This window comes from Mycobacterium sp. DL (genome assembly GCF_039729195.1).
Taxonomy (GTDB): domain Bacteria; phylum Actinomycetota; class Actinomycetes; order Mycobacteriales; family Mycobacteriaceae; genus Mycobacterium; species Mycobacterium hippocampi_A.
Genome location: NZ_CP155796.1, coordinates 3656344 through 3771686, shown reverse-complemented (window position 1 = coordinate 3771686; position 115343 = coordinate 3656344). Strand labels below are relative to the sequence as shown.

General features: G+C 67.9%; 94 protein-coding genes and 2 tRNA genes (1 of these 96 running past the window's edge). 61 read left to right on the top strand and 35 right to left on the bottom strand.

The window, feature by feature from the left end; all coding sequences use genetic code 11:
- A protein-coding gene (gene mobF, locus ABDC78_RS17880) for a MobF family relaxase (protein ID WP_347133125.1) crosses the window boundary here: on the top strand, positions 1–4999 show its 3' portion. Its footprint begins 821 nt before the window's first position; only the last 4999 of its 5820 coding nucleotides appear in the window; its start codon lies beyond the left edge, outside the window; its stop codon occupies positions 4997–4999.
- Positions 5000–5090: 91 nt separating this feature from the next.
- On the top strand, positions 5091–5510 hold the full coding sequence (locus ABDC78_RS17875) for a hypothetical protein (RefSeq protein ID WP_178359590.1): 420 nt from the start codon (positions 5091–5093) through the stop codon (positions 5508–5510).
- Positions 5511–5683: 173 nt separating this feature from the next.
- Here ABDC78_RS17875 and ABDC78_RS17870 read toward each other — a convergent pair whose 3' ends face one another.
- Together ABDC78_RS17870 and ABDC78_RS17865 are read right to left on the bottom strand one after the other, a co-directional pair.
- The gene (locus tag ABDC78_RS17870) at positions 5684–6964 is read right to left on the bottom strand and encodes an IS256 family transposase (RefSeq protein WP_074378839.1); all 1281 of its coding nucleotides are present in this window, start codon (positions 6962–6964) and stop codon (positions 5684–5686) included.
- A 69-nt stretch (positions 6965–7033) separates the two neighbouring features.
- Complete coding sequence (locus ABDC78_RS17865; RefSeq protein ID WP_178359822.1) at positions 7034–8092, bottom strand: dihydrodipicolinate reductase; 1059 nt, start codon at positions 8090–8092, stop codon at positions 7034–7036.
- 58 nt (positions 8093–8150) lie between these two features.
- Here ABDC78_RS17865 and ABDC78_RS17860 point away from each other — a divergent pair, with 58 nt between their 5' ends.
- Positions 8151–8951 carry an SDR family NAD(P)-dependent oxidoreductase gene (locus ABDC78_RS17860; RefSeq protein WP_178359823.1) on the top strand — a complete coding sequence of 267 codons (801 nt, stop codon included), beginning with the start codon at positions 8151–8153 and terminating at the stop codon, positions 8949–8951.
- 1 nt (position 8952) lies between these two features.
- Here ABDC78_RS17860 and ABDC78_RS17855 read toward each other — a convergent pair whose 3' ends face one another.
- Genes ABDC78_RS17855 through ABDC78_RS17845 form a run of 3 tightly spaced genes read right to left on the bottom strand, consistent with a single transcriptional unit; the run spans position 8953 to position 11788 of the window.
- Positions 8953–9975: an acyl-CoA dehydrogenase gene (locus tag ABDC78_RS17855; RefSeq protein ID WP_178359824.1), complete on the bottom strand. Its 1023-nt coding sequence runs from the start codon at positions 9973–9975 to the stop codon at positions 8953–8955.
- Positions 9972–11117 (bottom strand): acyl-CoA dehydrogenase family protein, encoded by a 1146-nt coding sequence (locus tag ABDC78_RS17850; protein ID WP_178359825.1) that lies wholly within the window; start codon positions 11115–11117, stop codon positions 9972–9974. Before ABDC78_RS17850 ends, ABDC78_RS17855 begins: the two co-directional genes overlap by 4 nt.
- Positions 11114–11788 (bottom strand): hypothetical protein, encoded by a 675-nt coding sequence (locus tag ABDC78_RS17845; protein WP_178359826.1) that lies wholly within the window; start codon positions 11786–11788, stop codon positions 11114–11116. The genes ABDC78_RS17850 and ABDC78_RS17845 overlap by 4 nt, the downstream gene beginning before the upstream one ends.
- Before the next feature lie 112 nt (positions 11789–11900).
- Here ABDC78_RS17845 and ABDC78_RS17840 point away from each other — a divergent pair, with 112 nt between their 5' ends.
- Genes ABDC78_RS17840 through holA form a run of 3 tightly spaced genes read left to right on the top strand, consistent with a single transcriptional unit; the run spans position 11901 to position 15185 of the window.
- Positions 11901–12710 carry a ComEA family DNA-binding protein gene (locus ABDC78_RS17840; protein ID WP_178359827.1) on the top strand — a complete coding sequence of 270 codons (810 nt, stop codon included), beginning with the start codon at positions 11901–11903 and terminating at the stop codon, positions 12708–12710.
- On the top strand, positions 12707–14263 hold the full coding sequence (locus ABDC78_RS17835) for a ComEC/Rec2 family competence protein (protein ID WP_347133124.1): 1557 nt from the start codon (positions 12707–12709) through the stop codon (positions 14261–14263). Before ABDC78_RS17840 ends, ABDC78_RS17835 begins: the two co-directional genes overlap by 4 nt.
- Entirely contained in the window at positions 14244–15185 is a 942-nt protein-coding gene (gene holA, locus ABDC78_RS17830; protein ID WP_218620995.1) for a DNA polymerase III subunit delta, read from the top strand. The genes ABDC78_RS17835 and holA overlap by 20 nt, the downstream gene beginning before the upstream one ends.
- A gap of 7 nt (positions 15186–15192) precedes the next feature.
- Here holA and rpsT read toward each other — a convergent pair whose 3' ends face one another.
- Positions 15193–15453: a 30S ribosomal protein S20 gene (gene rpsT, locus ABDC78_RS17825; RefSeq protein WP_178359829.1), complete on the bottom strand. Its 261-nt coding sequence runs from the start codon at positions 15451–15453 to the stop codon at positions 15193–15195.
- 320 nt (positions 15454–15773) lie between these two features.
- On the opposite strand from rpsT, the gene ABDC78_RS17820 reads away from it, so the two are divergent.
- From ABDC78_RS17820 to ABDC78_RS17810, 3 genes are read left to right on the top strand one after another with little or no spacing between them, the layout of a single operon-like run.
- Positions 15774–17381 (top strand): circularly permuted type 2 ATP-grasp protein, encoded by a 1608-nt coding sequence (locus ABDC78_RS17820; RefSeq protein WP_256736190.1) that lies wholly within the window; start codon positions 15774–15776, stop codon positions 17379–17381.
- Entirely contained in the window at positions 17381–18358 is a 978-nt protein-coding gene (locus ABDC78_RS17815) for an alpha-E domain-containing protein (protein ID WP_178359831.1), read from the top strand. The genes ABDC78_RS17820 and ABDC78_RS17815 overlap by 1 nt, the downstream gene beginning before the upstream one ends.
- A 1-nt stretch (position 18359) precedes the next feature.
- Positions 18360–19199 (top strand): transglutaminase family protein, encoded by an 840-nt coding sequence (locus ABDC78_RS17810; RefSeq protein WP_178359832.1) that lies wholly within the window; start codon positions 18360–18362, stop codon positions 19197–19199.
- Here the strand turns inward: ABDC78_RS17810 and ABDC78_RS17805 are convergent.
- Positions 19183–20043: a ribonuclease Z gene (locus ABDC78_RS17805; RefSeq protein ID WP_178359833.1), complete on the bottom strand. Its 861-nt coding sequence runs from the start codon at positions 20041–20043 to the stop codon at positions 19183–19185. The genes ABDC78_RS17810 and ABDC78_RS17805 overlap by 17 nt on opposite strands.
- Before the next feature lie 111 nt (positions 20044–20154).
- Here ABDC78_RS17805 and ABDC78_RS17800 point away from each other — a divergent pair, with 111 nt between their 5' ends.
- Complete coding sequence (locus ABDC78_RS17800; RefSeq protein WP_178359834.1) at positions 20155–20583, top strand: CBS domain-containing protein; 429 nt, start codon at positions 20155–20157, stop codon at positions 20581–20583.
- A 4-nt stretch (positions 20584–20587) separates the two neighbouring features.
- Positions 20588–21199 carry a GNAT family N-acetyltransferase gene (locus tag ABDC78_RS17795; protein ID WP_178359835.1) on the top strand — a complete coding sequence of 204 codons (612 nt, stop codon included), beginning with the start codon at positions 20588–20590 and terminating at the stop codon, positions 21197–21199.
- Positions 21200–21230: 31 nt separating this feature from the next.
- On the opposite strand, the gene ABDC78_RS17790 is transcribed toward ABDC78_RS17795, so the two are convergent.
- Together ABDC78_RS17790 and ABDC78_RS17785 are read right to left on the bottom strand one after the other, a co-directional pair.
- The gene (locus tag ABDC78_RS17790) at positions 21231–22574 is read right to left on the bottom strand and encodes a DUF2252 domain-containing protein (protein WP_178359836.1); all 1344 of its coding nucleotides are present in this window, start codon (positions 22572–22574) and stop codon (positions 21231–21233) included.
- A gap of 64 nt (positions 22575–22638) precedes the next feature.
- On the bottom strand, positions 22639–23262 hold the full coding sequence (locus ABDC78_RS17785; protein WP_178359837.1) for a type II toxin-antitoxin system PemK/MazF family toxin: 624 nt from the start codon (positions 23260–23262) through the stop codon (positions 22639–22641).
- Between the two features lie 37 nt (positions 23263–23299).
- On the opposite strand from ABDC78_RS17785, the gene lepA reads away from it, so the two are divergent.
- Positions 23300–25207: a translation elongation factor 4 gene (gene lepA / locus ABDC78_RS17780; RefSeq protein WP_178359838.1), complete on the top strand. Its 1908-nt coding sequence runs from the start codon at positions 23300–23302 to the stop codon at positions 25205–25207.
- 64 nt (positions 25208–25271) lie between these two features.
- A complete protein-coding gene (locus tag ABDC78_RS17775) occupies positions 25272–25961 on the top strand; it encodes a sensor domain-containing protein (protein ID WP_178359839.1) in 690 nt (229 codons plus the stop codon).
- 37 nt (positions 25962–25998) lie between these two features.
- On the opposite strand, the gene ABDC78_RS17770 is transcribed toward ABDC78_RS17775, so the two are convergent.
- Genes ABDC78_RS17770 through ABDC78_RS17745 form a run of 6 tightly spaced genes read right to left on the bottom strand, consistent with a single transcriptional unit; the run spans position 25999 to position 32719 of the window.
- Complete coding sequence (locus ABDC78_RS17770) at positions 25999–28704, bottom strand: fumarate reductase/succinate dehydrogenase flavoprotein subunit (protein ID WP_178359840.1); 2706 nt, start codon at positions 28702–28704, stop codon at positions 25999–26001.
- Positions 28704–29438 (bottom strand): ABC transporter ATP-binding protein, encoded by a 735-nt coding sequence (locus tag ABDC78_RS17765; protein ID WP_178360294.1) that lies wholly within the window; start codon positions 29436–29438, stop codon positions 28704–28706. Before ABDC78_RS17765 ends, ABDC78_RS17770 begins: the two co-directional genes overlap by 1 nt.
- Positions 29439–29449: 11 nt before the next feature.
- The gene (locus tag ABDC78_RS17760) at positions 29450–30313 is read right to left on the bottom strand and encodes an ABC transporter permease (RefSeq protein WP_178359841.1); all 864 of its coding nucleotides are present in this window, start codon (positions 30311–30313) and stop codon (positions 29450–29452) included.
- A complete protein-coding gene (locus ABDC78_RS17755) occupies positions 30310–31731 on the bottom strand; it encodes an ABC transporter substrate-binding protein (protein WP_178359842.1) in 1422 nt (473 codons plus the stop codon). Before ABDC78_RS17755 ends, ABDC78_RS17760 begins: the two co-directional genes overlap by 4 nt.
- A 20-nt stretch (positions 31732–31751) precedes the next feature.
- A complete protein-coding gene (locus ABDC78_RS17750) occupies positions 31752–31979 on the bottom strand; it encodes a ferredoxin family protein (protein WP_178359843.1) in 228 nt (75 codons plus the stop codon).
- The gene (locus ABDC78_RS17745; RefSeq protein ID WP_178359844.1) at positions 31979–32719 is read right to left on the bottom strand and encodes a GntR family transcriptional regulator; all 741 of its coding nucleotides are present in this window, start codon (positions 32717–32719) and stop codon (positions 31979–31981) included. The genes ABDC78_RS17750 and ABDC78_RS17745 overlap by 1 nt, the downstream gene beginning before the upstream one ends.
- 329 nt (positions 32720–33048) lie before the next feature.
- Here ABDC78_RS17745 and ABDC78_RS17740 point away from each other — a divergent pair, with 329 nt between their 5' ends.
- Both ABDC78_RS17740 and ABDC78_RS17735 read left to right on the top strand, forming a co-directional pair.
- Positions 33049–33789: a sensor domain-containing protein gene (locus tag ABDC78_RS17740; protein ID WP_178359845.1), complete on the top strand. Its 741-nt coding sequence runs from the start codon at positions 33049–33051 to the stop codon at positions 33787–33789.
- A gap of 68 nt (positions 33790–33857) precedes the next feature.
- A complete protein-coding gene (locus ABDC78_RS17735; protein ID WP_347133516.1) occupies positions 33858–34547 on the top strand; it encodes a sensor domain-containing protein in 690 nt (229 codons plus the stop codon).
- 6 nt (positions 34548–34553) lie between these two features.
- On the opposite strand, the gene ABDC78_RS17730 is transcribed toward ABDC78_RS17735, so the two are convergent.
- Entirely contained in the window at positions 34554–36557 is a 2004-nt protein-coding gene (locus tag ABDC78_RS17730; protein ID WP_178359847.1) for a glycoside hydrolase family 15 protein, read from the bottom strand.
- An 85-nt stretch (positions 36558–36642) separates the two neighbouring features.
- Here ABDC78_RS17730 and ABDC78_RS17725 point away from each other — a divergent pair, with 85 nt between their 5' ends.
- From ABDC78_RS17725 to ABDC78_RS17705, 5 genes are all read left to right on the top strand, one after another.
- Entirely contained in the window at positions 36643–36849 is a 207-nt protein-coding gene (locus ABDC78_RS17725; RefSeq protein WP_178359848.1) for a hypothetical protein, read from the top strand.
- A gap of 369 nt (positions 36850–37218) precedes the next feature.
- Entirely contained in the window at positions 37219–38241 is a 1023-nt protein-coding gene (locus tag ABDC78_RS17720) for a sulfate ABC transporter substrate-binding protein (protein WP_178359849.1), read from the top strand.
- Positions 38238–39098 (top strand): sulfate ABC transporter permease subunit CysT, encoded by an 861-nt coding sequence (gene cysT / locus ABDC78_RS17715; RefSeq protein ID WP_178359850.1) that lies wholly within the window; start codon positions 38238–38240, stop codon positions 39096–39098. The genes ABDC78_RS17720 and cysT overlap by 4 nt, the downstream gene beginning before the upstream one ends.
- A gap of 7 nt (positions 39099–39105) precedes the next feature.
- Entirely contained in the window at positions 39106–39924 is an 819-nt protein-coding gene (gene cysW, locus ABDC78_RS17710) for a sulfate ABC transporter permease subunit CysW (RefSeq protein WP_178359851.1), read from the top strand.
- Between the two features lie 18 nt (positions 39925–39942).
- Positions 39943–40998 (top strand): TOBE-like domain-containing protein, encoded by a 1056-nt coding sequence (locus ABDC78_RS17705; protein ID WP_178359852.1) that lies wholly within the window; start codon positions 39943–39945, stop codon positions 40996–40998.
- Positions 40999–41007: 9 nt separating this feature from the next.
- Here the strand turns inward: ABDC78_RS17705 and ABDC78_RS17700 are convergent, their stop codons facing one another.
- The 5 genes from ABDC78_RS17700 to ABDC78_RS17680 all read right to left on the bottom strand — a co-directional run bounded on the left by ABDC78_RS17700 (position 41008) and on the right by ABDC78_RS17680 (position 46594).
- Positions 41008–42006 (bottom strand): hemolysin family protein, encoded by a 999-nt coding sequence (locus ABDC78_RS17700; protein WP_178359853.1) that lies wholly within the window; start codon positions 42004–42006, stop codon positions 41008–41010.
- On the bottom strand, positions 41999–43366 hold the full coding sequence (locus ABDC78_RS17695) for a hemolysin family protein (RefSeq protein WP_178359854.1): 1368 nt from the start codon (positions 43364–43366) through the stop codon (positions 41999–42001). The genes ABDC78_RS17700 and ABDC78_RS17695 overlap by 8 nt, the downstream gene beginning before the upstream one ends.
- A 107-nt stretch (positions 43367–43473) precedes the next feature.
- Complete coding sequence (locus ABDC78_RS17690; protein WP_347133123.1) at positions 43474–44178, bottom strand: sirohydrochlorin chelatase; 705 nt, start codon at positions 44176–44178, stop codon at positions 43474–43476.
- A complete protein-coding gene (locus ABDC78_RS17685) occupies positions 44175–44906 on the bottom strand; it encodes a phosphoadenylyl-sulfate reductase (RefSeq protein WP_178359856.1) in 732 nt (243 codons plus the stop codon). Before ABDC78_RS17685 ends, ABDC78_RS17690 begins: the two co-directional genes overlap by 4 nt.
- Positions 44903–46594 (bottom strand): nitrite/sulfite reductase, encoded by a 1692-nt coding sequence (locus ABDC78_RS17680; RefSeq protein WP_178360295.1) that lies wholly within the window; start codon positions 46592–46594, stop codon positions 44903–44905. The genes ABDC78_RS17685 and ABDC78_RS17680 overlap by 4 nt, the downstream gene beginning before the upstream one ends.
- 366 nt (positions 46595–46960) lie before the next feature.
- On the opposite strand from ABDC78_RS17680, the gene hemW reads away from it, so the two are divergent.
- Positions 46961–48133 carry a radical SAM family heme chaperone HemW gene (gene hemW, locus ABDC78_RS17675; RefSeq protein WP_178359857.1) on the top strand — a complete coding sequence of 391 codons (1173 nt, stop codon included), beginning with the start codon at positions 46961–46963 and terminating at the stop codon, positions 48131–48133.
- Between the two features lie 3 nt (positions 48134–48136).
- Here the strand turns inward: hemW and ABDC78_RS17670 are convergent, their stop codons facing one another.
- Positions 48137–48997: an LLM class F420-dependent oxidoreductase gene (locus ABDC78_RS17670; protein ID WP_178359858.1), complete on the bottom strand. Its 861-nt coding sequence runs from the start codon at positions 48995–48997 to the stop codon at positions 48137–48139.
- Positions 48998–49044: 47 nt separating this feature from the next.
- Here ABDC78_RS17670 and ABDC78_RS17665 point away from each other — a divergent pair, with 47 nt between their 5' ends.
- Both ABDC78_RS17665 and ABDC78_RS17660 read left to right on the top strand, forming a co-directional pair.
- On the top strand, positions 49045–49428 hold the full coding sequence (locus tag ABDC78_RS17665) for a nuclear transport factor 2 family protein (protein ID WP_178359859.1): 384 nt from the start codon (positions 49045–49047) through the stop codon (positions 49426–49428).
- A 73-nt stretch (positions 49429–49501) separates the two neighbouring features.
- Positions 49502–54622, top strand: coding sequence for a type I polyketide synthase (locus ABDC78_RS17660; RefSeq protein ID WP_178359860.1), 5121 nt, complete (start codon positions 49502–49504; stop codon positions 54620–54622).
- A 9-nt stretch (positions 54623–54631) separates the two neighbouring features.
- Here ABDC78_RS17660 and ABDC78_RS17655 read toward each other — a convergent pair whose 3' ends face one another.
- Positions 54632–54826 carry a hypothetical protein gene (locus tag ABDC78_RS17655; protein ID WP_178359861.1) on the bottom strand — a complete coding sequence of 65 codons (195 nt, stop codon included), beginning with the start codon at positions 54824–54826 and terminating at the stop codon, positions 54632–54634.
- An 81-nt stretch (positions 54827–54907) separates the two neighbouring features.
- The gene (locus ABDC78_RS17650; protein ID WP_178359862.1) at positions 54908–56596 is read right to left on the bottom strand and encodes an AMP-binding protein; all 1689 of its coding nucleotides are present in this window, start codon (positions 56594–56596) and stop codon (positions 54908–54910) included.
- A gap of 111 nt (positions 56597–56707) precedes the next feature.
- Here ABDC78_RS17650 and ABDC78_RS17645 point away from each other — a divergent pair, with 111 nt between their 5' ends.
- Genes ABDC78_RS17645 through ABDC78_RS17610 form a run of 8 tightly spaced genes read left to right on the top strand, consistent with a single transcriptional unit; the run spans position 56708 to position 76473 of the window.
- Positions 56708–60190, top strand: a complete 3483-nt coding sequence (locus tag ABDC78_RS17645) for a non-ribosomal peptide synthetase (protein ID WP_178359863.1) — start codon at positions 56708–56710, stop codon at positions 60188–60190.
- A complete protein-coding gene (locus tag ABDC78_RS17640; RefSeq protein ID WP_178359864.1) occupies positions 60187–60930 on the top strand; it encodes a thioesterase in 744 nt (247 codons plus the stop codon). The genes ABDC78_RS17645 and ABDC78_RS17640 overlap by 4 nt, the downstream gene beginning before the upstream one ends.
- The gene (locus tag ABDC78_RS17635) at positions 60927–62240 is read left to right on the top strand and encodes a polyketide synthase (protein ID WP_178359865.1); all 1314 of its coding nucleotides are present in this window, start codon (positions 60927–60929) and stop codon (positions 62238–62240) included. Before ABDC78_RS17640 ends, ABDC78_RS17635 begins: the two co-directional genes overlap by 4 nt.
- Positions 62240–65209, top strand: a complete 2970-nt coding sequence (gene mbtD / locus ABDC78_RS17630) for a mycobactin polyketide synthase MbtD (protein WP_178359866.1) — start codon at positions 62240–62242, stop codon at positions 65207–65209. The genes ABDC78_RS17635 and mbtD overlap by 1 nt, the downstream gene beginning before the upstream one ends.
- Positions 65202–70439 carry a non-ribosomal peptide synthetase gene (locus ABDC78_RS17625; protein ID WP_178359867.1) on the top strand — a complete coding sequence of 1746 codons (5238 nt, stop codon included), beginning with the start codon at positions 65202–65204 and terminating at the stop codon, positions 70437–70439. The genes mbtD and ABDC78_RS17625 overlap by 8 nt, the downstream gene beginning before the upstream one ends.
- Before the next feature lie 13 nt (positions 70440–70452).
- Positions 70453–74973, top strand: a complete 4521-nt coding sequence (locus ABDC78_RS17620) for a non-ribosomal peptide synthetase (protein WP_178359868.1) — start codon at positions 70453–70455, stop codon at positions 74971–74973.
- Complete coding sequence (mbtG, locus tag ABDC78_RS17615) at positions 74970–76280, top strand: NADPH-dependent L-lysine N(6)-monooxygenase MbtG (protein WP_178359869.1); 1311 nt, start codon at positions 74970–74972, stop codon at positions 76278–76280. Before ABDC78_RS17620 ends, mbtG begins: the two co-directional genes overlap by 4 nt.
- The gene (locus ABDC78_RS17610) at positions 76258–76473 is read left to right on the top strand and encodes an MbtH family protein (RefSeq protein ID WP_178359870.1); all 216 of its coding nucleotides are present in this window, start codon (positions 76258–76260) and stop codon (positions 76471–76473) included. The genes mbtG and ABDC78_RS17610 overlap by 23 nt, the downstream gene beginning before the upstream one ends.
- Before the next feature lie 122 nt (positions 76474–76595).
- On the opposite strand, the gene ABDC78_RS17605 is transcribed toward ABDC78_RS17610, so the two are convergent.
- The gene (locus ABDC78_RS17605; RefSeq protein ID WP_178359871.1) at positions 76596–76910 is read right to left on the bottom strand and encodes a type II toxin-antitoxin system VapB family antitoxin; all 315 of its coding nucleotides are present in this window, start codon (positions 76908–76910) and stop codon (positions 76596–76598) included.
- 161 nt (positions 76911–77071) lie between these two features.
- Between ABDC78_RS17605 and hrcA the strand changes: the two genes are divergently transcribed.
- The 10 genes from hrcA to era all read left to right on the top strand — a co-directional run bounded on the left by hrcA (position 77072) and on the right by era (position 87656).
- Complete coding sequence (gene hrcA / locus ABDC78_RS17600) at positions 77072–78103, top strand: heat-inducible transcriptional repressor HrcA (RefSeq protein ID WP_178359872.1); 1032 nt, start codon at positions 77072–77074, stop codon at positions 78101–78103.
- Positions 78104–78147: 44 nt separating this feature from the next.
- Positions 78148–79296: a molecular chaperone DnaJ gene (dnaJ, locus tag ABDC78_RS17595; protein WP_178359873.1), complete on the top strand. Its 1149-nt coding sequence runs from the start codon at positions 78148–78150 to the stop codon at positions 79294–79296.
- Positions 79297–79302: 6 nt separating this feature from the next.
- The gene (locus ABDC78_RS17590) at positions 79303–80043 is read left to right on the top strand and encodes a 16S rRNA (uracil(1498)-N(3))-methyltransferase (protein ID WP_178359874.1); all 741 of its coding nucleotides are present in this window, start codon (positions 79303–79305) and stop codon (positions 80041–80043) included.
- A gap of 100 nt (positions 80044–80143) precedes the next feature.
- Positions 80144–80563, top strand: a complete 420-nt coding sequence (locus tag ABDC78_RS17585; RefSeq protein ID WP_178359875.1) for an MmpS family transport accessory protein — start codon at positions 80144–80146, stop codon at positions 80561–80563.
- A complete protein-coding gene (locus ABDC78_RS17580; RefSeq protein ID WP_178359876.1) occupies positions 80560–83442 on the top strand; it encodes an RND family transporter in 2883 nt (960 codons plus the stop codon). The genes ABDC78_RS17585 and ABDC78_RS17580 overlap by 4 nt, the downstream gene beginning before the upstream one ends.
- Before the next feature lie 103 nt (positions 83443–83545).
- Complete coding sequence (locus ABDC78_RS17575; RefSeq protein ID WP_178359877.1) at positions 83546–84592, top strand: PhoH family protein; 1047 nt, start codon at positions 83546–83548, stop codon at positions 84590–84592.
- 10 nt (positions 84593–84602) lie between these two features.
- Positions 84603–85139: an rRNA maturation RNase YbeY gene (gene ybeY, locus ABDC78_RS17570; RefSeq protein ID WP_178359878.1), complete on the top strand. Its 537-nt coding sequence runs from the start codon at positions 84603–84605 to the stop codon at positions 85137–85139.
- Entirely contained in the window at positions 85136–86437 is a 1302-nt protein-coding gene (locus ABDC78_RS17565) for a hemolysin family protein (protein WP_178359879.1), read from the top strand. Before ybeY ends, ABDC78_RS17565 begins: the two co-directional genes overlap by 4 nt.
- Entirely contained in the window at positions 86434–86751 is a 318-nt protein-coding gene (locus tag ABDC78_RS17560; RefSeq protein WP_178359880.1) for a cytidine deaminase, read from the top strand. Before ABDC78_RS17565 ends, ABDC78_RS17560 begins: the two co-directional genes overlap by 4 nt.
- Positions 86748–87656, top strand: a complete 909-nt coding sequence (era, locus tag ABDC78_RS17555; protein WP_178359881.1) for a GTPase Era — start codon at positions 86748–86750, stop codon at positions 87654–87656. Before ABDC78_RS17560 ends, era begins: the two co-directional genes overlap by 4 nt.
- Here the strand turns inward: era and ABDC78_RS17550 are convergent.
- Both ABDC78_RS17550 and ABDC78_RS17545 read right to left on the bottom strand, forming a co-directional pair.
- Complete coding sequence (locus ABDC78_RS17550) at positions 87653–88072, bottom strand: CAP domain-containing protein (RefSeq protein ID WP_256736193.1); 420 nt, start codon at positions 88070–88072, stop codon at positions 87653–87655. The two genes, era and ABDC78_RS17550, sit on opposite strands and share 4 nt — an antisense overlap.
- Positions 88073–88148: 76 nt before the next feature.
- Positions 88149–89654 (bottom strand): amidase, encoded by a 1506-nt coding sequence (locus ABDC78_RS17545; RefSeq protein ID WP_178359883.1) that lies wholly within the window; start codon positions 89652–89654, stop codon positions 88149–88151.
- A gap of 63 nt (positions 89655–89717) precedes the next feature.
- On the opposite strand from ABDC78_RS17545, the gene recO reads away from it, so the two are divergent.
- The 4 genes from recO (at position 89718) to ABDC78_RS17525 (ending at position 92119) form a co-directional block, all read left to right on the top strand.
- Positions 89718–90584, top strand: a complete 867-nt coding sequence (gene recO, locus ABDC78_RS17540) for a DNA repair protein RecO (RefSeq protein ID WP_178359884.1) — start codon at positions 89718–89720, stop codon at positions 90582–90584.
- Positions 90520–91416, top strand: a complete 897-nt coding sequence (locus ABDC78_RS17535; protein ID WP_347133121.1) for a decaprenyl diphosphate synthase — start codon at positions 90520–90522, stop codon at positions 91414–91416. Before recO ends, ABDC78_RS17535 begins: the two co-directional genes overlap by 65 nt.
- 75 nt (positions 91417–91491) lie before the next feature.
- On the top strand, positions 91492–91899 hold the full coding sequence (locus ABDC78_RS17530) for a hypothetical protein (protein WP_178359886.1): 408 nt from the start codon (positions 91492–91494) through the stop codon (positions 91897–91899).
- Positions 91900–91930: 31 nt separating this feature from the next.
- The gene (locus ABDC78_RS17525) at positions 91931–92119 is read left to right on the top strand and encodes a hypothetical protein (RefSeq protein ID WP_178359887.1); all 189 of its coding nucleotides are present in this window, start codon (positions 91931–91933) and stop codon (positions 92117–92119) included.
- On the opposite strand, the gene ABDC78_RS17520 is transcribed toward ABDC78_RS17525, so the two are convergent.
- On the bottom strand, positions 92116–92523 hold the full coding sequence (locus ABDC78_RS17520; protein WP_178359888.1) for a Fur family transcriptional regulator: 408 nt from the start codon (positions 92521–92523) through the stop codon (positions 92116–92118). The genes ABDC78_RS17525 and ABDC78_RS17520 overlap by 4 nt on opposite strands.
- On the bottom strand, positions 92520–92864 hold the full coding sequence (locus ABDC78_RS17515; RefSeq protein WP_256736172.1) for a metalloregulator ArsR/SmtB family transcription factor: 345 nt from the start codon (positions 92862–92864) through the stop codon (positions 92520–92522). Before ABDC78_RS17515 ends, ABDC78_RS17520 begins: the two co-directional genes overlap by 4 nt.
- 105 nt (positions 92865–92969) lie before the next feature.
- Between ABDC78_RS17515 and ABDC78_RS17510 the strand changes: the two genes are divergently transcribed.
- A complete protein-coding gene (locus ABDC78_RS17510; protein WP_178359890.1) occupies positions 92970–94367 on the top strand; it encodes a glycine--tRNA ligase in 1398 nt (465 codons plus the stop codon).
- 63 nt (positions 94368–94430) lie between these two features.
- Here the strand turns inward: ABDC78_RS17510 and ABDC78_RS17505 are convergent, their stop codons facing one another.
- The gene (locus tag ABDC78_RS17505) at positions 94431–96431 is read right to left on the bottom strand and encodes a TPM domain-containing protein (RefSeq protein WP_178359891.1); all 2001 of its coding nucleotides are present in this window, start codon (positions 96429–96431) and stop codon (positions 94431–94433) included.
- A gap of 72 nt (positions 96432–96503) precedes the next feature.
- Here ABDC78_RS17505 and ABDC78_RS17500 point away from each other — a divergent pair, with 72 nt between their 5' ends.
- The 3 genes from ABDC78_RS17500 (at position 96504) to ABDC78_RS17490 (ending at position 100143) form a co-directional block, all read left to right on the top strand.
- Positions 96504–97778, top strand: a complete 1275-nt coding sequence (locus ABDC78_RS17500; protein ID WP_178359892.1) for a deoxyguanosinetriphosphate triphosphohydrolase — start codon at positions 96504–96506, stop codon at positions 97776–97778.
- 31 nt (positions 97779–97809) lie between these two features.
- Positions 97810–99759 carry a DNA primase gene (gene dnaG / locus ABDC78_RS17495; protein WP_178359893.1) on the top strand — a complete coding sequence of 650 codons (1950 nt, stop codon included), beginning with the start codon at positions 97810–97812 and terminating at the stop codon, positions 99757–99759.
- Positions 99760–99897: 138 nt separating this feature from the next.
- Positions 99898–100143, top strand: a complete 246-nt coding sequence (locus tag ABDC78_RS17490; protein ID WP_347133120.1) for a hypothetical protein — start codon at positions 99898–99900, stop codon at positions 100141–100143.
- Here ABDC78_RS17490 and ABDC78_RS17485 read toward each other — a convergent pair.
- Positions 100140–100394 (bottom strand): hypothetical protein, encoded by a 255-nt coding sequence (locus ABDC78_RS17485; RefSeq protein ID WP_178359895.1) that lies wholly within the window; start codon positions 100392–100394, stop codon positions 100140–100142. The two genes, ABDC78_RS17490 and ABDC78_RS17485, sit on opposite strands and share 4 nt — an antisense overlap.
- 156 nt (positions 100395–100550) lie before the next feature.
- On the opposite strand from ABDC78_RS17485, the gene ABDC78_RS17480 reads away from it, so the two are divergent.
- Positions 100551–100626: transfer RNA gene (locus tag ABDC78_RS17480), tRNA-Asn, on the top strand.
- A gap of 315 nt (positions 100627–100941) precedes the next feature.
- Entirely contained in the window at positions 100942–101184 is a 243-nt protein-coding gene (locus tag ABDC78_RS17475; protein WP_178359896.1) for a hypothetical protein, read from the top strand.
- Here ABDC78_RS17475 and ABDC78_RS17470 read toward each other — a convergent pair.
- Positions 101181–102239 (bottom strand): hypothetical protein, encoded by a 1059-nt coding sequence (locus ABDC78_RS17470; RefSeq protein WP_178359897.1) that lies wholly within the window; start codon positions 102237–102239, stop codon positions 101181–101183. The genes ABDC78_RS17475 and ABDC78_RS17470 overlap by 4 nt on opposite strands.
- A gap of 85 nt (positions 102240–102324) precedes the next feature.
- On the opposite strand from ABDC78_RS17470, the gene ABDC78_RS17465 reads away from it, so the two are divergent.
- On the top strand, positions 102325–102798 hold the full coding sequence (locus tag ABDC78_RS17465; protein WP_178359898.1) for an LppP/LprE family lipoprotein: 474 nt from the start codon (positions 102325–102327) through the stop codon (positions 102796–102798).
- Here the strand turns inward: ABDC78_RS17465 and ABDC78_RS17460 are convergent, their stop codons facing one another.
- A complete protein-coding gene (locus ABDC78_RS17460; RefSeq protein WP_178359899.1) occupies positions 102799–104760 on the bottom strand; it encodes an acyl-CoA dehydrogenase in 1962 nt (653 codons plus the stop codon).
- Positions 104761–104862: 102 nt separating this feature from the next.
- Between ABDC78_RS17460 and ABDC78_RS17455 the strand changes: the two genes are divergently transcribed.
- Complete coding sequence (locus ABDC78_RS17455; RefSeq protein ID WP_178359900.1) at positions 104863–105597, top strand: VIT1/CCC1 transporter family protein; 735 nt, start codon at positions 104863–104865, stop codon at positions 105595–105597.
- Positions 105598–105599: 2 nt separating this feature from the next.
- Here ABDC78_RS17455 and ABDC78_RS17450 read toward each other — a convergent pair whose 3' ends face one another.
- Entirely contained in the window at positions 105600–106811 is a 1212-nt protein-coding gene (locus ABDC78_RS17450; protein WP_178360296.1) for an MFS transporter, read from the bottom strand.
- Between the two features lie 38 nt (positions 106812–106849).
- A complete protein-coding gene (locus ABDC78_RS17445; protein WP_178359901.1) occupies positions 106850–107290 on the bottom strand; it encodes a MarR family transcriptional regulator in 441 nt (146 codons plus the stop codon).
- A 104-nt stretch (positions 107291–107394) separates the two neighbouring features.
- On the opposite strand from ABDC78_RS17445, the gene ABDC78_RS17440 reads away from it, so the two are divergent.
- The 8 genes from ABDC78_RS17440 to ABDC78_RS17405 all read left to right on the top strand — a co-directional run bounded on the left by ABDC78_RS17440 (position 107395) and on the right by ABDC78_RS17405 (position 115316).
- Positions 107395–109446, top strand: a complete 2052-nt coding sequence (locus tag ABDC78_RS17440; RefSeq protein ID WP_178359902.1) for an ATP-binding cassette domain-containing protein — start codon at positions 107395–107397, stop codon at positions 109444–109446.
- Positions 109443–110291, top strand: coding sequence for an energy-coupling factor transporter transmembrane protein EcfT (locus ABDC78_RS17435; protein WP_178359903.1), 849 nt, complete (start codon positions 109443–109445; stop codon positions 110289–110291). Before ABDC78_RS17440 ends, ABDC78_RS17435 begins: the two co-directional genes overlap by 4 nt.
- 29 nt (positions 110292–110320) lie before the next feature.
- Positions 110321–111838, top strand: a complete 1518-nt coding sequence (locus ABDC78_RS17430) for a TldD/PmbA family protein (protein ID WP_178359904.1) — start codon at positions 110321–110323, stop codon at positions 111836–111838.
- Between the two features lie 2 nt (positions 111839–111840).
- Positions 111841–113214, top strand: a complete 1374-nt coding sequence (locus ABDC78_RS17425) for a metallopeptidase TldD-related protein (protein WP_178359905.1) — start codon at positions 111841–111843, stop codon at positions 113212–113214.
- A 7-nt stretch (positions 113215–113221) separates the two neighbouring features.
- Positions 113222–114064, top strand: a complete 843-nt coding sequence (locus ABDC78_RS17420; protein ID WP_178359906.1) for a carboxymuconolactone decarboxylase family protein — start codon at positions 113222–113224, stop codon at positions 114062–114064.
- Positions 114065–114104: 40 nt separating this feature from the next.
- Positions 114105–114178: transfer RNA gene (locus ABDC78_RS17415), tRNA-Ile, on the top strand.
- Between the two features lie 497 nt (positions 114179–114675).
- A complete protein-coding gene (locus ABDC78_RS17410; RefSeq protein ID WP_347133119.1) occupies positions 114676–114861 on the top strand; it encodes a helix-turn-helix domain-containing protein in 186 nt (61 codons plus the stop codon).
- On the top strand, positions 114858–115316 hold the full coding sequence (locus tag ABDC78_RS17405; protein WP_178359908.1) for a hypothetical protein: 459 nt from the start codon (positions 114858–114860) through the stop codon (positions 115314–115316). Before ABDC78_RS17410 ends, ABDC78_RS17405 begins: the two co-directional genes overlap by 4 nt.
- Positions 115317–115343 lie beyond the last annotated feature (27 nt).

Sequence of the window (115343 nt, the reverse complement as noted above, 5' to 3'; positions counted from 1 at the left end):
TCGCGCCCGCGGCACCGACGGCATCAGCCGGTGGTATGCCCTCGATGGCCGGCCGCTGTATGCCTCCACCGTGGCCGCCTCGGAGCTGTACAACTCGCGGCTGGAGGCCTACCTGGCCGACGATTTGGGGATGCGGTTCGCCGCGCGCGGTGATGCCCGCGAAGGCAAGCGGGAGGTCCGCGAGGTCGTCGGCGTTACCCGCGAGCTCAACGAGCTGTGGTCCTCGCGTCGCGCCGCGATCGACGCCGAATATGCGGTGCTGGCCAAGACGTTTCAGGCCGCCCACGGCCGCGAGCCGACCACCCCGGAGTCGATCGCGATGTTCCAGCAGGCCACCTTGGCCACCCGCGACGCCAAGCATGAGCCCCGCTCGCTGGGCGAGCAACGCCAGGAGTGGCGTGCCCAAGCGGTCGGTCTGTTGGGCAGTGACGAGGCGGTCAACGCGATGATCGCGCGCTCCCTTGCCGGGCGCACCGCGACACCGGCCGAGGTCACCGAAGGGTGGATCAAAGCTCGCGCCCGCCAGGTCGTCGCCACGGTGTCTGGCGACCGCGCCACCTGGAACCGCACCCATGTGTTGGCCGAGGCGTTGCGCGTTGTGCGCGTCACCGGGCACGCCGGGATCGACGGGATCGCCGAACTCATCACCGACGCCGCGTTGAGTGCACCGTTGAGCATCCGGCATGCCTCCAGCCCCGATACCGACCTCGGTGAGCCCGCGAGGTTGCGCCGCCGCGACGGGTCCAGCGTGTACCGCCAAGTCGGATCACAGACCTACACCAGCCCGGAAATCTTGGCTGCTGAGCGACAGATCCTGGCCGCCGCCACGCTGCGCGATGGCCGCACCGTGCCCGCCGCCGATGTCGAGATCGAGCTGCTGGCCCAGGCCGCGCACCGCTGCGAACTCAACGCCGGCCAAGCCCAAATGGTCCACGAAATGGCCTGTAGCGGCCAACGCGTCATGCTCGCGTTGGCCCCGGCCGGGTCGGGAAAAACCACCGCGATGGCCGCACTGGCACGGTCCTGGGAAGGTGCCGGGGGCACCGTGATCGGGCTGTCGCCGAGCGCCAGTGCAGCGCAATTGCTGCGCGAAGAAATCGAAGTCGAGGTGGGAGACACCCTCGATAAGTTCAACTGGCTCACCGACAATCCCGACACCTCGCCCGGTGATCCAGCACGCCAGTGGTACGACGCGATCGACGAGAACACCTTGATCATCGTGGACGAAGCCGGCAAGGCCGGCACCTTGGCGTTGGCCTCCATGATCGCTGTCGCGTTGGCCAAGGGCGCCAGCGTGCGCCTCGTCGGTGACGACAAACAGCTGTCCTCCATCAGCGCCGGCGGTGTGCTGCGCGACCTCGCGCACCTGCACGGTGCGATCACCTTGTCTCAAGTGATGCGGTTCGCTTCGGCGGCCGAAGCCCAGGCCGGTCTGGCACTGCGCGACGGTGACCCGTCCGGGATCGCGTTCTATCTCGATGAGCAGCGCGTGCATGTCGGCACGCAAGCCGCCGCATCCGACATGGCGTTCGAGGCATGGCAATCCGATATCGCCACCGACAAACACTCACTGCTGCTGGCACCCACCCACGATCTGGTGTCCGAACTCAACGACCGAGCACGACTGCACCGCCTCACCGAACTCGGTGAGCACGCCCCCAGCATCGAAGCGGTGTTGATGGCCGGGGCCCGCGCCAGCGTCGGAGACCTCGTATTCACCAAGAAAAACGACCGCAGCCTCGCGCTCGGTGCCACTGATTTCGTGCGCAACGGCTACCGCTGGGAAGTCACCGACGTCGACCCCGAAGGCTCGATCACCGTCGCGCACTTGGAGTCCGGGGCGCACCTACACCTGCCCGCCGACTATGTACGCGCCCACGTCACCTTGGGCTACGCCCGCACCATTGATGCCACCCAGGGCGCGACCGCCCGCTACCGCTGCCACACCGTGGGCTCCGACCAATTGACCCGCCAGCAGGTCTACACCGCACTCACCCGCGGTGTGCACGGTAACCACATCTACTTCTCCACCGCCGAGCACGACCCGCACCGTGTGCTGTCCCCGAAAGCGACCCACCCCGACACCGCCGTGGACGTGTTGACCCGTGCGTTGGGCCGTGACGCCGCGCAAGTGTCGGCCACCAGCGCGGCCCGCGCTGCCACCGACCCGACCGCCCGACTGGCCGCCGCCGCCCAGATGTACAGCCACGCCGTCGGCGCCGCCGCTGAATCACGGCTGACCCCCGCCCAGCACGCCGAGCTGGATTCCCACGCCGAAAAACTGGTGCCCGGCCTCACGTCAGCGACCGCCTGGCCGGTGCTGCGCCAGCACCTCGCGCTGATCGCCGCCGCCGGAATCCACCCGCTCAAACGACTCGACAAAGTGGTCGCCGCCGGCGGATTCGACAACGCCGCCGACCCCGCCGCCATCATCGACTGGCGGCTAGACCCCACCGGAGCACACTCCGGTGGCAACGGCCCGCTGCCCTGGCTGCCCGCCATCCCCGAACGCCTGGCCGCCGACCCGCACTGGAACACCTACCTGTCCGCCCGCGCGCAACGGGTCACCGACCTGGCCGCCGAGGTGGCCACCACAGCGCGGGAATGGACCAGCGCCACCGCGCCGCGGTGGGCCCGCCCCTTGGCCGACACCGACGCCGAACTGGCCGCCGACCTCGCGGTGTATCGCGCCGCCACCGCCGTCGATGACAACGACACCCGCATCGCCGGCCCCGAGCAATACCCCGCCCGCACCCGCGCCGCGCAGCGCCGCCTCGAACTCCGAGCAGCCGAACTCATTGGCTCCGACACCACCACCAACCGCTACGACACCCTCATCGACGCCATCAACCCGCACATCAGGCAAGACCCCTACTGGCCCCAACTCGCCCACCACCTGTCGGCGGCCGCGCGCACCGGAGTCAACATCACCCAACTCGTCCGCACGGTCGCCGCTGACCGCCCGCTGCCCGACGAACTGCCCGCCGCCGCCCTGTGGTGGCGACTGTGCGGCACCCTGTCCCCGGCCGCCCTGGAAACCGCGAACGGGGGTTTGCGCCCGGACTGGCTACCCGATCTGCACACCGTGTTCGGCACCGAGATGGCCGAGACCATCGCCGCCGATCCCGCGTTCCCGGCTCTGGTGTCCGCCATCGGTAATGCGGACCCCGACCGGTGGAGCGCACTGGACCTACTGCACGTCGCCGCCGAGCACCTCTACGACGCCGACGCCCACCTGACCCATCATCTGCGCGGCGACGAGTACGCCCGCCTGCTCACCTACTCGATTGACCTGTTCACCACCGACGACCCCTACGACCACGACATCCCGCTGCCCGACACCGCACCCCTGACCGAGGAAGAACACGAAGAACTCGCCCACCAGCATCCCGATATCGACGCACCTCAGCATTGGCAGCACGACGCCCTCGATGACGTTTTGGCCGATCCCAACATGCTCGCCGCCGCCCTCGGCCTGCAAGACAGCGACCTTGCCGACGCCGCGACCGCCGACCATCAGCTCCCACCACCCGAGCACGCCGACGACCTCTTCGACCCCGAATCGCATCTGGATTTCGACAGCCTGAGCACCGTCCGACCCAGCCCCGCCGCCGCACTGACCGCACACCGCGCCGACGTGCACGCCCTGCGCGCCCGCTACGCCGAGGCCGACGCCGAGTTGCAAACCCTCACCGCCCAGGTGGTCGCCGGCAATGGCCCGCACGTGCTCGCCGCCGCCGACGACCTCCGGCGCATGCGCGACGCCGCCGACGCCGACCGGCCTTTCCTGGCCCAGGTCGAAGCCGTGCTCGACCAGTGGCATGAGGCCGACACCACCTACACCGCGGCACTGGAGCTCATCGAGCACGCCCGCACCGAACTCGACGCCCTGCGCGCCGACCCAGACGCCGACCCCCTCGATGTCGCCTCGGCAGCCCAGAACCTGAACTTCCTGACCACTCACCACCTGCCCACGCACAGCCCCGCCGAACAGTTCCACCCGGCGTTCCAAGAAGCCACTGCCGCCCGCGCTGAGGCTGCCGGCGGCAGCGAGCACATCGTCACCCACGCCGACGCCGACGCCTTTCTGCGTCAGTGCCGCGCCGACGACGATGCTCTCGTGGCTCGTCACCGTGCCGACCGCGCCGCGCTGCGCGAACAGCTGCACCGTGCCGAGCACGCCGCCGCACAAGCCTTCGCCCGGGCCCAGACCAGCACCGCCGAACACATCACCGACCTGCTGCCGCGCATCGACACCGAGCTGCGCGTCCTCAACATCGCCGGACAACACGCCTTCCAAGACCGGCTGCCCATCCCAGCCGCCGACCCCGACATCGACACCAGCCGCCTGCAACGTCTCACCGACGTCCCGTTCGTGCTGACCGTCGCCCACGCCACAGACCGCGCAGCGCTACTGCCCATGATGAGACATCTAGACCGCGCCGCCCACGACGCGACGCGCCCGCTGATCTGGGCCGCCCCACCCGCCGTCCTGAACAACCCCGACCTGTCCCCGATCAACAACACCGTCATCGACGCCAGCGCCATCGACCTCACCGACAGTCAACCCGGCACCATCGTCGTCATCGACCGCGCCGAACACCTGCCCCCCGAGACGATCGCGGACCTTACCGAGAACGCGGCAGCCGTCAACGCACGGATCATCCTGCTCGATACCAACTCCGGCACCTGGCCGACACCACCGGCCGCACCGCTGCTCAAACTGCTGCACACCGAACTGCGCTGGTCGGCAGTGCTGACCGCCGCCGCCGTCCGCATCAACCACTACGCCACCGGCCCCGACACCGACGCCGCCCTCACCCAAGCAGCCGGACTCGACCACGACCAGCACACACCCGCCATCACCAACGCACTCCAACGCCTCCGAAAAACCAACCAGCGCAACACCACTGCCCACGACCTCCACACCCGAATGTGGAACACCGCACAACGGAACCACCAGCACCACCGCCGCGTAGACCACAGCCGCGACCTCTAAAATCGCGTCACGTACCACTCACTCCCCCACCGCTTGTCAGTGCTGTGTCCCACGATGGGGCATTGCAGCGCAACGGAAACGGGAGAACACGATGAGTAACGACACCCCGCGAGCGGCATTCGACGCCTCGATCGCCGAAATCCTCGCCGAATGGGGACAACCGTTGTCGTTCAGCCGTGGCCGACTCGCAACCGCCCTGGAAACGCTGTACCGCGCCGAGCTGGAATTCCCACCGACCTGGACCGAACACCGCAGCGAAACCTTCATCACCAATCACGCCGACCTCGACCTCGGCGAAGTCGCCACCCAGTTCGACGACCTCATCGAAACCGTCACCAACGATCACGGACTGCGCTACGGCACGTTGCCGCACCCCGATGACGCCTCCGAGATGATTCGAACAGCTCGCCTAGACGCCCTCAACGACATCCTTGAACAACGACTGGACTACGAACTCCCCAACGAAATCGAGGCACACTCAGCAGAAGACGCTGAAGTGCGAAGGCGTTGAGAGCCGTTTCGGGTGACCTTTATGGTTCGAAGTGCGAGCGGAATCCTTCGAGCCAATCCGCCCGCTCAGCGCCGGTGAGATTAGCTGGTACCCACAGCTCGGCGTCGTCGGGACTATCGGCGTCACCGTCGGCGACGGGACTATCTCGTTAACGGTGTTTCCGGCGGTTTCCATCAGTAGGTTTCGGCTGCCGGGAATCGGTCGCTGAAGGTGATTGCGAACGCATTCAGGGCAGGTTTCCACCGCATAGTCCATCGTGCCCTGCCGACACCTGTCGGGTCCAGCGATCGGGTCACCAAATAGAGGCACTTGAGCGCGGCCTGCTCGGATGGGAAGTGCCCACGGGCCTTGATCGCGCGGCGGTAACGAGCATTGAGCGACTCGATCGCATTCGTCGAGCAGATCACCCGCCGGATCTCCACGTCATAGTCCAGGAACGGGATGAACTCGCTCCACGCGTTGTCCCACAACCGGATCACCGCCGGGTAACGCTCCCCCCATTTCTCGGTCAGCTCGTCGAACGCCGACCGTGCCGCGGTAGCGTTGACCGCGGTGTAGATCGGCTTGACATCGCGCTTAATCTCATCCCAGTACTTGCGGGATGTGAGCCGAAATGTGTTGCGCAGCAAGTGGATGATGCAGGTCTGCACGATCGCCTGTGGCCACACGTTGCCGACCACCTCGGGCAGTCCCTTGAGACCATCACAGACCACGAAGAACGTGTCCTTGACCCCGCGGTTGCGCAGATCGGTGAGCACGCTCATCCAAAACTTCGCTCCTTCACCGCCGGTACCGGCCCACAATCCGAGGATGTCGCGTTCCCCGGCCAGGGTGACCCCGATCGCGGCGTAGAACGGCCGGTTGGCGACCTGGCCGTCGCGGACCTTCACCACGATCGCGTCGATGAAGATCGCGGCGTAGGTCTCATCCAGAGGCCGCACCGCCCAATCGTTCATCTCCTCGAGTACCTTGTCGGTGATTCGGCTGATGGTCTCCTTGGACACCGACGCACCGTAGATCTCGGCGAAGTGCGCCGAAATCTCCCCAGTGGTAAGCCCTTTGGCATACAACGACAACACGACCTCATCAACCCCAGACAGCCGGCGTTGACGCTTCTTGACGATCTGCGGCTCGAAGGTCGCTGCCCGATCCCGGGGCACGTCGATCTCGACCGGGCCGGTGGTGTCGGTCAGCACCGTCTTGGATCGGGTGCCATTGCGAATGTTGCCAGTCCCCGCCTCGGGCGGGTCGTGTTTCTCGTAGCCGAGGTGCTCGGTCATCTCCTCGTTAAGAGCCGTTTCGAGCACTGTCTTGGTCAGCTGTTTGATCAACCCGTCGGGTCCGGTCAGCGACAGGCCTTGTTCCTGGGCCAGTCGGACCAGCTCGACCGCAGCCTTCTGCTCTGCGGACTGCTCGGCCGCCTTCTTCTTCGCCACATCTTCCAGTGTCGTCATCACGGCACCTTTCTCGCCGAGCATCGCTCAGCGTGTCAGTGCCGGAAACACCGTTATTTCCACAGTCCCTCACACCGACGAGCGTCCGGTGATCGGCGGGAGATCAGCCAGCGTCACGATTCCCGGAGGCGCGGCAACGACAACGGGGACGGCGTTGGTCACCGGCATCGCGGTGTAGATCATCCCCAGCCCCATGAATCCCGGTTCGGTCCAGTCCTTCGGCGGCAGGCAGTGCACCACCGTGCGCATGTTCGGCAGTCCGAAGACCTGAACAACATGTCCGTGCTCGAGGGGCTTGGGTGGGGTGACGTGCTCGCCCATGATCCAGTTGAAGCCGACGCTGACCACATTGTGGTCACCCACCCAGCCTCGGTGATACCCGTGTACCCCGGCGACCGTGCCCTTCGGAATCTTCATGAACCCGAGGTCACTGTCACCGGTGGCCGCAGTGAACGTCACGTCGAACGTGATCCGGTCCAGCTTCGCCCCGATGGCATCGGCCATCATCGCCGCGGACTCGGCGAAGACCTCGCTCTCCCTGCCCACACTCTCGGCGAGGCCGGGGGTGTCGGGGTCCTGGGAGAACCCCATCGCGGTCTGGGTGCCCGCGGATTCGTAGGTCGAGCAGTCGACTGACTCGGTGATCCGGATCTCGTCGACCCGCTCGCATGAACCGGACAGAACCATCCCCACCAGGTTGCTCATGCCAGGGTGCGCACCGCTGCCGAAGATCGTGGAATCGCCCTTCTCGCAAGCTTTCCGGATCCGATCGAGATCCTCCGGTGACTGCTTGCCGCCGGTGATCCAGGCGGCGGTGGAGCAGACGTTGATACCGGCCTCCAGCAGTTGTGTCAGCTCGTCGATGCTGGGCCACAACGGGTTGTAGCAGCAGGCGTCAGGCCGCAGTGCCACCAGTTCGTCGATGTTGTCGGTGGCCTTGATCCCGGTGGGTTCGGGCCACCCGGACAACTCGGCGGCATCCACACCGACCTTGTCCGCGCCGTGGGCATACACGCCGACCAGTTCCATGTCATTGCGGCCGATGATCGCGTGCAGCGACCGTCTTCCGATGTTTCCGGTGGTCCACTGGATGACGCGTAGCGGTCGGTCGGTGGTCGCTCGGCTCATGACATCTCCTCGTCGAGAGTGGGTCAACAGATCAAAGTACTGCCCTTAGGGTGTCTACATGACTGACACGGTGGCAGTGGTGACCGGTGCCAGTAGCGGTGCCGGGCAGGGAATCGCGACGGCGCTTGCCGCAGTGGGCTGGAGGGTCTACGGAACCGGCCGCAGCATCGTCGAAGACCCGGGCTGGGGAACCGGAGTACCGCTGGACCATCGCGACGACGACGCGGTCTGCGGCCTGTTCGAGCGCGTCGGCCACGAGGCCGGTCGGCTGGATCTGCTGGTGAACAACGCCGCGGCCATCTCCGATGACCTCATCGGCCCCAAGCCGTTCTGGGAGAAGCCTCGCGAGTTGGCCGACGTGCTGGACGTCGGGCTTCGGTCGTCCTACGTCGCGGCATGGCACGCCGCGCCGCTGCTGCTTGCCGGCGAACACGGCCTGATGGTGTTCACGTCGTCGCCGGGTGCGGTGTGCTACATGCACGGCCCGGCCTACGGCGCGCAGAAGGCGGGCGTCGACAAGATGGTCGCCGACATGGCTGTCGACTTCCGCGGCACCGGGGTGACGACGGTGTCGATCTGGATGGGAATCCTGTTGACCGACAAGCTGCGCTCGGCATTTGACGGCAAACCAGAGGCGCTGGCAGGGTTCGCCGAACAGGCGGAGACACCGGAATTCACCGGACACCTGATCGACGCGCTATACCACGATCCGGCGCTGGGTGAACTGAGCGGCCACGCAGTCATCGGGGCCGAGCTGGGACAGCGGTACGGGATCACCGACGAAGGCGGTCGCACACCGCCGTCGCACCGCGAGATGCTAGGAGCTCCAAGGGAACCGAGTTCTGTCATCGTCCGCTAGATCACGGATTGATCAGACTCCACAGCCGATCGCCTCCCGCGTGCAGCGCCATGTCGGTCAACCGGTCGTCCCAGTACCGCACGGAACCGAACTCCGATCGCCACGCCAGTGCAGCCCGGGTGAACTCGTGCAATCGGTGCTCGCTGGTGGTTCCCATCGCGCCGTGCACCTGATGAGCGTTACGCACCACCACCGACGCGGCATGGCCGGTGCACGAACGTGCCGCCGCCACAAGGAAATCCAGATGTGGTGCTGACCAATTGCTGTCCACCGCAGCGGACAGCGCGGCCTCGGTGGCGGATCGTGCGAGCGCGGCTTCGGCGGCGATATCGGAGACCAGATGTTGGACGGCCTGGAACTTCGACAGCGGACGACCGAATTGCTGACGCGAGGTCACATGGTCTATCGACGACGCCAGCGCTTCGTCCAGAGCCGCGCACACCTGTATCGACCTGACCAGAGCAGACTTCAACCGGAGCTGTCCGACAAGTTCTGCGGTCACCTGAACGCCGCCCAACGAGTTCGGATCAACGACGACGGTGTCGCGAGGTTCACCGATCATGTTGGTGCCGGGCGTGATCGTCACATCGCTGACTCCGGCATCGGCGGCCAGGTACTGGTCGGCGTCTGGCCACACCACCACGATCCGTTCGACGACCGATGCCCACGGCACCGCCGAAGCCTGCCCGCCCTCATCGAGCAGACAGACCGTGCGCGTCGCGGCGTCCACGGGCATCCCGGCGGCCTCCAGAAGCCAGCATGCCAAGAGGTCGTTCTCGGCCAACGGAATCCGAACGCCGTGGCGGACTGCGGCGGTCAGCAGTTCGGCCGCCTCGTACCAACCGGCCCCACTGCCGCCGGACTGCTCGGCGCCGGTGAGCCGAACCAGTCCCAACTCATCGAGTTGGTGCCACAGGTCGGCATCAAAAACCGGCACCCGCGAATGGGTATCGGAGTTGCGCTTCTCGGCGAAGACCGCATCCATCATCTCCGTGAGGGCCGGGTCGACCTGAGGCGCTGTCATCGCATCCCCAAGCCGCGGGCGATCACGCCGCGCAGCACCTCGTTGGTGCCGCCGCGCAGCGTGAACCCCGGCCGCTGATCAACGGCCATATTGGCCACGTCCGAAAAGTGTTGTCCCACATCATGTTCACCCGCGAGATGGGCGAACTCCGCGATGTCGCCCTCGGTGGTGGTGCCCAGGACCTTCACCACAGCCGCGGGCACGTCGGCGGGTTCATGTCGTTCCAGAGCGGCCGCGATCGCGGCGGACATCTGATGGAGTCCGGCGATCCGCGCCACCAATCGCCCGAGATCCGCAGAGCGTGGAAGCCGACGCTGAGACATCTCCTCCGCGCAGGCATCAAGAAGCACAAACGTCGACAGGAACCGCTCGGAGCCGCTTCGCTCGAACGCAAGCTCGGACGTCACCTGCTGCCAGCCCTGCCCGATCTCGCCGAACACCATGGAGTCGGGGACAAAAGCTCCATCGAGGATCACCTCGTTGAAGTGGTGCGCACCGTTCATCGAGACGATGGGTCGGATCTCGACCCCGGGACCACGCAGGTCGACGATGAACTGGCTGAGACCGGCGTGGCGATGCGCCGGATCGACGGGCTCGTTGCGGGCCAGCGCAATGAAGGCGTGCGCAAGATGAGCACCGGAGGTCCAGACCTTGGTGCCGGTCAGTGCCCAGCCGCCTTCCACTCGTTCGGCACGGGTGCGCACGCTGGCGAGATCAGATCCCGAGTCCGGTTCGCTCATCCCGATGCCGAAGAAGCACTCACCGCGCACGATCCTGGGGAGAAACTCCGACCGTTGAAACTCGGTGCCGTACTTCAGCAGTGAGGGCACGATCTGCCGGTCGGCGATCCAGTGGGCGGCGACCGGCGCACCGGCGGCAAGCAGTTCCTCGGTGACGACAAACCGCTCGAGGAACGAGAGTCCGTGCCCGCCGTAGGCGACCGGCACCGTCATACCCAGCCAGCCGCGCGCTGCGAGCGAAGCGGTGAAGTCTTCGTCCCACGCGCTGAGCCAGGCGTCGACGGTCGGGGTGTACGCGCCCGCAGCTCGCTGCTCGGCGAGGAACTGCCGCACCTCGTTACGCAGTTCCGCGGTGGCTGACGGGTCGACGGCCGATCGGGGTACCAACCGGTCAAGTGTCATGGATCTCCTGCGCGTTCGTCTACCGCACCCTTTTCCTCGACGGTACCCGCGTCGTCGCGGGGTGCCGGGCGGTCCGCGGTGTCTTCGGGGCGCGACAACGCGATCCCGAGGCCGAGATAGAACAGCACGGTCAGCGTTCCGCCGAGATAGTGGTTCATCGGCCCGCCGGGGGAGATGAAGCTGCCGGGCGGCCCGATGATCGTGATGGTCTCGAGAAGCTGCTCGACGGTGAAGATCGCCGCCGCTGTGCCGAGCCATCGCGGAAGGCGACCCTCGTTGGCGGCCAACAGGATCGGGACGGCGACCATGATGTTGGCGATCGTGGCGGCGGGCAGCCACAGCGAGCCGACGTCTCCGATGACGCGCGCAGTGCTCGTCGCCAGCTGGCCGGGGCGCAATGCAGGCCCGCCGGTGAACCAGATCGCCACACACAGTTGGGCGACCAGCACCGCCGATCCGATCGTGAACAGGTGGCCCGACGGACCGGTCAGGCGGTCGCGCGCGAAGGTGAGCACCACCACGAGGCCGAGCGTGGAGAACGCCAGCAGCAGCGCCTGGACCCGCGCGGCAGCGTCGTCGTCGACGCCTGAGACCGTGGGGATCACCAGCACGGCCGTCGCGTAGAGCACCGCGAACGCGAGGCCTGCGATCATCGGTGCTCGACGGTTCATATCGGGAGCAATCGTAGCCACCGCCGTCCCCAATGCGGAGTTCGTCCCCAGGCTTCGTCCGTGCACCCCGGCGCGGACGCCTGACGTCGGCCGACGCGCTTACGGTCGGCCCATGTCCACCGAACTGCCCGTAGAGCGGCTGCGTCGACGTCTGGGCGCCGCCGCCGAAGACGACGACCCCGACGAACCGCGCGATACCTCACTGTCGCGATGGCTACCGGAGAACACTCCATCGGGATCCGCCGGCTGGCTGTCGACGATCAGAGCGGACCCGGGTCGTGCCGGTGTCGTCGCGCTGGGGGTTGTCGGCGCCGTCGCCGTGCTGGTGACGGTGTTGACCCTGCTCTCCGATCGACCTCCGGCGGTGGTGTCGGCGAAACTGCCGCCGGTGGAGATGGTGTCCTCGGCCTCGCCGGCCCCGGGTTCGGTGGCACCCGGACCGGCGCCGCCGGTGGTCGTCAGCGTCGTCGGTCTGGTCACCACGCCGGGGCTGGTCACCCTCGCTCCCGGTGCCCGGATCGCCGATGCGCTCGACGCCGCCGGCGGCGCGCTCGACGGCGCCGACGTGATGGGCCTGAACATGGCGAGAAGAGTCGCCGACGGCGAGCAGATCGTCGTCGGAATCGGGGCGCCACCCGGCCAACCCGTGGAGATGGGCAGTTCGATCGTGTCGGATCCGGCGCCCTCGGCCGCCGGGGCGCCTTCAGCGGAAACTGCCTCGACGGCAAACACTTTGGTGGATCTCAACACCGCGGCGGTCGACGAACTCGACACCCTTCCCGGGGTGGGTCCGGTGACCGCCGCCGCGATCGTCGCGTGGCGCGACGCCAACGGCCGGTTCGGCAGCGTGGATCAACTGGCCGAGGTCGACGGCATCGGCCCGGCTCGGCTGGACAAGCTGCGCGATCATGTCCGCGTGTGACGTCCGGATCGTCCCCGACGTCCGGGCCGACCGACGTCGCCACGCTCGACCTGCGGCTTGTCCCGGCGGCACTGACCTGCTGGGCGGTCACCGCGGCGGGAATCCTGTGGGCTCAGCCGGGCATGTTCGCCGCGATCGCCGTTTCGGTCGCAGCCACCGCAGCGGCCGGGTGGTGGGGTAGCCGTGGTCGGCGCCGCGACACCGATCGGCGGGGTTTGGCTGCCGCCGTGGCGACTGTGCTGCTGGTGGGTGGCGGATTCGCCGTGGCTGTGTTGTTGCGTGTCAACGAGGTTCGCCACCACCCGGCGCTGGGTTACGTGGGCCAGGCCACCGCCGTGGTTGTCGTTCCGTCGGAGACGCCACGGGTGCTTCACGGCGGCCGCACGATGTTCCGCGGGGCCCTGCTGGAACTCGACGGCACCCCGTCCTCCGGCAAGGTCATCGTGTTCGCCTCTGCCGGCGGGTACTCGCGACTCACGGCGGGTCAGCCCGCGGCCTTCCGGGCGCAGATCGGCGCGCCGAAGCGGCGCGACCTCACGGTCGCCACGCTCACGGCCAGAGGCGAGCCCGCCTTCGGTGCCGCGGCCCCGATACACCAGGCGGCGCATCACATCCGCGATCGTTTCGCGTACGCCTCCCGGATCGTGCTGCCCGCTGACCAGGCGGCGATGCTGCCGGCACTCGTCCTGGGAGACACGTCGGGGGTACCCCAGCAGACCACCCAGGATTTCCGCCTGTCGGGGCTGACGCATCTGACCGCCGTGTCGGGGGCGAACGTGACGATCGTCTGCGGTGCGGTGTTGTTGACCGCGGTGCTGATCGGGCCGCGCGCGGCCGTCTTCCTGGCCGCGCTCACCCTGGTGGCGTTTGTTGTGGTGGTGCAGCCGTCGGCGAGCGTGCTGCGCGCGGCGGTGATGGGAGCGATCACGCTGCTGGCCGTGCTGTCGCACCGGCGCCGGCAGGCGTTGCCCGCGCTGTCGGCGACGGTCATCATCCTGATGATCGGCGCGCCCGGGCTCGCCGTGGACGTCGGGTTCGCGCTGTCGGTATCGGCAACGGCCGCGCTGGTGCTGATCGCCCCGGGCTGGTCGCGGCGCCTCACCGGTCGTGGTTGGCCGAAACCACTCGCTGACGCGGTGAGCGTCGCCATCGCCGCGCAACTGGTCACTGCGCCGCTGGTGGCCGGCATTTCGGGCACGGTGAGCCTGGTGGCGGTCGCTGCGAACCTGGTGGTGGCGCCGGTGATCCCGCCGATCACTGTTATCGGCACCGCCGCTGCCGCGCTGTGTCCGGTGTGGCCCGCGGGAGCCGAACTGCTGATCCGGTTCACCGGTCCGGAGGTGTGGTGGCTGCTGAGCGTGGCGCGCTGGGCCGCGGACGTACCCGCGGCGGCGGTGGCGGTCCCGTCGGGTCTCGCCGGGGTGGTCACCGTAGCGGTCGGCGCGGTCGTCACCGCGGCCGTGTGGCATTGGTGGTGCAGTCGTTGTCGCGGGGTCGTGGCACGATCGTCCGGTGAGTCAAGAGGTGACCGGCCTGCACCTGATCCTGGGTGACGAAGAGCTATTGGTCGAGCGAGCCATCGCGTCGGTGCTGCAGCAGGCACGGGCGTCGGCGGGCACCGCTGACGTCCCGGTCGATCGGCTCCGCGCGGGCGAAGTCAGCACCAGCGAACTCGTTGAGTTGCTCAGCCCGTCGCTGTTCGCCGACGAACGTGTGGTGGTGCTGGAGGCCGCCGCCGAAGCGGGCAAGGAGTCGGTCGCGATCATCGAATCGGCTGCTGCGGATCTGCCCGAAGGGACGATGCTCGTGGTGGCGCACTCCGGTGGCGGCCGAGCGAAGTCCCTCGCCGACCATCTCAAGAAGCAGGGAGCGCAGGTTCACCCGTGCGCCAAGGTCACCAAGGCATCCGAGCGGTCCGATTTCGTCCGCAAGGAGTTCCGCGCGCTGCGGGTGAAGGCCGACGACGACACGGTGACCGCGGTGCTCGACGCCGTCGGCTCCGATCTTCGTGAGCTGGCTGCGGCGTGTTCGCAGCTTGTCGCCGACACCGGAGGTGACCTCAGCGCGGCCGCTGTGCGCCGCTACCACTCGGGTAAAGCCGAGGTGAAGGGCTTCGCCATCGCCGACAAGGCGGTCGTCGGGGATGTCGCCGGCGCTGCCGAGGCATTGCGCTGGGCGATGATGGGTGGCGAACCGCTGGTGGTGCTGGCCGACGCGCTGGCCGAGGCGGTGCACACGATCGCCCGGGTCGGGCCGCTGTCCGGCGACCCCTACCGATTGGCCGGTGAGCTGGGCATGCCGCCGTGGCGGGTGCAAAAGGCGCAGAAGCAGGCGCGCCGGTGGTCGAGAGACTCCGTCGCCGAGGCGATGAGGCTGGTGGCCGCGCTGAACGCCGACGTCAAGGGGGCGGCGGCGGATGCGGACTACGCGCTGGAGACCGCAGTCCGCAGGGTAGCCGAGCTGGTCGCGGACTGAGCCGGACTCAGATCTTGTTGAAGGCCTGGGTGAGCGCGGACTTGCGGTTGGCGGCCTGATTCTTGTGGATCACGCCTTTGGTGGCCGCTTTGTCCAGCTGACGGGTGGTCGCAGCGAGGAGTTCGCCGGCCTTCTCCTTGTCGCCGGACTCGAGCGCCGCACGGAAACCACGCACCGCCGTGTGCAGGGACGACTTCACCGACTTGTTGCGCAGCCTGCGGCGCTCGTTGGTGAGGATTCGCTTCTGCTGCGACTTGATGTTGGCCACGCGTGTATTCCTTCGTAAATCTCGACGGGATTGCTTGAGTCTGTGGGCGCCCACGGGGGGCAGCGACTGTTCAGGTTACCAGCGAGGTCACAAATGTCCCAAAGCGAGACCCACTGGCCTGCCGGAACGGCAGAAATGTTGCAGCATGGCATTCGTGCGTATGCGAATCGCGTCGCATGGGAATAGGACTGCACCAGAAACTCCATAGACCGCCCACGTGAGGAGCACAAGACATCTTGGCGACCCAGAGCACACGGACCTCACGCAGTAACTCCAAGACGGCCAAACGGCACGACGGCGTCTTCGGTGGTTACAACACCATGGGCACGTACGCCGAGGCCTTCGACGAGATGTTCGACGGCCAGGGCAACGTCCGGGGCCCCTACAAGGGCATTCACACCGAACTCGCCCCGTCCGACGTCTCCGATCTGGAAGCACGCGCGGATGCGCTCGGGCGTGCGTTCATCGATCAAGGCATCACGTTCTCGCTCTCCGGCCAGGAGCGGCCGTTCCCGCTCGACCTGGTCCCGAGGGTGATCTCGGCAGCGGAGTGGACCCGCCTGGAGCGCGGCATCCGCCAGCGCGTCAAGGCGCTGGAGATGTATCTGAGCGACATCTACGGCGAGCAGGAGATTCTTCGCGACGGTGTCATCCCGCGCCGGTTGGTCACCTCCTGCGAGCACTTCCACCGCGAGGCTGTCGGCATCATGCCGCCCAACGGGGTGCGCATCCATGTCGCCGGCATCGATCTGGTTCGTGACGGACAGGGCAACTTCCGGGTGCTCGAGGACAATCTCCGCTCACCCTCGGGGGTGTCGTATGTGATGGAGAACCGCCGCACCATGGCCCGGGTGTTCCCGAACCTGTTCGCGACCCACCGGGTCCGTGCGGTCGGCGACTACGCGTCGCATCTGCTGCGGGCGCTGCGCAACGCCGCGGCCAACAACGTCGCCGATCCGACGGTCGTGGTGCTCACCCCTGGTGTCTACAACTCCGCGTACTTCGAGCATTCGCTGCTGGCCCGGCAGATGGGCGTGGAACTCGTCGAGGGCCGCGACCTGTTCTGCCGGGACAACACCGTGTACATGCGCACCACCGAGGGCGAACGCCAGGTCGACGTCGTCTATCGACGTATCGACGACGACTTCCTGGACCCGATGCAGTTCAAACCCGACTCGGTGCTGGGCGTGGCGGGCATCCTCAACGCCGCCCGGGCCGGCAACGTCGTCATCTCCAGCGCCGTGGGCAACGGCGTCGGCGACGACAAGCTCGTCTACACCTACGTGCCGACGATCATCGAGTACTACCTCGGCGAGAAGCCGCTGCTGGCCAACGTCGACACCTTCCGGTGCTGGCTCCCCGAGGAACGCGAGGAGGTGCTCGACCGCGTCGACGAGTTGGTCATCAAACCGGTCGAGGGTTCCGGTGGCTACGGCATCGTCTTCGGCCCCAACGCCTCGGAGAAGGAGCTGGCCACGATCTCGCGGAAGATCAACGCAGACCCGCGCGGCTGGATCGCACAGCCGGTGGTGCAGTTGTCGACGGTGCCGACCCAGATCGGCGACGAACTCTCGCCCCGGCACGTCGATCTGCGCCCCTTCGCTGTCAACGACGGAGACGACGTCTGGGTGCTGCCCGGTGGTCTCACGCGGGTGGCGCTACCGGAAGGCTCGCTGGTGGTGAACTCCAGTCAGGGTGGTGGATCGAAGGACACCTGGGTGCTTGCCTCGCGCGCGTCGGTGGCCGACCGCGAACTGGCTGCCGCAGAAGTGGTTCGGTCACTTCCGAAGGCCACCAGGGGATCCAAGGCCGAGAAGAACGGCGACGGTTCGTCGTCCCAGCAGACGCAGCAACAGCAGTCTCACGCGGCCGGCCCCGGTCAGAGCCAACAGCAACAGCAGCAGCAACAACAGGCGGTGGTCGACTGATGTTGGCACGTAACGCCGAGTCCCTGTACTGGATCGGGCGCTATGTCGAGCGCGCTGACGACACGGCCCGCATCCTGGACGTCACGGTGCACCAACTGCTCGAGGATTCCAGCGTGGACCCCAACCAGGCGTCGCGCACGCTGCTGCGGGTTCTCGGTATCGAACCCCCCGACATCGACCTGGATGTGTGGTCGCTGACCGACCTGGTTGCGTTCAGCCGCGACACGCACGGCGGCTGCTCCATCGTCGACGCGATCTCGGCGGCCCGGGAGAATGCCCGCGGCGCAAGGGAGGTCACGTCCACCGAAATCTGGGAGTGTCTCAACACCACCTACAACGCGCTGGCCGAGCGCGAGCGGGCCGCCAAACGCCTCGGGCCGCACGAGTTCCTGTCCTACGTCGAAGGCCGCGCGGCGATGTTCGCCGGTCTGGCCGACTCCACGTTGTCCCGCGACGACGGCTACCGGTTCATGGTGCTGGGCCGGGCCATCGAACGTGTCGACATGACGGTGCGCCTGCTGCTCGCCCGTGTCGGTGACAGCGCGTCTTCGCCGGCCTGGGTCACGGTGCTGCGCTCCGCGGGTGCGCATGATACGTATCTGCGCACCTACCGCGGGGTGCTCGACGCCGCCCGTGTCGTCGAGTTCATGTTGTTGGACAGGCTCTTTCCGCGTTCGGTGATGTACTCGCTGCGGCTGGCCGAACACAGCCTCGACGAACTGCACAAGCGACGGCTCAACCGGGTGGGTGCGACGGCGGAGGCGCAACGTCTGCTCGGACGCGCCCGCAGCGAGCTGGAGTTCATGCCGCAGGGTGTGCTACTGGAGTCGCTCGAGGAACGATTGGCCGCCATTCAGGCGACATGCGCCGACGTCGGAGAAGCGTTGGCGCTGGAGTACTTCCACTCCGCACCGTGGGTGGCGTGGACGGATGCGGGCCGCGACGGCTCGCTGGTGATCGAGGAAGGCGAGGTCTGATATGTGGCGTATGCGGATCATCCATGCCACCGGCTATGCCTACAAGTCTCCGGTGACGGCGTCGTTCAACGAGGCACGCCTGACGCCACGATCTGATTCGAGGCAGAACGTCATCCTCAATCGGGTCGAAACCATCCCCGCCACAAGGTCGTACCGCTATGTCGACTACTGGGGCACCGCGGTCACGTCGTTCGACCTGCACGCCCCGCACACCGAGTTGGAGGTCACCGCGTCCTCGGTGGTGGAGACCGACAAGCCTGAGGTCCCGAAGATCAAGATCAGCTGGGAGGACCTCGCCAGCGAGGCGGTGATCGACAAGTACGACGAGATGCTCGCTCCCACCCACTATGTGCCCGCGAGCAAGCGGATCGAACGGGTGGGCCGGCGTATCGCCAAGTATCACGACCCCACCGAGGCCGTCATCGAGGCCGCACGCTGGGTGCAGGGCGAACTGAAGTACGTGCCCGGCACCACCGGCGTGCACACCTCGGGTGTCGACGCGTTGCGCGAGGGTCGGGGAGTGTGTCAGGACTTCGCGCATCTGACGTTGATGTTGTTGCGCGGCATGGGGATTCCGGCACGATACGTGTCGGGTTACCTGCATCCGAAGCGGAACGCGAAGATGGGCGACACCGTCGAAGGTCAGAGCCATGCCTGGATCCAGGCGTGGACGGGGGAGTGGTGGCACTACGACCCCACCAACGACAAGGAGATCAACGAGCAGTACATCAGCGTGGGTGTGGGCCGTGACTATGCGGATGTCACCCCGCTCAAGGGGATCTACTCGGGTGAGGGATCAACCGATCTGGACGTCGTCGTGGAGATCACCCGGCTGGCTTAGTGCACACGCCGGGGTGTACCTCCACGCGGTGCAGGTCGTCGCCGATCTCGATCTGACGGTCGAACTCCGACGCGGCCAGCGCCCGCCAGTCCTCTTCCTGGCCCGGCTGGATGGCGGGCACGTAGTGGGTCAGGATCAGGATGCCGACGCCGGCGCGAGCAGCGGTGGCGGCTGCCTGTTCCACCGATGAGTGGTAGTCGCAGATGTCCCGGATCCGCTGCATCGGCAGCGGGTCGATGAGATCTTTGCGAATCGCAGTGTGCACCAGTGCCCCTGCGCCGGCTGCCAGCTCGTCGAGCGTGGGGCAGGGCACCGAATCGCCGGCCAGCACCACCGATGCGCCCTCGTGCTCGACGCGGAACCCGATCGTCGGCGCGACGGGCCGGTGATCGGTGGGCGCGACCCGGATCTGGACGCCGTCGCGGCCCCACACCACGCCGTCGGTGACTTCCTCGACCTCGACCGGCGGCGGCGTGGTCAGGTCGGCGTGGTGTGCGATGCGGTATCCGATGTCGAAGTTGAACGCCTTCATCATGTTCTCGACGACCTCTGCTGTTCCCGGCGGGCCGATGATCGGCAACGGTGCCAGATCCGGAGCGAAGTTCGACACCCACCGGGTGATGATCACGTCGCCCAGGTCGGCGATGTGGTCGCTGTGCAGATGGGTCAGCAGCAGCGCGCTGATGTTGTTGGCACCCGTGCCGAGAGCGGCCATGCGCTGCAGCACCCCGCGCCCGCAGTCCACGAGGAACGTCTGACCGCCCGCCCGCACGAGCGTCGACGGTCCCGCGCGGCGCGCGTCGGGGATGGGGCTGCCGGTTCCCAACAGGGTGACTTCGATCATGGCTCCCACCTAACTCCGTGTATCGCTGTCCGGGGGGCCGAAAACGCCGAACCCGGCCGTCTTATTGCCTAGCCTGGGGTGTGAGGGAAGTCACGATGGGCGGAGAGGGCGATGCGGATATCCGACGTCTTACGCAACAAGGGTGCGACGGTGGCCACGATCACGCCGGAGACTTCGGTTGCCGGCCTGCTGACCGAACTGTCCGTGCGCAACATCGGCGCGATGGTGGTGGTCTCGCCGGATGGATTGCTCGGCATCGTGTCCGAGCGGGACGTGGTGCGAATGCTGCACGAGATCGGTGCCGAGCTGCTCAGCCGTCCGGTATCGGAGATCATGACGACGCTGGTGGCGACGTGCTCGCCGAACGACTCGGTGGACAAGCTCAGCGTGTTGATGACAACCAACAGGGTCCGCCACGTTCCCGTGGTGGTCGACGGCCGACTCGCGGGGATCGTCAGCATCGGTGACGTCGTCAAGATCCGCATGGAGGAACTCGAGCGCGAGCAGCAGCAGCTCCAGGCCTACATCACGCAGGGCTGACCGGGTGCCGCAGGCCATCGACGTCCGCGTCGCACAGAAACCCGACGTGGGTGCTCTGGCGCGGGTGCTGGCCCGGGCCTTCTTCGACGATCCGGTGATGCAGTGGATGCTGCCCGACGAGGCACGCCGGGCCAGGGCGCTGCCGCGTGTCTTCGGGGCGATGACGCGCCACCACTTCCTGGCCGGCGACGCCGTCGAAGTGGCGAGCCGGGCCGGGGAGGTGGGAGCTGCGGCGCTGTGGGATCCGCCGGGCCGCTGGAAGCAGACCCCGCGTGAGGAATTGCGGATGATGCCGAACTTCCTGCTGGCGATGGGGTGGCATTTCAGGCGGGGCAAGGCCATGAGCGAGCTGATGAAACGCAGCCATCCCGAGGAGCCGCACTGGTATCTCGCTGTGATCGGTAGTGATCCCGATGTCCGCGGGGCCGGCTTCGGGCAGGTGCTGATGCGGTCGCGGCTGGACCGCTGCGACGCCGAGGGCGCCCCCGCCTATCTGGAGTCGAGCAAGGAATCCAACGTGCCGTACTACATGCGGTGGGGCTTCGACGTGACCGGAGAGCTCACCCTTCCCGACGGCGGGCCCACGATGTGGCAGATGTGGCGTCAGCCGCGCTGAGGCCAGAACCCGGCGTCGAGCCGCAGACGCCTCAGGCGCCCCTCTCGCAGGGCAGCCGGCCGGAGGCGATCGCCTGTCGCAGTAGCTCGAAGTCGGCTTCGGCCACGTCGGCATACGCCCGTGACCAGGTGCCGATCGCCTCGGCGAACCTTGTGGACCGTCCCAGGTATGCGGCGACGTCGCGGGCGTTGGGCGACTGGCCATGTGCCCGTGCCAGGAGCGAGGCGCAGAGCTTGCCGTACGCGACGAACTCGGTAGTGCTGAGGGTCGCCGGCTCGATGGACCCCTTCATGTCGCGAAACTGCCGCCAGTAGTAGTCGACGCGGTGCCGGGTCGCTGAGTCGCCCGCCCACCCGGTGATCCATCCGAGGAACGGGTCGGAGTTGGCTTGGAGGATGCGTTGGGCAGCGACGACGCGGTGCCCCTCGCTGGGAGGTGCGTCGCCCTCGTACCCGGGGATGCTGGACGTTCGGCCGCCGTGGGACACGAGGACCGACGGCGGGGCTTCCTTGGCCTGCAAGAACAGGGCATCCCCGCTCGGGCCCTCGAAGGCGAGCAGGTAGCAGCGCGTCCCCACGCTGCCGACACCCACCACCCGCAGGGCGTAGTCCACCAATTCGTACTGGGACAGGAGGAAGGCGACATCTTCGCGCAAAGTCGATCGGTACTGGTCGAACAGCGAACGCAACTCCGCTGTGCTGGCATGGTCGACGTGCCGGAGCACGGGCGGTTGGTCGACGATGCGGGTGGGGCCGTCGCCATCGGTCATCGTGAGTTTGCGCAGAACCTGCTCCGAGGTGCGGGTGCGTGCCTTGCTGGTGGCCTTGTTGACGGCTTTCCTCCCCTCGCGGCCAAAATGCTCGGCGACCGTGGAGGTATCGACCCTGGCGAAGTACCGCTCGGTGGCGGTGCTGCGCAGGAAGGTCTGGAGCGCGGTCCGGTAGGTGTCGGCAGCGCCGGTGGTCGCGTCGACGCAGGCCTGCTCGCTCATCCCGATGTCACGGCCGCCGATGTGGATGCTCGCGGTGAGCCGCTTCAGATCCCATTCCCACGGCGCGACGCCACCTTCGTCGAAGTCGTTGAGGTCGAAGACGAGCGCGCGCTCCGGGGAAGCGTAGAACCCGAAGTTGGAGATGTGCGCATCTCCGCAGGACACGACGTCGACGTCGGTGGTGGGAGCGTCACGGAGGTCGGAGGCCATGACCGCGGCGGTGCCGCGGTAGAACGCGAACGGAGACTGCACCATTCGCCCGACACGCACGGGGACCAGTTCGGGTAGTCGTGCCTGGTGCTGGCGCTCCAGGACACCGATGGGGTCGCGCCCCTCGTCGATGTGCAGTCTGGCCTGTGCGCGCCGGGGGAGCGCATCGCGCATCCGTCGAGCCGATTCAGTTGTCGTCACTGTTCCCTAGTGGTCCGTGTTTGTGGATAGCCGCGGATCAGGACCAGGAATACTCGGCCCGCAGTCGCGCGGCGACGATGTCGAACACCGGGCGTTCCAGAACCGCGCCCTCGCGCCGGATGCCTTCCTCGGGAACGTCGAGCACCCGATCAAGCCGCACCCAACTGACCCGACCCTCCGAGTCCCAGCTTCCGCTGCCGATGCTGACCCAGTTCGGGTCGTCGCGGTGGTGATCCTGGCTGGAGAGCATCAGGCCGAGCAGGACGCTGCGGTCGCGGCCGACGACCAGCACCGGGTGGTCCTTTCCTCGGCTCGGGTCGTCCTCGTAGACAACCCAGGTCCACACGACCTCGCCCGGGTCGGCCTGACCGTCCAGGTCCGGCGCGTAGACCACCTTGCGGGCACGGTGTGCGCTCGGAACGAAGTTGCGCGACACCGGACGGCCGGCGGGCAACGCGGGGGTCGGGCTGTCGGACGATCCGGTGAGGGTGTCCAGGCCGATCTTGATGCCCTGCTGGATGCCGCGCTGGATCGTGTCCGACCTCTGCAGCTGACGAGCCAGTTTGGGGGCCTCGTTGAACACGAGGTTCTCGGTGCTCTTGAGCAAGAAGCGCTGGAACGTCTTCCAATTCGATGACGGTGGCGCCATATCCGCCAGCATAAGCGCTCGGCGGAATGCTCGATTGTGTCGCGAGGGCGTGCTGTCGATACTCTGGACGGGCCTGCACAGGCCGACGTACCCCGTTCACCAGGAGATTCCCATCAGCAGCTTCGCCGACAAGACCTTCACTGCGCCGGCGCAGATTCGGAACTTCTGCATCATCGCTCACATCGACCACGGCAAGTCGACGCTCGCCGACCGGATGCTCGGCATCACCGGCGTCGTCGCCGACCGGGACATGCGGGCGCAGTACCTGGACCGGATGGACATCGAGCGCGAGCGCGGCATCACGATCAAGGCGCAGAACGTGCGGTTGCCGTGGCAGGTGAACGGTGAAGAGTTCGTGCTTCACCTGATCGACACCCCCGGCCACGTCGACTTCACCTACGAGGTGTCCCGCGCGTTGGAAGCGTGCGAGGGCGCGGTGCTGCTCGTCGACGCCGCCCAGGGCATCGAGGCGCAGACGCTGGCGAACCTGTACCTGGCGCTCGACCGCGAGCTGACGATCATCCCGGTGCTCAACAAGATCGACCTTCCTGCCGCCGACCCGGACCGTTACGCCGGTGAGATCGCGCACATCATCGGCTGTGAGCCCTCCGACGTCCTGAGGGTGTCCGGCAAGACCGGCGAGGGCGTCACCGAGTTGCTCGACGAGGTGGTCCGGCTGATCCCGGCACCGGTCGGCGACGCCGATGCGCCCGCCCGCGCGATGATCTTCGACTCGGTCTATGACATCTACCGTGGCGTCGTGACCTACGTCCGCGTGGTGGACGGCAAGCTGAGCCCACGCGAGAAGATCAAGATGATGTCCACCGGCACCACCCACGAACTGCTGGAAGTCGGCATCGTCTCCCCCGAACCGAAAGCCACCGCCGGCCTCGGGGTCGGCGAGGTGGGCTATCTGATCACCGGGGTGAAAGACGTCCGGCAGTCGAAGGTCGGCGACACCGTCACCACGGCCCGGCACGGCGCCACCGAGGCGCTGACCGGCTACCGCGAACCCAAGCCGATGGTCTATTCGGGCCTCTACCCGGTCGATGGCTCCGACTACCCGAACCTGCGCGATGCGCTGGAACGGCTGCAGCTCAACGACGCCGCCCTGACGTGGGAGCCGGAGACGTCCGTGGCGCTGGGCTTCGGCTTCCGGTGCGGGTTCCTCGGTCTGCTGCACATGGAGATCACCCGCGAGCGCCTGGAACGCGAGTTCGACCTGGATCTGATCTCGACGGCGCCCAACGTGGTCTACCGGGTGGTCAAGGACGACGGAACCGAGATCGTCGTGACCAACCCGTCGGACTGGCAGGAGGGCAAGGTCCGGTCCGTCTACGAGCCGGTGGTCAAGACCACGGTCATCGCTCCCAGCGAGTTCATCGGCACCATCATGGAGCTGTGTCAGTCGCGCCGCGGCGAACTCGGCGGCATGGACTACCTGTCACCCGAGCGTGTCGAACTGCGGTACACGATGCCGTTGGGCGAGATCATCTTCGACTTCTTCGACTCGCTGAAATCCCGCACCCGGGGTTACGCCAGCCTGGACTACGAAGAGGCGGGCGAACACGAAGCCGACCTCGTCAAGGTCGACATCCTGCTGCAGGGCGAGGCAGTCGACGCGTTCAGTGCGATCGTGCACAAGGACTCCGCGGCGGCCTACGGCAACAAGATGACCTCCAAGCTCAAAGAGCTCATCCCGCGACAGCAGTTCGAGGTGCCGGTGCAGGCTGCGGTCGGCTCGAGAATCATTGCGCGCGAGAACATCCGGGCCATCCGCAAGGACGTGCTCTCCAAGTGCTACGGCGGTGACATCACCCGCAAGCGCAAGCTGCTCGAGAAGCAGAAGGAGGGCAAGAAGCGGATGAAGACCATCGGCCGGGTCGAGGTTCCGCAGGAGGCCTTCGTCGCCGCGCTGTCCAGCGACGCGCCGTCGGACAAGGCGAGCAAGAAGTAGCACATCTGTCGTCGCGGGGCGACAATCAGTGGTGCCGGTCGTTGACAACGGGGTGGTGATCACCATGGCACCGACACTGCGATTCAGCGCGACTGTGGTCGTAGCGCTCGCCCTGTCCGGGTGCGTCAGCACTGTGGACGGTTCCGCGGTGCGCGCCAAGGGGGAATCGGATCCGGTCTCCCTGCTCCAAGAGAGCGACCTCGAGGACGTCCTACTCGACGAAGCCGAACTCAACGACGTGCTGGGCAGCACCGAGGTCGCGGTGTTCGAGGATCTCTACGAGATGACCGACGACTCTGCTGACATCTCCGAACCGGACTGTATCGGGGCGGTGTTCAGCGCCGAGGAACCCGTATACGCGCCGACCCGCTACACCGGCCTGCACTCCCGACTGGCCGAAGAAGCCGACAGCGACTTCGGATTCTTCGTCGAGCAGGCCGTCGTGACGATGCCCTCAGTCGAGGCAGCCACAGGGTTTCTCGACCGGTCGGCGCAGACGTGGCGCGACTGCACCGCGACGACGCTGTTCTACGACACCGGTGAGGACTTGATTGAGCTGGCACTGCAGGACGTGATCCGCGACGGACCGATGATCGGTCAACGTGTCTCGATCGTCGACGGCGACTCGAAGTGCGAGCACACGATGGCCGCCGTCAAGAACGTGATCGTCGAAGTTTTTGTATGTGGTGTGCAGCCACGCGACTATGCGACCGAGATGGTCACCAGGATGGTCGCCCGGGTCGGCGAGCCATAGCAGAAGACGGCACCACGCCGCCTGTCAACGGTTACTTCTAGCCCGCCGCAGCGTTCTCCAGCGCTCTCCGGGCGTAGGCGCGGACGTCAGCGTCGCCGTCGTCGAGCGCGCCTGCGAGCGCTTCGCGGGCACTGGTTTCCGAGTCCGCCCAGCGGGTCAGGCTCAGCACCGCCGCCTTGCGCACGTCGAGATGCGGGTCGGAGAGGGCGCGCGACAACGGTGGCACCGCAGCCGACGGCGACGGCGCCCCCGCCAGAGCGCGTGCCGCGCCCTGGCGGATCTGCCAGGCCGATGCGACAAGGGCCTGCTCGACGGTCGACACGTCGGCGTCGACCCATCCGATGGCGCCGATCGCCGCGAGTGCGGCGGCGCGGACCAGGGGATCGGCATCATCGATCAGGCGGCGCACGGTCGCCGCTCCGGCGCCGAGTGTGCCCAGGCCGTTCGCGACGGCGATGCGCACCTCGCGGTTGGCGTCGGCGTGCGCTGCGGCCACCCCGTCGGCGTCGTCGACGGACACCAGGGCGCGGACGGCCTCGATGCGCACCCGGTGGTCGGAATCGGCGACAAGACGGCGGTACTGCGCGGGTTCCCCGACGCGGCGGGAGCTCAGCACATAGGCCGCCGCGCCGCGGACGACGGGATCGGCCGAGTTGGACAGCGGCCGAACGGCTTCCGGGGCGGGCAGCACCTCGACCAGTTCGCGGATCCCGTCGGCCGCCACCCGGCGCACCTCGGCGTTGGGGTCCTCGAGCGCCGCGACGAGCGGCTCGGCGTACCCCTCGCACAGGTGCTCGGTGAGCACGTCGACGGCGGTGCGACGCACCCCGGGATCGTCGTCGCGCAGAAACGGCGCCAGATCGTCGACGGACGGTTCATCGAGCGCCAGCACCGCGGCGATGCGTGGAGACGGTGGCTGGACGCTCACGGCGTCGATCACACGCGATGCTTCGGAGGCCGGTGCCTGACCACCCACCAGGTCGGGTTGGGCGACCGCGACGGGTTCCGTTTCGCCACTGGGCAGGTCGTCGAGGCCGGGTACCGGAACGAAGTACGGGGCGACGGGCCGCTTGAGGAACTCCATGTCGCCGTCGGCGGTCTTGCGCAGATTGAGGTGGTACCGCCACGTCGCGTCGTCGCGCTCAGGGATGTCACTGCGATCGTGGTAGAGGCCCCAGCGTGACTCGGTGCGCGTCAGCGACGAGCGGGCGGCCATCTCGGCGCAGTCGCGGATGAACGACACCTCGACCGCGCGGAGCAGTTCGTGCGGCGTGGTCGCGCCGATCCCGGCGACCTCATCACGCATCCGCTCGAACGTCTGCACCGCCAGAGACAGCTTGGCCGCGGTCTTGGGCGGCGCGACGTAGTCGTTGACGAACCTGCGGAGCTTGTACTCGACCTGCGGCTGCGGAGGGCCGTCAGGGTGGCGCAGCGGCCGGTAGATCAAGTCGTGTGCTTCTGCGATCTGGTCATCCGGAAGGTGTTGCGGCGCTGTGATGTCAGCCAGCGTGGAGGCGGCGTGCGAACCGGCGAGGTCGCCGTAGACGAACGCGCCGATCATGTAGTTGTGCGGGACACACGCCAGATCCCCCGCGGCGTACAACCCGTCGACGGTGGTGCGGGCGTTCTCGTCGACCCAGACCCCGGAGGCGGAATGCCCTCCGCACAGCCCGATCTCAGAGATGTGCATCTCGATGTCGTGGGTGCGGTAGTCATGGCCCCGGTTGGCGTGGAACGTGCCGCGGGTGGGTCGCTCGGTGGTGTGCAGGATGCTCTCGAGTGTGCTCAGCGTCTCGTCGGGGAGGTGACTGACCTTGAGATAGATGGGTCCGCGTGCGGATTCGATCTCACTCTTCACCTCGGCCATCATCTGCCCGGACCAGTAGTCGGAGTCGACGAAGCGCTCACCGTTGGCGTTGACCTGATAACCGCCGAACGGGTTGGCGACGTACGCGCACGCGGGCCCGTTGTAGTCCTTGATCAGTGGATTGATCTGGAAGCACTCGATGCCCGACAGTTCAGCGCCGGCGTGATACGCCATCGAGTAGCCGTCGCCGGCGTTGGTCGGGTTCTCATAGGTTCCGTAGAGGTATCCCGACGCGGGCAGGCCGAGCCGTCCGCAGGGGCCGGTGGCAAGGATGACGGCCTTGGCGGCGACGACGACGAACTCACCGGTCCGGCTGTTCAGCGCAGCCGCACCTACCGCGCGGCCATTTTCTGTGAGCACCCGGACAGGCACGAACCGGTTCTCGATGCGGATCTTCTCGCGCATCGAGCGCTGCCGCAGCACGCGATACAGCGCCTTCTTGACGTCCTTGCCCTCGGGCATCGGCAACACGTAGGAGCCGGAGCGGTGCACACGGCGCACCGCGTATTCGCCGTGCTCGTCCTTCTCGAACTTGACGCCGTAACGCTCCAGCCGCTGCACCATGGCGAAGCCACGAGTCGCGGTCTGATAGATGGTGCGCTGGTTGATGATTCCGTCGTTGGCGCGGGTGATCTCGGCGACGTAGTCCTCGGGAGTGGCCTTGCCGGGGATGACGGCGTTGTTCACCCCGTCCATGCCCATCGCCAGTGCGCCTGAATGCCGGACGTGGGCCTTCTCCAGGAGCAGCACCTGGGCGCCGCTCTCAGCAGCGGACAGCGCGGCCATGGTTCCCGCGGTGCCGCCCCCGATGACCAGGACGTCGCAGTCGAGCCGGACGGCATCTTCGATATCGGGGCCGAGGGGAGGGATCTGCATCAGGACACGAGCTCCGAATGATCGAGGGCGGCAATGGCTTCAGCGCGCAGTGCTGTTCGCACCACAGAGGGGTCACGGGGGGACGGTACGTCCAGCAAGGCCCGCAAGGGTTGACCCGCCCGACCCAACACAGCAATGCGGTCACCGATGAGCAGCGCCTCGTCGACATCGTGGGTGACGAACACCACCGTCGTCGGATGGGCGCGCCAGGTGTCGATGAGCAGGCGCTGCATCGTGGCCCGGGTCTGGGTGTCCAGTGCGCCGAACGGTTCGTCCATCATCACGGCACGGGGCGCGCCCGCCAGGCCGCGAGCCAACTGGACGCGTTGGCGCATACCGCCGGACAGGCTCTTCGGCAGATAGCTTTCGAAGCCGGTCAGGCCGACGTCGGCAATCCATTTCATCGCCTCTTCGCGGCGGCTCTGCCGGGGTCGGCCGGCGAGCTTGAGTGCCAGCTCGACGTTGGATTGCACGGTGCGCCATGGCAGTAACGCGTTGTCCTGGAACACCATGGCACGGTTGCGTGAGGTGGTGGTGACGCGCAATCCGTCGGCGAGAATCTCGCCACGGTCGGGATCAAGCAGCCCTGCCAGCGCGCGCAGCACCGTGGACTTGCCGCATCCCGACGGCCCCGTGAGCACCAGGATCTCGCCAGGTGTGACGTCGAGGTCGAGTCCGTCGACCACCGGGGCACCGCCGTAGCTCAGAACAAGGTCGCGCAGTGTCAACGACATCCCGGCGGTGTTCACTGGCGGTTCTCCTCTCCGCGGGGCAGCCAGCGAGTGGCTCGGCGGCCGATGAGTTCGACGGCGGCAGAGGTCAGGAAGCCGAGCACGCCGATGGTGATGATCCCGACGAACACATCGGGGTAGGCCAGCACGGTGTAGGACTGCCACGTGCGGTAGCCGACGCCGAGTCGCCCGGAGATCATCTCGGCTGAGATGACGCAGATCCACGCGACGCCGATACCCACGGAGAGCCCGCCGAACACGCCGGGCAGGATGCCGGGTAACACGACTCGCACGACGACGTCCCAGCGATTGCCACCCAGAGTGCGCACTGAGTCCTCCCACAGCGTGGGCAGCGCGCGCACGGCGTGGCGGGTGCTGACCATGATGGGGAAGTAGGCGGCGAGGAAGGTGATGAACACGATCCCGGCCTCATCGGTGGGGAACAGCAGGATCGCGACGGGAACGATCGCGATCGCAGGGATCGGTCGCGCGAGTTCGGTGAGTGGGCCGAAGACGTTGGCGAACTTGGTCGAGCGACCGAGCAGGATCCCGGTGATCACACCCGCGATCGCGGCGAGTGCGAATCCGGTGAGGATCCGGATCAGCGACTGACCGAGGTCGAGCCAGTACTCGGGGGTACCGACACGACCCGCGAACGCGGCGACGATTTCGGTGACGGTGGGCAGGGTGTCGAACCGCAGCCAGAGCCGAACGTCGTTGGCTGTCAGAATCTGCCACAGCGTGATCGCCGCCGCAACGGACCCGATGCGCACGAGGCACGACCGCCAAGGACTGGTCCGCGCGGTCTTCGCCGGTGTGCCGGGGGGCGTGGCGACAACCGGTACGTCGGGCGCGAGGACCGAAGGTGGGGTGCTCATACCGCGCCCGCCAGCGCCTCCTGGTAGTCGACCTCGGTCGACCCCGGGTGTGCGGCGATGTAGCGTTCGGCGCCGGCCGCGGTGGCGAACGGCAGGAGGTCGGCGCCGTTGCTCACCCACACAGACTTGTCGGCGAACCACCGGGTGCCGAACTCGGTGTCCGGGACGTATGCGGCGCGGATCTGTTCACCGTTGGTCGAGGCTTCGCGGATCGCGCGCAGCAGGCAGCCCGGGTTCGCGGCGGACTGGGTGCTGTCTCGTCCGTCGATCCAGAGTTCGCCGGCGAGCCTCGGGTCAGTGACCGCGACGCCGCAGACGGGATCGTCGCCGGTGACGGCCAACGGGTTGACGACCGTGTCGAGCGTGGTGTCGTATTCCAGTCCCCTTTCGTCGAAAGCTTTGCGCAGCGGGGCATCTGAAGCAAAGCCGTCGATGTCCAGCTCGGCGAAGTCGCCGATCGACTTGAGGTAGTCGACGTCGCCTCTGAGGGCATCGACCAGCAGTGGCTTGAGCGTGGGATCGAACGAGGTGCCACCCGGACCGTTGTAGAGGTAGACGACCTCCTGGGGCAGTCCGCTGGAGTCCGCGACGATCTCGGCAGCCTCCAGTGGGTTGTCGTTGAGGAAGTCGGTGGCGTCGAGTTGAGCCTGCAGGAACGCATCGAGCACCTCAGGGTGCCGGTTGGCGTAATCAGTGCGGACAACGACGCCGTGGAAGGTCGGCACGTTCAATTCGCCGCCGTCGTAGAGAAGCTTGGCCTTGTCCTGAAACACCAGGAGCCCGGGCCAGGCGACGAACTGGGACAGCGCCTGCACCTGGCCCGACTCCAGCGCCGACGCCCCAACCTGTGGCTGCTGGTTGAGTACCTCGACACCGGTGTTCGGGTCGATCCCGTCTTGCGTGAGCGCCTGCACCAGATAGCCGTGACCGGCGGATCCCACACTGGCCGAGACCTTCTGACCCCTGAGGTCATCAAGGGTGGTTGCCGGTGATGCCGGCGGAACAACGACCATGTTGAGCGAGCCGGTCGGGCTGTACCCGGTGACCGAGACCAGTTCGGTGCGGGCGCGTTCATTGGCCTGGGTCTTGGAGCCGTTGATCAGCAACGGGTAGTCGCCCATCGAGCCGATGTCGATCTTCTCGGCGACCATCTGCGCGGTGATGGGTGCACCGGTGTCATAGTCCTGCCACTCGACGTTGTACTCGACGTCGGTGGTATTCGTGAGATCGGCCAGTCGTTGCTCCAGAAAACCTTTGGCCCTCAACAGGGTGCCGGCGGTGACGGTGTTGATCGTCTTGGACTGATATCCGATGACCACCCTGACGGTGTCGTCGGATTGGCTCTGGGAGTCGAGCGAGCACGCGGCCAGCGAAGCCACGGTGGCGGCCGACAACAGGGCGGCAAATGTGCGTTTCACGAACTTCTCGGCCTTTCGAATCAACGGATCAGGTAGGGCATGTTGACGGTGACTGCGCCGGTGGGACAGCGGGCGGCGCAGGGGCCGCAGTACCAGCACTCGTCGACATGCATGAAGGCCTTGCCGTCGTCAGGGTTGATGGCCAATGAATCCAATGGGCAGATCTCGACACAGAGGGTGCAGCCCTCGATGCACAGCGATTCGTCGATGGTCACCGGTACGTCGACACGCTGGTTTACCTGTGCCATCACTGTCCCCTTATCAAGTTGCCGCGCAGAGTGATTCGGTCACCGCGCATCCGGATGTATTCGAGATCGACGGGTCGGCCGTCATCGAGGTGCGTCAGCCGTTCGAGTAGGAGCAGCGAGGCCGAGTCGGGCACCTGGAGGATCGCCGCGGAGTGTGGGTCGGCGGAAACCGCTTCCACGGCCAGACCGGCGGTGCCCAGCCGCCGGCCAGTGACGAGCTCGATCAGAGCGAAGACATCATTGCTCTCGAGCGAGTGCTCGAGGACTTCCTCGCCGACGTCGCGTGCCAGGTAGGTCATGTCGAGGCTCAGCGGGAGGTCGCCGAGGTAGCGCAGGCGCTCGATGAACACGACCGGCTCTCCCGGGCTCAACTCGAGCTTGTTGGCCACCGACGGCGGGGCCGCGACCGTCATGGCGGCGCGCACGTCGTTGCGGATCTCGCCGTAGCCCTTGAAGGTCTCCTTCAAGCCGACGAGTGAGTCCAGTCCGTGGTTGTACTTGCGGATGGCGACGTGGGTACCGACCTTGGGATCGCGGTCGATGAGTCCCTCGGCTTTGAGGACCGCAAGAGCTTCCCGCACCGCGTTGCGTGAGACCAGGAACTCCGCCGCGAGTTCCGACTCGGCAGGCAACCCGTTCGGGTAGCCACCGGCGTGGATCTGATGGCGGACGACGTCGGCGACCAAACGGGCCTGGTCGGCCCTCGGCCTGCGCAACGGTGTCGGCGCCGGATCCGCCATCAGTCTCACCTCGTTCCGTCGTGAGTTTCTGGGCTTCGAAAGAGCCCGATTCAGCTGCTGAGGACGCTAAGTCCCGAAGGCCGTTGCGACGAACGACGCCACTGTCGAGCGGCATGCCCAGCGAGTCATTGCGCCACCTACACCGGTTGCGGACCTGCGTGGATCGGCGTGGTAGCCGCCATTGCGCCAGTGCAGCGGGCAGCGCAGCCGTTCGAATCGTGGTGAGTCGAAGTCGCTTCACGCGGTCTCGGTTCACCGAAGCGGTCGCGCATCGGGCCGCAACGTGCTTACGTGTTACGGAAGTGACACGTTCGGCGGAAGAGGCGGCAATGACGAGGACCCTCGCGGCGCGGGTCGCCGCTGCGGTCGGCGGCCTCGCGCTGGCAGGCTGCTCGGGCGCGCCGGTCGACGACCGGCCCGTCGTCCGCATCGAGCAGGCTGCACAACCCGTGGCAGCGATTCCGCTCGGAGGATTCCTGCCGAGCGCACAGGAGTTGTCGACAACGCTGGGAACCGGGCCCGACGGCTTCATGGGGCAACTGGTCGAGGGTGGCGACGACATGTTGCTGCGCAGTGTCGGCGAGGCTCAGGCGACGCCGGCGGACTGTGTCAGCACCGCCTACCGGCTCGAGAAGATCGTCTACGACGGCGGCCCGGTGCAATCGGTGGCCAGCACGTCGTGGGCGGGCGGTGGTTTCGACGGTCCACCGGTCGCGGGTTTCTTCGGAGTGGTGCAGATGGCGAGTGCCGCCGACGCGCAGGAGTTCTTCGCGACCATCACAGACAAGTGGCGGCGCTGCAACGGCCAGACCCTGGCGCTGCAGCAACCCGGTCAGGGCGCCGAGGGGCTGAGCAGGATCGTCGACGTCGGTTTCGACGAGCGGGTGGTCTCCGCGACGGTGCTGCGCGCATCCGGAGCCACCGGCGCGGCGAGCGCTTCGCGCGCACTCGGGGTGGTGGGTGATTGCATCGTGGACGTCGAGGTGACCGACCCCCGCGCGGCAGGCGGCCCCAACCCGGCTACCGGCGTCGCCGAGCTCATTCTCGACAAGGTCGCCGCGCAGCGCTGACGGTGTCCTGAACGGCAGCTGTGAGAGACAATGCCTTGGTGACCGGCGCCGCGAACTCCATCCACCCGATCCGGTGGGGCCGTGCTCTCGGCGCGTTGATCGCGGCGGCGGCGTTGCTGTCCGGATGTGCCACCACGGTGGAGGGCACGGCGGTTCGCGGCCAGGGATCAGGTCCGCTGAACGTGCCGCCCCTCGAGGAGGCCGACCTCGACGAGGTCCTGATCACCATCGGTGAGCTCAACGGCATCGTCGGCTCGACCCAGATGAAGGTCACCAGTGAACTCGACGAGATGACCGACCATTCGGCGGACGTGTCCGACCCGGACTGTCTCGGCGCCGTCTACGGAGCCGAGGAACCGGTGTACGCGGGCACGGACTGGACAGCGGTCCGCGATCAGGTGGCGCGTGAGCCCGGCGAGGACAACGATCACTGGGTCGAACAGACGGCGGTGTTGTATCCGGCCGCCTCCAATGCCCAGGACTTCTTCGACACCTCGACGTCGACGTGGCAGGACTGCGCCGACAGCGCCATCGCGGTGGGTGACGGCGACTACCTCTGGGCGCTCGAGGGTGTCGAGGTCGGCGACTCCATGATCACCCAGATGGCCAGTCAGGAGGGCGCCGACGGCTGGGCCTGCCAGCACGCGCTGTCGCTGGTCTCCAATGTGACGGTGGAGGCCTGGGCGTGCGGCTACAGCATCACCGACGAGGCCGCCGAGATCGCGACCGCGATGGTCGACAACGCCGCGGCGGGATGACCGGCGCTACATCGGTGCATTGGCGGGTTGGAAGTTGCCGGAGGTATCGGCTTCCTCCTCGGCCCGGATGACGTGCACGACGGCGTTGATCAGTGCCAGGTGGGTGAACGCCTGCGGGAAGTTGCCCAGGTGCCGGCCGGTGCGGGGTTCGATCTCCTCGGCGTAGAGGTGCAGCGGGCTGGCGAAGGACAGCAGCCGCTCGCACAGGTGCTTCGCGCGGTGGAACTCGCCGATCTCGACCAGCGCCGACACCAGCCAGAACGAGCAGATGGTGAAGGTGCCCTCCTCACCGGAGAGGCCGTCGTCGGTCTCCTCGACGCGGTAGCGCAGCACCAGGCCTTCCTCGGTGAGTTCGTCCGCGATGGCGAGCACAGTGGCGCGGATCCGGGGGTCGTCGGATGGCAGGAAGCGGGTCAGCACCGCCAGCAGCAGTGAGGCGTCCAGTGCGTCGTCGCCGTAGCGCTGGGTGAGCACCCCTCGGGAATCGACGCCGTGTTCGAGGATGTCGGCTTTGATCGTCTCGGCGGTCTGGCGCCACTGCTGGGCGTAGGACTTCTCACCTTCCAGTTCGGCGAGTTTGGCGCCGCGGTCGAGTGCCACCCAGCACATGATCTTGCTGGAGGTGAAGTGCTGCGGTTCGCCGCGGACCTCCCATATGCCGCGGTCGGGTTCGCGCCAGTGTTTGATCGCCTCCTCGACCTGTTCCTTCAGCACCGGCCACAGTGTTTCGGGGATCTGTTCGCGGGACTTGGTGTGCAGGTACACCGAGTCGAGCATGGTGCCCCAGATGTCGTGCTGCATCTGGTTGTAGGCACCGTTGCCGATGCGCACCGGGCGGGCGTTGTCGTAGCCGGAGAGGTGGTCGAGTTCCTCTTCGACGAGGCTGCGTTCGCCGCCGACCCCGTACATCACCTGCAGCGGGTGCCGCTCGCCGTTGTTGGCCCCGGAGACGTCGGCGATGAAGGCGAAGAAGTCATCGGCCTCACGGTCCAGGCCGAGGGTGTAGAGGCCCCACAGCGCGAAGGTGGAATCGCGCACCCAGGCGTAGCGGTAGTCCCAGTTGCGTTCGCCCTGAGGCGTTTCCGGCAGCGACGTGGTGGGCGCGGCCAGCAGCGCACCCGTCGGCGAGTAGGTCAGACCCTTCAGTGTCAGCGCACTGCGCTGCAGATAGGCCCGCCACGGGTGGTCGGGGAAGTCGCCGACGTTGATCCACTGGCGCCAGGACTCGCTGGTCTTCCACATCTTGTCGGCGGCTTCTTCATAGGTCTGCGGAGCGGGATGCCCGGACCAGCTCAGCGCGACGAACACGTTGTCGCCCTCGCTCAGCCGTGTCCGCGCCCGCGCCTCGCGGCCCTCCAGTCCGATGCGCAGGTTGGTGGTCAGCCGCAGGGTCGGATGCGAATCCGGGTTCTTGCTCGCCCGTGCGATCGCCTCGCCGTACGCCTGCGCGGAGTACTCCCAGCCGGCGCTGTTGCGGTGGTAGTCGAACGACGGCTCGCAGTTCATCACCAGTTCGACGGTGCCGCTCACACACCTCACCGTGCGCAGCAGAATGTGCTCGGCGTCCCAGTCCATCGGTGTGCGGCGGTGGGTGCGCGACCTGGCCTCGAGGTCGTGCCACGGACCCATCACCAGCGCGTCACGCACGATCAACCAGCCGGTGTGCGTCTGCCAGGTGGTCTCCAGGATCAGGCTCCCCGGCAGGTAGCGGCGCGCTGCGGGCACCGACACCCCGTAGGGGCCCAGCCGGAAGTGGCCTGCACCCCGGTCCAGGATCGCCCCGAACACGCTGGGCGAGTCGGGTCGCGGCACACACATCCATTCGACCGAGCCGGCCGAGGAGATCAGGCACGTGGTCTCGCAGTCGGACAGGAAGGCGTAGTCCGCGATCGGCGGGAACGGGTTGCGCAGCGACCCGCCCGAGTAGGACGGCGGGGGGGAAACCACGGCGAAGGTCGCCTCGGTGTCGAGAGACGCACCATCGGAGGCATCGGTGTGCTGCAGAACCATCGGCCCATCATCAACTGCCGGGCACCTCGTCGTCTACCGGAACACCCGATGTGGCGAGCAGTTGCCAGACGCCTAGTCTGGCCGGGTGGGCAGCTTCCTCAATTGGTGGGACGGGGTCGAGCTCTGGCTGACCGGGCTGCCGTTCGTCGTCCAGACCCTGGTGGTGATGCCGGTGGTGCTCGCTCTGGCGTACGGAACTGCGGTGCTGCTGGACGGCGCATTGGGCAACGGGATACGGCTGCGCCAGCGAATCCGGCGTACCCACGGTGATGGCGAAGGAGGCGACGGATGAGCGGTTTGCCTCGCTCGCGGGTGACGTTGGTGCTGGTCGCCCTGATCGTGCTGGTCATCGTCATGTGGCTGTTCACCCGTTGAGACGGCCGGCAAGCCGCGTACAGCCCGTCCTCAGCAACTCTGTTACGCTTCCCGCCATGCAAACGGCGACCGGCAACAAGAGCGGCCACATCGTGGCCCTCATTGCCGTGGGTTCTCGCGTCGTCGCTGCCGTCGTTCACGTCTGCTGTTGTCGCTGACTCCTGATCCGTTCGCGGTCTGGTGTCGGGGACAACTGTGGTCTGGCTGCCTCCAGTGGGCTTTTCGGTTGCCCCGCCCTTCCGTAACGGATGTTCCATCCTCCAGAATCCGTACGGAAAGGTCATCCATGAAGAACGTCCTGACGACATCACGCCACTGGCGCGCCGCCGGTGCGATCGCTTTGAGTGCGACGCTGCTCGCAGGCTGCTCCGGCGGTGCCAGCGACGTTGTCGGCGAGACCGGCGGGTCTGATGCGGAGACCACGCTGACGCTGGTCGCCTTTGCGGTACCGGAGCCGGGCTGGGCCAAGGTGGGTCCGGCGTTCGCCGCCACCGAGGAGGGTGCCGGCGTGGAGGTCACGGGTTCGTACGGAGCATCGGGTGACCAGTCGCGCAGTGTGGAATCGGGTAAGCCCGCCGACATCGTGAACTTCTCGGTCGAACCCGACATCACCCGACTCGTCGAGGCAGGCAAGGTCGACGAGGGCTGGAACGCCGGAGCCACCAAGGGGATTGCGTTCGGATCGGTCGTGAGTTTTGCTGTGCGCGAGGGTAATCCGAAGAACATCCGGGACTGGGACGACCTGCTGCAGCCCGGCGTCGAGGTCATCACCCCCAGCCCGCTGAGCTCGGGGGCGGCAAAGTGGAATCTGTTGGCGCCCTACGCCTACGCCAGCAACGGGGGACAGGATCCAGAAGCCGGCATCGAGTTCGTGAACAGGTTGGTCACCGATCACGTCAAGCTTCGCCCCGGCTCCGGGCGGGAGGCCACCGACGTGTTCCGGCAAGGAAGCGGCGACGTCCTGCTGGCCTACGAGAACGAGGCGTTGAATTTTGATCTGGAATACGTGAACCCGCCGCAGACCTTCAAGATCGAGAATCCGACAGCGGTGGTGAACACGAGCCGGCACCGGGACAAGGCCACCGAGTTCGTGAACTTCCAGTTCACGCCCGAAGCGCAGAAGCTGTGGGCGGAGGCCAACTTCCGGCCGGTCGACCCCGCGGTGCTCGCCGAGTTCGCCGACAAGTTCCCCGCGCCGGAGAAGCTCTGGACGATCGACGACCTGGGCGGCTGGGCTGCAGTCGACACCGCTCTGTTCGACAAGGACAACGGCACGATCACCAAGATCTACAAGCAGGCCACTGGATGACCACGGTCATCGAACCGGATCCCGAAGCCGGTCGACCCGTACCGACGGATGCGCCGGGTTCCCGGCCTCCCAATGGCGCGACCGTGCAGGTGGGTGTCGCGGTCCTGTGGCTGTCGATCATCGTGCTGCTGCCGTTGGCCGCCATCGTGTGGATATCGGCCAAAGGTGGTTGGGACGCGTTCGTGACCGCGGTGACCTCACCGTCGGCGATCGCTTCCTTCAGGGTCACGTTGACGATCTCCATCATCGTGACGGTGCTGAACCTGGTGTTCGGGTTACTCATCGCGTGGGTGCTGGTGCGGGATGACTTTCCTCTGAAGCGGGTCCTCGACGCAATCATCGACCTGCCGTTCGCGCTGCCCACGATTGTCGCCAGCCTGGTGCTGCTCGCTCTCTACGGCCCGTCGAGTCCAGTGGGTATCAGCATCGAGTACACGGCGCTGGGGGTCGGGGTCGCATTGGCGTTCGTCACACTGCCCTTTGTCGTCCGGGCGGTTCAGCCCGTGCTGCTCGAACTGGACAGGGACGTGGAGGAGGCCGCGGCATCGCTGGGCGCCAACAATCTCACGATCTTTCTCCAGGTCGTTCTGCCCGCACTGGCGCCGGCACTGCTGTCGGGTGCGGGCCTGGCGTTCTCGCGGGCGATCGGAGAGTTCGGATCGATCGTGCTGATCGGCGGCGCCATCCCGGGGGAGACCGAGGTCTCCTCGCAGTGGATCAGAACTCTCATCGAGAACGATGACCCTGCCGGAGCGGCGGCAATTTCCATTGTGTTGCTTCTGATCTCGTTCGTCGTGCTGTTCGTGCTGCGCTACTTCGGGGCCAGAGCCGCCAAACGGGAGGCAGCAGCGCGATGACCGCGCAATGACCCTGAGCCTGCCGACTCGTCTGATCCTGCGGATCGTTGCGTCGTTGTACATCGTCGCGCTGCTCATCATCCCGCTCGGTGCGATCCTGTGGCAGACGTTCGCACCGGGGTTGGGTGCGTTCTGGGCGTCGATCACCACCCCGGCCGCCCAGTCCGCCCTGCAGCTGTCGTTGCTGGTGGTGGCCATCGTGGTGCCACTGAACGTGGTGTTCGGTGTCTCCACCGCTCTGGTGCTGGCGCGCAGGAACTTTCGCGGAAAGAACGCGCTGCAGGCCGCGATCGACCTGCCGTTCGCGGTGTCGCCGGTGGTTGTCGGTGTGGCCCTGATCGCGCTGTGGGGCACCGCAGGTCTGTTCGGGTTCGTGCAGAACGATCTGGGCCTGACGATCATCTTCGGGTTCCCGGGCATCGTTCTGGCCAGCATCTTCGTCACGCTGCCCTTTGTGATCCGGGAAGTGGAGCCGGTGCTCCACGAGATCGGCACAGACCAAGAGGAAGCATCGTCCACTCTGGGCGCCAATGCGTGGCAGACGTTCTGGCGTATCACGCTCCCGTCCATCCGGTGGGGCCTCACCTACGGGGTGGTGCTCACCGTCGCCCGGACACTCGGTGAGTTCGGCGCGGTCCTGGTGGTGTCGTCGAATCTGCCGGGACAGTCGCAGACGATGACCCTGCTGGTGCACGACCGCTACACCCGCGGCGATGTGTACGGTGCCTACACGGTGTCGACGGTTCTGATGGCCGTCGCGATCACAGTCCTGATCGCTCAAATCGTCTTCGATGCCCAACGCAAGCGCCTCAGAACCGAAGACTGACCAAGGAGAAGCGATTTCATGACCGAGAACGCGATCGAGGTGAAGGGCGCGAACAAACACTTCGGCGATTTCGCGGCACTGGACAACGTCGACTTCACGGTGCCGAAAGGCTCGCTGACGTCGCTGTTGGGTCCCAGCGGTTCGGGCAAGTCGACGTTGCTCCGCGCGATCGCCGGTCTCGACAACCCCGACACGGGAACCGTCGTGATCAACGGCCGCGACGTCACGCACATCCCGCCCCAGCGCCGCGGAATCGGTTTCGTGTTCCAGCACTACGCCGCCTTCAAGCACCTCACGGTTCGTGACAATGTCGCATTCGGTCTCAAGATCAGGAAGAAGCCGAAGCCCGAGATCAAGAGGAGGGTCGACGACCTGCTGGAAGTGGTGGGGCTGGCGGGCTTTCAGACCCGGTACCCGAATCAGCTCTCCGGCGGGCAGCGGCAGCGGATGGCGCTGGCGCGGGCGCTGGCCGTGGACCCGGAAGTCCTGTTGCTCGACGAGCCTTTTGGCGCCCTGGATGCCAAGGTCCGTGAGGATCTGCGGGCGTGGCTGCGCCGGTTGCACGACGAGGTTCACGTCACAACGGTTCTGGTCACCCACGATCAGTCCGAAGCGCTCGACGTGTCCGACCGCATCGCCGTCCTGAACAAGGGACGGATCGAGCAGGTCGGTTCGCCCAGCGAGGTATACGACGCACCGGCGAACGCGTTTGTCATGTCCTTCCTCGGGCACGTGTCGTCGCTCAACGGGGTACTGGTGCGCCCGCACGACATCCGGGTGGGTCGCAACCCCGAGATGGCCATCGCCTCGACCGACGCCTCAGTTCAGGCCACCGGCGTGACGAGGGCGACGATCGACCGAATCGTGGTGCTGGGCTTCGAGGTTCGGGTGGAACTCATCAACGCGGCGACCCAGACGCCGTTTGCGGCACAGATCACTCGCGGTGACGCCGAGGCCCTCGGCCTGAAGGAAGGTGACACGGTGTACGTGCGGGCCACCCGCGTGCCTTCGTTGCCGAAGGACGCCACGCAGAGCGCATCCGACAGCGCTGCAGAGGCGCCCGCACTGTCCTGACGTCCGGCGTCAGGCGGCCGGCGCGGGCAGGAGCCGGTGCAGCAGGTCGGTCAACGTCAACAGTCCGCGGCCCGACGGTCCGTCGACCACGATCAGGTGATTGCGCGTCTCCCGCATCAGCCGCAGCGCCTCGTAGACCGGGGTGTCCTCGGGCAGGGTCAGCACCGGGCGCATCAGCTCGCGCGCCGTGCCCGACGCCGACAGACTGTCCCGGACATGCACGACACCCACGTCGGACTGCCCGTCACGGACCAGCAGCCGGAGGTGGCCGGTGCTCTCGGAGGTCTCCTGAATCTCTGCCGGTGTCGCTTCGACGTCGACGGAGCTGTACTCCGCGGCGCGCTGGGCGAGCTGTCCGACGGTGAGCGCCTCCAGTTCCAGCGCACTGGTCAGATTGGCGTGGTAGCGCTCGTCGAGCGTGCCGACCGTGGCCGAATGCTCCACGAGCTGACGCAGCGTGTCCGGGTCCTGGCTGTCGGCCAGTTCGTCCACCGGAGTCACCCCGACCTGGCGCAGGCACCAGTTGGCGGCGTGGTTGAGCGCACGCAACAGCGGCCGGGTGAGGAACATGAACGCCCGCATCGGCAGTGCCAGCATCGTCGCCGAGCGTTCCGGGTGGGCGATCGCCCACGACTTGGGGGCCATCTCACCGATCACCAGGTGCAGGAACGTGACGATCATCAGCGCGAGCATGAAGCCGCCGACGTCGGCCGCCCAGGACGGGGCGCCCAGACCGCCCAGCCACGGTGTGATGGCGTAGTGCACCGCGGGTTTGGTGATCGCACCGAGAAGCAGCGTGCACGCGGTGATGCCCAGCTGCGCTCCGGCCAACAGCAGCGACAATTCGCTCGCGCTGCGCAACGCCGCCCGGGCGGAAGCGCTGGTGGCCGCGGCGTCCTCCAGGCGGCTGCGTCGCGCTGCGATCAGCGCGAACTCGACGGCGACGAAGAACGCGCTCGAGCCGATGAGCACCGTGGTGATCAACAAGATCGTCCAGGGGCTATTCATCGTCGCTGCCCTCCTCGACCTCGACGGTGACGAACACCGATGCCGGGACGCGACGCTCGACCGAGCGCACCTGCACGATCAACCGGCGCGTCGGCGCCGGTTCGTCCGCGACCAGATCGGCGACGTCGGAGGGGAGTTCGATCTCCACGGTGTCGCCGACCTCGGGCAGTCCGACGCCGTGGGCGATGATCATTCCGGCCACCGTCTCGTAGTCACCGGGCGGCAGGGTCAGGTCGAGAGTGCGTTCGGCCTCGTCGAGGGGCAGGTCGCCCGCGAGCAACCAGCCCGCACCGTCGGGCACGACATCGTCCTCGTGCTCGGCGTCGTGCTCGTCGTCGATCTCACCGACGACCTCCTCGGCCAGATCCTCGATCGTCACGATTCCTGCGAAGCCGCCGTACTCGTCGATGACGATCGCCATCTCCTCGTCCGCGTCCGCGAGGGTCTTCACGACGTTCGGAAGAGGCAGGGTCTCCGGCACGACCACCGCGGGACGGCAGCGCGTCGCGGCGGTGTCGGTCGAAGGCACCGAACCCAACAGATCGTGCAGATGGATGACACCGACGATCTCGTCGTGATCCGGGCCGGTGACCGGGTATCGGGTGTGGCCCACGGCCATCCGGTCCAGCACGTCGGCCACGGTCGCGTCGGCGGTGAGGACATCGACCCGGGAGCGCGGGATCATCGCGTGCTCGGCGTTGCTGGTGGGGAAGTCCAGGATCCGGTCGAGCAGCGCCGAGAGTTCCTGCGGGATGTCGCCGGCCTCGCGGGAGGCCGCGACGATGTGCTCGAGGTCCCGCGGGGTCGCGGAATGCTCGACGTCGTGCACCGGCTCGATCCGCAGGACCCGCAGCAGCAGGTTGGAGGATTGATCAAAAAGCCAGATCAGCCAGCCGAACAGTTTGAGGTAGAGCGTCGTCGAGAACGCCAGCCAGCGGGCCAGCGGTTCGGGACGGGCGATCGCCAGGTTCTTCGGGAACAGTTCACCGAAGAGCATCTGCACGATCGTGGACACGACGATCGCGGCCACACCACCGAACGCCACCGCGACCGCGGTCGGAATGCCTGCGCCGCCGAGCAGCACCTGCAGGCCCTGCCCGATCAGCGGTTCGGCCACGTAACCGACCAGCAGGCCGGTGACCGTGATGCCGAGTTGCGCCCCCGAGAGCATGAACGACGTGCGACGGGTGACCGTCAGGGCGCGGGCGGCCGGGGCGTCACCCGCCTCGGCAAGTGCTTTCAGCCGGGACCGGTCCACGGCCATGTACGCGAATTCCTGCGCGACGAAATATCCGGTCAGCGCGGTGATCGCCAGAACGACAACAAATCCGACAAGTATCCCGAGGGCGGCGGTCAGCATGAGACCGCCGTGGGTAAGAGGGGAGGCATCGAATCCTTGCTCAATGAGATGCGGCGGGACCTCCGCCGACTGAAAGTGTACCGAGGCTGGGAGAGTGCTGTGATCGTCTAGGCCGCGGCGCGGTGGTCCAGCGCCGCGTCGAAGCGGTCCAGGACCGTCTCGGCCACCTGGCGGTGCGCACCCAGCGGTGCCGACATCGGGATGTGCTGGGCGCGGGCGAACGTCGCGACGCGGTCGGTGATGCGGCCGTGGGCCAGGAACCAGGGCGCGACGACCAGTCGGGTGGCGCCGCGCTCGCGCAGCACATCGGCGGCCTCCGCCGGTGTCGGGTGCGGCCCGGTCGCGAACGCCGTGGTGGCCGTCCAGCGGGTCATCAGCGTCAACTCGCGCGCCACCGTCGCGGTGCGCTGGTTGGCCTGCTGCTGTGACGACCCGACGGCGGTGACGAGGATCCCGACACCGGGATCCAGCCGCGAGATCCCGGCCTGCTCGAGTCGCTGACGCAACACGTGGATCAATCGGTCGTCCTCGCCGAGCGCGTCGGCGCGGCGGGCATCGGCCCCGGAGTCGGCGATCATCGCGGGGATGTCCACCCTCGCGTGATAGGCGTCGGCGAGAAGAAACGGGACAACCACCGCGCGGCGGTGCGGCAGCGTCGTCAGCACGTCACGCAGATTCGGCGTGTTCTGCTCGCAGAACGCCACTCGCACATCGAGATCCGGCCGCAGCCGGCGGATCGTGTCGGCCACCGAGCGCGCCGTCGCCGCCGACCGCGGGTCGGCGCTGCCGTGCGCGGTGAGGACAAGCGTCACGAGGCGTGCAGTCCGCATTCCGTCTTGGTCTGGCCTGCCCAGCGACCGCTGCGCGGGTCGGCTCCCTCGATGGGCTTGGCGGTGCACGGGGCGCAGCCGATCGACGGATAGCCTTCGTACACAAGCGGATTGACGAGGATGCCGTTGCTGTCGATGTAGTCCTGCATGTCGTCGTCGCTCCATGCCGCCAGCGGGTTGATCTTGACCAGGCCAAAAGCCTTGTCCCAGCTGATCAATGGTGCGTTGGCACGGGTCGGTGCTTCGACCCGGCGGATGCCGGTGACCCACGCCGAGTAGTTCTTCAGCGATTTGCCGAGCGGTTCGACCTTGCGCATCCCGCAGCACGCGGCCGCGTCCCGGGCGAACAGGTCCTTGCCATGAGCGGCGTCCTGTTCGGCCACGCTCAACTCGGGCCGCACGTTGACGACCTTGACGTCGTATACCGCCTCGACGGCGTCGCGGGTGCCGATGGTCTCCACGAAGTGGTATCCGGTGTCGAGGAACAACACGTCCACGCCGGGACGGACCTTGGCCGCCAGGTCGACCAGCACGCCGTCCTGCATGTTGGACGCCACGATGTAGCCCGATCCATTGGCCGGCCCGCCGGCGCCGCCGAAGTTCTCGTCGGTCCAGCGCAGCAGGTCCTCGGCGCTGGCGTGCTCGCCGAGCTCTGCCGCGCCGCGCTCGGCCAGCTTCTGCAGATCCGTGTCCGCCATCACATCCGTCATCTCAAATCCGCCTCGTCTGCTCGTAATGCCCACGTAGCGAAACGCTCACCCGGCTCCCGTTGTTTCACGAAATTGCGAACAACTCTGTCGATGTAGTCGCCGAGTTCGCTGGAGAGGACTTTGTGCTGGCGCAGCTTGCGGCCGAAACCGCTGTCCAGGCCGAGGCTGCCGCCCAGGTGGACCTGGAAACCCTCCTCGGGGCCCTCTCCGTCGTCGATCATCTGGCCCTTGAATCCGATGTCGGCGATCTGGATGCGGGCACACGAGTTCGGGCAGCCGTTGATGTGGATGGTCACCGGCACGTCGAGTTGGGCGTTGATGTCGTCGAGCCGCTTCTCCAGCTCCGGCACCAGCGTCTGGGAACGCTTGCGGGTCTCGGCGAAGCTCAGCTTGCAGAACTCGATGCCGGTGCAGGCCATCAGGTTGCGCCGCCAGTGCGACGGGGTCGACGGCAGCCCCAGAGCGTCGAGCCCTGCTCGCAGCTCGGCCAGGTTCTCGTCGGGAACGTCGAGCACGATCAGCTTCTGATACGGCGTGAAGCGCACCCGGTTGGAGCCTGCCGCTTCGGCGAGGTCGGCGACCTTGGACAGGATCGTGCCGGACACCCGCCCGGCGATCGGCGCCACGCCGACCGCGTTGAGCCCGTTGCGCAGCTTCTGCACGCCGACATGGTCGATCGGCCTGGTCACCGGGTCGGGCGCGGGCCCGTCGATGAGCGGGCGCTTCAGGTACTCGGTCTCGAGAACTTCCCGGAATTTCTCGACACCCCAGTCCTTGATCAGGAACTTCAGCCGGGCCTTGGCGCGCAGGCGGCGGTAGCCGTAGTCGCGGAACACGCTGACCACGCCTTCCCACACGTCGGGCACCTCGTCGAGCGGCACCCACGCGCCGACCCGCTGACCCAGCATCGGGTTGGTGGACAGGCCGCCGCCGACCCACAGATCGAAGCCGGGGCCGTGCTCGGGGTGCACGACACCGATGAACGCGACGTCGTTGACCTCGTGCACGACGTCCTGGAGGCCCGAGATCGCGGTCTTGAACTTGCGCGGCAGGTTCGAGTACTCGGGCTTGCCGATGTAGCGCTTGACGATCTCGTTGATCGCGGGCGTGCCGTCGATCACCTCGTCGAGGGACTCACCGGCCACCGGGGAACCCAGCACGATGCGGGGGCAGTCACCGCACGCCTCGGTGGTCTGCAGGCCGACCTCGTCGAGGCGGCGCCAGATCTCGGGCATGTCCTCCACGCGGATCCAGTGGTACTGGACGTTCTGGCGGTCGGAAATGTCGGCGGTGTCGCGGCCGAACTCGGTGGAGATGCCGCCGAGGGTGCGCAGCGCTGCCGTCGTGAGGGCACCGCCGTCGCTGCGGACCCGCAGCATGAAGAACTCGTCTTCGAGCATGTCGGTGTTCTCGTCGCCGGTCCATGTGCCGTCGTAGCCGGGCTTGCGCTGTGTGTAGAGCCCCCACCAGCGGAACCGCCCGCGCAGGTCGCCCTTGTCGATGCTCTCGAAGCCGTTCTTCGAGTAGATGTTCTCGATGCGGGCGCGCACGTTGAGCGGGTTGTCGTCCTTCTTGGACTGTTCGTTGGGGTTGAGCGGTTCGCGGTAGCCGAGAGCCCACTGGCCTTCGCCGCGGGGGCGCTTGGCGGGCTTTGTGGGCTTGGCTGGCGTTTCCGGTGTGGTGGTCATCGAGTCGTGCTCCTCGTCGGAGCCGGCGTGCAGATCGCGCGATGTCACCGGTGGCTGTCCGGCGGCGCAGATCCGGCGGCCAGCTGAAGTTCAGGTGGGCAGATGCTACGAGGTCAAGGCAGACAACAGCTGGTACAAACGCGCTTGTAGTCGACATGACGGCGCACCACCAGCGAGACCCGGCGAGGGAAGCTGTGGGCAGCAATCACGCGTCCAATTGTGCCACGGATGCCGCCACCGCCCCTAACCGGGCGAAATATGGGCTCACGGTGAGCCGAACTGTCTGCTCTTCGCGCAGGCGCTCATCGCAACCGTCTGCTCTTCGCGCAGGCGCTCATCGCCGGCCCGCTCTGGGAGACTGGTGCGGTGACGGTCCAGGCGAAGGTGGCGCTGCCCGGGCTGACGGCGGGTTCGGACCGGCCCTTCGGGATCTACATCCACGTGCCGTTCTGCGCGACGCGGTGCGGATACTGCGACTTCAACACCTACACCCCGGCCGAACTGGGGGGCGCGAACCCCGATGGCTGGCTGGCCGCGTTGCGCACCGAACTCCGGCTCGCCGCCGCCCATCTCGGTGTCGCACCGCAGGTGCAGACCGTTTTTGTCGGCGGCGGTACGCCGTCGCTGCTGGGCGCGGCGGGGCTCGACTCGGTGCTCGACGCCGTCCGCGACCACTTCACCGTCGCGGTCGGTGCCGAGGTCACCACCGAGGCCAACCCCGAATCGACCTCGCCGGAGTTCTTCGCCCGCCTGCGGGCGTCCGGCTTCACCCGGGTGTCGCTGGGCATGCAGTCGACCGCGCCGCACGTCCTCGCGGCGCTGGACCGGGTGCACTCGCCCGGCCGGGCACTCGATGCCGCCCGCGAAGCCGCGGCCGAGGGTTTCGAGCACGTCAGCATCGATCTGATCTACGGAACCCCGGGGGAGACCGACGACGACCTGATGCGGTCGGCGGATGCGGCGATCGAAGCCGGGGTCGACCACGTCTCGGCGTACGCGTTGATCGTCGAGGACGGCACCGCGCTGGCCCGTCGGGTCCGCCGCGGCGAGATGCCCGCCCCCGACGACGACGTGCTGGCGGGCCGCTACGAACTGCTGGACCGCCGGCTCGCCGACGCCGGCTTCTCCTGGTACGAGGTGTCGAACTGGGCTCGCCCCGGCGGGCAGTGCCGGCACAACCTCGGATACTGGGACGGCGGCGAATGGTGGGGCGCCGGCCCCGGCGCGCACGGCTACGTCGGTTCGACACGCTGGTGGAATGTCAAGCACCCCAACGCTTATGCCGAATCGCTCGCAGGTGGCACGCTGCCGGTCGCCGATCTCGAAGAACTCGACGCCGAGACCGCCCACGTCGAGGACGTGATGCTGCGGGTGCGGCTGCGCTCCGGGTTGCCGATGGCGGTGCTGTCCGCGCCGGAGCGTGATCGCGCCGCGGCCGCGATCGACGACGGACTGCTCTACGCCCGGGGTGAGCGACTGGTGCTGACCGACCGCGGCAGGCTGCTCGCCGACGCGGTGGTGCGCACCCTGCTGGGCTGAGCGCTAGTTCAGCGCGGCCGCCAGGCGACGCCACTGTTCCCGCGGGAACTCCGTGGGATCTGCGGTGATCACCTGGACGCAGACGTGGTCGGCACCCGCCGCCCGGTGTTCGGCGACCCGGGCGAGGATGGCGTCCTCGTCACCCCAGGCGATGATCGCGTCGAACAACCGGTCGCTGACCGACGCGACGTCGTCCTCGGTGAATCCGGACCGCAGCAGGTTGTTGGCATAGTTCGGCAGCGCGAGGTAGGACCGCAGCCAATCGGCGCCGACGGCGCGCGCCTGCTCGCGGTCGTCGGTCAGCATCACGGTCTGTTCGGGCAGCAGCATCGGGCCCTCACCGAGCACCTCGCGGGCGGTGTGGGTGTGCTCGGGGGTGACCAGATAGGGATGCGCTCCGCCGGCGCGGGTCGCCGAGAGCTGCAGCATCTTCGGTCCGAGCGCGGCCAGCACCCGGTTCGCGACCGGCACCGGCTGTGCCGCGCTGTCCAGGCCGTCGAGGAAGGCCTTCGTGGCGGCAAGCGGTTTGCGGTAGAGGCCGGGCTCCTTCGAGTCGATCAGCGGCGCGTGGCTCACCCCGATGCCGAGCAGGAACCGGTCGCCGTGGGTCTCGGTCAACGTGGCGTAGCGGTCGGCGACCTCTACCGGGTCGTGCATCCAGAGGTTGAGGATTCCGGTGGCGATCACGGTCCGCTTCGTGGCCGACAGCAGGTTGTCGACCGAATCGAGAACAGGGCCACCGACATCGGGAATCCACAGCGCGGGGAACCCGAGTTCGTCGAGTTCGGCGGCGGCCTCGGCGGCCTCCGTCGGGTTTCCGTAACGCAACTGCGAACTCCACAGGCCAACACCGGATAGCTTCATGCCTCCACTCATACAGTGCCCGGGGTCGCGGGCGCTACGGTCTCTGCATGGCATTCGATCCCGGCGCGGTCGGCCGTGCGTTCTCCGAACACCGCTTCGACGACGCACTCGAGCACCTCGCCACCGACGTGAAGTGGACGATCGTCGGTTACATGGTTCTCGAGGGCAGCGACGCGGTTCGGCAGACGTGCCGCGACACGCTGGAGAGCCTCGAGGGCACGTCGATCGAGTTCGACCGGTGTGTCACCGCGGCCGGTGACGACGTCGTCGCCGTGGACACGGTCGTCCGCTACGTCCGCCCGGACGGCGTCACCGCCGTCGCGAGCTGTGCCGTCTACGAATTCGACGGGGAGAAGATCAGCACCATCACGTCCTACGCGGTCGAGGTCGACCCCGGAGACGCCGGCGCCCAGCCGCCGCCGCGACTGTGACGTAGAACGCTCCTCCCGGGTGACCGGGCGGGTACCTCCCTGCCCGTGCACGCGTTGTGCCAGGATGTTCCGCATGCCGAGGATGGGCTTAGGGAAGGCTAACCACACCGTTCCCGAGCCGATCGCCATCGTCGGCATCGGCTGCCGCCTCGCGGGTGACATCACCACCCCGGACGAGTTCTGGTCGTTCCTGCTAGCCGGCGGCAGCGCTGTGCGCGAGGTTCCCGCCGAACGGTGGCAGCCGTACCTGCACCGGGACCCGCGCAACGCCGCGGTCCTGCGGGCGACGACACGGTGGGGCACCTTCCTCGACGACCTGCCCGGGTTCGACGCCGAGTTCTTCGGGGTGTCCCCACGCGAGGCCGCCCTGATGGACCCCCAGCAGCGGCTTGCGCTCGAGGTGTCGTGGGAGGCGTTGGAGCACGCGGGGATAACACCGCGGTCGCTGGCCGGAAGTGACACCGCGGTGCTGATGGGCGTCAACTCCGACGACTACGGAAAGCTCCTCATGGAGGATCTTGCCGGGATCGAGGCGTGGACCGGGATCGGCACCTCGCTGTGCGGGGTGGCCAACCGGGTGTCGCACCTTCTCGACCTGCGTGGCCCGAGCGTCGCGCTCGACGCTGCCTGCGCCGCGTCGCTGGTCGCGGTGCATCAGGGGTGCCAGCTGCTGCGTGACGGCGAATCGTCGCTGGTGCTCGCCGGTGGCGTCAGCGCGCTCATCGGCCCCGGCCTGACCCGGGTGCTCGACGTCGCGGGGGCGACCGCGCCCGACGGCCGCTGCAAGACGTTCGACGACGCTGCGGACGGCTACGGCCGCGGCGAGGGTGCCGGGGTCGTGGTGCTCAAGCGCCTCGCCGACGCATTGCGCGACGGCGACCGGGTGCTGGCGGTGGTGCGCGGCGGCGCGGTCGCCCAGGACGGTCGCACCGTCGGCATCATGTCGCCCAACGGCGAGGCACAGGAGGATCTCTTCCGGTTGGCCTGCCGGGTGTCCGCGGTGCCGCCGGCCAGCGTCGGCTACATCGAAGCGCACGGCACCGGCACCCCGACCGGAGATCCGGTGGAACTCGGTGCGCTCTCCGCCGTCTACGGCGCCGGGCGCGCCGACGCCCCGTGTGCCGTGGGGTCGGTGAAACCGAACACCGGCCACCTCGAAGGCGGTGCGGGTGTCGTCGGGCTGATCAAGGCGACACTGGCGCTGCATCACGAGATGCTGCCGCCCACTGCCGGCGTGCGCACCCTGAGCAGCGCCGTCGACTGGGCGACCAGCGGCCTGAGGGTCCCCACCGAGGCGGAGTGCTGGCCGCGCGGCGCCGACCCTCGACGCGCCGCGGTCTGCAGCTACGGCTACGGCGGCACCATTGCCCACCTGCTCATCGAGGAAGCGCCGGAGCCCCCTCCGGCTTCCGCCGCACCACGGCCCACCCTCATCCCGTTGTCCGGCCGCTCCGAAGCGCGTCTGGCGTCGCAGGCGTCGGCGCTGGCCGGGTACCTGCGTGCGGCCGAAACTCCGGTGGCCGAGGTCGCATCGACAATGTGGACGCGCCGTTCCCACCAACCGGTCAGGGGTGCGGTGGTGACCTCCGGTCTCGTCGAGTCCAACTCTGCGACAACCGTCGTCGACGCGCTCGACGCGCTGGCGCTGGGTGTGCGGGACCCGCGGGTGGTCACCGGAACGGGCGTGCCCGGGGCGGAAAACGGTGCGGTGTGGGTGTTTTCAGGTCACGGGTCGCACTGGGCGGGCATGGGTCGTGAGCTGCTCGCCACCGAACCCGCGTTCGCGGCCACCATCGACGAGGTCGACGCGGTGTTCGCCAGGGAGCTCGGATTCTCCGCACGCGAGGCCTTGACCACCGAACAACTCGGCGGCACCGACCAGGTGCAGGCCCTGACCTTCGCCATGCAGGTCGGCCTCGCCGCGGTGCTGCGCGAGCACGGAGTCAGACCCGCCGCGGTGATCGGCCACTCGGTCGGCGAAGTCGCCGCCTGCGTGGTGTCGGGGGTGTTCGATCTCGTGCACGGCGCATCGGTCGCCTGCTTCCGGGCCCGTGGCTTCCGTTCCGTCATGGGCGACGGTGCGATGGCGTTGGTGCGACTGCCGTTCGACGAGGCGGACCGCCGGCTGCACGGCCGAACCGACGTGGTGGCGGCCATCAGCGCCTCGTCGGAGTCCACCGTGGTGTCGGGAACGGTGGCCGCGGTCCGGGCGGTGGTCCAGGCGTGGACCGACGAGGGTGTGACGGTGCGCCCGGTCAACACCGACGTGGCCTTCCACAGTCCCGCGATGGATGCCCTCACGGCTGAACTCGCCCGGCTCGTCGGCGGATTGCCCGAACCCGGCAGCGCCCAGGTGCCGCTCTACACCACAGCGCTCGCCGACCCGAGATCCGCGGCGCCGCGTGACCCCGACTACTGGGTCGCCAACCTGCGCGGGCGGGTGCGATTCGCCGAGACGGTGCGGGCCGCTGCCGAGGACGGCCACCGGTTGTTCCTGGAGATCTCGGCCCACCCGGTGGTGTCCCACTCGATCGTCGAGACGTTGCTGCATCACGGGATGACCGACCACGCGGTGGTGCCGGTGTTGCGCCGCGACCAGCCCGAGCAACGGGCCGTCGGCGCGGCGATCGCGGGGTTGTACTGCCATGGGGCGCCGGTCGAGCACGGCGTCACGGCCGGTACCGCGTGGGCCTGCGACCTGCCCGGTACGTCGTGGCAGCATCGCCGGTTCTGGCGGACACCGACCCCGCCGCCGGGCACCCGCGCCCTGCACGACGGCATGTCGAACACGCTGCTCGGTGGTGTGCTGGAGGTGACCGGGGCGGTGCCCGCGCGGGTCTGGCAGACCCGGCTGGACATGGAGAACCGGCCCTATCCCGGGGACCATCCGGTGCAGAACACCGAGATCGTCCCTGCGGCAGTACTTCTCAACACATTCCTGACCGCCGGCGGCGGCGATCTTACCGATGTGCGGCTGCGTACCCCTGTGGCGCCGGCACGGGCCCGCGACATCCAGGTGGTGCTGCAGGACCGGTCACTGCGGTTGTCGTCCCGACTGGTCGACGAGGAATCCGACAACACCTGGCTCACGCACAGCAGCGCTGTGGTCGCGGACGGCGAACCGACGGCCGACACTGTCGCAGCGGGCGTCCTGCTGCGGTGCCCGGAGGAGCTGCCACCCGGCCATGTCATCGACACGCTCGCCGGCGTCGGGGTGGCGGCGATGGGATTCGGTTGGCAGGTTCTCGAGTTGCGGCGCGGTGACGGCGAACTGTGGGCTCGGGTGTCGGCCGAACCGGACGGATCGGCGCCGTCGACCTGGGCGGGCCTGCTGGACGCGGCGACATCGGCGGCGTCGACGGTGTTCGGCGGCGCCCCGCGGCTGCGGATGCCCGCGCGCATCAACCGCGTGCACGTCCAGGGCACCCCTCCGGCGGTGGCGGTCCTGCTTGTCAGGCACCGAGAGGGGACCACGACCGACGTGTCGATCGCCGACGAGTCCGGCACCGTGCTGGCGTTGCTGTCGGCGATGACCTTCGAGGAACTCGAGAGCCCGGCAGGTACCGACACCTCGCGGCTGCTGCACCATGTGGCGTGGCACCCGACGCCGTGGCCGGAGCAGGACCGGCCGACCGACGTGCTGCTGGTGGGTGGCACCCGCGACGAACTCGGCCGGGTGCAGCGTGATCTCACAGGCGAGGGCGTCCCGAGCCGCAGGTATCCCGACCCCGACGAGCTGCCCTGCAGCCAGGCGCCCGGGTCGGTGGTCCTGGTCCTGCCGTCCACCGACGACACTCCCGAGGCGGCCGCAGAACTGGTGTTGCGCACGCTGAAGCGACTGCACGACAATAACTCTGCGGCCCGGTTGTGGGTGCTGACCCGACACGTGCACGAGGGCGCGAACCTGGTGCACGCCCCGCTGTGGGGGATGGCCAGGGTCGCCGCTGCCGAGCATCCGCAGCTGTGGGGCGGGGTTCTGGACCTGTCCGACGACGCGGTGCCGGTCGGTGTGCTCGCCTCGCTGCACGGCCATGGCGTGGTGGTGGTTCGCGACGGCATCGCGCTGACCGCTCGGCTCGCTCACGGCGGGCCGGCCGGTGGCCCGCCGATGACGTGTACACCGGGCGGGACGTACCTGGTCACCGGCGGCACCGGGGTGCTCGGCCTGCGGATCGCCGCGCGGTTGGCCGATCTCGGTGCCCGCCGCCTGGTGTTGCTGTCGCGCACGGGTATGCCGCCGCGGCACCGGTGGGCCGACGAGAGCCACCGCGAGGCGGGTGGCGCGATCTCCGCGCTGGAGGAACGCGGGGTGTCCGTACACGTCGCGCCGATCGACATCGGCGCCGCCGACGCCGCGGAGCGGCTGCAGGCGGTGCTGCGGGACCTACCGCCGGTGCGAGGTGTCGTCCACGCCGCGGGTGTGGAAGCCGGTGCGCTGCTGATCAATACGACGCCCGAGGACATCAGGACCGCGATGCGGCCCAAGGTCGGCGGCACTCTGGCCCTGCACCGGGTGTTCCCGCCCGGAGAGCTGGACTGGATGGTGCTGTTCTCGTCGTGCGGCTATCTGGCGGGCTTTCCCGGGCAGGGTGCGTACGCGTGCGCCAACGCGTTCCTGGATGCGGCCGCGCGGCACCGCGGCAGCCTCGGGGACCGTACCGTCAGCGTGGCGTGGACCGCCTGGGGAGGCCTCGGCATGGGCTCGGCGTCGGGATTTGTTGCGGCCCAACTGGAAGCGCTCGGGATGGGCACCATAGGAGCCGACGACGCGATGCGTGCCCTGGACTCGGCGATGCGCGGTCAGGAGTCCAACGTTGTTGTGCTGCCGGTGCTTCCGGACGCTGCAGCGGTGCCGATCCTGGCCGATGTCGCACCGACAGGGGAGTCGGAGGCCGGCTCCGGTGAGGCGCCCGCGGGTCCGGGTGACGCCGACGTGGACGAGTGGGTGGCGCAGCAGGTCGCCGAGGCGGTGGCCCATGAACTCGGCCTGCTCGCAGGCGACGTGGACGCGCGGATGCCACTCGTCGAGACCGGTGTCGACTCGATCATGACCGTCGCGCTGCGCCGCTCGCTCGAGAAACGCACCGGCCTGGCGCTGCCGCCGACCCTGCTGTGGGAACATCCGACAGCGGCGGCGGTGACCGCCCGGATCGTCGAACTGCTGGGGGACCGCGAAGAAGCCGAGGTCTTCTGACCTCGGGGGTCAGGTCCAGCTCTGGTACTCCAGGCAGACACAGGGATGTTCGCCGTAGGACATGTCGTGGCACGCGCCGTGGCCGCGACCCGCTTCGGCGCGCTCTCCCGCGTGGTCGGTGCCGGGATCCAGATGCACATCCAGATCGTGATGCTCTTTCGCGTGGCCGCACACCTTGCAGTACGTCGTGATCGTCTCGGTCATGGGCTGTCCTCTCCGGTCACTTCCCACCGTGCGCTGCCGGGGGAAGCCGGAGTAGGGCCCTTTGGCCACTCGGGCGCGGGATTACGTCCCTGCGACGCTCAGCATGGCGACCAGCTGTTTCTTGTCGACCTTGCCCACGGCGGTCGTCGGCAGCGAAGGCATCGGCTTCAGGACATCCGGGCGCGCATGGGCGGACGCGCCGCGCTCGTCCAGGTAGCTGTTCAGCTCCGTCAGCGTGATCGGCTTACCCCGGAAAACCACTGCGGCGCAGATCTTTTCACCCAGATACTCGTCGGGCAGCGCGACCGCAGCGGCCGCGTAGATCGTGGGGTGGGTGTGCAGGTGGTCCTCGAGGTCGGTCGCGGACACCGTTTCGCCGCCGCGGTGGATGACGTCTTTGATCCGGCCGACGACCTCCACATAGCCGGCCCTCGGCCCGTCGGCGAAGATGCGCACCCGGTCGCCGGTGCGGTAGAAGCCGTCGGGTGAGAACGAGCGGGCGTTGGCGTCGTCTGCCCGGTAGTAGCCGTTGAGTGTGTACGGCCCGCGCACCAGCAGTTCGCCCTCGTCACCCGGAGCGACCTCGTCACCGTTCTCGTCGACCACCCGCATCTCGTCGTGTGGTGACATCGGCCGGCCCTGCGTGTGCACCTTAGCGTCGACCGGGTCCCCGGGCCTGGTGAAGTTCAGCATGCCTTCGGCCATCCCGAAGATCTGCGACATGCCCGGCGTCAGGTTGTCCAGGATGAACGCCGCCTCCTCGGGGCTCATCCGCGAGCCGCCGACCTGGACGAATCTCAGTGACGTCGGCAGCACCGGCTCCCAGTCGCAGGCCTGCGCCCACACCTTCGCCAGCGCGTTGACCAGGCCGGTGACGGTGATCTGGTGGCGGTCGATCAGTGCGAAGGCGGCCTCGGGGCTGGGGTCTGCGGTGAACACGGTGGGAGCGCCGACGGTCATCGAGCCGAGCAGTCCGGGACAGGCCAGCGGGAAGTTGTGCCCGGCCGGCAGCGCCACCAGATAGGCGTCGTCGCCGGTCATGTCGCAGGCCTGCGCGCAGGCCCGCGCGTTGTAGACGTAGTCGTCGTGCGTACGGGCGATCAGTTTGGGCAGTCCGGTGGTGCCGCCGGAGACCAGCAGCAGCGCGGGCAGCGCCGGGTCGACGCGGCGCGCAGGGGCGGGCGGGCCGTCGAACTCGATGAGTGCCTCGAAGGACTGGAAGGGGCCGCTGTCGCCGTCGACGATGACGTGGCGCAGCGCCGGGTTCCCGGCGGCCACGCCGGCGGCCATGTCGAGGTAGTCGAAGCCGCCCGCGCGGTCGGCGACGATCAGCGCGACGGCACCGCTGATCTGAGCGAAATGGCCGAGTTCGGCGCTGCGATGCCCCGGCAGGCACATCACCGGTACGGCTCCGGCGCGCAGCAGCCCGAACAGCGCGACGGCGAACCGGCACGAGTTCGGCAACTGCAGCAGCACCCGGTCGCCGTCGGTGATCCCGAGATCGGCCAGCCCCGCGGCGAACCGGTCGGCCACCGCGTCGAGTTCGGCGAAGGAGTACGTCTGCGCGGTGTCGATCACGGCCGGCCGATCGGGCCAGGACGCCGCGGCTTCGGTCAGGACGGAGTCGAGCGGGCGGCCGGTCCAATAGCCTGCGCGGCGGTATTCCTGGGCGCGCTCCTCGGGAAAGGGGACAAAGCCGTGCGCCAGATCGGTGTGGTCTGGCCCGAGGTGCTGGTGGTCGCCCTGATCAGGCAGGAATTCGGTGCTCATCAGTAGTCGTCGCCCGCTCTGGGTAGGAGTTTTCGGTGACCCGAATATAGGGTAGCCTCCACGAAGTTAGGGCAGCCTGCGCTTAATTCTGGAGGCAGTCGAGGAGGTCTGGTGGGTGTAGCAACGACGTGGGCGGATTCTGTCCGCGACGAGGTCGCCGAACTCCTCGGTGTCAGTGCCGAGGACCTGGATCCCCAGGCCGACCTGATCGCCTCGGGCCTCGACTCGATCAGGATGATGTCGCTGTCGGGACGTTGGCGCCGGCAGGGCATCGACGTCGGATTCGCCGCGTTGGCCGCGAACCCCACCGTACAGGCGTGGACGGATCTGATCGCCGGACAAGCCGCGACACCCGGCGATGACGACCACCCGTCGGCCACCGGTGCGGGCGCAACTGAGGACGGCCAACCGTTCCCCCTGGCGCCCATCCAGCACGCCCTGTGGGTCGGCCGCAACGACGACCAGCAACTGGGCGGTGTCGCCGCTCATCTGTACGTCGAATTCGACGGCGCCGGAGTCGATCCCGAGCGATTGCGTGCCGCGGCCGCACGGTTGGCGGCCCGCCACCCGATGCTGCGGGTGGAGATCCTGCCAGACGGCACGCAGCGGATCGGTGACCGCGAACTCCCGGTCGAGGTCTACGACCTACGTGACCTCGACGTCGCAGCGGCAGAGGAACGGATCGAGCAGATCCGTGACACCAAGTCGCATCAACTGCTCGACGGCGAGGTGTTGGAGCTGTCGCTGTCGCTGCTACCCGACGGCCGGACCCGACTGCACGTCGACCTCGACATGCAGGCCGCCGACGCCGTCAGCTATCGCAACTTCATGTCCGATCTCGCGGTGTTCTACCGCGGCGGCGACCTGCCGCCGCTGCGGTACTCCTACCGCGAATACCGGACAGCGCTGACCGCCACGAACGCCGAGTCCGACGAGGACCGGCGGTGGTGGGCAGAGCGTGTTCCGCAATTGCCGGAGGGGCCCGCCCTGCCCCTGGTGCCGCGCTCGGAGCAGGCCGACCCCCGACGCGGGACACGTCGCTGGCACATCTTCGACGTACAGACCCGGGATGCGCTGTTCGCCGCGGCGCACCGCCGTGGCATCACCCCCGCGATGGCGGTGGCCGCGTCCTACGCGGGAACCTTGGCGCGCTGGTCGACCAACCGCCGATTCCTGTTGAACCTGCCCATGTTCGGCCGTGAACAGTTCCACCCCGACGTCGACGCACTGGTGGGGGACTTCACGTCGTCGTTGATGCTCGACCTCGATCTGACCGAAGCCGACACACCGATCTCGCGTGCGCGCCAAGCGCAGCAGACCCTGCACACCACGGCCCGGCATTCCAGCTACTCGGGGTTGTCGGTGCTGCGCGACCTGACGCGCCACCACGGCACGCCGGTGCTGGCACCGTTCGTGTTCACCAGTGCCCTCGGCCTCGGTGACCTGTTCGCCGGGGAGGTCACCGCACAGTTCGGCAGGCCGGTGTGGACCATCTCGCAGGGGCCCCAGGTGCTGCTCGACGCGCAGGCGACCCCGGTCGCCGAAGGACTGATGATCAACTGGGACGTCCGGGAGGATGCGTTCCGGCCGGGTGTCGCCGACGCGATGTTCGCCCACCACATCGCCGAGCTGGAACGGCTCGCCCGCGATGAATCTGCCTGGGACACAATCGATCCACCGGTGGCCATCGGTGAACAGCGGCACCTCGGCGCGGCCGAAACGACACCGAGCGGCGAAGCGCTGCACGACGGCTTCTTCCGCTGTGCCGCCGCCGATCCCGACGCCCCCGCGGTGTACACCGCCGACGGCGTCCTGAGCTATGGCGAACTGCGCGAGCAGGTGCTGGCGGTCGCTGCGGCGCTGACCGTTGCCGGCGTGCGGCACGGTGACGCCGTCGCAGTGATGGGGCCGAAGAACCACGAGCAGATCATCGCGCTGCTCGGGATCACCGCCGCGGGCGCGGTGTACGTGCCCGTCGGCGTGGACCACCCCGTCGAACGTGCCGATCGCATGCTGAAGAACGCCCGGGTCCGCATGGTGCTGGCCTGCGGCGACGAGCCGATCCCCGGCCGCTGCGGGTTGACCGTCGGCGAAGCCATCCGGGTGGGCGGTCGGGATGTCGGATTCACCCCCGCCGCAGTCGATCCCGAGGATCTGGCCTACATCTTGTTCACCTCCGGCTCGACCGGGGAGCCCAAGGGCGTGGAGATGCCGCACGCGGCCGCGATGAACACCGTCGAGTTCATCAACGCGCACTTCGAGATCGGACCCGAGGATCGGTGTCTTGCGCTGTCGACTCTCGAGTGTGACCTGTCGGTGCTCGACGTGTTCGGCACGCTGCGTGCGGGTGCCTCGATCGTCGTCGTCGACGAGCAGCACCGCCGCGACCCGGACACCTGGGCGCGGTTGATCGAACACCACCGCGTCACGGCGCTGCATTTCATGCCGGGCTGGCTGGAGATGCTGCTCGAGGTCGACGGCGACCTGTCCTCGGTGCGGGTGGTTCCGACCGGCGGAGACTGGGTGCGACCCGAGATGGTCCGCACGCTGCGCAAGCGCGCGCCGCAGGTCCGGTTCGCCGGCCTCGGCGGCGCCACCGAGACGGCGACCCACAACACGATCTGTGAGGTCGACGACCTCGCCGACGACTGGACGTCGGTGCCGCTGGGCATTCCGTTGCCCAACAACGTCTGCCGGGTTGTCGGCGCCGACGGACGGGATTGTCCGACCTGGGTGCCCGGTGAACTGTGGGTCGGCGGCCGCGGAATCGCGCGCGGCTACTGCGCCCGTCCCGATCTGACCGCCGAGCGTTTTGTCGAGCACGACGGCAGGACCTGGTACCGCACCGGTGACCTGGTCCGGTACCGGCCCGAGGGGCTCATCGAGTTCGTCGGACGGGCGGACCACCGGATCAAGATCAGCGGTTACCGCGTCGAACTCGGCGAGGTCGAGGCCGCACTGCGGCGCGCCCCGGGTGTCGACTCCGCGGTGGCTGCGGTCGTCGCCACCGACGGTGGCAGCGAACTCCTTGCTGCGCTCGTCTGTGCCGACGCCGGTGCGGCCGAACCCGATCCGAAGGCCGTCGCCGAAGCGATGGCCGAACGTGTTCCGCCGCACATGATTCCGCAGATCATCGTGTCCGCCGACCGGATCCCGTACACGCTGGGCGGCAAGATCGACCGTGCGGCGGTCGCCGAACGCTTGAAGGGCGCCGACGTGCTCACCGGGGTCGGCTACCGTGCCCCGGCCACTCCGGTGGAGGCCGCGCTGACCGGAATCATCGGCGAGGTTCTCGGGCGCGCCGACGTCGGCGCCGACGACGACTTCTTCGCCATCGGGGGAGATTCGGTGCTGGCCACCCAGGCGGTGGCCCGGATCCGGACATGGCTGGACACCCCGACGGTGATGGTCGCCGACATCTTCGCCACCCGCAGCGCCGCGGCGCTCGCCGCCCGACTCGGGGCGGCCGAACCGCATGGTGGCAGATTGGCCGAAGTGGCCCGGCTCTACCTCGAGGTCGCGGCGATGGATGCTGCCGACGTAGCCGCGGAGCTGGATTCCACGCTCGACACCAACTCGGCCCCTGGACGATGATCGGCGAAGCGCATCAGATCGAGCTCACACCGTGGATCAAGAGATTTCCCGGCCGGCAGGGAACGGCGACGATCATCTTCCCGCACGCCGGCGGAGCTGCCGCCGCCTACCGCACTTTCGCGATGGCGCTGTCGGCCAACGGAGTCGACACCTACATCGTCCAGTATCCGCAGCGCGGTGAACGCCTGGCGCACCCCGCTGCCGAGACCGTCGACGATCTCGCCGCCGAGATGATCGCCGCTGCGGACTGGGCGCGGTTGGGTCCACTGAGGTTGTTCGGGCACTGCATGGGCGCGCTCGTGGGATTCGAGTTCACGCGGATGGCGCAGCGGCGGGGCATCGATGTCCGCGAGCTGTGGGCGTCGGCGAGCCAGGCGCCCTCGACCGTCGCCGAGTCCCGACCGGTGCCCACCACCGACCGCGAGATGCTGGCCGACATCGTCGAAATGGGCGGCACCGATGCGCGTCTGCTCGAGGACGAGGACTTCCTGGAGCTGCTCCTGCCCGCGGTTCGTGCCGATTACCGGGCATTCAACCGGTACTCGTGCGATCGAGGGGTGCGGATCAAGGCCGACATCCACGCGGTCGGCGGTCGTGCAGACCACCGGGTGGAGGTGGACCTGCTGCGGCAGTGGGAATCCCACACCGACGCCGCATTCACCGTCACGTTGTTCGACGGCGGCCACTTCTACGTCGACGACCATCTCGTCGAGGTCGCCGAGCTGGTGAGCTGCACGTGACCGACGACACCATCGTCATCGTCGGTTTGGCGGTCGAGGCGCCCGGCGGGGTGGAGAACACCGCCGACTACTGGGATCTGCTCGCCGAACAGCGCGAGGCACTGACCCCGTTCCCCGACGACCGCGACTGGTCGATCCGCGACCTTCTCGACGGTTCGCGCCGGGAGGGCTTCAAACGCATCCACAACCTCGGCGGTTTCCTCGCCGGCGCGGGCAGCTTCGATCCCGAGTTCTTCGGGATATCCCGACGCGAGGCCGTCGCCATGGACCCCCAGCAGCGGGTCGCGCTGCGGGTTGCGTGGCGCGCGCTGGAGGACGCAGCCATCAACCCCGACGATCTCGCCGGGCACGACGTCGGCTGTTATGTCGGTGCGTCGGATATGCGCTACGGGCCCGCGATGGCCGAGTTCTCGCACCACAGCGGGCATCTGATCACCGGCACGTCGTTGGGGGTGATCTCCGGGCGCATCGCCTACACGCTGGGACTCACCGGTCCGGCGATGACGGTGGACACGTCGTGTTCCTCGGCGCTGTCGGCGGTGCACCTCGCGGTGCAGGCACTGCGGTCCGGGGACTGTGACCTCGCCCTGGCCGGCGGGATCTGCGTGATGGGATCACCCGGGTATTTCGTGGAGTTCTCCAAACAGCACGCCCTGTCCGACGACGGGCATTGCCGCCCCTACAGCGCCCACGCGAGCGGCACCGTGTGGGCCGAAGGGGCCGGAATGTTCGTCCTGCAGCGGAAATCGGCGGCCGTACGGGACCGGCGTCGCATCCTCGCCGAGGTCCGGGCCAGTTGCGCGAACTCCGACGGCCGGTCGGTCGGGCTGACCGCGCCCAGCCACGACGCCCAGGTCCGGTTGTTCCGTCGCGCGCTCGCCACCGCCGACCTCGACGTCGACGACGTGGGCATGGTGGAGGGGCACGGCACGGGTACCCGCCTCGGCGACCGCACCGAACTGAGCTCTCTGGCAGCGACGTACGGGGCCGGCACTGCCGGGCAGGGACCGCTGTTGGGGTCGGTCAAGTCCAACGTCGGGCACACGCAGGCCGCCGCAGGTGCGCTCGGACTGGCGAAGGTGTTGCTGGCCGCCGAGCACGCTGCGGTGCCGGCAACGCTGCACGTCGACGAGCGCAGCCGCGAAATCGATTGGGAATCCCAGGGTCTGCGACTCGCGGAGAAGTTGACGCCGTGGCCGGCGGTCGACGGGGTACGGCTCGGGGCGGTCTCGGCGTTCGGGATGAGCGGCACGAACACCCATGTCGTGGTTGCGGTCCCTGAAGGCGACCGGGAAGGCAGGGCCGCGTGATGCCCGCCGCCCGACTGCCCGACGGCCGGATCCCGGTGCTGCTGAGCGCACACGACGAGGACCTGCTCGCCGCCGATGCGGCAGCGCTGGCCGACTACCTCGATCGCGAGGGCGGCGATGTCGGACGGATCGCCGCGCACCTGATCGCCACCCGGCGGGTGCGCCGCCATCGGGTGGTGCTGCGCGCCGCTGATCGGCACGAACTCGCTGCGGGCCTGCGCGCCGTCGCGCGGGGGGAGCAGCACCCGCTGGTCGAGCGTTCGGCACGCCGGGCCGGTTCCCGCACCGCATTCGTTTTTCCCGGACAGGGCAGTCAGTGGCCGGGGATGGGCGCCGAGGCCTACCGTCTGCTGCCCGGCTACCGGGCGGCGGCCGACGATCTCGAGGCGGCGTTTCTGGCCGCCGGACTGCGATCACCGCTGCCGTTCCTGACGATCGCTTTGGACCCGAATGACCCGAATACGGTGTCGCAGTTGGAGCTTCAGGGCGGCCAGTTCGTCCACGCCGTCGCGTTGGCATCCGTCTGGCGCTCCTGCGGAATCGTGCCCGACCTGACGATCGGTCACAGCCTCGGCGAGGTAGCAGCGGCCTACGTCGCCGAGGCCATCACCCTTGCTGACGCGGTCGCGGTGCTCGCCGCGCGGGCGCACGCGATCGAGAGCATCCCCGGCCGCCACGGCGTTGCAGTACTCGGCGTCGGTCCCGCGCAGGCGGCCGAAATGATCAACGCCAATGGGGGCTGGCTGGAGCTCTCGGCGGTCAACGCGGCGGAATCGGTGGCGGTTGCGGGGGACCGGGATGCCATCACCGAGGTGGTCGCCACCGCCACCGCCGAGGGCCTGTTCGCCCGGGAACTCGCGATGAGCTTTCCGGCGCACACCAGCGCGATGGACCCGCAGCACGCCGATCTGCTGCGCCGACTGCCGAATTCGGTGTTCACCGACTCCGCAGTGCAGTTCATCGGGTCGGCGACCGGGTCGGTCGTTCCGGCGGGCACCGAGTTCGGCGCATACTGGTATGCCAACCTGCGCAACACCATCCGCTTCGACCGGGCCGCCGCTGCCGCGATCGGTTGTGGCGCCGAGGTTTTCCTGGAGATGTCGGCGCACCCGTCGTTGCTGTTCGCCGTCGAGGACGCGAGGGAACGCCACGGCGACGCCGGCAGTGAGCCGGCCGTCCTCATCGGCTCGGGTCACCGCGACGAGCCGCTGATCGACCACCTCGCGGCGAACATCACGGCTGCCGCCGTCGCGGATCCGGCATACCGCTGGGCCGATCTGCTCGGCGCCTCTCACGAACCGCTGCGGGGCCTGCCCGGTGCGCCGATGCGGACCGAACACTTCTGGGCCACAGCAGAACCGCTTCCGCCCGCGCCCGGCGTCACCGTCACCAGCGAGGAGTGGCGCCCGCAGCCGTCGCGCTCCCGATCGGCCGAAGGCGTTCGGTCGGTGGCAGTGCTCGACCTCGGACCCGAGGGGCCGCTCGCCGCGCGGCTCCGTGGTGCCGTCGACGCTCACCGCGGTGCGGTGCTCACCACCGCAGGTGATGCCGACGTCGTCGTCGTGGTGGCAGCCACACTCGCCGGCGCTGACACCCTCGCCGCCGTCGGGGAGTTGGCAGAGGGGATCGACGCGGGGCTCCTGGACTATGTCGACAGCGTCGGTGCCACGTGCCGGGACGTGTGGCTGGTGACTGCGGGCGCCGAGCAGGTCCTTGCCGCCGACCCCGTCGCCGACCCCGCGCAGGCCGCGTTGGCGGCGATGCACCGCTGTGTCGGCTTCGAATTCCCCGACCAGGCTTTCCATCATGTCGACCTGCCGTCGCCTCACACGTCGGACGCAACGCTCACCGAGACGGTGAACGTGGTGCTCGGCGACGCGGGCGAAGTGGCGGTGCGCAGCGGGGACACCGCTGCCACCGTCTATCGGCGGGCGATCGGTGACGACGCGTCCGCGGCCCCGCCGTGGCGGCTGGACTCCGGGGTGCTGGACAACGTGGTGATCACCGGTGGATCCGGCGCGATCGGGCTCAGCTTCGCGCGGACGTTCGCCGCACATGGCGCCCGACGGATCGTGCTGCTGAGCCGTCGCGGCGTGGAACCTGCGGTGCTCGAGGAACTGCGCGCCGGGCACGACGGTGTGATCGTCGCGCCACCATGTGACATCGCCGACGTCGAACAGGTCTCGGCCACCGCCGCGGGTCACGCCGACGGCGAGGCGACGTTGGTCATCCACGCCGCCGGAACCGCCTCGTTCGCCGACAGGAAGAACACCACCGGGCAATCGCTGCGCGACATGTCGGCGGCCAAGCTCGCCGGACTCGAACACCTGATGCACGTATGGCCGATTCGTGCCGACGCGCGAATCCTGTTGTGCTCGTCGGTGACCGGGGTGTGGGGCGGGAAGGGTGTGGCCGGCTACGCGGCGGCCAACCGGATGCTCGACGTGATGGCGGGTCAACTGCGTGCTCTTGGGCGCAACTGCACAGCCATCCGGTGGGGTCTGTGGGAGGGCGGCGGCATCGTCGACGAGGCCGAGATCGCGCGGGTCGAGCGCACCGGACTGCGGCAGATGGAGCCCGCACTGGCCGTCGCGGCCGGCTTGCACGACTACCCGAAGGACCCGCTGGTGCTGGCGGCCGATCCCGATCGGCTGCGACTGTTCTACGGCACCCCCGAACCCGAACGGTCAGACACTTCTGGTGACACCACCGTCGCGGCGACGACGATGACCGCACCGGAGGCCGTGCGCAGCCAACTGGCGAGCGTGCTCGACGTCGACTCGACGATGCTCGATCTGGACTCGTCGCTGTTCGACCTCGGGGTCGACTCGTTGCTTGCGCTGGACCTGCGAAAGCGCCTCACCCGCCTGACAGGACGAACGGTTCCGCTGGCGAGACTGCTCGGCGGGATCACGGGCACCGACCTGATCGCAGAGCTCTCAGAGAAAGTGGATACGTCGCGTGACTGACATCGACACCGGGGCACGGCTCGACGAGCAGCGGCTGGAACTGCTGCGGCGCAGGCTGCACGAGCGCGGTCTGAGTTCGGCCGACGGGAATGCGGCGGCCGACGATGCGGCCGGGCCGGCGCTGTCGGAGGGTCAGCTGCGCATGTGGTTCGTGCACGCCGCCGATCCCAGCGGTGCCCTGCTCAACGTCTGCCTGTCCTACCGGATCGCCGGTGAGGTCGACGTGACCCGGCTGCGCGATGCCGTCAACGCAGTCTCCCAGCGCCACAGCGTGCTTCGCACCACCTATCGGACCGAGGTCGGCGAATCCGGCCGCGACACCGGCATCCCGGTCCCGGTGCTTCACGCAGACCTGCAACCCGGGTGGTCGGAGCACGACCTGTCGGAGCTGTCCGAACGCGCCAGGCAGCTGCGGCTCGAGGTGCTGGCCCAGCGAGAGTTCGCCGCGCCCTTCGATCTGGGAGTCGACTCACCGCTGCGTATCACCGTGATCCGCACCGGCGCAGCGGAACTGGTGATGTTGCTGGTCGCACATCACATCGCCTGGGACGACGGATCCTGGGAGGTGTTCTTCGCCGATCTGACGCGCGCCTACACGGGGGCGCAGCTGGCGCCGTCCCCGAATCGCGCCGACGACGGTGCGGGCTCCGACGAAGCGGACATGGCCTACTGGCGTGCCGTCATGGTCGACCCGCCGGAGCCGCTCGAACTGCCCGGCCCGACGGGGTCCGCAGTCCCGACGAGCTGGCGATCGCAGCGCACCACGCTGCGGCTGGGTGCGGACGTCGCGGAAAGAGTGACCGCGATGGCCGCCGACGCGGGCGCCACCCCCTACGCGCTGTTGCTGGCCGTGTTCGGCGCGTTGGTGCACCGCTACAGCCACGTCGACGACTTCCTCGTCGCGACACCGGTGTTGAATCGCCCTGCGGATGCCGAAGATGCGATCGGCTACTTCGGCAACACGGTGGCGATGCGCCTGAAGCCGCGGCCGGGCGTGACGTTCCGCGAGTTCCTGGCCGAGACGGCCGAGACCGCTGTCGGTGCGTTCGCACACCAGCGGATCGGTCTGGACCGGATGGTGCGTGAGCTCAACCCCGACCGTCGCCACGGCGCCGAGCGGATGACGCGGGTCAGTTTCGGGTTCCGGGGACGCGACCGGTTCGGTTTCACACCACCCGGGGTCACCTGCGAACGCGCCGAGCTGCGCGCACATCTGACCCACCTGCCACTCGGTGTGATGATCGAGTTCGACGCCGCGGGGATCCTCGTCGAGCTCGAATACCTGGTGGAGATCATCGAACCGAAGCTCGCCAGGCAGCTCGTCGACCACTTCGCCACGCTGCTGGACAGTGCACTTGGCCATCCCGGCGACACCCTGAGCCAGCTGGAGTTGATGAGCGCCGAGGACATCGACTGGCTGCACGAGGTCTCCTACGGTGAGGAGTTCCGCACCCCGCCGGCGACGATCACCGACCTGATCGAGACACAGGTCGCCCGGACACCCGACACCACCGCGATGGTGTACGAAGGTCGCCACTACTCCTACCGGGAGGTCAACGAAGAGGCCAACCGCGTCGCGCACTGGCTGATCGGCCAGGGCATCGGGGCCGAGGACCGGGTCGGCGTGCTTCTCGACAAGTCACCCGAGCTGGTCGTCACCGCCCTGGGCGTGCTCAAGGCCGGTGCGGTCTACCTACCGATCGACCCGACCTACCCGCAGGACCGACTCGACTTCATCCTGGGGGACTGCGACGCCAAACTGGTTGTGCGCGAGGCGGTGGCGGGACTCGACGGATACCGCAGTGATGACCCCACCGATGCGGAGCGGGTTCGCCCGGTGCGCCCGCAGAACACCGCCTATCTGATCTACACCTCGGGCTCCACCGGCCTGCCCAAGGGGGTACCGGTGCCGCACCGGCCCGTCGCCGAGTACTTCGTGTGGTTCAAGGGCGACTACCAGGTGGACGTGACCGACCGGCTGCTGCAGGTCGCCTCCCCGAGCTTCGACGTCTCCATCGCCGAGGTGTTCGGCACCCTGGCCTGCGGGGCCCGGCTGGTGATCCATCGACCGGATGGTCTGCGCGACATCGGGTATCTCACCGATCTGCTGCGCGACGAGGGCATCACCGCGATGCACTTCGTGCCGTCGCTGCTGGGTCTGTTCCTGTCGCTGCCCGGCGTGAACCAGTGGCGGACACTGCAGCGGGTGCCGATCGGCGGTGAGGCGCTGCCCGGCGAGGTGGCCGACAAGTTCCACGCCACGTTCGATGCGCTGCTGCACAACTTCTACGGGCCCACGGAGACGATCATCAACGCCTCGCGGTTCAAGGTCGAGGGACGGCAGGGTACCCGGATCGTGCCGATCGGCAAGCCCAAGATCAACACCCAGCTGCATCTGCTCGACGATGCGCTGCGCCCGGTACCGGTCGGGTCGATCGGCGAGATCTACATCGGCGGAACGCATGTCGCCAACGGCTACCACCGCAGACCGGGGCTGACCGCGGAGCGCTTCATCGCCGACCCGTTCAACCCAGGCGCCAGGATGTACCGCTCGGGTGACCTCGCCCGCCGCAACGCCGACGGGGACGTCGAGTTCGTCGGACGTGCCGACGAACAGGTCAAGATCCGCGGCTTCCGCATCGAGCTGGGCGACGTCGCCGCGGCGATCACGGTCGACCCCAGCGTCGGGCAGGCCGTGGTGGTGGTCAGCGATCTACCCAACCTCGGCAGGAGCCTGGTGGGTTATCTGACGCCCGCCGACGGTGAGGTCGTCGACGTCGAGCGGGTGCGCGCCCGGGTGGCAGCTGCACTGCCCGAATACATGACACCGGCCGGTTACGTTGTCGTGCAGGAGATCCCGATCACCGCGCACGGCAAGATCGACCGGGCCGCACTGCCGGAACCCGAGATCTCCGCGATCACCGAGTTCCGGGACCCGGCCGCCGGCACCGAGCGGCAGCTCGCCGACGTGTTCGCCGACCTGCTCGGCCGTGACTCGGTCGGCGCCGACGACTCGTTCTTCGACCTCGGTGGACATTCGCTGCTGGCCACCAAGCTCGTCGCCGAGCTGCGTTCCCGGTTCGGGGTCGACGTGGGGGTGCGCGACATCTTCGAGCTCGGCACTGTTGCCCGGCTGGCCACCCACCTCGACGAGCTGGCCGCCGGCGAGGCCGGTACGGCGCGGCCGAGGCTTGTCGCGATGTCCCAGGACGGTCCGGCTCCGCTGTCGTCGTCTCAGCTCCGGTCGTGGTTCGGCTACCGGATCGAGGGGCCGACCCCGATCAGCAACATCCCGTTCGCCGCGCGCCTGTCGGGTCCGTGTGATGCCGACGCATTCACCGCCGCCATCCGCGACGTCGTCGACCGGCACGCGATCCTGCGCACCACATACCGCGAGATCGACGGCACCGCTTACCAGATCGTCAACCCACCCGCCGACATCGTGGTGCGGCGGGCCCGCGGCGACAGCGAGGCCTGGCTTCAGGCGGAGCTGGACAGGGAGCGCAAGCACGCGTTCGATCTGGAACGGGACTGGCCGATCCGCGCGGCAGTCCTGAGTGTCACCGACGGCGGAGCCGTCAAATCTGGCGACGAGCATGTGCTGTCGCTGGTGATCCACCACATCGCCGGTGACCACTGGTCCGGCGGTGTGCTGTTCGCCGACCTGGTCACCGCGTACCGCGCCAGGAAGAGCGGGCAGCGCCCGACCTGGGCGCCGCTGCCCGTGCAGTACACCGACTACGGCGCCTGGCAGGCGAGCCTGCTGAGCGACGACGCCGGAATCGTCGGGCCGCAACGCGAATTCTGGAGCCGTCAGCTCGAGGGCGTGCCCGTCGAGGCGGGTCTGCCGCTGGACTTCGCCCGCCCGCGGTTGCCGAGCGGCAAAGGTGATGCGGTGGAGTTCCGCATCGACGGCGCCACCAGGGACACGCTGGCGGCGCTGTGCCGCGAGCTGGGCATCACCGAGTTCATGCTGCTGCAGGCCGCCGTGGCGGTGGTGCTCTACAAGGCCGGCGGCGGTGCCGACGTCCCGCTTGGGACCCCGGTCGCCGGCCGGTCGGAGTCCGAGCTCGAACAGCTGGTGGGCTTCTTCGTCAATTTTGTGGTCCTGCGCAACGATCTGAGCGGCAACCCGACGCTGCGCGAGGTGCTGCGGCGGGCCCGCGACATGGCGCTGTCGGCATACTCGAACCAGGATCTGCCCTTCGAGCAGATCGTCGAGGCGGTCAATCCGCCGCGCTCGCTGTCGCACAATCCACTGTTCCAGGTCGTCGTGCACGTCCGCGAACAGCTGCCGCAGCGCCAGATGATCGATGCCGATACCGAGTTCACGGCTCTGGAACCGACATTCGACATCGCCCAGGCCGACCTGTCACTGAACTTCCTCGCCGGCGACGCAGCCGACGGGGGCGGATACCGGGGTCATCTGATCTACCGACCCGAGTTGTACACCCGGCGCACGGTGGAGCGGCTCGCCGGCTGGCTGGTCCGCGGCGTGGCGGCATTCGCCGAGAACCCCGACCTCACGCTGCGCGAGCTCGAGATCTTCGGAGCCGACGAGAAGCGACGGATCCTGGGGGAGTGGAGCACAGCTGCCGGTCCGACCCAGGTGTATGTGCTCGACGGCGATCTGGCCCCGGTTCCGGTGGGCGTTCTCGGCGACCTCCACCTTGCCGGCGGTCCGTTCTCGGGTGCACAGTGGCGTCGATCCGAGGACCCGGCGGCACGGCTGGTGGCCGATCCGTTCAGCGATCAACCCGGTGCCCGGCTGTACCGCACCGCCGACCGGGCGCGCTGGGACGACGACGGCCGCCTGGAGATCGTCGGTGCCGTCGTGGCGGACGGAGCCGGCGAGGCGATACACGTTGTGGCAGAACCGGAGTGGGAAGCCCCGCACACCGACACCGAGCGCGCCCTGGCGGGTCTGCTCGCCGACCTGCTCGATGCCGAGGACGTGGGTCGACACGACGACTTCTTCGGCCTCGGCGGCGACAGTGTGCTTGCGGTGCAGTTGGCGGCCAGGGCGCGTGACGCCGGGTTGGACCTGACCGCGCGGATGGTCTTCGAGCATCCCGGGGTCGCCGAACTCGCCGGAGCGATGGACGCTTCGACGGCGGTGGGGGAGTCCGAGGACGTGCACCATGCGCCGATGTCGGCTTCGGGACTGTCCGAAGACGAACTGGTCGAGCTGACCGCGACGTGGAGTACCTCCCGGGACGGCATCGGATGAAGGTCCACACCGAATGACACAGACCGAACCGCAGGTCCAGCCGCCCGTCGTCGAGGACGTGCTGGCCCTGAGTCCGCTCCAACAGGGGCTCTTCTCGATGGCGACCCTGACCGAAGGGACTGCCGGGGACGCCGATCCGTACCTCATCGCGATGGCCGCGGACGTCACCGGTTCGCTTGATGTCGCACTGCTGCGCGAGTGCGCGGCACAGCTGTTGGCCCGCCACGCGAATCTGCGTGCCGGTTTTGTCCAGGGCAATCTCAGCCGCGCGGTGCAGGTGATCCCCAGTCGGGTGGACCTGCCGTGGCGGCACGTCACGGCCGATTCCGACGCTGCTGTCGACGCGCTCGAAGCAGCCGAGCGCGCACGGGCTTTCGACCTTGCCCGGGGACCGGTCATCCGGTTCCTGCTCATCGAGGCCCCGCAACGCTGGCGATTCGTGGTGACCGCCCATCACATCGTGATCGACGGCTGGTCGCTGCCGCTGTTCATGGGTGAGCTCGTCACGCTGTACCGGGCCGGCGGGGACCTCACCGCGCTGCCGGAACCGCCCCGGCCCTACCGGGACTACATCGGCTGGCTGGCCAACCGCGACCAGGACTCCAGCCGTGAGATATGGCGGCGTTACCTCGACGGTGTGGACGCGGCGACGCTGCTCACCCCGTCGCTCACCTCGGCGACACCGCCGCCGGGCCGGCCACGGTTGACCGAGGTCACCCTCGGGGCCGAAGCCACCCGGCAGCTGGCCGAAGCAGCCCGAAGCCGTGGCGTCACGATGAACACCCTCATCCAGATGGCCTGGGCGACAATCCTGTCGGTGATGACCGACCGTGACGACGTGACATTCGGGGTCACGGTCTCGGGCCGTCCCGACGAACTGGCCGGTGTGGAACGCATGGTCGGGCTGTTCATCAACACCGTCCCGCTGCGGGTGCAACTGGATCCTGGTGCGTCGACGCGTACCCAGTGCCTCGCGCTGCAACGCCAGGCCGCCGCGCTGCGCGAACACAGCTACCTCAGCCACTCGGAGATGCGCGCGCTCGGCGGGATCGGCGAGATGTTCGACACCCTGCTGGTCTACGAGAACTTCCCACCCGGCACGGTGGTGGGTACCGCCCGATTCCCGGCCAACGGAGCCACTTTCATCCCGGCGGCGCTGGAGAGCCTGTCCCATTTCCCGGTCACGATCGCCGCGCACCTCGCAGGTGCGGAACTGACGATTCTCGTGGAGGTGCTCGAGGGCGCGTTGGGGCAGCTGGACCCCGCGAAACTCGGACAGCGGGTGCTGCACACCGCGCAGCGGCTGATCAGTCATTGGGACAGGCCGCTGCGCGACGTCGGCGTCCTGCTGCCCGAAGAGACTGAGCCGCAGGACATCCGGCCCGCAGGTGACTCGTCACGCTCCGGCGTCCACACCACATTCACCGACATCGCGGGTGCCCGATTGGGGTCCGAGGCGCTCACGTGGAGCGGCGGGTCCCTGACCTACCGCGAGTTGGACGAGGCGGCCGACCGACTGGCCGCGGCGCTGCTCGACCGCGGAGTGCAGCCGGAGGGCCCGGTCGCCGTGATGCTCTCCCGGGGAGCGGATTACGTCGCCGCGATGCTCGGGGTGCTCAAGGCCGGTGCGATGATCGTGCCGCTGGATCCGTCGATGCCCGCCGAACGGGTCACCGACATCCTCGATCAATCCGGCGCGCGGGTCACGATCGACGAGGCGTTCGTGGCGTCGGCCTTCGACGACCCACCGCCGTCGTACCGTCCTGCACAGGTGCATGCCGGGCAGGCGGCGTACGTCGTGTTCACCTCCGGGACGACGGGCAGACCCAAGGGCGTGGTCGGTACCCACGGCGCGGTGCTGGCCTATGCCGCCGACCATGCCGAGCACGTACTGCGACCGGCGTCCGGCCGTGTCGGCCGTCCGCTTCGTGTCGCCCACGCCTGGTCGTTCACCTTCGATGCCGCCTGGCAGCCGCTGGCCGCGCTGCTCGACGGTCACTCGGTGCACATCGTCGGTGACGAATCACAGCGTGACGCAGAAGCTCTGGTGCAGACGATCGGCCGGTTCGGCATCGACATGCTCGACACCACGCCGTCGATGTTCGCCCAGCTGCACGACGTCGGGCTGCTCACCACCGTGCCGCTCGCAGTGCTGGCGCTGGGCGGCGAGGCGGTCAGCGTCGCGACCTGGCGACTGATCCGCGACGAATGCGCGCGCACCGGCATGACGGCGTTCAACTGCTACGGACCGACGGAGACGACGGTCGAGGCGGTCGTCGCGGCGATCGACGGCTACCAGCGGCCGTCGATCGGACGGCCGACGCAGACCACCCGAGCCCACGTGCTGGACGGATGGTTGCGTCCGGTACCCGACGGGGTGGCCGGCGAGCTCTACCTGTCGGGGGATCAGCTCACCCGCGGGTACCTCGGCCGTGCCGCGGAAACGGCGCGCCGCTTCGTCGCCGACCCGTTCGCCGCGGGACGGCGGATGTACCGCACCGGTGACGTGGTGCGCCGCGGCGCCGACGGCGGACTGCAGTTCCTCGGCCGGGTCGACGACCAGGTCAAGATCCGGGGCTTCCGCGTCGAGCCGGGTGAGATCGAGGCCGTGCTGCAGAGCCATCCGGAGGTTCGCGACGCGCACGTCACGACGGACACGGCCGGAAGGACGCCGCGGCTGACCGCCTATGTCGCCGTCGGCGGCAGGCCACCCGCGGTTGCCGAGCTGCGGGCGCTGTTGTCGGCGCGGTTGCCGCGCTACATGGTTCCCCAGCAGGTCGTCCTCGTCGACACGCTGCCGCTGACCGCACACGGGAAGATCGACGAAGCCGCACTCGCGGTGATCGCCGTCGACTCGACGGACTCGCACGCTCGGTCGGCGCCGCCGGAGACGCCGACCGAGGTGGTGCTGGCCGAGCTGCTCGCCGAGGTACTCGACGGTGACCCGGTCGGGTTCGGGGTGACCACCGATTTCCTGGAGATGGGCCTGGACAGCATCGTCGCGTTGACGATGGTGCAGGCCGCACGCCGCCGAGGTATCTCGATGCGCGCTCGATTGATGCTGGACTGCAGCAATATTCGTGAGCTGGCGGCAGCGATCGACACCGGTGTCGATGACCACGCGCCTGCGGCGGCCGATCCCGAGCGATTCGGCGAGGTCAGCCCGGCGCCGATCGTGTCGTGGATGTACGAGCACGGGAACTTCCGCCGGTTCACCCAGAACGTGTTGATCTCGCTGCCGGCCGGCATCACCGAGCGTCGGTTGGAGCAGATCCTGCAGGGGCTGCTGGATCGCCACGACATGCTGCGCTCGGTGCTCGACGACAGCGCGGGGTACCGCCTGTCGACCCGGCCGCCGGGTTCGGTGCAGGCCCGCGACGTGCTCGCGCGGGTGGATCTTCCCGAGGACGCCGCTGCACGCGATGTCATCGCGTCGGAAGCTGCTGCCGCGATCGAGCGGATCGACCCCGTCAAGGGCTCGATGGTGCAGGCGGTCTGGGTCACCGGGCCGCAGTCGGTGCTGATGCTGTGTGTGCACCATCTGGCAACCGACGTGGTGTCGTGGTACGTCATGCTGGGGGCGCTGACGCAACTGGCCGACGAGACCGAAGCCGGGGGCACCCCCGGTTCCGCCGCCGAGTACACCACCTACCGCCGGTGGTGCGCCCTGCTCGAGCAGCGCAGCCGGCTGCCGGAAGTCGCCGGCCAGCAGGGATACTGGACCCGTCAGCTCGCCGCCCCCGACCCGGTGCTGGGCGACCGCATGCCAGACCCGGGCCGCGACACCTGGGCCTCGCTGCGGCTGACCGACATCCTCACCGACACCGTCACCACAGGAAACATCCTGCGCCGGTTGGACAGTGCCGGTATCGAGATGCGCGACTTCCTGCTCACCGCGCTGACATTGACCATCGCATCGTTCCGGCACAGCCGCGGGCAGCCGGCGCATCACGGTGCCCTGATCGCACTCGAGGGGCACGGCCGAGAGGACGGTATGGTGGCCCCCGAGGTGGACACGTCGGCCACCGTCGGGTGGTTCACGTCGGTCTACCCGGTTCGCCTGGGGGCAGGCGAGGCGGCGATCGACATCACCACCGCCGAGCGCAATCCCGCCGCGGCCCGAACGCTGCTGACCGCGGTGACCGAACAGCTTGCGGGCGTGCCGAACCGGGGGCTGGACTACGGATTGCTCCGCTACCCGTACGACGGCTCGCCGTCGGACCTGGCAGCCTTGCCCGACCCGCAACTCGAGTTCAACTACGTCGGCCGCTACGACCTGCGCGCCGACCAGGCGAGCACCGACTGGTCGTTGATCACCGACGGCTCCCTCAACGGGCAGATGCCGACCGCACCCGAACCCGACCTGCCGCTGCGCTACACCTTCGACGTGATCTCGGTGGTGCACGGCAGCGCCGACGGCCCGCAGTTGCGTACCAGTTGGCGATGGAGCGAATCACTCTCCAGCGCTGAGGATGTCGACCGGATCACCGATCACTGGCGCCGCGCCGTGGCCGTCCTGGGAGACGCACTGTGAGCACCCCCGGCAGGCCCACGCTGGCGATCATCGGTGCCGGGCCCAAGGCAATCGCGGTTGCGGCCAAGGCCGCCGAATTGCGGGCCATGGGCGTCGAAGCGCCGGACGTCGTGGCGATCGAGCGCAGCACCGTCGCCGCCAACTGGCAGGCCGTCGGCGGGTGGACCGATGGCCAGCACCGATTGGGCACCAGCCCGGAGAAGGACGTCGGATTCCCGTACCGCTCGTCGCTGGTGCCGCGGCGCAACGCCGAACTCGACGAGCGGATGACCCGGCACAGTTGGCAGTCGTATCTGATCTCCAGTGCCCAGTTCGCCGAGTGGGTGGACCGGGGACGGCCCTCACCGACCCACGGGGGCTGGAGCCGCTATCTGCGCTGGGTGGCCGACAACGTCGGAATGTCCGTGATATCTGCTGAGGTCGAGCGTATTTCGGTCGACGACGCACGGTGGGAGCTGGTCACGGACGGGCCGGCCATCCACGCCGACGGGGTGATGATCACCGGCCCGGGCCAGGCCGAGAGGTCGATCCTCCCACACGACCCGCGAGTGCTCTCGATCGCGCAGTTCTGGAAGCAGGCGGCGCGCAACGAGCTCATCGCCGCTGAGCGGGTGGCGGTCATCGGCGGCGGCGAAACAGCCGCCTCGATGCTCAACGAACTCTTCCGGCACCGGGTTTCGACCATCACCGTGATCTCACCGCAGGTCACCCTGTTCACGCGCGGCGAAAGCTTCTTCGAGAACACGCTGTTCTCGGATCCGACCGACTGGTCGAGCCTGACGATGGCCGAGCGGCGGGATGCCCTGGCGCGCACCGATCGTGGGGTGTTCTCTGCCAGGGTGCAGGATGCGCTGCTGGCCGACGACCGGATCCGGCACCTTCGCGGCCGGGTCGCCCACGCCGTCGCGCGCGAGGAACGAATCCGGTTGACGCTCAGCACCAATCGTGGTGCCGAGCGATTGGAGACGGTGCACGGGTTCGACCTGGTGATCGACGGCTCAGGCGCGGACGCGATGTGGTTCGAGTCGTTGTTCAGCCAGGACGCCCGCGATCTGCTCGAGCTTGGCCTCAAGCGCCCACTGACCGGGGACGCCCTGCAGGAATCGATCGGAAACGATCTCGCCGTCTCCGGGGTCGAACCCAAGCTCTTCCTCCCCGGCCTGGCCGGGCTCACCCAGGGGCCCGGATTTCCCAACCTGAGCTGCCTGGGTCTGATGTCGGACCGGGTGTTGGGCAGCCGATACCCCGACGCCGCGGGCGCGACCCCATCCACGAGGAGAACCGATGAGCACCAACCCGTTCGATGACGACAACGGCAGCTTCTACGTACTGATCAACGACGAGGACCAGTACAGCCTCTGGCCGACGTTCGTCGACGTCCCCGCCGGATGGCGGGTGGTCTTCGGCGAGAGCACCCGCGCCGACTGCCTCGCCTACGTCGAGGAGACCTGGAGCGACATGCGGCCGCGCAGCCTGCGCGATGCGATGGCGGACAGCTGAGCCTTCGCCAGGTCAGATACGGCTGTTTGAGCGCGGTCAGGAGCGGTGAGCGCGCGTTGAGTGCCAACAATTACGGCGCGTCGGTGTGCAGACACGCGCCCTCGCGGAACAACGTGGGGGAGTCAGCCGGGTTGGGGTAGCGGGGCGTCCATGTCGAACACCCGCGCGTGCAGGACCGTCCTGTTGCGCAGCGCGGCCCGCACCGCCCGGTGCAGGCCGTCTTCGAGGTAGACGTTGCCGCGCCACCGGACGGCGTGCGGGAACAGATCCCCGTAGAAGGTGGAGTCCTCAGAAAGCAGCCGATCCAGGGCCAGCACGGTGGTCGTCATCACCAGTTCGTCGAGGCGGATCTGGCGTGGCGGGATCTGGGCCCACTGCCGATGCGACAGCCCGTGGTCGGGGTAGGGCCTGCCATCACGGACACCTTTGAAGATCATCGACGCGCCTTCGCTTGCCCCTGCGGCCCCCCGGCAACATTGTTAGGTCTGCAAGATTAACCCGCGTCGGCCGAGGGTGTCGCGTTGCTCGGTCGATGAACCCGCCGCTGGTCACCGTAAACTGAACAGCGACCGCAACGGGCACGAGAGGCAGGTGAACAGTGAGTAGCGCTGACGATCGTCGTTTCGAGGTGTTGCGCGCCATCGTCGCCGACTTCGTTTCCACCAAAGAGCCCATCGGTTCCAAGTCTCTGGTCGAGCGCCACAACCTCGGGGTGTCGAGCGCGACCGTGCGCAACGACATGGCGGTGCTGGAGGCCGAGGGCTACATCGCGCAGCCGCACACCAGCTCAGGGCGGGTGCCCACCGAGAAGGGCTACCGCGAGTTCGTCGATCGTCTCGACAACGTCAAACCCATGTCGAGCGCGGAGCGACGCGCGATCCTGACGTTCCTGGAGACCGGCGTCGACCTCGACGACGTGCTGCGCCGCGCGGTGCGACTCCTCGCTCAGCTGACCCGTCAGGTCGCGATCGTGCAGTATCCGACGCTGTCGACATCGTCGGTCCGCCGACTGGAGGTGGTGGCGTTGACGCCGGCGCGGCTGCTGTTGGTGGTGATCACCGACTCCGGGCGTGTCGACCAGCGGATCGTCGAACTCGGCGACGGCATCGACGACGGGCAACTGTCCCAGTTGCGTGATCTGCTCGGCCAAGCGCTGGAAGGCAAGCCATTGGCCGCGGCGTCCATCGCGGTCGCGGACCTGGCCTCACACCTCAACGGTCAGGGCAGCTTCGCCGACGCGGTCGGCAGGTCGGCGACGGTGCTGGTGGAGTCGCTGGTCGAGCACCGCGAGGAGCGGCTGCTGCTGGGTGGCACCGCGAACCTGACGCACAACACCGCCGACTTCGGCGGCTCGTTGCGTTCGGTGCTGGAGGCGCTCGAGGAGCAGGTCGTGGTGCTGCGGTTGCTGGCTGCGCAGCAGGAGGCGGGCAAGGTGACCGTGCGTATCGGTCACGAAACAGAAGCCGAACAGATGGCTGGCACCTCGGTGGTCAGTACCGCGTACGGCAGTTCGGGCAAGGTGTTCGGCGGCATGGGTGTGGTGGGTCCCACACGGATGGACTATCCGGGAACCATCGCCAACGTCGCCGCGGTTGCTCTCTATATTGGCGAGGTCCTAGGTAGCCGCTGATCTGAGTTCGTCTCGAACAGATCAACGGATGGGAAAGGTTGAGCGTGGCACGCGACTATTACGGCATGCTCGGGGTGAGCACCGGCGCGAGTGATTCGGAGATCAAGCGCGCCTATCGAAAGCTCGCTCGCGAGCTGCACCCCGACGTGAACCCCGACGAGGCGGCGCAGGCGCGCTTCAAGGAGATCAGCGCCGCCTACGAGGTGCTCAGTGACCCGGAAAAGCGTCGCATCGTCGACATGGGCGGCGATCCACTGGAGTCCGCCGGGGCCGGCGGCGCCGGAGGATTCGGCGGTTTCGGTGGTCTGGGCGACGTCTTCGAGGCCTTCTTCGGCGGTGGGCCCAGCTCGCGCGGACCGACGGGCCGGGTCCGACCCGGGTCGGATTCGCTGCTGCGCATGCGGCTGGACCTGACCGAGTGTGCGACGGGCGTGACCAAGCAGGTCACCGTCGACACCGCGATCCTGTGCGACCTGTGCCAGGGCCGGGGCACCCACGGCAACTCGACGCCGGTGGCGTGCGACACCTGCGGCGGCCGCGGCGAGATCCAGACCGTGCAGCGTTCGCTGCTGGGCCAGGTGATGACGTCGCGTCCGTGTCCGGTGTGCGGCGGCGTCGGCGAGGTCATCCCGGATCCGTGCAACCGGTGCGCCGGCGACGGCCGGGTGCGCGCACGTCGCGACATCAGCGTCAAGATCCCGGCCGGGGTCGGTGACGGGATGCGCGTGCGACTGGCCGCGCAGGGCGAGGTCGGACCCGGTGGCGGCCCGGCGGGCGACCTGTACGTCGAGGTGCACGAGAAGCCCCACGACATCTTCGTCCGCGATGGCGACGACCTGCACTGCACCATCTCGGTGCCGATGGTCGACGCCGCGCTGGGCACCACGGTCACCGTCGACGCGATCCTCGACGGACCCATCGACATCACCGTCGGCGCCGGGACACAACCCGGCGCGATCACCACGCTGCGTGGCCACGGCATGCCCCATCTGCGCTCGGGGGTGCGCGGCAACCTGCACGCCCACATCGACGTCGTCGTGCCCTCCCGGCTCGACCACGAGGACGTCGAACTGCTGCGCGCGTTCAAGGAGCGCAGCAAGGGCGCGGCCGAGGTGCGCACCGCGCAGAACAACAGCAACTCGCACGGCGGCGGCCTGTTCAACCGGTTGCGCGAAACCTTCACCGGCCGCTAGCGCGCAGTGCGCAGTCTCTTCTACGTCGAAGACCTGCCCGAGGTCGGCGACCTCGCGATCGTCGACGGCGACGAGGGGTTCCATGCCGCCAACGTCCGCCGCACCCGACCCGGTGAGCACCTCGACCTGAGCGACGGGGTCGGCACGGTGGCGCACTGCATCGTCGAGGACGTCGCCAAGGGCCGGCTGTCGGCCCGGTTGCAGGATCGTCGTCTGGTGCCGCGACCCGCGCCGACGGTCACCGTGGTGCAGGCGCTGCCCAAATCGGAGCGCTCGGAGCTGGCCGTCGAGTTGGCGACGGAGGTGGGGGCGGACGCCTTCGTCGCATGGCAGGCGTCGCGCTGCGTGGCCCGCTGGGACGGGCCCGCGAAGGTCGACAAAGGGCTGCGCCGGTGGAGCGCCGTGGCGCGGGCGGCCGCCCGCCAGTCGAGACGTCCGTACGTCCCGACCGTCGACGGTGTCGTCTCCACGGCGGAACTCGTCGATCGGGTGCGCGCCGCGGCGGCGTCGACCGTGCTGATCCTGCACGAGTCCGCGACGACCGCGCTGGCCGACGTGGCGGTCGGGGAGAGCGCCGGGCTCACACTGGTCATTGGACCCGAAGGTGGCATTTCCGATGACGAACTCACCGCGCTGGCCGATGCCGGCGCCCTCCCGGTGCGGCTGGGGCCGACGGTGTTGCGGACGTCGACGGCTGCGGCGGTGGCGCTCGGCGCGCTGGGTGTACTCACGCCGAGATGGCGCTGACCACACCCCCGGGGGGTAGCTCCCGTCCCGTTCGTTAGATAGGTTAGCCTTCCCTTCTGAAGATGTACCCGAGGGCGAAGGACTCCTGATTCTCACCCGTGTGACCCGAGCGTGGATCCCGCTCGTTTTGGTGGTCGTAGTCGTCGTCGGCGGATTCACCGTATGGCGGATCCGCGGCATCTTCGGCTCCGAACAGCTGCCGACCTACGCGGGGAACATGTCCGAGGAATCGAACAAGTCCGACCCCAAGCGGGTTCGCTACGAGGTCTTCGGTCCGCCCGGCGCGGTGGCAGACATCAACTACATCGACGCCGAGGGTGATCCCAACCAGATCGTCGGGGCCACGCTGCCGTGGTCGGTCGTGGTCGAGAGCAACTCTCCGGCGATGGTGGGAAATGTTGTGGCACAAGGCGACAGCGATTTCATCGGCTGCCGGATCCTGGCTGACGACGTGGTCAAGGACGAGCGCACCGCCTACAACGTATCCGCATACATCTACTGCTTCACGAAATCCGCATGAGCCTGACCGCCCATACCGGTAGATCCGTTCGGGAACCGTCGGCGATCGCACGCTGGATTCGCCGTCTCGCCGTTCCGATCCTGCTCGGTTGGCTGCTGGTGGTGGTCGCGCTCAACGTCCTGGTGCCTCAGCTGGAGGTGGTGGCCAGCCAGAACGCCGTGTCGATGAGTCCGAGTGACGCCCCGTCGATGCAGGCGATGTCCGACATGGGTCGGCTGTTCGGGGAGTCCGACTCCGACTCCATCGCGATGATCGTCCTGGAGAGCGACCAGCCACTGGGCGACGACGCGCACACCTACTACGAGCAGCTCGTCACCAAGCTCGAGGCCGACTCCGACCACGTCCGCAGCATCCAGGACATGTGGGGCGACCCGCTGACCGAAGCCGCCGCGCAGAGTTCGGACGGCAGAGCGGCCTACGTCGCGGTGAACCTGGCCGGAAACATGGGCGAGACCGAGTCCAACGAATCGGTGGCGGCCGTCCGGGACATCGTCGACAGGTCGCCGCCTCCGCCCGGCGTGCAGGTCCACCTGACCGGGCCGGCCGCGCTGACCGCCGACGTGAACATCGCCGGCGAGAGCAGCATGCTGCGCATCCTGCTGGTGACCTTCGCGGTGATCATCGTGGTGCTGTTGTTCTTCTACCGCTCGGTCACGACGGTGATCCTGCTGCTGGTGATGGTGTTCATCCAGATGTCGGTGGCCCGCGGGCTGGTGGCGGCGCTGGGTCACTTCCAGGTCATCGAGCTGTCCACGTTCGCGGTGAACCTGCTGATCTCGCTGGCGGTGGCCGCCGGCACCGACTACGCGATCTTCCTGGTCGGCCGCTACCAGGAGGCCCGGGCCGCCGGCGCCGACCACGAGCAGGCCTACTACGAGATGTTCGGTGGCACCGCGCACGTCGTGCTCGGTTCCGGTCTGACGATCGCCGGCGCGATGTTCTGCCTGTCGCTGACCCGGATGCCCTACTTCCAGAGCATGGGCATCCCGTGCGCGGTCGGCATCCTCGCCGGGGTGGCGGTCGCGCTGACGCTCGGGCCCGCGATCGTCACCCTCGGCAGCCGTTTCGGGCTGCTGGAACCCAAGCGCGCCATGCGGATCCGTGCGTGGCGGCGCATCGGCACGATGGTGGTGCGCTGGCCCGGTCCCATCCTGGTGGCGTCGCTGGCCCTGGCTCTGGTCGGGTTGGCCGCCCTGCCCGGTTACCAGACCAGCTACGACGACACCCGCTACATCCCGGCGTCCATCCCGGCGAACGCCGGCCTGCAGGCGGCGACCGAGCATTTCTCGCTGTCGCGGATGAGCCCCGAGGTGCTCCTCGTCGAGGCCGACCGCGATCTGCGCAACCCGTCGGACTTCCTGGTCCTCGATCGGCTCGCCAAGAGAGTGTTCGGTGTCGAGGGCATCGCGCGCGTGCAGGCGCCGAGCCGTCCGGACGGGGCTCCGATCGCGCACACCTCGATCCCTTTCCTGATCAGCATGCAGGGCGTCGGTCAGCAACAGAACATGAAGCTGATGAAGGACCGCATCGCCGACATGCGAACCCAGGCCGACGACATCGGCACGACGATCGCCACGATGCGGACGATGTACTCGCTGATGACGAAGTTCTCCGCCATCACCACCGAGATGATCGACGACATGACGGAGATGCGGGACACGGTCCACCAGATCCGGGACACGATCGCCGATTTCGACGATATGTGGCGGCCGATCCGCAACTACTTCTATTGGGAGCCGCACTGCTACAACATCCCGATCTGCTGGTCGTTCCGGTCGATCTTCGACTCCATGGACGGCATCAGCCTGATGACCGACACGTTCGACAAAGCGGTGACGAACATGGCCGAGATGAAGGTGCTGCTGCCGCAGATGCTGGCGACGTTCCCGCCGATGATCGCGACCATGGAGAACATGCAGCAGATGATGCTGACGACCTACGCCACCATGGGCGGCTTCTACGACCAGATGGACGAACTGACCCGCGACTCCACGGAGATGGGCAAGGCGTTCGACTCGGCGAAGAACGACGACTCGTTCTATCTGCCGCCCGAGGTGTTCGAGAACGAGGACTTCAAGCGGGCCATGGAGAGCTTCTTCTCACCCGACGGCAAGACCGTGCGCATGCTCATCGCGCACCGCGGGAGTCCGACCACCGAGGAAGCGCTGCAGCGGGTCGAGCCGATCAAGATCGCGGCGATCGAAGCGCTCAAGGGCACCCCCCTCGAAGATGCGACGATCCAACTGGGTGGCACCGCGGCGACGTTCAAGGACATGTCCGACGGATCCAGCTACGACCTTCTGATCGCGGTGATCTCGGCGATGTGTCTGGTCCTGATGATCATGCTCGTGCTGACGCGCAGTCTGGTCGCCGCGCTGGTCATCGTCGGCACCGTCACGCTGTCACTGGGTGCGTCGTTCGGGATCTCGATCCTGATCTGGCAGCACATCATCGGCATCGAACTGCACTGGATGGTGCTCGCGCTGTCGATCATCGCGCTGATTGCCGTCGGGTCGGACTACAACCTGCTGCTGGTGTCGCGGTTCAAAGAGGAGATCCCCGCCGGGCTCAAGACCGGGATGATCCGGGCCATCGGTGGCACCGGCAGCGTCGTGACGGTGGCCGGGGTGGTGTTCGCGCTGACGATGGGATCGATGGTGGTCAGCGACCTGAAGATCATGGCCCAGGTCGGGACGACGATCGGTCTGGGGCTGCTGTTCGACACGTTCATCGTGCGGGCGTTCATGATGCCGTCGATCGCCACCCTGCTGGGCCGCTGGTTCTGGTGGCCGGTGCCGGTGCGCACCCGGCCGCTGCGTCCGCCGCCGTCGCGCCCGGTCGAGTCGACGCAGCCGATCCCGGTGGGGCCGCCGTCATAACCGTTGGGACGTGACGGGCGACGGCGCTAAACTGGGGTTTCGATTCGGCCGGACCGGCTGGAATCTGAGAGTCGAAACAGAGGAAGCAGGCAGAAAACCGCACGTGAGCCCCCGCGAGTCGAACGCCGCCTCGGACGCACCCGGAACGCCGGTCCGCAGCAGCATTACCGTTCCGCCCGACCTCGTCGTGGGCCTTCTCGGTTCCTCTGACGAGAACCTCCGCGCTCTCGAGCGCATCCTGTCCGCCGACATCCACGCCCGAGGCAACGCGATCACGCTGTCGGGTGACCCCGCCGACGTCGCTCTGGCCGAGCGGGCGATCTCGGAGTTGATCGAGGTCGTGGCCAGCGGTCAGGCGCTGAAACCGGACGCGGTGCGCCGCAGTGTGGCGATGCTGACGGGCACGGTCGAGGAGTCCCCGGCAGAGGTGCTGACGCTGGACATCCTGTCGCGTCGCGGCAAGACGATCAGGCCCAAGACGCTTAACCAGAAGCGCTACGTCGACGCGATCGACGCGCACACCATCGTGTTCGGCATCGGCCCGGCCGGCACCGGAAAGACCTACCTGGCGATGGCCAAGGCCGTCAGTGCGCTTCAGACCAAGCAGGTGAGCCGGATCATCCTCACCCGCCCGGCAGTGGAAGCCGGTGAGAGCCTTGGCTTTCTGCCCGGCACGCTGTACGAGAAGATCGATCCGTACCTACGCCCGCTCTACGACGCGCTGCACGACATGATGGATCCGGAGTTGATCCCGAAGTTGATGAGCGCCGGCGTGATCGAGGTTGCGCCGCTGGCTTTCATGCGCGGCCGCACCCTCAATGACGCGTTCATCATCCTCGACGAGGCGCAGAACACCACCGCCGAGCAGATGAAGATGTTCCTCACCCGGCTCGGCTTCGGCGCGAAAATCGTTGTGACAGGCGATATCACGCAGGTCGACCTGCCCGGTGGCGCCGCCTCCGGGTTGCGTGCGGCGATGCGCATCCTCGACGGGATCGACGACATCCACTTCGCCGAGCTCACCAGCGCGGACGTGGTCCGGCATCGCCTGGTGGCCGAGATCGTGGACGCATACGCCAAATCCGAGGAGCCGACGCTGATGAACCGGGCGCAACGCCGCTCGACGAACACCGGCAGACCGAGGCGGTAGCGGCCGACCCATGAGCATCGAGGTTGCCAACGAGTCGGGCATCGACGTGTCCGAACAGGAACTGATCAGCGTCGCCCAGTTCGTCATTCGCAAGATGGACGTCAATCCGGCCGCCGAACTGTCGATGGTGCTGCTCGACACCGCCGCGATGGCCGACCTGCACATGCGGTGGATGGATCTGCCCGGTCCGACAGACGTCATGAGTTTCCCGATGGACGAACTCGAGCCCGGCGGCAGGCCGGATGCCCCCGAGCCCGGCCCGTCGATGCTCGGCGACATCGTGCTCTGTCCGGAGTTCGCTGCCAAGCAGGCCGCCGACGCCGGGCACACGCTCGGTCAGGAACTGGCGCTGCTCACCGTGCACGGCGTGCTGCACCTGCTGGGCTATGACCACGCCGAACCCGACGAGGAAAAAGAGATGTTCGCGCTGCAGCGCCAATTGCTCGAGGAGTGGGTGGCCGATCAGGTCGAGTCCTACTACCAGGACCGGCAGATCGAGAAGGATCGCCGACTGGTGGACAAGTCGCGACTGTTCGACGAACCGTGAGCCCCGTCGGACAACTGATCAGCGCCATCGTGCTGGTTGCCTTCGGAGGGCTGTTCGCGGCGATCGACGCGGCGTTGAGCACGGTGTCGATGGCGCGCGTCGAGGAACTCGTCCGCGACGAACGACCCGGTGCGGTCCGGCTGTCGCGGGTGATGGGCGAGCGGGCGCGCTTCATCAATCTCATTGTGCTGCTTCGCATCACCTGCGAGGTGAGCGCGACGGTGCTGTTGGCGGCCTACCTGGACGGCGGCCTCGGTGTGACGTGGGGGCTGTTCGCCGCGGCGGTGATCATGGTGGTGGTCAGCTTCGTGGCGATCGGTGTCGGGCCGCGCACGGTCGGTCGACAGAACGCCTACACCATCGCACTGCTCACAGCCCTGCCGCTGCAGGCCATCTCGGTGTTGCTGCTCCCGGTGAGCCGACTGCTGGTGTTGCTGGGCAACGCGCTTACGCCGGGCCGCGGGTTCCGCAACGGCCCGTTCGCCTCCGAGATCGAGCTGCGGGAGGTCGTCGACCTGGCCCAGCAGCGAGGCGTGGTGGCCGACGACGAACGCCGGATGATCCAGTCGGTGTTCGAGCTCGGCGACACCCCGGCGCGGGAGGTGATGGTGCCCCGCACCGAGATGGTGTGGATCGAGAGCGACAAGACCGCGGGCCAGGCCACATCGTTGGCGGTGCGCAGCGGTCATTCGCGCATCCCGGTGATCGGGGAGAACGTCGACGACGTCGTCGGTGTGGTCTACCTCAAAGATCTTGTGCAGCGCACCTACAACTCGACCAACGGCGGGCGTGACACCGCCGTGTCGGACGTGATGCGCAAGGCGGCGTTCGTCCCCGACTCCAAGCCGCTCGACGCACTGCTGCGGGAGATGCAGCTCGACCGGGTTCACATGGTGCTGCTCGTCGACGAGTACGGCGCGATCGCGGGCCTGGTGACGATCGAGGACGTGCTCGAGGAGATCGTGGGCGAGATCGCCGACGAGTACGACACCGACGAGGTCGCCCCCATCGAAGATCTGGGGGACAAGTCCTACCGGGTGTCGGCCCGGTTGCCCATCGAAGACCTCAGCGAGCTCTACGACGTCGAGTTCGACGAGAACCTCGACGTGGATACCGTCGGCGGCCTTGTCGCACTCGAACTCGGGCGCGTTCCGCTGCCCGGCGCCGAGGTGATGTGGGACGGTCTGCGGTTGCGCGCAGAAGGAGGTCCGGACCCACGGGGCCGAGTACGGATCGGCACCGTCCTGGTCAGCCCTGCCGAACCGAACGCCGACGACGACGGAGAAGAACGCGAGTGAACGAGCTGAGTCCCGAAGACCAGAAACTGGTGGTGCTCGCCCGCGGCGCGATGGCCCGGGCCGAGGCGGCAGGCGGCGCGGCGGTCCGCGACGCCGACGGCCGCACCTACGCCGGAGCCCCCGTCGTGTTGAGGTCGCTGGAGTTGACGGCACTTCAGGCGGCGGTTGCCGCCGCGGTGTCCAGCGGTGCCAGCGGCCTCGAGGCCGCGGTTCTCGTCGGCGGATCGTCCGACGACCCCGGCGTCTCTGCGGTGCACGACCTGTCCGGTGACGCCGAGATCATCGTCACCGACCGGTCAGGCGCGGTGCTGTGACCGAATTCCGTTCGGGCTTCGTCTGTTTCGTCGGCAGGCCGAACACCGGGAAGTCGACGCTGACCAATGCGCTGGTCGGCACCAAGGTGGCGATCACGTCGAACCGGCCACAGACCACCCGACACACGATCCGGGGCATCGTGCATCGCGACGACTTCCAGATCGTGCTGGTCGACACCCCCGGCCTGCACCGCCCCCGCACACTGCTGGGGCAGCGCCTCAACGATCTGGTCAAGGGCACCTACTCCGAGGTGGACGTGATCGGGATGTGCATCCCGGCCGACGAGAAGATCGGGCCGGGGGACCGGTGGATCCTCGAGCAGATCCGCGCCGTGGCCCCGCGGACCACGCTGGTCGCGGTTGTCACCAAGACCGACAAGGTGTCCCGGGAGCGGGTCGCCGAACAGCTCGTGGCGGTCAGCGAACTCGTCGGCCCCGACACCGAGATCGTGCCGGTGTCGGCGACCTCCGGCGAGCGACTCGACGTGCTCGTCGACGTGCTGGTCGCCCAACTGCCGCCGGGTCCGGCGTTCTACCCCGACGGCGAGCTCACCGACGAACCCGAGGAGACGCTCATCGCCGAGCTGATCCGGGAGGCGGCGCTGGAGGGTGTCCGCGACGAGTTGCCGCACTCGCTGGCCGTGGTGATCGACGAGATGGAACTGCGACCGGACCGCCCCGAAGATCAGCCCCTGATGGACGTGCACGCCATCCTCTACGTCGAGCGCGACTCCCAGAAGGGCATCGTGATCGGCAAGGGCGGCGAGCGGCTGCGTGAGGTGGGCACCGCCGCCCGCACGCAGATCGAGAAGCTGCTCGGCACCAAGGTCTATCTGGACCTGCGCGTCAAGATCGCCAAGAACTGGCAGCGCGATCCCAAACAGCTGGGCCGGCTGGGCTTCTAGCCGGGTTGGCCGTAGACGGCGACGACGACGCTGCGGTCCAGGCTGTTCTCCGACCACACGCCGATCTGGGTGTTCGCGCAGTTCGCCATGATCGCGAAGTAGTCAGGCCGGTGGTACCACTGGTTGATGATCTCGGTGCCGCTGATGGCCAGTGCCGGGTTGATCGCGACGGTCTCGGAGACCGCGCCCACGAACCCGGCCTTGTTGGCACGATCCTGAGCGGTGGATCCGTCGGACCCGATGTCGCCGTTCAAGGCGCGGTTGCGGAGCACGTCGTTGGTGTGCCACTGAGCGGCCAGCCGGAGTTGCGGGTTGATCTTGATCTCGGTTTCGCAGTCGTTCTTGTGCTGGACCGTGTAGACGTTGACGACGACGCTTTCGTTCAGGCGCCGGTTGTCGGCGTGCGCGTCGGGCATCGCCGCGATCCCGGCGCCGACGAGCAGCACTGCAGGTAGAGCGCGTGTGATCTTGGTGACGGACACAGTCGGGACATTACGCGACCTCGTCTGCGAGCGAGTGCGGAGCGCTCAGATTCGTGGTGTGCTCGGGCTCTGTCCGGTCGCGGGTGTCCCACCAGATCGCCGGTTCCCGCGAAGCCCAGCCGTTGATGGCCTCGAGCGCGGCGGCTAGCGACACCAGCAGCGGTTCGCTGTTCGCCGGGCCCATCAGCTGCACCCCGATGGGCAGTCCGTCGGAGGTGAATCCCGCGGGCACGTTGATCGACGGCCAGCCGAGCAGGTTCCAGGCCCAGGTGGCCGGGCAGGCGCGAATCATAGTGCGATCGGTGGCCAGGCCGCTGAGCTGGTCGAAGGCGTCGATCTTCAGCGGTGGCTGGGCGGTCGTGGGCGCCAGCACGACGTCGGCCAGGTTGAAGATCCACCCGATCCGCCGCTGCGACGCCGCTTCGTGGGCGCGGGCCTTGCGCAGGACATGCTGTGACAGCAGCCGACCCATCCGGGCATTCGACACCGTGCGTTTGTCCAGGTTCACGCCGTAACCCAGGCGATCGACCCACTCCGGGATGCCGGCGGTCGACCGGGCCAGGAAGTTCCACGACATGCGCAGGTCGTAGTCCGGGTCGGCTTTCACCATGGTGTGGCCGAGCTGTTCGAGTTGGCCCGCGACCGCCTCGAGCGCCGAGCGGATCTCGGGATGCAGGCCTGCCCGGAACACCGTGAACGGAAACTTGGTGGACATCGCGATGCGCAGCGGCCCCGGCGCGCGCGACACGTAGTCCGACGCCTGCACCGGTGGTGGCTGGTGCAGATCCCCGGGGGCGTTGCCCGAGGCCGCGTCGAGCACCAGCGCCGCATCGGCGACGGTGCGGGCCAGCACACCGTTGACCGTGATGCCGTTGAACGCCTCGGGCAGCGGCCAGGTCGAGATGCGACCACGCTGCGGCTTGATACCGACCAGGTGGGTCCACGCCGCCGGGATCCGCACGCTGCCTGCCCCGTCGGAACCGATCGCCGCCGCCACCAGGCCCGCCGCGACGGCGGCGGCGCTGCCGCCGGACGAACCACCCGGGGTGTGCCCGGCCGACCAGGGGTTGCGCGTATGTCCGAACGCGGGCCCGCTGGTGAACGGCCACTGGCCCAGCTCGCAGGTGTTGGTCTTGCCGACGATCACCGCACCCGCGGCCCGCAGCCGCCGAACCACCTCGGCGTCGGCATCGGCGATCCGCACCTCGCCGTCGGCACCGAACCGGGTGGGCACACCGGCGATGTCGACGTCGTCCTTGACCGCGATCGGGATGCCCAGCAGCGGAAACTTCGAAATATCCTGGCCCGCCTTGCGTTTGCGATCGGCTTCGGCCGCGTCGGCGAGGGCCTGGTCGGTGAGCACCACGCGGAAGGCGTTGAGTGTGGCCTGGCTGGCCTCGATGGCTTCCAGCGACCCGCGGACCAGGTCGTCGGACGTGGAGGCGCCACTCGCCAGCTGGTACAGCTGGCGGGTCAGGGTGGGGAAACGGGTGCGGTAGCGGTTCGACTCGGCCATCACATACGAGAGTATCGGCGCTGCGGATCGGTTTTCGTCAGTTGGCAGTGGGACACTGGCCGAATGCGTCTGTATCGGGATCGAGCGGTGGTGTTGCGCCAGCACAAGCTCGGCGAAGCCGACCGCATCGTGACCCTGCTCACGCGCGATCACGGCCTGGTGCGGGCCGTGGCCAAGGGGGTACGACGGACCCGCAGCAAGTTCGGCGCGCGGCTGGAACCGTTCGCGCACATCGATGTTCAGCTGCATCCGGGCCGCAACCTCGACATCGTCACCCAGGTCCAGGCGATCGACTCGTTCGCCTCGGACATCGTCAGCGACTACGGCCGTTACACCTGTGCGTGTGCGGTGCTCGAAACCGCCGAGCGGCTGGCCGGGGAGGAGCGCGCCCCGGCGCCCGCGCTGCACCGGTTGACCGTGGCGGCGCTGCGGGCGGTGGCCGACGCCAACCGGCCCCGTGAACTCGTTCTGGACGCGTATCTGCTGCGCGCGATGGGGATCACCGGATGGGCGCCGGCATTGACCGAATGCGCCCGGTGCGCGACACCGGGCCCGCACCGGGCGTTCCATGTCGCAGCGGGCGGCAGCGTGTGTGTGCACTGTCGGCCGTCCGGGTCGGCGACGCCGCCGCAGGGTGTGCTGGACCTGATGGCCGCGCTCTACGAGGGCGACTGGGAGCATGCGCAGGCCTCCTCGTCCCAGCACCGCAGCCAGGCGAGCGGGCTCGTCGCGGCGCATCTGCAGTGGCATCTGGAACGGCAGCTGCGGACGTTGCCCTTGGTGGAGCGTGTGTACCGGGCGGAGCGCAGCGCCGGGCCGCCCAGCTACCGGGCGGAGCGGAGCGCCGGGCAGGGCATCAGGCAGGATGAAGCGCATGGCCACCAAGCGGACGGGGAAGAACCGCTACCCGCAGCTGCCCCCGGCGCCTGACGACTATCCGACCTTTCCCGACAAGTCGAACTGGCCCGTCCTCTTTCCCGAGTTGCCCTCGCGCACCAACGGCAGATTCGCCCGACCGCCGCAGCACACGTCGAAGGCCGCCGCGCCGCAGATCCCGGCCGACCAGGTCCCCTCGCACGTCGCTGTGGTGATGGACGGCAACGGGCGGTGGGCCACCCAGCGGGGGCTGGGCCGCACCGAGGGCCACAAGATGGGCGAGGCGGTGCTGATCGACATCACCTGCGGCGCCATCGAGATCGGCGTCAAGCACCTGACGGTGTACGCGTTCTCCACGGAGAACTGGAAGCGCAGCACCGAGGAGGTCCGTTTCCTGATGGGCTTCAACCGGGAGGTGGTGCGCCGTCGGCGGGAGAACCTCAACGACATGGGCGTGCGGATGCGCTGGGTCGGCTCACGGCCCCGGATGTGGCGCAGCGTCATCAAGGAGTTCGACATCGCCGAGCAGATGACCGTCGACAACGACGTCATCACGATCAACTACTGCGTGAATTACGGTGGCCGGACCGAAATCGTCGAGGCGGCGCGCCAACTCGCGCAGGAAGCGGTGGACGGCAAGGTCAACCCCGGCCGCATCAGTGAGGCGATGTTCGCCAAGCACCTGCATCGTTCGGACATCCCCGACGTCGACCTGTTCATCCGGACCTCGGGGGAGCAGCGCGCGAGCAACTTTCTGCTGTGGCAGGCGGCCTACGCCGAGTTCGTGTTCCAGGACAAGCTCTGGCCCGATTATGACCGCCGCGACCTGTGGGCGGCCTGCGAGGAATACGTTCATCGCAACCGACGCTTCGGCAGAGCCGAATGATGAGCCTGAGCGGCAGAGCCGAATGATGTGCCTCAGCGGCAGAGCCGAATGATGAGCCTGAGCGGCCGGGCCTGAATGGACCTCAACGAGCGGCTCACGAAGGTTCTCGAAGAGACCCTGCCCGTCACCCACGAGGGCGACGGGGCGCTGACGGTGCATCACGACGACACGTTCGCCTCGCTGCGGGTCGTCACCATCGCCCAAGACCTCGACCTGGTATCGCTGACGCAGATCCTGGCGTGGGATCTGCCGCTGGACAGCAAGATTCGCGCCCGCGTCGCCAAGCACGCCCACGACACACTGCTGGGAACGGTGTCGCTGGTGGAAAAGATCGGCACGGCCGGGGGCGGGGCCAAGAAGACCGGCGACGTGCTGCTGCGGTACAACTTCCCGGCTGTCGGGCTCACCGACGATGCGCTCCGTACGTTGATCCTGATGGTGCTGGCCACCGGCGCCGACGTGCGGCGCGCGCTGATCGCCTGACCGCGCAGGCGCGGGGGCTAGGGTCTCAGGGGTGCGTACAACGGTCGTCATAGTCGGTGTGGTCGTCGCTCTGTTCGGTCTGCTGTTCTCGCTGCAGGGCCTCGGGGCGGTCGGCGGCAGTCCGATGAGCAACACCACCACGTGGTCGGTTCTCGGACCGATCATCGCCATCGTCGGCGTGGTCATCGCGCTTGTGGGCTGGCGGAGTCGCAGGCGCTAGTTCTCCGACGAGGCCGCTGCGGCGCACTTGCTGCAGAGGCCGAAGATCTCGATCGTGTGGCTGACGTCGGAGAAGCCGTGCTCGCGGGCGATCTCGGCGGCCCAGGTCTCGACCTGACCGCCCTGGATCTCGATGGTCGACCCGCATGCCCGGCACACCAGATGGTGATGGTGGTGCTCCGAGCAGCGCCGGTAGACCGACTCGCCGGTATCGGTACGCAGCGTGTCGACGGCCCCGGTCGCCGCCATCTGCTGCAGCGTGCGGTAGACGGTGGTCAGGCCGATGCCGTCACCTTGCTTACGGAGTTCGTCGTGCAGTTCCTGGGCGGACCGGAAATCATCGAGGTTCTCGAGCAATGCCGCAATGGCCGCGCGTTGACGGGTCGCCCGGACAGCACCCGTCACCGGTCCTCCTCCGCGGCATGCGTCACGGCGGCGATGACGATGTCCGCCAGATGGTGATCGACCAAGCGGTACAACACTTCCCGGCCCGAGCGTGCTCCGTCCACCACGCCTGCCGCCTTCAGTATCCGCAGATGCTGGCTGACCAGCGGTTGGGGAACGTCCAAGGCGTCCACCAGTTCGTGGACACACCGCGCCTCTTCGCGAAGCTGCAGCACGATGGCGATGCGGACGGGCGCGGCCAGCGCGCGCAGCAGATCACCTGCCGTGTCGAGCACCGCTCGCGGTGGTAGCTCGGGCGGCGGCGTGCCGGTGTGATCGTGGCCGGCCGGCGAATCAGGCATAGTGGAAACGGTTTTCATTATGGGCCACGATACATGCATGAGTTCGCATGTCAACCGGGGAACCGCGCAGGGACCACCCGATGGTCCTCGCTAGGCTGTGGACCCGTGGCCTCCATCATCGACACCGTTGCAAACCTGGCCAAACGCCGTGGGCTGGTGTTCCAGTCCGGTGAGATCTACGGGGGGACCAAGTCCGCCTGGGATTACGGTCCGCTCGGCGTCGAGCTCAAGGAGAACATCAAGCGGCAGTGGTGGCGCTCTGTGGTGACCGGACGCGACGACGTCGTGGGCCTCGACAGCGCGATCATCCTGCCGCGCCAGGTCTGGGTGGCGTCGGGGCACGTCGAGGTGTTCAACGATCCGCTGGTCGAATGCCTGAACTGTCACAAGCGGCATCGCCAGGACCACATGCAGGAGAACTACGCCGCCAAGAAGGGCACGCGGGACACCGCCGTGGATCCGGACTCGGTGCCGATGACCGAGATCGTCTGCCCCGACTGCGGCACCAAGGGGCAGTGGACCGAGCCGCGTGACTTCAACATGATGCTCAAGACCTATCTCGGACCGATCGAGTCCGAAGAGGGTCTGCACTATCTGCGCCCGGAGACCGCGCAGGGCATCTTCGTCAACTTCGCCAACGTCGTCACCACGACACGCAAGAAGCCGCCGTTCGGCATCGGCCAGATCGGCAAGAGCTTCCGCAACGAGATCACCCCCGGCAACTTCATCTTCCGCACCCGGGAGTTCGAGCAGATGGAGATGGAGTTCTTCGTCGAACCGTCGACGGCCCCGGAGTGGCACAAGTACTGGATCGACACCCGACTGCAGTGGTATGTCGACCTCGGTATCGATCCCGAGAATCTGCGGCTCTACGACCATCCGAAAGAGAAGCTGTCGCACTACTCCGACGGCACCGTCGACATCGAGTACAAGTTCGGTTTCGCCGGCAGCCCGTGGGGTGAGCTGGAAGGCATCGCCAACCGGACGAACTTCGACTTGTCGACGCACTCAAAGCATTCCGGCGTCGATCTGTCGTTCTACGACCAGGCCAACGACACCCGTTTCGTGCCGTATGTGATCGAACCTGCCGCGGGGCTGACCCGGTCGCTGATGGCCTTCCTCGTCGACGCCTACCACGAGGACGAGGCGCCCAATGCCAAGGGCGGTGTCGACAAGCGCACCGTGCTGAAGCTCGATCCGCGGCTGGCGCCGGTCAAGGCTGCGGTGCTGCCGCTGTCCCGGCACGCCGACCTGTCGCCGAAGGCCCGCGATCTGGCGGCCGAACTGCGCAGGTCGTGGAACATCGAGTTCGACGACGCCGGTGCGATCGGCCGCCGCTACCGCCGCCAGGACGAGATCGGCACCCCGTTCTGCGTGACGCTGGACTTCGACTCCCTCGACGATCACGCGGTGACGGTGCGCGAGCGCGACGCCATGACCCAGGAGCGGGTCGCGATCTCGGAGGTGTCGAACTACCTGGCTGTGCGCCTCAAGGGCTGCTGACTCCCGGGGGCTGCTGACGTCCGCCGGAGCGGACCAGAACCGTCCGCCGTCCGCCGGAGCGGACTAGAACCGCCCGCCGCCGCCGCCGAACCCGCCGCCACCACCACCGCCGCCGCTGAAGCCGCCTCCGAACCCGCCGCCGCCGAAGCCACCGAAGCCGCCGCGCATGGCGCCGGAGAGCACGTTGCCCAGCAGGATGCCGCCGATCACAGCGCCCATCTGTCCGCCTCCGCCACGGCCACCGCCGCCGCCGTACGGTCCGTTGAAGTGGCGCTGGGCGTTGGTGACGTCGGCATTGGCCAACGACTGGGCCTGGGCGGCCAGCATCGCGGCGCCGTTGGCGTGCGCGGTGGCCTCGGTCAGGTTCGTGGCGCGCTTGTCCCGCGCGGCCTGCAGCTGCCGCACCGCCTCCGAGAGCCGGGTGCGCGCTTCGGGCCCCACGACACCGCGACGGGTGTCGATGTAGTCCGACACCGATCGGACCCGCGACTGGGCGTTGAACAACGCCTGGTCGTAGGTGCGGCTGAGACGCTCGGTGGTCTCGCGCTCCTGGGCGACCTCGGCCAGCAGCCGGTCCAGCTCGGCGTCGGCTTGGGTCAGCCGGGTGAACGCACCGAGTGGATCGGCGTTGCCCGCGCTCTGCGCATGCGACACCGCCTGCACCGCGGCGTCGCGGGCGGTGCTCAGCGCGGTGGCCACCGCGACATCGCCCTGTGCCAGCTGGGCGCCCGCCTGACTGATGCCGTTCTGGATGTCGGCGATCACCGCGGGCAGGCCGGCCACCGCTCGGTTGATGTCGGTGGCGGCACTGTCCACGGCGTCGAGCAGGGTGCGGGCTTGCCCGAGCGAAGCCTCGGCGGCGTGGATGGCGTCGATCAGACCGCCCTGCCGGCCGGCGGGCCGCGAGACCAGATCGCGGCCGGTGTCGATGTTCTGCTCGGCGAACGCCAGCCGCTGCCTGGCTTCCTCGATGTTGTCGGACACCGAAACCAGTGCGGTCTCGGCGAACTGGGAACTGAGCCGGGCCAGCGTCTGCTCGGCCGGGGTCAGCCGGGCGGTCAGGTCGATCATCTGCTGGGTGAGCGTGTCCAGGCGGCTGGGCGCGTTGATCAGCAGGTCGCGCAGCTGGGCGAAGGCCTCGCGCTGGGCTTCGAGTTCCCGGTCGGCTTTCGCGGCGGCGACGATCACCCGCGTCAGCAGGTCGCGACGCTGTTGCGGAGTCTCGGGCACGGCGTCGTCGAGGATGTGCCGCACGTTGAGCGCTTGGGCCAGGGTGGTCTTGGCGTTGGTCACTGCGCGGGTGAACGCCGCGGTGTCGCGTTCACCGAACTCCTCGACCGCCAGCGCCAGTTCGCTCTCGCTGGTGCGTACTTCGTTGTCCACCTCGACGACGATCTTCTTGGACAGCTCGTCGAGCGCGTCGATCGGCACCTGTGCCAGCGCGTTGGGGTCGGATGGGTCGACCCGCTGCGCTGCGGCGAACTCGGCCTCCCGGCGCTTGCGCCGCCTCCTGCGCGACCACAGCCACAGCACGAACACCGCGACGGCCATGATCGCCATCACGATGGCGAAGGCGACCCACGAAACCCCTGAGCCCGACCCCGATGCCTCGGTGCCCAGACCGTCTGCGGCGGCGACGGCTGCGCCGGCGAAGTCGTCGTCGCGCAGCGCCGGTTCGATCACGTCGCGTTGCAGGGCCTGGGTCCGCGAATCGGACATGATCGCCAGCGGCACCTGAAACGCGTAGGAGCGATCCACGGTAGCGACCGCGAGCAGGGCGTCGCGGTCGCCGAAGTCGCTGAGCTGCATTGTGCTTCGTGCCCAGCCGACAGCCCCCTGGTCGAACGTGTCGACGTAGACCACCCACAGCCGGATGCGCTCCTCGTCGTACAACTGCGTGACGGCGGCCTCCACCTGCGCACGCTCACTGGCGGACAGCGCGCCCGACTGGTCGGTGACGTAGTCCGGGATGCGGAACGGCGGCTCGGCGGCAACACCCGGGGCGCAGAGCAGTCCGGCGGTGAGGACGGCGAGCAACAGGGCGAACAGGCGGGCGGGACGCATGACCGCCAATCTAGTGCCGCGGGCCACCAGGGCAGCGATTACTCCGCGTTCGGCCTGGCAGACTGTCCGTCGGTGCCTACTGATCTCACCCCGCGTGATCCCTACAGCGAGTTCGACCGCCAGCGTCTGGTGGTCGAACCGCCGAAGGCTGCCGCCCTGCCGGGCACGGGGGCCGAGCATCGGACCGACTTCGCTCGAGACCGCGCGCGGGTCCTGCACTCGGCGGCGTTGCGTCGGCTGGCCGACAAGACCCAGGTCGTCGGCCCACGGCAGAGCGAAACGCCGCGGACCCGGCTGACGCACTCCCTTGAAGTGGCCCAGATCGGCCGGGGCATGGCGGTCGGCCTCGGCGCCGACCCTGACCTGGTCGACCTGGCCGGGCTGGCGCACGACATCGGCCATCCGCCGTACGGGCACAACGGGGAGCGCGCCCTCAACGAGCTCGCCGAGGCCTGCGGCGGGTTCGAGGGCAACGCGCAGAACTTCCGCATCCTGACCCGGCTGGAGCCCAAAGTGCTTGACACACAGGGTGACGAGCCACGCAGTGCAGGACTGAACCTGACCCGCGCCGCTCTGGACGCGGTGACCAAGTATCCGTGGTACCGGTCCGCAGAAGGGGGCAAGTTCGGTTTCTACGCCGACGACGCAGCGGCCGCAGCCTGGGTGCGCGGCGACGCACCCGACCGCAAACCGTGCCTGGAGGCCCAGATCATGGACTGGGCAGACGACGTCGCCTACTCCGTGCACGATGTCGAGGACGGGGTGATCTCGGGTCGTATCGACCTGCGCGTCCTGGCCGACGACGACGCGGTGAGCGCGCTGGGCCGGCTGGGACAGTCGCACGGAATGGGTGGTGGACTGGCGGCGGCCGATCTGATCGAGGCGGCCGAGCGGTTGTCGGTGCTGCCTGCGGTCGCCGCGGTCGGCAAGTACGACGCCACACTGTCGGCCTCGGTGGCGTTGAAGACGATGACCAGTGAGCTGGTGGGCCGATTCGCATCGTCGGCCATCGCCGCGACCCGCAACGCTTCGGGTTCGCAGCGGTTGGTGCGCTACCGGGCCGACCTCGAGGTGCCCACGGTGGTGCGCGCGGAGGTGGCGGTGCTGAAGATCCTCGCGCTGCAGTTCATCATGTCCGATCCCCGGCATCTGGATCTGCAGGCGGAGCAGCGCGACCGGATCGACGCGGCGGTGCAGTTCGTGCTGACGGGGGCGCCGGCGACGCTGGACCCCCTGTTCGTTCCGGACTTCGACGCCGCCGACGACGATGCCGCGCGGTTACGGGTGGTGATCGACCAGGTGGCGTCCATCACCGAGGGGCGTCTGGAGCGGCTCGAACCCGCGTAACGGCTCCCGCCGTGGGCTCTAGACTGGCCGGGTGGCAGGCGACGGTACGCGAGGGCGGGGCAGGATCCCCGATCGCGATATCGCCGCCATCCGTGACCGGGTGAACATCGAGGACCTTGTCGGTGAGTACGTTCAGCTGCGGCGCGCGGGCGCCGATTCGCTCAAGGGGCTGTGCCCCTTTCACGACGAGAAGTCCCCGTCCTTCCACGTCCGGCCCAACCACGGGCACTTCCACTGCTTCGGCTGCGGGGAGGGGGGTGACGCCTATGCCTTCCTGCAGAAGATCGAGCACGTCAGCTTCGTGGAGGCCGTCGAACTGCTGGCCGACCGCGTCGGCTACACCATCACCTACACCGGGGCGTCGGCCACCAACGTGCAACGCGACCGGGGCAGCCGCAGCAGGCTGCTGGCCGCCAATGCCGCCGCCCAGGAGTTCTATGCAGAAGCACTGCAGTCCGACGAAGCCGCCCCGGCCCGCCAGTATCTGATCGAGCGGAACTTCGACGCCGACGCCGCCGCGCGGTTCGGCTGCGGCTTCGCGCCGTCGGGCTGGGAGACGCTGACAAAGCACCTGCTGCGCAAGGGATTCGAGTTCAAGGAATTGGAGGCGGCGGGGTTGTCCAGAGAGGGCCGCCGTGGCCCCATGGACCGCTTCCACCGCCGACTGCTGTGGCCGATCCGGGCCGGCGGCGGTGAGGTCATCGGATTCGGTGCCCGGCGGATCTTCGACGACGACCCGATGGAAGCCAAGTACGTCAACACCCCCGAGACGGTGCTGTACAAGAAGTCCGGGGTGCTGTTCGGGCTCGATCTGGCCCGGCGCGACATCGCCAAGGCGCACCGCGCCGTCGTCGTCGAGGGGTACACCGACGTGATGGCGATGCATCTGGCCGGCGAGGCGACGGCCGTCGCCTCCTGCGGCACAGCCTTCGGCGAGGGTCACCTGGCGTTGCTGCGGCGGCTGATGATGGACGACAACTGGTACCGCGGTGAGCTGATCTTCGTGTTCGACGGCGACGCGGCCGGTCAGGCGGCGGCGCTCAAGGCGTTCGACGGTGACCAGCAGGTGGCCGGAAAGTCTTTCGTGGCAATCGCTTCCGACGGGATGGATCCGTGTGATCTGCGGTTGAAGTCCGGTGACGCGGCCCTGCGGGACCTGGTGGCGCGGCGCATCCCGATGTTCGAGTTCGCCGTGCGAAGCCTGATCCCCAGCGGGGAGGTGCTGGACAACGATCCGCAGGCGCAGGTCGACGCGCTGCGTCAGTGTGTGCCCCTGGTCGCCCGGATCCGGGACTACGCGCTGCGCGACGAGTACGCGCGACGCCTCGCCGGGTGGACGGGCTGGAGCGATGAAGGTCAGGTGCTCAACCGGGTGCGTGAAGAGGCGGGCAAGCGTGGCATGCCCGACCGGACCCGCCGGCGCGGAGCGCGGGCCGAGGTCTCCTCACCCCAGGGCCCCGGTGGTGCGGCGGCGGTCGGTGCGGCCAGGCCTGATCCTGCCGATCCCACGCTGTGGCCGCAGCGCGAAGCACTCAAGTCCGCGCTGCAGTACCCGGCGCTCGCGGGTCCGGTCTTCGACTCACTGGCCGCCGAGAGCTTCACCCACCCCGGCTACGCCGCGGTCCGGATGTCGATCGAAACCGCCGGAGGCACCTCGTCCGGACTGACCGGTGCGCAGTGGATCGAGTCCGTGCGCGACCAGACGGCCTCACCGCTGGCGGCCGGCCTGGTCAACGAACTGAGCGCCGAGGCCATCAACGCCGACGACGAGAGGCTGCCCCGCTACATCGGCGGCGTGCTGGCCCGCCTGCAGGAAGTGTGGATCGGCCGCCAGATCGCCGAGGTGAAGTCGAAACTGCAACGGATGTCGCCGGTCGAGCAGGGTGACGAGTACCACGCGTTGTTCGGGGACCTGGTGGCGATGGAGAGCTACCGACGCAGTCTGCTCGAACAGGCAAGTGGTGACGACCTGACTGCATGAAACAGCCCGCCGGGTTATGGTGGGCACTGCAGTCGGGGCCGTTTGGTGAATAGGTGAGAAGGCGAGTTGGCGATGCGTGTGCACATGATTCGGACCAACAGCACCCGATTGGTTGCCGGGGCGTTTGCGGCAGCAGCTGTGGCCGTTCCTCTCTATGCGTCGCTGACCAGCGTTGATGCCGCTCCGCAGGTGAACGCGCAGCCGGCCTGCCTGGCGTGGTTCGGCAACAAAGAGGACGGCAACTGCATGGGTTACTCCAACGGGTCGCCCGTCCTGGTCGGCACTCCGGAGATCGGCCTGTTCGGCGACGGCATCGGCGTCGGAATCCCGTTCGAAACCGGTCCGCTGCTGCCCGGCACCACCATCACCCGCGACTTCGGCTAGCGGGCCTTCTTCTTCAGCGTTTGATCCGGCTCGAGGACATCGGTGCCGGAGTCGATCGGTGTCAGTTCCACCATGGACGGGTCGGGAGACACCCGGTCGGCGATCTTGCGCCGCCCCGCGTCGATCACGGCTTTTGCGGCCGGACTGCCCGTGACCGCCTTGTACGTCCCCGAGAGCTGCTCGTAGCGCTGTCTACCCGCCTTGGTGCCCAGCACGTAGCCGACGGCCAGAACGGCGACATACCCGATCACAGGGCTCCTCCAGAAATCTCTCGCGGGACAGAGTGCTCAGTGACCATCCTGCCTCACCGCGGGCAGTGCGCGCCCTCCCGGGAGCGTATTGGCACCTCGCCGCAGCCGTAGGCTAAAGTGCTCTCTGGCCCGCAGTGAACCACCGCGGGAGGGCAATCCCCTGTAGCTCAATTGGCAGAGCATTCGGCTGTTAACCGAAGGGTTGCTGGTTCGAGTCCAGCCGGGGGAGCCACGTTCGATCGTCCTCGAGGGCGATCGCTGTGGGTCGTACCGAGGCTCTGGTGAGCTCGGTCACCTTCGCGGGTTTCCCCGTCGGGACCGTCACGGGTTCTGATCGCGAAATCCCTTGTGCGTCAGGGTGTTCCGAAACTGGATCTCAAGATTGTGTCCGCGGGACCGCCTTCGGGCCGGCTGTGGGCCCGATGGGAAGCGGTTGTGGAGCGCAAACACCGCCGCGTAGCCCGCGTTAATCTTCGTTCGGTATCAGCGTTGATTCTTCCGATGTTGTAGCGCAATGGTTTTCGCCATGGACGGAACGAGGAGACACATGTCTATCAAGGTCAAGTTGATTGCCGCGACGATGGGCGCAGCGGCGCTGTTCGGTGCAATGGGCGTCGACGTCGCGCAGGCGGGCACCTACCCGAAAGGCGGCAGCTTCCACGTCGGCGGCGAAGGGGCGACCCTCGAGCCGTCCCCTGATCCGACGACGTTGGCCACCGCGTCGTTCAGCCCGCCCGTCAGGGCTGAAACCGCGTGCGGAGCCATCGCCTGGGCCGGAGGCTGCGGCTAGAGCGGTGCGCAGGGCACGACGCCCGCGAGCACGTCCCGGTTCTGGCGTTCGGTGAACGGAGCGCTGAACAGTCCCTCGTCGAAGTGCCGGGACCGGAACAGATCGACGATGAAGTTCATCCGGTCGCCGATCTGAGACCAGTCCGACGCCCTGCTGCCCGCCAGCGAGTCGGGGGTGCGGTCCCACCCGCCCTCGCCGGACAGAAAGCTGACCAGGTCGGGGTTTTCGAGGTGGGCCAGTGTGGCGGGAAAGTTCGCCCCCTGCCACGGCTCGACATCCTCATCGACGGCGTGCTCATAGGGGCCCAGCGCGAACTCCAGGAGATGCGCGGTCACCAGTCGGCGGATGGGCCCCGGCATCGCGCCGGTGATGTAGGGCTGCAGGCGGATGTGCTCGTGCAGGATGGCGGCGTAGTTCGCCAACAGCATGTGCTCGTGTTTCGCGTCGCGCGCCGGCTCGTACCGGGCACAGTAGTAGTGCGTGAAGGCGCGCTTCAGCAGGTCTTGGCCGCCCTCCCCGGTCGGTCCGGGCCGAAGCGTCGCCAGGAACGTCGACAACCGCTCCTGATCCGGTTCGACCTGGTCGTGGAATGCCGCGATGAACCGAGCCGATGCGCGGCCGATGTCGTCCAGGACGGTGATGTTGCCCTCGAGGATGCGTTGCGCGGCGTCCGACAGCAGACGCCGCGTCAGCACCGAAGCTGCCCATCCGCCGGCAACGGCACCCGCCAGGGTGGGCGTGATGCGCTCCGGTCGCGGCCTCGCCAATTGCGAGGTCAGCGCTCCGATTCCGGCGCCCAGCGTGGCGACGGCGGGCATGAGATATGGAATGTCTTCCCGACGAATGGTTTTGCCGGCCTTCTTGGACCCCCATACCGCCCACGTGTGGAAGTTCGCCCCGGAATCCGCGCCGGTGATCGCGCGCAGGGCCGTGCTCAGTTCGTGGTGGGTCACAGTGATCCGGAGATTGCACAGGATCGGCTGCGGGATGGCGACGGCCGTGTCGATCCGCGACTCCCACCAGGTGGTGTCACGCCAATGCAGTTGCTCGTGCACGCAACCCACCCGCCGTTCGGCTCGTCTCTTGCCGAGAAAGTACTGCACCCGACTGCCTCTCGGTGCGGAAACGTAGTCTTGGCGGATGCGAATCCTGCGCTCCCTGGTGGCGCTCGTGGCATCGGCGGCACTCGCAGCGGGTTGCGGTTGGAGCCCGTCGGCGCCGGCCCCGACCAGCACCGCCGACTGCGGTCCGGGACCCACCGCGGACGCGGTCACCGCGGAGTTCGCGCTGCTGCCACCCGGCGCGTGGCGGGACACCGCGCGGGGCAACACTCCGGACTGCCGGCTGTACTGGGTCGTGGTGACCTCCGGAGAAGCGCTCGACAGCCCGCAACAGGTGTTGTTCTTCGACACGGACGGACCCATCGGTTCGCCGACGCCGGAGCCCCGCCCCTACATCACCGTCATCCCGCAGGGTGACACCACCGCGGCCGTGCAGTACCAGTGGCGTCAGGGTCAGGAAGAGCCGTGCTGCCCGACCGGCATCGGATCGGCGCGGGTCACGGTCGAGGACGGCAGACTCACCGTCCTCGATCCGATCCCGGGACCGCCCTGATCAGATGACGCCCGCGCTCGTGGCGTCCTGCTCCTTGTGCTCGTCGGCATCGGGGATGTGCTCCGGGTGCAGCATCTCGGCATAACGCAGGTTCTCGGGGATTCCGAAACCGTCCACGAGGAGTTCGGCGTGCGGCCGCAACCTTCGGCAGCGGTCGTTGATACCGCGGGTGACGGCCTTGGCGCGCTCGGTCGACAGGAACCGGTGCTCGACGAACCAGGCCTTGTCGTCCTCGATCACCGACAGGGCATACAGGTCGCACACCAGCCCGAGGATCTCGCGGGCGTCGTCGTCCTCACAGGTGTCGATGCCGGCGACGAAGGCCTCGAGGATGATCCGGTCGATGTGTGCGGTGGCGGCGTGCAGCACGTGGTCCTGGACGGAGTTGAACGCGTCGAACGCGCTCACCTCCTTCGACTTGCCCTGTAGGCGCCGGGCCACCGAAGCCAGCATGTACTCCTCGCGGTCCTCGAACATCTTGACCTGGGTGCCGCGGTTGAAGAGGCTGCCCTCTTCCTCGTTGTCCTGTCTGGTGTCCAGGATCGTCTGCATGATCGTCTGCGCCGCAGTGCGTTTCATCACCCGCTCGCCGGCGAAGTTGGCGGCGAAGCGAACCCACTCGACCGGGCTCATGCCCTTGATGTCGTCGGCGTAGGCGGTCAGCAGTTCTTTGGCGACCAACTGCGTGAGCACATGGTTGTCGCCCTCGAAGGTGGTGAACACGTCGGTGTCGGCCTTCAACGCGATCAACCGGTTCTCGGCGAGGTAACCCGCGCCGCCGCACGCTTCGCGGGCCTCCTGGATCGCCGCAGTCGCATGCCAGGTGTTGGCCGCCTTCAATCCGGCCGCGCGGGACTCCAGTTCGCGCTGCTCCTCGGCGTCGGGGTTGTCCGAGGTCTGGAGTTCATGGCACTTGGCGACCAACTCGTTCTGGGCGAACTGCAACGCGTAGGACTTCGCGATCAGCGGGAACAGGCGACGCTGGTGCACCAGGTAGTCCATGATCAGGATCTCCTGCTCGGCCCCGGGTGCCTCGAACTGCCTGCGCTCCAGCGCATATCGTGTCGCGATGTCGAGGCCCACCCGCGCTGCGGCGGCTGCGCTGCCGCCGACGGTGACGCGGCCGCGGATGAGGGTGCCCAGCATGGTGAAGAACCGTCGGCCGACGTTCTCGATCGGTGACGAATAGGTGCCGTCTTCGGCCACGTCGGCGTATTTGTTGAGCAGGTTCTCGCGCGGGATGCGGACCTGGTCGAACTGGATGCGGCCGTTGTCGACCCCGGGCAACCCGCCCTTGTAGTGACAGTCCGACGTGGTGACCCCGGGCAGATCGTTACCCTCGTCGTCCCTGATCGGCACGACGAAGCAGTGCACACCGTGCCCCTCGCCGTCGGTGATCAGCTGGGCGAAGACGGCTGCGACCCTGGCGGTTTGGGCGGCGCCGCCGATGTAGTCCTTGCGCGACGATGGCGTGGGGGAGTCGATCACGAACTCTTTGGTGGCCGGATCGTAGGTGGCGGTGGTCTCGAGTGCCTGCACGTCGCTGCCGTGTCCGGTCTCGGTCATCGCGAAGCAGCCCAGCAGGTCGAGGTTGATGATCCGCTGCACGTAGGCCTGGTGGTGGCGTTCGGTGCCCAGGTTCTCGATCGCGCCACCGAACAGGCCCCACTGCACACCGGCCTTCACCATCAGCGACAGGTCGCTCATCGCGAGCATCTCGATCTGGGTGACCGCGGCGCCGACGTCACCGTTGCCGCCGTGGTCCTTCTTGAAGCCGTCCTCTGCCGCTCCTCTGGCGGCCATGATCTTCATCTGCTCCGCGACTTTGGTCCGGGCGATCACGGTGTTCGGCGTGTAGTGCGGCCTGAAGACATCGCTCGAGAGTTCCTGGCGAACGGCATTCTTGACATCACGCCAGCGTCCGTCGAGGGCGTTGCGTAGGTGATCCGCTGTGGTGGTCATATGTCGACGGTAGCCGTCTGGATGCGGTCGCAAACTGTGATGTGGCAAACCCAGGCGATCCTGACTTCCCCGGCGGGATCGGACAGGAGTTCAATCATCCCCATGACCGATCCGGCCCGCGTGCCGTTGTCGCCAACGGGCGCTCCACACCTCGCTGATCATCGACACGCCAACGTCACCGGAGGCTGGCTGCGGGCCGCGACGTTCGGCGCCATGGACGGCTTGGTGAGCAACACCGCGCTGATCGCCGGTGTGGCTGCGAGCGCGAGCGCACAGACCGTCGTGATCAGCGGCGTGGCCGGACTGCTGGCGGGCGCGTTCTCGATGGCGCTGGGGGAGTACACGTCGGTCACCACAGCCAACGAGCAGATCGACTCCGAGGTGCGGGTGGAGCGGAAGGCTTTCGAGCGGGACCCCGACGGCGAGCAGGTCGAGTTGGTCGCGATGCTCGCCGAGATGGGGATGACGCCGGAGACAGCCGCCAAGGCGGCCGATGAGATCCATCGCGACGAGAACCGGGCGCTGAACTTCCACCTGTCCCAGGAACTCGGGGTGGACCCCCAGGAGAAGCCCTCCCCGTGGGTGGCGGCGGGTTCGTCGTTCGTCCTGTTCGCCATCGGCGCGATCATTCCGCTGATCCCGTACCTGCTGGGATACGAATCGCTGTGGCTGGGTCTGGCGTTCGGCGGTGTCGGGCTGTTCCTCGTCGGCGGTGCCGCCGCCAGGATCACCCGCAGGTCACTGGTATGGGGATCGTTGCGGCAGCTGCTTTTCGGAGCCGTGGCGATTGCGATCACCTACCTGGTCGGATACCTCATCGGCGTCTCGGTGACCTGACGTCAGCTGTCGTTGCCGACCGTCACTGCCCTGGCCTGATCGGTGAGTTCGTCGAGTTCTGGTTCCTCGGCGTCGATGTCGGGCAGATGCGGGCGAGTCGCGGCCAGCACGATGGCAGCCAGCAGGACCGCGCCGGCGCCGACCCAGAACGGCACGTGTGCGTTGATCTGCTCGCCGAGCACCCCGGCGAGCCACGGGGCCACGGCGGCGCCGCCGAACCGCACGAAGCTGTATGCCGCTGAGGCCACCCCGCGTTCGACCGGGGACGCTTTCATCACGGTCTCGGTGATCAGCGTGTTGTTGACACCGATGAAGAGACCGGCGACCACCACGCAACCGGCGAGCACCGCCTTGTGGTCGGTCCACACCGCCATCACTGCCAGCGTGGCCGTCATCAGCAGCAGGTTGACCACCAGAGTGCGGATGGTGCCGAAGCGGCGCTGCAGCCGAGGGGCGACGAACACCGATGTGAACGCCAGCGCGAGTCCCCAGCCGAAGAAGACCAGGCCGATCCCGTAGGCGCTCATGTCGAGCGGAAACGGGGTGAACGCCAACAGGGTGAAGAAGCCGAAGTTGTAGAGCAGAGCGGTGATCGCGACACCGAACAGACCTCGGTGGGCCAGTGCGCGGAACGGGTCGGCCAGCGAGGTCGCCTTGGCGGCTCGGGGGGTGGCGGGCAGCAGCAACGCGGTGACGACGACCGCGACCGCCATGAGCGCCGAGACCCCGAAGAACGGTCCGCGCCAGGAGATCGAACCGAGCAGTCCGCCGACGAGGGGTCCCACCGCGATGCCCAGACCGAGAGCTGCTTCGTACAGGATGATCGCCTGCCCCACCGAACCACGTGCCGAGTTGACGATGGTGGCCAGCGCGGTCGCGATGAACAGAGCGTTGCCCAGGCCCCACAGGGCGCGCCAGCCGACGATCTGGGCGATGGTGTCGCTCATTCCGGCCAGGCCGGCACCGGCGATGATGATCACCAGGCCGAGTAGCAGCGTGCGTTTCGGGCCGATCCGGCTGGACACCACTCCGGTGATGAGCATCGCCACGCCCATGACCGCCATGTAGCTGGTGAACAGCAGCGAAACCTGCGACGGCGACGCGTTCAGGTTGTCGGCGATCGGTTTGAGTATCGGGTCGACGAGGCCGATTCCCATGAATGCGACGACCGAGGCGAATGCAACGGCCCAGACGGCCTTGGGTTGGCGCCACATCTGCGTGTGGTCAGACATCTGCGTGCGCTCCTTTCAGCTCAGCGGGGGGTCTTGGTCGGCGCCGAGGCGTCCTCGATCAACCGGCGAAGCACGACGACGGCCTCGGTGAGGCACTGGCGGTCCGCGTCGCTGAGCCGCTCGAGGTACGGATCGACGGCGGCCCCGCGATCGATCCGGGCCTGCCGCAGCGCCGCGACACCGTCGGCGGTGATGCGGATCAGCACGGCGCGCGCATCCTGTGGGTCAGGGGTGCGGGTGACCATGCCGGCATCCTCGAGGCGACGGACCTGGGTGGTCATCGTCGGCTGGGAACACAAGTCGAGGGCGGCAAGGTCCGAGATCCGCGCTTCGCCCCGGTCCTCGATCGTGGACAGCAGGCGGGCCTGGGCGAAGGGGACGGGCATCCGGACTCGTTGATTGGCCAGCCGGTTGATCCGGGCTACGACTGCGAGCAGGTCGGCGCCGAGCGTGGAAGACATGACGCCCATATTTACATAGGCTCACTATGCATATCAACTGGAGTCGCAGCCCGGACGGTACCCGGCGGGCGGGTCGGTGCCCGCGCGACTGGCAGAATCGAGAAATGACCTCGGCCGGCCCGGAGAGCACCCCTCGTCGGACGGGTCCGCTCCAACCGGTCGAACTCGCCCAGGCGGCCGTGATGGCGGCGTTGTGTGCGGCCACCGCCATCATCGCGGTGGTGGTTCCGTTCGCTGCGGGGCTGTCCCTGCTGGGCACCGTACCGATGGGTCTGCTCGCCTACCGGTACCGCCTGCGGGTGCTGATCGCCGCGACGATCGCGGGCGGTCTGGTCGCCTTCCTCATCGCCGGCATGGGCGGGTTCACGACCGTTCTCAACTGCGCTTACATCGGAGGCCTGACCGGCATCGTCAAGCGCCGCGGCCGCGGCACCCCGACCGTCGTCGTCTCGGCCCTGGTGGCGGGCGCGCTGTCCGGGGTGGCCATCGTGGTGGCGCTGACCGTGCTGAGCCGATTGCGCAATCTGATCTTCGAATCCGTGACCGCCAACATCACCGGACTGGCCGCGGTCCTGGCCCGCGTGCCGGGTATGGAGGGCATCGCGGAGCGACTCAAGCAGGACTTCGCGACGGCGCTCGATTACTGGCCCCTGCTGTTCTTCGCCGCCGGGGTGATGAGCATCACGTTCGTCAGTCTGGTGGGGTGGTGGGCACTGTCGCGGGTGCTGACGCGTCTCATGGGAGTTCCCGACGTACACAAGCTGGAGTCGTCGAACGACGTGGGCCCGATCGCACCGGTTCCGCTTCAACTCAGTGATGTGCGGTTCCGCTACCCGAGGTCCGATCGTGACGCACTGGGCCCCGTCTCGCTGTCGGTGGACCCCGGTGAACACGTTGCGGTGACCGGCGCCAACGGCTCCGGCAAGACGACCCTGATGCTGGTGCTCTCGGGTCGTGAAGCGACCGCCGGAACCGTGGAACGTCCCGGAGCGGTCGGTTTGGGCAAGCTCGGCGGCACCGCGGTCGTCATGCAGCACCCCGAAAGTCAGGTGCTGGGCACCCGGGTCGCCGACGACGTCGTCTGGGGCCTGCCGCCCGGCACGGCGACCGATGTCGCCCAACTGCTCTCCGAAGTGGGACTCGACGGTCTGGCGGAGCGCGACACCGGCGGACTCTCCGGTGGCGAGCTGCAGCGGCTGGCGGTGGCCGCGGCGCTGGCCCGCGAGCCGTCGCTGCTGATCGCCGATGAGGTCACCAGCATGGTCGACCAGGAAGGCCGTGAGGGCCTGATGTCGATGCTGTCGGGGTTGACCAAGCGGCACCGCACATCGCTGGTACACATCACCCACTACAACGACGAAGCCGACGCGGCCGACCGCACCGTCAACCTGACGGGCAACGGATGGCCAGACGGCGACAACACCGACATGGTCGAAACGGCCGAGGCGCCGACCGCCAACACCGCGGTCGGCGCACCGCGTGGCGCCCCCGTCCTCGAACTGAACGGTGTCAGCCACGAGTACGGCAGCGGAACCCCCTGGGCCAAGAGCGCACTGAGCGACATCGACTTCGCGGTACACGCCGGCGACGGCGTGCTGATCCACGGACTGAACGGATCCGGCAAGTCCACGCTCGCCTGGATCATGGCCGGGCTGACCGTCCCCACTGCGGGCACCTGTCTGCTCGACGGCAAACCGGTGTCGGATCAGGTTGGCGCCGTGGCGATCTCATTCCAGGCGGCGCGACTGCAGTTGATGCGCAGCCACGTCGCGCTGGAGATCGCCTCGTCGGCGGGGTTCTCGATCTACGACCAGGCGAAGGTGACCGAGGCGCTGCACACCGTGGGGCTCGACCCGACGATGGCGTCCCGGCGAGTCGACGAACTCAGCGGCGGACAGATGCGGCGCGTGGTGCTGGCCGGGCTCCTGGCCCGTTCACCGCGTGCACTCATCCTCGACGAACCGTTGGCCGGCCTCGATGCGGCTTCCCAGCGGGGCCTGCTGCGACTGCTGATCGACCTACGCCGCCGCAACGGGCTGACCGTGGTGGTGATCTCCCATGACTTCATGGGTCTGGAGGAGTTGTGCCCGCGAACGCTGCACCTGCGCGACGGCGTGCTGGCCTCGGCGCCGACGGCGGCCGGAGAGATGTCATGACGGATGCAGCGGCACCACGTAAGCAGCGTCGGCAGGTCGTGCTGCTGCGACCGGTGCCCGGCAAGACCGTCATCCACGATCTGTGGGCCGGCTCGAAGCTGCTCATCGTCGCGGGAATCGGTGTGCTGCTGACGTTCTACCCCGGTTGGGTGCCGATCGGTGCGGTCGCTGTGCTGATCCTCGTGGCGGCCAGGCTCGCCCACATTCCGCGCGGTGTCCTACCGACGGTGCCCCGCTTCCTGTGGGTGTTGCTCGCGCTCGGCGCGCTCACCGCGACGTTCGCCGGGGGCAGCCCGATCATTCCTCTCGGTTCGATCGACCTGGGCCTGGGTGGACTCCTCAACTTCCTGCGCATCACCGCGCTGTCGATCGTGCTGCTCGGGCTCGGCGCGATGGTGTCGTGGACCACCAACGTCGCCGAGGTGGCGCCCGCTGTCGCCACTCTGGGCCGTCCGCTGCGCCCGTTGCGGGTGCCGGTCGCCGAATGGGCCGTGACGCTGTCGTTGGCGCTGAGGGCATTTCCGATGCTGTTCGACGAATTCCGGGTGCTCTACGCGGCGAGACAGCTGCGGCCCAAGGACGTCGACACGACCAGGGGCGGCAGGTGGCGCCACTGGGCGTCCGAGTTGATCGACCTGCTGGCCGCGGCGATCACCGTCGCACTGCGCCGCGCCGACGAGATGGGCGACGCGATCACCGCGCGAGGCGGCGCCGGGCAGATCTCGGCGGCCCCCACGCGGCCCAAACGGCGGGACTGGGTGGCATTCGCTGTGGTCGTCGTCGTGTGCGGGGCAGCGCTGGCGCTGGAGCTGACGGTGCTCGGTACCAGCGGGACCCGCCGCTGACCCCTGAGGCAGCCGCTACGGTGGTCCGGGTGACAGGGTCCCGACAGATCGATGCCGACTTCCTTGCGCTGCCACGCCACGAGTTGGCCGATGCGGGGTTGACCACGGCGGTGCAGACCGGCGCGAGCTACGCCGACCTACGCATCCACGCCATCACGACCGAGACCGTGCAGCTGCGCGACGGCGCGCTGGAGACCGCGGTCGTCGACCACGAGATCGGGATGGCGGTGCGGGTCATCGTCGACGGCACCTGGGGCTTCGCCTCGCACGCCGAACTCGACACCGCGGCAGCGGCGGACACGGCGCGACGAGCGGTGAAGGTGGCGAAGACGTTGGCCGCCCTGAACGCCGAACGCATCGAACTCGCCGCCGAACCGGTGTACCGCGACGTGACCTGGGTATCGGACTACCGCATCGACCCGTTCGACGTCGCCGCCGAAGACAAGGTCGCAGTGCTGGAGGACTACTCGGGTCGCCTGCTGGCCTCCGACGGAATCGATCACGTGTCGGCGTGGCTGCACACCGCCAAGGAGCAGACGTTCTATGCCGACACCTTCGGTTCGTCGATCACCCAGCAGCGGGTACGGGTGCTACCGAAGCTCGAGGCCGTCACCGTCGACCCGGCTGCCGGGATGTTCGACACCATGAGCACGTTGGCTCCGCCGACTGCGCGGGGCTGGGAAGCGGTTGCGGGCGACGAGGTGTGGGACTGGACCGGCGAGCTGGCGCAGCTGCCGGCGCTGCTGGCGGAGAAGGCCAAGGCGCCCAGTGTGGAGGCCGGCCCGACCGATCTGGTGATCGACCCCACCAACCTGTGGCTGACGATCCACGAGTCGATCGGTCATGCCACCGAGTACGACCGGGCCATCGGGTACGAAGCGGCCTATGCCGGAACGTCGTTCGCGACTCCGGACAAGCTGGGCTCGATGAAATACGGGTCGCCGGTGATGATGGTGACCGCCGACCGGACCGTCGAGCATGGGCTGGCCACTGTGGGTTTCGACGACGAGGGGGTGCGTTCGCAGCGCTGGGATCTGGTCCGCGACGGCACGTTCGTCGGGTATCAGCTCGACCGGGTGTTCGCGCCACGATTGGGGGTGTCGCGCTCCAACGGCTGCTCCTACGCCGACTCCGCCCATCACGTACCCATCCAGCGGATGCCCAACGTGTCGCTGCAACCGGGTCCCGACGACGTGAGCACTGCGGACCTGATCGCGCGGGTCACCGACGGGCTCTACATCGTCGGAGACAAGAGCTGGTCGATCGACATGCAGCGCTACAACTTCCAGTTCACCGGCCAGCGGTTCTTCCGGATTCGCGACGGCAAGCTCGACGGTCAGGTGCGCGACGTCGCTTACCAGGCGACCACCACGGACTTCTGGGGAGCGATGGAAGCAGTCGGGGGACAGTCGACCTGGCGGCTGGGAGGCGCATTCAACTGCGGCAAGGCCCAGCCCGGTCAGGTCGCCGCAGTGAGTCACGGCTGCCCGTCGGCGCTGTTCCGCGGCATCAGCGTGCTCAACACACGCGAAGAGGGCGGGCGGTAGCGATGATCAACGCACAGCAGGTTGTCGACGTCGCGCTGGCCGAAGCCCACCGACTGGGCCGCGCCGACGAGACCATCGTGCTGGTCACCGACCGCGTCGACGCGTCGTTGCGCTGGGCCAACAACACCATGACCACCAACGGTGAGTCGACAAGTCGCACCACCACGATCATTTCCATTGTGCGCCAAGGTGACAACGCGCACGTCGGGTCGGTTCGTTCGAGTTCGGTCAACCCGACCGTCATCACCGATCTGGTGGAGGCCTCCCAGTCGGCCGCGGCGTCCGCGCCGCAGGCCAGGGACACCGCGCCGCCCCTTCCCGGTGGTGACGCCCCGCACGACTGGGGCCCGCCGGTCCCCGGCACCGGCGCCGAGGTCTTCCTCGATGTGGCCGGGAGTCTGGCACGGGGATTCCGAGGCGACGACACCCTGTTCGGCTACGCGCGCCACGTCGTCGAGACGACGTTCGTCGCGACCTCCGGTGGTCTGCGCAGGCGATTCACCCAGCCCACCGGATCAGTCGAAATCAACGCCAAGCGGGCCGGCGCCAGCGCGTGGGCGGGCATCAGCACACCTGATTTCACCGATGTACCAACAGATTCGATGCTCGAGGAGCTCGCGACCCGCCTGTCCTGGTCGCGACGGATCATCGAGCTGCCGGCGGGACGCTACGAGACGATCATGCCGCCGTCCACGGTGGCGGACATGATGATCTACCTGGCGTGGACGATGGGTGGGCGAGGCGCTCAGGAGGGACGCACAGCGCTGGCGGCACCCGGTGGTGGGACGCGGGTGGGAGAGCGACTGACCTCGCTGCCACTGACTCTGTACTCCGATCCGGGGGCCGCCGGGCTGGAATGCGCTCCGTTTGTCGCGACGTCGACGTCCTCGGAGCGGGCCTCGGTGTTCGACAACGGGATGACGATCGATCGGGTGGATTGGATCCGCGACGGCGTCGTCAACGCATTGGCCTATCCGAGGTCGGCGGCCGCGGAGTTCGACGCGCCGGTGGCCGTCGGTGCCGACAACATGCTGATGACCGGTGGTTCGGAGAGCCTGCAGGAGATGATCGCCGCCACCGAGCGCGGACTGTTGCTGACCACGATGTGGTACATCCGCGAGGTCGACCCGTCGGTGCTGCTGCTGACCGGCCTTACGCGGGACGGGGTGTACCTGATCGAAGACGGCGACGTCACCGCCGCGGTGAACAACTTCCGCTTCAACGAGAGCCCGCTGGACCTGATGCGTCGCGCGACCCAGGCCGGCGTCAGCGAGGTCACCCTGCCGCGGGAGTGGGGCGACTGGGCGACACGCGCACAGATGCCGTCGTTGCGAATCCCCGACTTTCACATGTCGTCGGTCAGTCAGGCGCAATAATCCGGTGGTGACCGACATGACGATGCCCGAGAGGCTGGCCGGACTCGTTGCGCTGTCGTCGGGGGACAGCGGCGCCGACGCCGTGATCCGGTTGATGTGCGGGCGGGCGCTGTCGTTGATGCCGCTGCCGGCCTCGGCTGAGCTTCCCGATAGTGGCTCCGAGGAACAGTCCGTTCTGGCGGCGTTCACCGAGCAATTCGCGGTCGACGTGGCCGGCATCGGCGACAACCAGCGGGCACGGTTCCTGGAGACCGCCGGCGCCAACGCTTTCCGAACAGTGGTCACGATCTTCATCGCCGACTTCGTGCCGCGTGTCTGGGCCGGCTGTGAGGCGCTTGATCTCGGTCACCCGGGCCGGATGACCGAGGTGCAGTGGGATCACGACACTGATCCGGTGGATGTCCTGCTGAACGGTTTTGTGCCCGCGGTGGCACGGATGCGCGACCTCGACCCGGTGACGACGGAGGTCGTGCGGCTCCGCGGGGCCGAGGCGCACAACTGCCGGCTGTGTAAGTCTCTGCGCGAAACCCATGCGCTCGACGCGGGCGGGTCAGAGGACATCTATCGCCAGATCGAGGATTACGAGAACGCCGACGGGCTGACCGACGCCCACAAGGCGGCGTTGCGTTATGTCGATGCGCTGATCTGGTCACCGTCGCAGATCAGCCCGGAGGTCGCCGCGGGCGTGCGGAAACACTTCTCGCAGAAGCAGTCTTTCGAGCTCACTCTCGATGTGATGCGTAATGCGGCGAACAAGATCGCGGTGTCGCTGGCCGCGGATACGCCACGGGTCACCGAGGGAACCGAGACCTACGAGATCGACGAGGCGGGGCAGACGATATTCGCCTAGGTTGTCGTGTGCGACCATGGGTGCCGCGCACGTCGCGACGGGGGCGGTAGCTCAGTTGGTCAGAGCCGGGGACTCATAATCCCTTGGTCGCGGGTTCGAGCCCCGCCCGCCCCACAAACGAAAGCCCAGCTAGATTGGCGTTTCCTCCGGTTGTGTTGCCTCGCCCTCGCGCAAAAAGGACTCAAAATTACGCAAGCCTTACGCAATAACGTGGGCGCAGATGGATTGGCATCCAGCTAACAAACTTCGCACCCCCGCCCCGGCGGGTGCCGGGAGGACGTGCAGACGGGCCGCTCAGATCGCCGTAGAGCCATGTACGCGGCTGGCCGGGGTAGCTGCAGCGGGCTGGTTGCCAAATCGCTCTCTGGAGAACGATTTGGCGCAGGTCGACCATTTCACGAAATAGGAAACAAATGTGATGGTTGACCATATTTGTGCATCCAACTAGATTCGATAGCGAAGGTTCCGCAATGCGAGTCGGTTTCTCGCTAGCCTGGCTGAAATTCACCATCGTCAGTCGCCTTAGCGAATTCTTCAAAGGGTGCTAGTCCGAGAGCGCCAGGTGAGTAAAGGGCAGTCCTGTTATTCATTTGTGCGACGAAAGGCCATCAGTGAACCGAAAACTCGTTTCTACTACGAAAGCTGCTCATCAATTGAACGTCTCGCCAAATACTGTTCGAACGTTCATCGCTGAGGGAAAAATTAAGGGGTATCAAGTCGGTCGACTCATCAAGGTCGACCAGGCGGAAGTTGACAACTTTGCGACACCAATTGAGTATCAAGGAATACGCGCATGAATAGCAACGATGGTTGTAGCCGCACGCCCGAAGAGCACATGGCAGAGGTGGCAGATGCAACGCTAGATCGGCTAGGGCTTCTGGCTAATGAAGTACGATATTTGAGTGACCAACTTACAATGCTAGGCAGCTATGTGCTGCAGGACCGTGTGGCAGACAGTGAAGTCGGCCATAATTTGATGCTCTTGGCAAGTGCCGCCAGGATGCTTTGTGCGGAATCCTTAAGTTGCGATGTGCGAGAGATTCGCGATTTATTACCGGGATCGACGGTAGTGCCCGATTACATAGGGCTGGATAACGCAGCGAGATATCTCGGGATGTGTAGTACGCAATTTGAAGCGCACGCACGTTCGAAGGGGTATGAACCCGAAGAACACAGCGACGGGCAGAAATACTACGATATCGCAGACATCGGCTATATGAAGGCAGCGATAGATTTCGCCGAACGAAACTGACAACTATCAGCCAGAATGGTTACCCTC

Coding starts and splice junctions, on each gene's coding strand:
- ABDC78_RS17875 (WP_178359590.1), top strand. CDS start 5,091: ATGAGTAACGACACCCCGCGAGCGGCATTCGACGCCTCGATCGCCGAA.
- ABDC78_RS17870 (WP_074378839.1), bottom strand. CDS start 6,964: ATGACGACACTGGAAGATGTGGCGAAGAAGAAGGCGGCCGAGCAGTCC.
- ABDC78_RS17865 (WP_178359822.1), bottom strand. CDS start 8,092: ATGAGCCGAGCGACCACCGACCGACCGCTACGCGTCATCCAGTGGACC.
- ABDC78_RS17860 (WP_178359823.1), top strand. CDS start 8,151: ATGACTGACACGGTGGCAGTGGTGACCGGTGCCAGTAGCGGTGCCGGG.
- ABDC78_RS17855 (WP_178359824.1), bottom strand. CDS start 9,975: ATGACAGCGCCTCAGGTCGACCCGGCCCTCACGGAGATGATGGATGCG.
- ABDC78_RS17850 (WP_178359825.1), bottom strand. CDS start 11,117: ATGACACTTGACCGGTTGGTACCCCGATCGGCCGTCGACCCGTCAGCC.
- ABDC78_RS17845 (WP_178359826.1), bottom strand. CDS start 11,788: ATGAACCGTCGAGCACCGATGATCGCAGGCCTCGCGTTCGCGGTGCTC.
- ABDC78_RS17840 (WP_178359827.1), top strand. CDS start 11,901: ATGTCCACCGAACTGCCCGTAGAGCGGCTGCGTCGACGTCTGGGCGCC.
- ABDC78_RS17820 (WP_256736190.1), top strand. CDS start 15,774: ATGGGCACGTACGCCGAGGCCTTCGACGAGATGTTCGACGGCCAGGGC.
- ABDC78_RS17815 (WP_178359831.1), top strand. CDS start 17,381: ATGTTGGCACGTAACGCCGAGTCCCTGTACTGGATCGGGCGCTATGTC.
- ABDC78_RS17810 (WP_178359832.1), top strand. CDS start 18,360: ATGTGGCGTATGCGGATCATCCATGCCACCGGCTATGCCTACAAGTCT.
- ABDC78_RS17805 (WP_178359833.1), bottom strand. CDS start 20,043: ATGATCGAAGTCACCCTGTTGGGAACCGGCAGCCCCATCCCCGACGCG.
- ABDC78_RS17800 (WP_178359834.1), top strand. CDS start 20,155: ATGCGGATATCCGACGTCTTACGCAACAAGGGTGCGACGGTGGCCACG.
- ABDC78_RS17790 (WP_178359836.1), bottom strand. CDS start 22,574: ATGCGCGATGCGCTCCCCCGGCGCGCACAGGCCAGACTGCACATCGAC.
- ABDC78_RS17785 (WP_178359837.1), bottom strand. CDS start 23,262: ATGCTGGCGGATATGGCGCCACCGTCATCGAATTGGAAGACGTTCCAG.
- ABDC78_RS17775 (WP_178359839.1), top strand. CDS start 25,272: ATGGCACCGACACTGCGATTCAGCGCGACTGTGGTCGTAGCGCTCGCC.
- ABDC78_RS17770 (WP_178359840.1), bottom strand. CDS start 28,704: ATGCAGATCCCTCCCCTCGGCCCCGATATCGAAGATGCCGTCCGGCTC.
- ABDC78_RS17765 (WP_178360294.1), bottom strand. CDS start 29,438: ATGTCGTTGACACTGCGCGACCTTGTTCTGAGCTACGGCGGTGCCCCG.
- ABDC78_RS17760 (WP_178359841.1), bottom strand. CDS start 30,313: ATGAGCACCCCACCTTCGGTCCTCGCGCCCGACGTACCGGTTGTCGCC.
- ABDC78_RS17750 (WP_178359843.1), bottom strand. CDS start 31,979: ATGGCACAGGTAAACCAGCGTGTCGACGTACCGGTGACCATCGACGAA.
- ABDC78_RS17745 (WP_178359844.1), bottom strand. CDS start 32,719: ATGGCGGATCCGGCGCCGACACCGTTGCGCAGGCCGAGGGCCGACCAG.
- ABDC78_RS17740 (WP_178359845.1), top strand. CDS start 33,049: ATGACGAGGACCCTCGCGGCGCGGGTCGCCGCTGCGGTCGGCGGCCTC.
- ABDC78_RS17730 (WP_178359847.1), bottom strand. CDS start 36,557: ATGGTTCTGCAGCACACCGATGCCTCCGATGGTGCGTCTCTCGACACC.
- ABDC78_RS17720 (WP_178359849.1), top strand. CDS start 37,219: ATGAAGAACGTCCTGACGACATCACGCCACTGGCGCGCCGCCGGTGCG.
- cysT (WP_178359850.1), top strand. CDS start 38,238: ATGACCACGGTCATCGAACCGGATCCCGAAGCCGGTCGACCCGTACCG.
- cysW (WP_178359851.1), top strand. CDS start 39,106: ATGACCCTGAGCCTGCCGACTCGTCTGATCCTGCGGATCGTTGCGTCG.
- ABDC78_RS17705 (WP_178359852.1), top strand. CDS start 39,943: ATGACCGAGAACGCGATCGAGGTGAAGGGCGCGAACAAACACTTCGGC.
- ABDC78_RS17700 (WP_178359853.1), bottom strand. CDS start 42,006: ATGAATAGCCCCTGGACGATCTTGTTGATCACCACGGTGCTCATCGGC.
- ABDC78_RS17695 (WP_178359854.1), bottom strand. CDS start 43,366: ATGCTGACCGCCGCCCTCGGGATACTTGTCGGATTTGTTGTCGTTCTG.
- ABDC78_RS17685 (WP_178359856.1), bottom strand. CDS start 44,906: ATGACGGATGTGATGGCGGACACGGATCTGCAGAAGCTGGCCGAGCGC.
- ABDC78_RS17680 (WP_178360295.1), bottom strand. CDS start 46,594: ATGACCACCACACCGGAAACGCCAGCCAAGCCCACAAAGCCCGCCAAG.
- ABDC78_RS17670 (WP_178359858.1), bottom strand. CDS start 48,997: ATGAAGCTATCCGGTGTTGGCCTGTGGAGTTCGCAGTTGCGTTACGGA.
- ABDC78_RS17665 (WP_178359859.1), top strand. CDS start 49,045: ATGGCATTCGATCCCGGCGCGGTCGGCCGTGCGTTCTCCGAACACCGC.
- ABDC78_RS17660 (WP_178359860.1), top strand. CDS start 49,502: ATGCCGAGGATGGGCTTAGGGAAGGCTAACCACACCGTTCCCGAGCCG.
- ABDC78_RS17655 (WP_178359861.1), bottom strand. CDS start 54,826: ATGACCGAGACGATCACGACGTACTGCAAGGTGTGCGGCCACGCGAAA.
- ABDC78_RS17650 (WP_178359862.1), bottom strand. CDS start 56,596: ATGAGCACCGAATTCCTGCCTGATCAGGGCGACCACCAGCACCTCGGG.
- ABDC78_RS17640 (WP_178359864.1), top strand. CDS start 60,187: ATGATCGGCGAAGCGCATCAGATCGAGCTCACACCGTGGATCAAGAGA.
- mbtD (WP_178359866.1), top strand. CDS start 62,240: ATGCCCGCCGCCCGACTGCCCGACGGCCGGATCCCGGTGCTGCTGAGC.
- ABDC78_RS17620 (WP_178359868.1), top strand. CDS start 70,453: ATGACACAGACCGAACCGCAGGTCCAGCCGCCCGTCGTCGAGGACGTG.
- ABDC78_RS17610 (WP_178359870.1), top strand. CDS start 76,258: ATGAGCACCAACCCGTTCGATGACGACAACGGCAGCTTCTACGTACTG.
- ABDC78_RS17605 (WP_178359871.1), bottom strand. CDS start 76,910: ATGATCTTCAAAGGTGTCCGTGATGGCAGGCCCTACCCCGACCACGGG.
- ABDC78_RS17580 (WP_178359876.1), top strand. CDS start 80,560: ATGAGCCTGACCGCCCATACCGGTAGATCCGTTCGGGAACCGTCGGCG.
- ybeY (WP_178359878.1), top strand. CDS start 84,603: ATGAGCATCGAGGTTGCCAACGAGTCGGGCATCGACGTGTCCGAACAG.
- ABDC78_RS17550 (WP_256736193.1), bottom strand. CDS start 88,072: ATGCCCGACGCGCACGCCGACAACCGGCGCCTGAACGAAAGCGTCGTC.
- ABDC78_RS17545 (WP_178359883.1), bottom strand. CDS start 89,654: ATGGCCGAGTCGAACCGCTACCGCACCCGTTTCCCCACCCTGACCCGC.
- recO (WP_178359884.1), top strand. CDS start 89,718: ATGCGTCTGTATCGGGATCGAGCGGTGGTGTTGCGCCAGCACAAGCTC.
- ABDC78_RS17535 (WP_347133121.1), top strand. CDS start 90,520: ATGAAGCGCATGGCCACCAAGCGGACGGGGAAGAACCGCTACCCGCAG.
- ABDC78_RS17530 (WP_178359886.1), top strand. CDS start 91,492: ATGGACCTCAACGAGCGGCTCACGAAGGTTCTCGAAGAGACCCTGCCC.
- ABDC78_RS17515 (WP_256736172.1), bottom strand. CDS start 92,864: ATGCCTGATTCGCCGGCCGGCCACGATCACACCGGCACGCCGCCGCCC.
- ABDC78_RS17505 (WP_178359891.1), bottom strand. CDS start 96,431: ATGCGTCCCGCCCGCCTGTTCGCCCTGTTGCTCGCCGTCCTCACCGCC.
- ABDC78_RS17475 (WP_178359896.1), top strand. CDS start 100,942: ATGTCTATCAAGGTCAAGTTGATTGCCGCGACGATGGGCGCAGCGGCG.
- ABDC78_RS17465 (WP_178359898.1), top strand. CDS start 102,325: ATGCGAATCCTGCGCTCCCTGGTGGCGCTCGTGGCATCGGCGGCACTC.
- ABDC78_RS17460 (WP_178359899.1), bottom strand. CDS start 104,760: ATGACCACCACAGCGGATCACCTACGCAACGCCCTCGACGGACGCTGG.
- ABDC78_RS17455 (WP_178359900.1), top strand. CDS start 104,863: ATGACCGATCCGGCCCGCGTGCCGTTGTCGCCAACGGGCGCTCCACAC.
- ABDC78_RS17450 (WP_178360296.1), bottom strand. CDS start 106,811: ATGTGGCGCCAACCCAAGGCCGTCTGGGCCGTTGCATTCGCCTCGGTC.
- ABDC78_RS17445 (WP_178359901.1), bottom strand. CDS start 107,290: ATGTCTTCCACGCTCGGCGCCGACCTGCTCGCAGTCGTAGCCCGGATC.
- ABDC78_RS17440 (WP_178359902.1), top strand. CDS start 107,395: ATGACCTCGGCCGGCCCGGAGAGCACCCCTCGTCGGACGGGTCCGCTC.
- ABDC78_RS17435 (WP_178359903.1), top strand. CDS start 109,443: ATGACGGATGCAGCGGCACCACGTAAGCAGCGTCGGCAGGTCGTGCTG.
- ABDC78_RS17425 (WP_178359905.1), top strand. CDS start 111,841: ATGATCAACGCACAGCAGGTTGTCGACGTCGCGCTGGCCGAAGCCCAC.
- ABDC78_RS17405 (WP_178359908.1), top strand. CDS start 114,858: ATGAATAGCAACGATGGTTGTAGCCGCACGCCCGAAGAGCACATGGCA.